This is a genomic window from Sporosarcina sp. JAI121 (assembly GCF_013408665.1).
Lineage (GTDB): Bacteria > Bacillota > Bacilli > Bacillales_A > Planococcaceae > Sporosarcina.
Map to the genome: position 1 here is coordinate 754,807 of NZ_JACCCL010000001.1, position 115,343 is coordinate 870,149.

At 43.3% G+C, this 115,343-nt stretch carries 108 protein-coding genes, 2 pseudogenes and 1 other annotated feature; of the genes and pseudogenes, 83 read left to right on the forward strand and 27 right to left on the reverse strand.

Annotation, left to right across the window (positions count from 1 at the left end; genetic code table 11):
• Window positions 1–16: 16 nt before the first annotated feature.
• The 13 genes and pseudogenes from HDC33_RS03500 (at window position 17) to HDC33_RS03560 (ending at window position 13,382) form a co-directional block, all read left to right on the forward strand.
• The gene (locus HDC33_RS03500) at window positions 17–514 is read left to right on the forward strand and encodes a flagellar protein FlgN (protein WP_179391124.1); all 498 of its coding nucleotides are present in this window, start codon (window positions 17–19) and stop codon (window positions 512–514) included.
• Between the two features lie 11 nt (window positions 515–525).
• Window positions 526–2,052, forward strand: coding sequence for a flagellar hook-associated protein FlgK (gene flgK, locus HDC33_RS03505; protein WP_179391125.1), 1,527 nt, complete (start codon window positions 526–528; stop codon window positions 2,050–2,052).
• Between the two features lie 19 nt (window positions 2,053–2,071).
• Complete coding sequence (gene flgL, locus HDC33_RS03510; RefSeq protein ID WP_179391126.1) at window positions 2,072–2,947, forward strand: flagellar hook-associated protein FlgL; 876 nt, start codon at window positions 2,072–2,074, stop codon at window positions 2,945–2,947.
• Window positions 2,948–3,001: 54 nt separating this feature from the next.
• On the forward strand, window positions 3,002–3,556 hold the full coding sequence (locus HDC33_RS03515; protein ID WP_179391127.1) for a DUF6470 family protein: 555 nt from the start codon (window positions 3,002–3,004) through the stop codon (window positions 3,554–3,556).
• 18 nt (window positions 3,557–3,574) lie between these two features.
• The gene (fliW, locus tag HDC33_RS03520; protein ID WP_179391128.1) at window positions 3,575–4,018 is read left to right on the forward strand and encodes a flagellar assembly protein FliW; all 444 of its coding nucleotides are present in this window, start codon (window positions 3,575–3,577) and stop codon (window positions 4,016–4,018) included.
• Window positions 4,019–4,022: 4 nt separating this feature from the next.
• Window positions 4,023–4,244, forward strand: coding sequence for a carbon storage regulator CsrA (csrA, locus tag HDC33_RS03525; RefSeq protein WP_179391129.1), 222 nt, complete (start codon window positions 4,023–4,025; stop codon window positions 4,242–4,244).
• 142 nt (window positions 4,245–4,386) lie between these two features.
• Complete coding sequence (locus tag HDC33_RS03530) at window positions 4,387–5,463, forward strand: flagellin N-terminal helical domain-containing protein (protein ID WP_179391130.1); 1,077 nt, start codon at window positions 4,387–4,389, stop codon at window positions 5,461–5,463.
• Between the two features lie 345 nt (window positions 5,464–5,808).
• A pseudogene (locus HDC33_RS03535) lies at window positions 5,809–5,922 on the forward strand (flagellin); the annotation flags it as partial.
• Between the two features lie 81 nt (window positions 5,923–6,003).
• Window positions 6,004–6,291 (forward strand): hypothetical protein, encoded by a 288-nt coding sequence (locus tag HDC33_RS03540; protein WP_179391131.1) that lies wholly within the window; start codon window positions 6,004–6,006, stop codon window positions 6,289–6,291.
• Between the two features lie 668 nt (window positions 6,292–6,959).
• Window positions 6,960–10,616: a flagellin N-terminal helical domain-containing protein gene (locus HDC33_RS03545; RefSeq protein WP_179391132.1), complete on the forward strand. Its 3,657-nt coding sequence runs from the start codon at window positions 6,960–6,962 to the stop codon at window positions 10,614–10,616.
• 548 nt (window positions 10,617–11,164) lie between these two features.
• Window positions 11,165–11,842, forward strand: coding sequence for a hypothetical protein (locus tag HDC33_RS03550; RefSeq protein ID WP_179391133.1), 678 nt, complete (start codon window positions 11,165–11,167; stop codon window positions 11,840–11,842).
• Between the two features lie 268 nt (window positions 11,843–12,110).
• A complete protein-coding gene (locus HDC33_RS03555) occupies window positions 12,111–12,482 on the forward strand; it encodes a flagellin N-terminal helical domain-containing protein (RefSeq protein WP_179391134.1) in 372 nt (123 codons plus the stop codon).
• Window positions 12,483–12,704: 222 nt separating this feature from the next.
• Window positions 12,705–13,382 (forward strand): flagellin, encoded by a 678-nt coding sequence (locus HDC33_RS03560; protein ID WP_179391135.1) that lies wholly within the window; start codon window positions 12,705–12,707, stop codon window positions 13,380–13,382.
• 1,032 nt (window positions 13,383–14,414) lie between these two features.
• Here HDC33_RS03560 and HDC33_RS03565 read toward each other — a convergent pair.
• The 3 genes from HDC33_RS03565 to HDC33_RS03575 all read right to left on the reverse strand — a co-directional run bounded on the left by HDC33_RS03565 (window position 14,415) and on the right by HDC33_RS03575 (window position 16,811).
• A complete protein-coding gene (locus tag HDC33_RS03565; RefSeq protein WP_255457291.1) occupies window positions 14,415–15,257 on the reverse strand; it encodes a helix-turn-helix domain-containing protein in 843 nt (280 codons plus the stop codon).
• 330 nt (window positions 15,258–15,587) lie between these two features.
• On the reverse strand, window positions 15,588–16,028 hold the full coding sequence (locus HDC33_RS03570; RefSeq protein WP_179391136.1) for a MarR family winged helix-turn-helix transcriptional regulator: 441 nt from the start codon (window positions 16,026–16,028) through the stop codon (window positions 15,588–15,590).
• 27 nt (window positions 16,029–16,055) lie between these two features.
• On the reverse strand, window positions 16,056–16,811 hold the full coding sequence (locus HDC33_RS03575; RefSeq protein WP_179391137.1) for an SDR family NAD(P)-dependent oxidoreductase: 756 nt from the start codon (window positions 16,809–16,811) through the stop codon (window positions 16,056–16,058).
• A gap of 1,371 nt (window positions 16,812–18,182) precedes the next feature.
• On the opposite strand from HDC33_RS03575, the gene HDC33_RS03580 reads away from it, so the two are divergent.
• Entirely contained in the window at window positions 18,183–19,982 is a 1,800-nt protein-coding gene (locus HDC33_RS03580) for a DNA/RNA non-specific endonuclease (RefSeq protein WP_179391138.1), read from the forward strand.
• Window positions 19,983–20,068: 86 nt separating this feature from the next.
• Window positions 20,069–20,659, forward strand: a complete 591-nt coding sequence (locus HDC33_RS03585) for a YiiX/YebB-like N1pC/P60 family cysteine hydrolase (protein ID WP_179391139.1) — start codon at window positions 20,069–20,071, stop codon at window positions 20,657–20,659.
• Between the two features lie 781 nt (window positions 20,660–21,440).
• Here the strand turns inward: HDC33_RS03585 and HDC33_RS03590 are convergent.
• The 3 genes from HDC33_RS03590 to HDC33_RS03600 all read right to left on the reverse strand — a co-directional run bounded on the left by HDC33_RS03590 (window position 21,441) and on the right by HDC33_RS03600 (window position 27,014).
• The gene (locus HDC33_RS03590; RefSeq protein WP_179391140.1) at window positions 21,441–22,406 is read right to left on the reverse strand and encodes a S8 family peptidase; all 966 of its coding nucleotides are present in this window, start codon (window positions 22,404–22,406) and stop codon (window positions 21,441–21,443) included.
• A gap of 1,592 nt (window positions 22,407–23,998) precedes the next feature.
• The gene (locus HDC33_RS03595) at window positions 23,999–24,715 is read right to left on the reverse strand and encodes a LysM peptidoglycan-binding and 3D domain-containing protein (RefSeq protein ID WP_179391141.1); all 717 of its coding nucleotides are present in this window, start codon (window positions 24,713–24,715) and stop codon (window positions 23,999–24,001) included.
• A gap of 301 nt (window positions 24,716–25,016) precedes the next feature.
• The gene (locus tag HDC33_RS03600; RefSeq protein ID WP_179391142.1) at window positions 25,017–27,014 is read right to left on the reverse strand and encodes a methyl-accepting chemotaxis protein; all 1,998 of its coding nucleotides are present in this window, start codon (window positions 27,012–27,014) and stop codon (window positions 25,017–25,019) included.
• Between the two features lie 341 nt (window positions 27,015–27,355).
• On the opposite strand from HDC33_RS03600, the gene flaG reads away from it, so the two are divergent.
• The 19 genes from flaG (at window position 27,356) to HDC33_RS03695 (ending at window position 45,626) form a co-directional block, all read left to right on the forward strand.
• Complete coding sequence (flaG, locus tag HDC33_RS03605; protein ID WP_179391143.1) at window positions 27,356–27,724, forward strand: flagellar protein FlaG; 369 nt, start codon at window positions 27,356–27,358, stop codon at window positions 27,722–27,724.
• A gap of 17 nt (window positions 27,725–27,741) precedes the next feature.
• The gene (gene fliD, locus HDC33_RS03610; protein ID WP_179391144.1) at window positions 27,742–29,250 is read left to right on the forward strand and encodes a flagellar filament capping protein FliD; all 1,509 of its coding nucleotides are present in this window, start codon (window positions 27,742–27,744) and stop codon (window positions 29,248–29,250) included.
• Window positions 29,251–29,289: 39 nt separating this feature from the next.
• Window positions 29,290–29,691 (forward strand): flagellar export chaperone FliS, encoded by a 402-nt coding sequence (gene fliS / locus HDC33_RS03615; RefSeq protein WP_179391145.1) that lies wholly within the window; start codon window positions 29,290–29,292, stop codon window positions 29,689–29,691.
• The gene (gene fliT / locus HDC33_RS03620) at window positions 29,688–30,041 is read left to right on the forward strand and encodes a flagellar protein FliT (protein ID WP_179391146.1); all 354 of its coding nucleotides are present in this window, start codon (window positions 29,688–29,690) and stop codon (window positions 30,039–30,041) included. The genes fliS and fliT overlap by 4 nt, the downstream gene beginning before the upstream one ends.
• A gap of 159 nt (window positions 30,042–30,200) precedes the next feature.
• Window positions 30,201–31,667 carry a methyl-accepting chemotaxis protein gene (locus tag HDC33_RS03625; RefSeq protein WP_179391147.1) on the forward strand — a complete coding sequence of 489 codons (1,467 nt, stop codon included), beginning with the start codon at window positions 30,201–30,203 and terminating at the stop codon, window positions 31,665–31,667.
• Window positions 31,668–31,893: 226 nt separating this feature from the next.
• Window positions 31,894–32,103 (forward strand): hypothetical protein, encoded by a 210-nt coding sequence (locus tag HDC33_RS03630; protein ID WP_179391148.1) that lies wholly within the window; start codon window positions 31,894–31,896, stop codon window positions 32,101–32,103.
• Window positions 32,104–32,167: 64 nt separating this feature from the next.
• Window positions 32,168–32,536 (forward strand): PilZ domain-containing protein, encoded by a 369-nt coding sequence (locus HDC33_RS03635; RefSeq protein ID WP_255457361.1) that lies wholly within the window; start codon window positions 32,168–32,170, stop codon window positions 32,534–32,536.
• 145 nt (window positions 32,537–32,681) lie between these two features.
• Window positions 32,682–33,248, forward strand: a complete 567-nt coding sequence (gene hpf / locus HDC33_RS03640; protein WP_179391150.1) for a ribosome hibernation-promoting factor, HPF/YfiA family — start codon at window positions 32,682–32,684, stop codon at window positions 33,246–33,248.
• Between the two features lie 218 nt (window positions 33,249–33,466).
• Entirely contained in the window at window positions 33,467–35,974 is a 2,508-nt protein-coding gene (gene secA / locus HDC33_RS03645; protein ID WP_179391151.1) for a preprotein translocase subunit SecA, read from the forward strand.
• A gap of 38 nt (window positions 35,975–36,012) precedes the next feature.
• Window positions 36,013–37,114, forward strand: a protein-coding gene (gene prfB, locus HDC33_RS03650; protein ID WP_179392610.1) for a peptide chain release factor 2 whose coding sequence is annotated in 2 segments (ribosomal slippage) — window positions 36,013–36,084 and window positions 36,086–37,114 — 1,101 coding nt in all. Because the reading frame shifts where the segments join, the coding sequence is not laid out codon by codon here.
• A 257-nt stretch (window positions 37,115–37,371) separates the two neighbouring features.
• Window positions 37,372–37,719 carry a cytochrome c551 gene (gene cccB, locus HDC33_RS03655; protein WP_179391152.1) on the forward strand — a complete coding sequence of 116 codons (348 nt, stop codon included), beginning with the start codon at window positions 37,372–37,374 and terminating at the stop codon, window positions 37,717–37,719.
• Between the two features lie 437 nt (window positions 37,720–38,156).
• Window positions 38,157–38,840 carry a cell division ATP-binding protein FtsE gene (gene ftsE / locus HDC33_RS03660; protein ID WP_179391153.1) on the forward strand — a complete coding sequence of 228 codons (684 nt, stop codon included), beginning with the start codon at window positions 38,157–38,159 and terminating at the stop codon, window positions 38,838–38,840.
• Window positions 38,830–39,714 (forward strand): permease-like cell division protein FtsX, encoded by an 885-nt coding sequence (gene ftsX, locus HDC33_RS03665; protein WP_179391154.1) that lies wholly within the window; start codon window positions 38,830–38,832, stop codon window positions 39,712–39,714. The genes ftsE and ftsX overlap by 11 nt, the downstream gene beginning before the upstream one ends.
• Window positions 39,715–39,750: 36 nt before the next feature.
• Window positions 39,751–41,082 carry a murein hydrolase activator EnvC family protein gene (locus HDC33_RS03670; RefSeq protein WP_255457294.1) on the forward strand — a complete coding sequence of 444 codons (1,332 nt, stop codon included), beginning with the start codon at window positions 39,751–39,753 and terminating at the stop codon, window positions 41,080–41,082.
• A 121-nt stretch (window positions 41,083–41,203) separates the two neighbouring features.
• Window positions 41,204–41,857: a hypothetical protein gene (locus HDC33_RS03675; protein WP_179391155.1), complete on the forward strand. Its 654-nt coding sequence runs from the start codon at window positions 41,204–41,206 to the stop codon at window positions 41,855–41,857.
• A complete protein-coding gene (locus HDC33_RS03680) occupies window positions 41,854–42,435 on the forward strand; it encodes a peroxiredoxin family protein (RefSeq protein WP_179391156.1) in 582 nt (193 codons plus the stop codon). Before HDC33_RS03675 ends, HDC33_RS03680 begins: the two co-directional genes overlap by 4 nt.
• A 73-nt stretch (window positions 42,436–42,508) precedes the next feature.
• The gene (locus HDC33_RS03685) at window positions 42,509–43,960 is read left to right on the forward strand and encodes a S41 family peptidase (protein ID WP_179391157.1); all 1,452 of its coding nucleotides are present in this window, start codon (window positions 42,509–42,511) and stop codon (window positions 43,958–43,960) included.
• A 206-nt stretch (window positions 43,961–44,166) separates the two neighbouring features.
• A complete protein-coding gene (locus HDC33_RS16765) occupies window positions 44,167–45,336 on the forward strand; it encodes a PDZ domain-containing protein (RefSeq protein ID WP_179391158.1) in 1,170 nt (389 codons plus the stop codon).
• A gap of 38 nt (window positions 45,337–45,374) precedes the next feature.
• Window positions 45,375–45,626: a CsbA family protein gene (locus HDC33_RS03695; protein WP_179391159.1), complete on the forward strand. Its 252-nt coding sequence runs from the start codon at window positions 45,375–45,377 to the stop codon at window positions 45,624–45,626.
• Here HDC33_RS03695 and HDC33_RS03700 read toward each other — a convergent pair.
• The 3 genes from HDC33_RS03700 to HDC33_RS03710 all read right to left on the reverse strand — a co-directional run bounded on the left by HDC33_RS03700 (window position 45,611) and on the right by HDC33_RS03710 (window position 47,515).
• Window positions 45,611–46,084 carry a hypothetical protein gene (locus HDC33_RS03700; RefSeq protein ID WP_179391160.1) on the reverse strand — a complete coding sequence of 158 codons (474 nt, stop codon included), beginning with the start codon at window positions 46,082–46,084 and terminating at the stop codon, window positions 45,611–45,613. The genes HDC33_RS03695 and HDC33_RS03700 overlap by 16 nt on opposite strands.
• A gap of 397 nt (window positions 46,085–46,481) precedes the next feature.
• Window positions 46,482–46,790, reverse strand: a complete 309-nt coding sequence (locus HDC33_RS03705; protein ID WP_179391161.1) for an AzlD domain-containing protein — start codon at window positions 46,788–46,790, stop codon at window positions 46,482–46,484.
• Entirely contained in the window at window positions 46,790–47,515 is a 726-nt protein-coding gene (locus tag HDC33_RS03710; protein ID WP_179391162.1) for an AzlC family ABC transporter permease, read from the reverse strand. Before HDC33_RS03710 ends, HDC33_RS03705 begins: the two co-directional genes overlap by 1 nt.
• 158 nt (window positions 47,516–47,673) lie before the next feature.
• Between HDC33_RS03710 and HDC33_RS03715 the strand changes: the two genes are divergently transcribed.
• From HDC33_RS03715 to HDC33_RS03745, 7 genes are all read left to right on the forward strand, one after another.
• A complete protein-coding gene (locus HDC33_RS03715; protein ID WP_179391163.1) occupies window positions 47,674–48,297 on the forward strand; it encodes a TVP38/TMEM64 family protein in 624 nt (207 codons plus the stop codon).
• A 432-nt stretch (window positions 48,298–48,729) separates the two neighbouring features.
• Window positions 48,730–49,092, forward strand: a complete 363-nt coding sequence (locus HDC33_RS16700) for a diguanylate cyclase domain-containing protein (protein ID WP_179391164.1) — start codon at window positions 48,730–48,732, stop codon at window positions 49,090–49,092.
• A 920-nt stretch (window positions 49,093–50,012) separates the two neighbouring features.
• Window positions 50,013–53,510, forward strand: a complete 3,498-nt coding sequence (gene addB / locus HDC33_RS03725; RefSeq protein WP_179391165.1) for a helicase-exonuclease AddAB subunit AddB — start codon at window positions 50,013–50,015, stop codon at window positions 53,508–53,510.
• Window positions 53,488–57,201, forward strand: coding sequence for a helicase-exonuclease AddAB subunit AddA (gene addA / locus HDC33_RS03730; RefSeq protein ID WP_179391166.1), 3,714 nt, complete (start codon window positions 53,488–53,490; stop codon window positions 57,199–57,201). Before addB ends, addA begins: the two co-directional genes overlap by 23 nt.
• Window positions 57,198–58,394, forward strand: a complete 1,197-nt coding sequence (locus HDC33_RS03735) for a DUF418 domain-containing protein (RefSeq protein WP_255457296.1) — start codon at window positions 57,198–57,200, stop codon at window positions 58,392–58,394. The genes addA and HDC33_RS03735 overlap by 4 nt, the downstream gene beginning before the upstream one ends.
• Before the next feature lie 99 nt (window positions 58,395–58,493).
• The gene (locus tag HDC33_RS03740) at window positions 58,494–59,393 is read left to right on the forward strand and encodes a fumarylacetoacetate hydrolase family protein (protein ID WP_179391167.1); all 900 of its coding nucleotides are present in this window, start codon (window positions 58,494–58,496) and stop codon (window positions 59,391–59,393) included.
• A gap of 72 nt (window positions 59,394–59,465) precedes the next feature.
• The gene (locus HDC33_RS03745) at window positions 59,466–59,840 is read left to right on the forward strand and encodes a YisL family protein (protein ID WP_179391168.1); all 375 of its coding nucleotides are present in this window, start codon (window positions 59,466–59,468) and stop codon (window positions 59,838–59,840) included.
• Window positions 59,841–60,114: 274 nt separating this feature from the next.
• On the opposite strand, the gene HDC33_RS03750 is transcribed toward HDC33_RS03745, so the two are convergent.
• Window positions 60,115–61,041 (reverse strand): hypothetical protein, encoded by a 927-nt coding sequence (locus HDC33_RS03750; RefSeq protein WP_179391169.1) that lies wholly within the window; start codon window positions 61,039–61,041, stop codon window positions 60,115–60,117.
• A 269-nt stretch (window positions 61,042–61,310) separates the two neighbouring features.
• Between HDC33_RS03750 and HDC33_RS03755 the strand changes: the two genes are divergently transcribed.
• Entirely contained in the window at window positions 61,311–62,759 is a 1,449-nt protein-coding gene (locus HDC33_RS03755; RefSeq protein ID WP_179391170.1) for an alpha-amylase family glycosyl hydrolase, read from the forward strand.
• A gap of 47 nt (window positions 62,760–62,806) precedes the next feature.
• Here HDC33_RS03755 and HDC33_RS03760 read toward each other — a convergent pair whose 3' ends face one another.
• Genes HDC33_RS03760 through HDC33_RS03770 form a run of 3 tightly spaced genes read right to left on the reverse strand, consistent with a single transcriptional unit; the run spans window position 62,807 to window position 65,848 of the window.
• A complete protein-coding gene (locus HDC33_RS03760) occupies window positions 62,807–64,132 on the reverse strand; it encodes an FAD-dependent oxidoreductase (protein WP_370457401.1) in 1,326 nt (441 codons plus the stop codon).
• Window positions 64,133–64,153: 21 nt separating this feature from the next.
• A complete protein-coding gene (locus tag HDC33_RS03765; RefSeq protein ID WP_179391172.1) occupies window positions 64,154–65,011 on the reverse strand; it encodes a DegV family protein in 858 nt (285 codons plus the stop codon).
• A 27-nt stretch (window positions 65,012–65,038) separates the two neighbouring features.
• Window positions 65,039–65,848 (reverse strand): Cof-type HAD-IIB family hydrolase, encoded by an 810-nt coding sequence (locus HDC33_RS03770; protein ID WP_179391173.1) that lies wholly within the window; start codon window positions 65,846–65,848, stop codon window positions 65,039–65,041.
• A gap of 136 nt (window positions 65,849–65,984) precedes the next feature.
• Between HDC33_RS03770 and HDC33_RS03775 the strand changes: the two genes are divergently transcribed.
• From HDC33_RS03775 to HDC33_RS03790, 4 genes are all read left to right on the forward strand, one after another.
• Window positions 65,985–66,752, forward strand: coding sequence for a dienelactone hydrolase family protein (locus HDC33_RS03775; RefSeq protein WP_179391174.1), 768 nt, complete (start codon window positions 65,985–65,987; stop codon window positions 66,750–66,752).
• Window positions 66,753–66,806: 54 nt separating this feature from the next.
• Complete coding sequence (locus HDC33_RS03780; RefSeq protein ID WP_179391175.1) at window positions 66,807–67,115, forward strand: metal-sulfur cluster assembly factor; 309 nt, start codon at window positions 66,807–66,809, stop codon at window positions 67,113–67,115.
• 164 nt (window positions 67,116–67,279) lie between these two features.
• Window positions 67,280–67,759 carry a ribonuclease E activity regulator RraA gene (gene rraA / locus HDC33_RS03785; protein ID WP_179392613.1) on the forward strand — a complete coding sequence of 160 codons (480 nt, stop codon included), beginning with the start codon at window positions 67,280–67,282 and terminating at the stop codon, window positions 67,757–67,759.
• 164 nt (window positions 67,760–67,923) lie between these two features.
• Window positions 67,924–70,059 carry an ATP-dependent Clp protease ATP-binding subunit gene (locus HDC33_RS03790; RefSeq protein WP_179392614.1) on the forward strand — a complete coding sequence of 712 codons (2,136 nt, stop codon included), beginning with the start codon at window positions 67,924–67,926 and terminating at the stop codon, window positions 70,057–70,059.
• A gap of 100 nt (window positions 70,060–70,159) precedes the next feature.
• Here the strand turns inward: HDC33_RS03790 and HDC33_RS03795 are convergent, their stop codons facing one another.
• The gene (locus tag HDC33_RS03795) at window positions 70,160–70,342 is read right to left on the reverse strand and encodes a YjzD family protein (RefSeq protein ID WP_179391176.1); all 183 of its coding nucleotides are present in this window, start codon (window positions 70,340–70,342) and stop codon (window positions 70,160–70,162) included.
• 186 nt (window positions 70,343–70,528) lie between these two features.
• On the opposite strand from HDC33_RS03795, the gene HDC33_RS03800 reads away from it, so the two are divergent.
• Both HDC33_RS03800 and fabF read left to right on the forward strand, forming a co-directional pair.
• Window positions 70,529–71,461: a beta-ketoacyl-ACP synthase III gene (locus HDC33_RS03800; RefSeq protein ID WP_179391177.1), complete on the forward strand. Its 933-nt coding sequence runs from the start codon at window positions 70,529–70,531 to the stop codon at window positions 71,459–71,461.
• Between the two features lie 168 nt (window positions 71,462–71,629).
• A complete protein-coding gene (gene fabF, locus HDC33_RS03805; protein WP_179391178.1) occupies window positions 71,630–72,865 on the forward strand; it encodes a beta-ketoacyl-ACP synthase II in 1,236 nt (411 codons plus the stop codon).
• Between the two features lie 397 nt (window positions 72,866–73,262).
• Here fabF and trpS read toward each other — a convergent pair whose 3' ends face one another.
• Together trpS and HDC33_RS03815 are read right to left on the reverse strand one after the other, a co-directional pair.
• Window positions 73,263–74,249 carry a tryptophan--tRNA ligase gene (trpS, locus tag HDC33_RS03810; protein ID WP_179391179.1) on the reverse strand — a complete coding sequence of 329 codons (987 nt, stop codon included), beginning with the start codon at window positions 74,247–74,249 and terminating at the stop codon, window positions 73,263–73,265.
• A gap of 46 nt (window positions 74,250–74,295) precedes the next feature.
• Window positions 74,296–74,553: a binding site (T-box leader), on the reverse strand.
• A 59-nt stretch (window positions 74,554–74,612) separates the two neighbouring features.
• Window positions 74,613–74,957, reverse strand: a complete 345-nt coding sequence (locus HDC33_RS03815; protein WP_179391180.1) for a DUF3899 domain-containing protein — start codon at window positions 74,955–74,957, stop codon at window positions 74,613–74,615.
• Between the two features lie 237 nt (window positions 74,958–75,194).
• Here HDC33_RS03815 and HDC33_RS03820 point away from each other — a divergent pair, with 237 nt between their 5' ends.
• From HDC33_RS03820 to pepF, 10 genes are all read left to right on the forward strand, one after another.
• Window positions 75,195–76,907 (forward strand): peptide ABC transporter substrate-binding protein, encoded by a 1,713-nt coding sequence (locus HDC33_RS03820; protein ID WP_179391181.1) that lies wholly within the window; start codon window positions 75,195–75,197, stop codon window positions 76,905–76,907.
• Between the two features lie 169 nt (window positions 76,908–77,076).
• The gene (gene opp3b, locus HDC33_RS03825) at window positions 77,077–78,006 is read left to right on the forward strand and encodes an oligopeptide ABC transporter permease (protein WP_179391182.1); all 930 of its coding nucleotides are present in this window, start codon (window positions 77,077–77,079) and stop codon (window positions 78,004–78,006) included.
• Window positions 78,006–79,025 carry an oligopeptide ABC transporter permease gene (opp3C, locus tag HDC33_RS03830; RefSeq protein WP_179391183.1) on the forward strand — a complete coding sequence of 340 codons (1,020 nt, stop codon included), beginning with the start codon at window positions 78,006–78,008 and terminating at the stop codon, window positions 79,023–79,025. The genes opp3b and opp3C overlap by 1 nt, the downstream gene beginning before the upstream one ends.
• A 14-nt stretch (window positions 79,026–79,039) precedes the next feature.
• A complete protein-coding gene (locus HDC33_RS03835; protein ID WP_179391184.1) occupies window positions 79,040–80,104 on the forward strand; it encodes an ABC transporter ATP-binding protein in 1,065 nt (354 codons plus the stop codon).
• Entirely contained in the window at window positions 80,104–81,027 is a 924-nt protein-coding gene (locus HDC33_RS03840; RefSeq protein ID WP_179391185.1) for an ABC transporter ATP-binding protein, read from the forward strand. Before HDC33_RS03835 ends, HDC33_RS03840 begins: the two co-directional genes overlap by 1 nt.
• A gap of 120 nt (window positions 81,028–81,147) precedes the next feature.
• Window positions 81,148–82,353, forward strand: a complete 1,206-nt coding sequence (locus HDC33_RS03845; protein ID WP_179391186.1) for a putative glycoside hydrolase — start codon at window positions 81,148–81,150, stop codon at window positions 82,351–82,353.
• A gap of 428 nt (window positions 82,354–82,781) precedes the next feature.
• Entirely contained in the window at window positions 82,782–83,177 is a 396-nt protein-coding gene (gene spxA, locus HDC33_RS03850; protein WP_179392615.1) for a transcriptional regulator SpxA, read from the forward strand.
• Window positions 83,178–83,427: 250 nt separating this feature from the next.
• A complete protein-coding gene (mecA, locus tag HDC33_RS03855; RefSeq protein WP_179391187.1) occupies window positions 83,428–84,078 on the forward strand; it encodes an adaptor protein MecA in 651 nt (216 codons plus the stop codon).
• Window positions 84,079–84,178: 100 nt separating this feature from the next.
• Window positions 84,179–85,324 (forward strand): competence protein CoiA, encoded by a 1,146-nt coding sequence (locus tag HDC33_RS03860; RefSeq protein ID WP_370457447.1) that lies wholly within the window; start codon window positions 84,179–84,181, stop codon window positions 85,322–85,324.
• A 51-nt stretch (window positions 85,325–85,375) separates the two neighbouring features.
• Window positions 85,376–87,196: an oligoendopeptidase F gene (gene pepF, locus HDC33_RS03865; RefSeq protein ID WP_179391188.1), complete on the forward strand. Its 1,821-nt coding sequence runs from the start codon at window positions 85,376–85,378 to the stop codon at window positions 87,194–87,196.
• Window positions 87,197–87,667: 471 nt separating this feature from the next.
• Here the strand turns inward: pepF and HDC33_RS03870 are convergent, their stop codons facing one another.
• From HDC33_RS03870 to HDC33_RS16705, 3 genes are all read right to left on the reverse strand, one after another.
• Entirely contained in the window at window positions 87,668–88,474 is an 807-nt protein-coding gene (locus tag HDC33_RS03870) for a DsbA family protein (protein ID WP_179391189.1), read from the reverse strand.
• Window positions 88,471–88,863, reverse strand: a complete 393-nt coding sequence (locus HDC33_RS03875; protein WP_179391190.1) for a globin domain-containing protein — start codon at window positions 88,861–88,863, stop codon at window positions 88,471–88,473. The genes HDC33_RS03870 and HDC33_RS03875 overlap by 4 nt, the downstream gene beginning before the upstream one ends.
• A 105-nt stretch (window positions 88,864–88,968) precedes the next feature.
• Window positions 88,969–89,658, reverse strand: coding sequence for a lytic transglycosylase domain-containing protein (locus tag HDC33_RS16705; RefSeq protein WP_179391191.1), 690 nt, complete (start codon window positions 89,656–89,658; stop codon window positions 88,969–88,971).
• A gap of 158 nt (window positions 89,659–89,816) precedes the next feature.
• Here HDC33_RS16705 and HDC33_RS03885 point away from each other — a divergent pair, with 158 nt between their 5' ends.
• From HDC33_RS03885 to HDC33_RS03900, 4 genes are read left to right on the forward strand one after another with little or no spacing between them, the layout of a single operon-like run.
• Window positions 89,817–90,206 (forward strand): UPF0738 family protein, encoded by a 390-nt coding sequence (locus HDC33_RS03885; RefSeq protein ID WP_179391192.1) that lies wholly within the window; start codon window positions 89,817–89,819, stop codon window positions 90,204–90,206.
• A gap of 19 nt (window positions 90,207–90,225) precedes the next feature.
• A complete protein-coding gene (yjbM, locus tag HDC33_RS03890; RefSeq protein WP_218843159.1) occupies window positions 90,226–90,900 on the forward strand; it encodes a GTP diphosphokinase in 675 nt (224 codons plus the stop codon).
• Window positions 90,900–91,700, forward strand: coding sequence for an NAD kinase (locus HDC33_RS03895; protein ID WP_179392618.1), 801 nt, complete (start codon window positions 90,900–90,902; stop codon window positions 91,698–91,700). Before yjbM ends, HDC33_RS03895 begins: the two co-directional genes overlap by 1 nt.
• Window positions 91,600–92,628, forward strand: coding sequence for an RluA family pseudouridine synthase (locus tag HDC33_RS03900; RefSeq protein ID WP_255457299.1), 1,029 nt, complete (start codon window positions 91,600–91,602; stop codon window positions 92,626–92,628). The genes HDC33_RS03895 and HDC33_RS03900 overlap by 101 nt, the downstream gene beginning before the upstream one ends.
• Here the strand turns inward: HDC33_RS03900 and prpE are convergent.
• Entirely contained in the window at window positions 92,612–93,352 is a 741-nt protein-coding gene (gene prpE, locus HDC33_RS03905) for a bis(5'-nucleosyl)-tetraphosphatase PrpE (protein ID WP_179391193.1), read from the reverse strand. The two genes, HDC33_RS03900 and prpE, sit on opposite strands and share 17 nt — an antisense overlap.
• A 94-nt stretch (window positions 93,353–93,446) precedes the next feature.
• On the opposite strand from prpE, the gene mgtE reads away from it, so the two are divergent.
• The gene (gene mgtE, locus HDC33_RS03910; protein WP_370457448.1) at window positions 93,447–94,814 is read left to right on the forward strand and encodes a magnesium transporter; all 1,368 of its coding nucleotides are present in this window, start codon (window positions 93,447–93,449) and stop codon (window positions 94,812–94,814) included.
• Window positions 94,815–94,855: 41 nt separating this feature from the next.
• Window positions 94,856–95,350 (forward strand): hypothetical protein, encoded by a 495-nt coding sequence (locus HDC33_RS03915; protein WP_179391195.1) that lies wholly within the window; start codon window positions 94,856–94,858, stop codon window positions 95,348–95,350.
• 127 nt (window positions 95,351–95,477) lie between these two features.
• On the opposite strand, the gene HDC33_RS03920 is transcribed toward HDC33_RS03915, so the two are convergent.
• Complete coding sequence (locus HDC33_RS03920) at window positions 95,478–96,032, reverse strand: CotY/CotZ family spore coat protein (protein ID WP_179391196.1); 555 nt, start codon at window positions 96,030–96,032, stop codon at window positions 95,478–95,480.
• A gap of 75 nt (window positions 96,033–96,107) precedes the next feature.
• On the opposite strand from HDC33_RS03920, the gene HDC33_RS03925 reads away from it, so the two are divergent.
• The 7 genes from HDC33_RS03925 (at window position 96,108) to HDC33_RS03955 (ending at window position 99,256) form a co-directional block, all read left to right on the forward strand.
• Window positions 96,108–96,554, forward strand: coding sequence for a hypothetical protein (locus HDC33_RS03925; RefSeq protein WP_179391197.1), 447 nt, complete (start codon window positions 96,108–96,110; stop codon window positions 96,552–96,554).
• On the forward strand, window positions 96,554–97,009 hold the full coding sequence (spoVAC, locus tag HDC33_RS03930; protein ID WP_179391198.1) for a stage V sporulation protein AC: 456 nt from the start codon (window positions 96,554–96,556) through the stop codon (window positions 97,007–97,009). The genes HDC33_RS03925 and spoVAC overlap by 1 nt, the downstream gene beginning before the upstream one ends.
• Window positions 97,003–98,004 carry a beta-ketoacyl-[acyl-carrier-protein] synthase family protein gene (locus HDC33_RS03935; RefSeq protein WP_179391199.1) on the forward strand — a complete coding sequence of 334 codons (1,002 nt, stop codon included), beginning with the start codon at window positions 97,003–97,005 and terminating at the stop codon, window positions 98,002–98,004. Before spoVAC ends, HDC33_RS03935 begins: the two co-directional genes overlap by 7 nt.
• A 9-nt stretch (window positions 98,005–98,013) precedes the next feature.
• Window positions 98,014–98,379 carry a stage V sporulation protein AE gene (gene spoVAE / locus HDC33_RS03940; RefSeq protein WP_179391200.1) on the forward strand — a complete coding sequence of 122 codons (366 nt, stop codon included), beginning with the start codon at window positions 98,014–98,016 and terminating at the stop codon, window positions 98,377–98,379.
• A gap of 64 nt (window positions 98,380–98,443) precedes the next feature.
• Window positions 98,444–98,596: a YjcZ family sporulation protein gene (locus tag HDC33_RS03945; RefSeq protein WP_179391201.1), complete on the forward strand. Its 153-nt coding sequence runs from the start codon at window positions 98,444–98,446 to the stop codon at window positions 98,594–98,596.
• Window positions 98,597–98,613: 17 nt separating this feature from the next.
• Window positions 98,614–98,868, forward strand: coding sequence for a stage VI sporulation protein F (locus HDC33_RS03950; RefSeq protein WP_179391202.1), 255 nt, complete (start codon window positions 98,614–98,616; stop codon window positions 98,866–98,868).
• A gap of 88 nt (window positions 98,869–98,956) precedes the next feature.
• Window positions 98,957–99,256, forward strand: a complete 300-nt coding sequence (locus HDC33_RS03955; protein WP_179391203.1) for a hypothetical protein — start codon at window positions 98,957–98,959, stop codon at window positions 99,254–99,256.
• 53 nt (window positions 99,257–99,309) lie between these two features.
• On the opposite strand, the gene HDC33_RS03960 is transcribed toward HDC33_RS03955, so the two are convergent.
• From HDC33_RS03960 to HDC33_RS03970, 3 genes are all read right to left on the reverse strand, one after another.
• Window positions 99,310–99,744, reverse strand: a complete 435-nt coding sequence (locus tag HDC33_RS03960; protein ID WP_179391204.1) for a GNAT family N-acetyltransferase — start codon at window positions 99,742–99,744, stop codon at window positions 99,310–99,312.
• Window positions 99,745–99,747: 3 nt separating this feature from the next.
• The gene (locus tag HDC33_RS03965; protein ID WP_179391205.1) at window positions 99,748–100,263 is read right to left on the reverse strand and encodes a YjcG family protein; all 516 of its coding nucleotides are present in this window, start codon (window positions 100,261–100,263) and stop codon (window positions 99,748–99,750) included.
• Between the two features lie 89 nt (window positions 100,264–100,352).
• Entirely contained in the window at window positions 100,353–101,075 is a 723-nt protein-coding gene (locus HDC33_RS03970; RefSeq protein ID WP_179391206.1) for an esterase family protein, read from the reverse strand.
• 111 nt (window positions 101,076–101,186) lie between these two features.
• On the opposite strand from HDC33_RS03970, the gene HDC33_RS03975 reads away from it, so the two are divergent.
• The 5 genes from HDC33_RS03975 to HDC33_RS03995 all read left to right on the forward strand — a co-directional run bounded on the left by HDC33_RS03975 (window position 101,187) and on the right by HDC33_RS03995 (window position 106,046).
• Window positions 101,187–101,771: a phosphatidylglycerophosphatase A family protein gene (locus HDC33_RS03975; RefSeq protein ID WP_179391207.1), complete on the forward strand. Its 585-nt coding sequence runs from the start codon at window positions 101,187–101,189 to the stop codon at window positions 101,769–101,771.
• Window positions 101,772–101,969: 198 nt separating this feature from the next.
• Window positions 101,970–102,983 carry a TAXI family TRAP transporter solute-binding subunit gene (locus HDC33_RS03980; RefSeq protein WP_179391208.1) on the forward strand — a complete coding sequence of 338 codons (1,014 nt, stop codon included), beginning with the start codon at window positions 101,970–101,972 and terminating at the stop codon, window positions 102,981–102,983.
• A 79-nt stretch (window positions 102,984–103,062) separates the two neighbouring features.
• Complete coding sequence (locus HDC33_RS03985) at window positions 103,063–103,581, forward strand: DUF1850 domain-containing protein (RefSeq protein ID WP_255457300.1); 519 nt, start codon at window positions 103,063–103,065, stop codon at window positions 103,579–103,581.
• 55 nt (window positions 103,582–103,636) lie between these two features.
• Window positions 103,637–105,616 (forward strand): TRAP transporter permease, encoded by a 1,980-nt coding sequence (locus HDC33_RS03990; protein WP_255457364.1) that lies wholly within the window; start codon window positions 103,637–103,639, stop codon window positions 105,614–105,616.
• Between the two features lie 178 nt (window positions 105,617–105,794).
• Complete coding sequence (locus tag HDC33_RS03995; protein ID WP_179391210.1) at window positions 105,795–106,046, forward strand: phage holin; 252 nt, start codon at window positions 105,795–105,797, stop codon at window positions 106,044–106,046.
• Between the two features lie 168 nt (window positions 106,047–106,214).
• On the opposite strand, the gene HDC33_RS04000 is transcribed toward HDC33_RS03995, so the two are convergent.
• Together HDC33_RS04000 and HDC33_RS04005 are read right to left on the reverse strand one after the other, a co-directional pair.
• A complete protein-coding gene (locus HDC33_RS04000) occupies window positions 106,215–106,685 on the reverse strand; it encodes a GNAT family N-acetyltransferase (RefSeq protein WP_179391211.1) in 471 nt (156 codons plus the stop codon).
• A gap of 260 nt (window positions 106,686–106,945) precedes the next feature.
• The gene (locus HDC33_RS04005; RefSeq protein WP_179391212.1) at window positions 106,946–107,803 is read right to left on the reverse strand and encodes a manganese catalase family protein; all 858 of its coding nucleotides are present in this window, start codon (window positions 107,801–107,803) and stop codon (window positions 106,946–106,948) included.
• Window positions 107,804–108,137: 334 nt separating this feature from the next.
• Here HDC33_RS04005 and HDC33_RS04010 point away from each other — a divergent pair, with 334 nt between their 5' ends.
• Complete coding sequence (locus tag HDC33_RS04010; RefSeq protein WP_179391213.1) at window positions 108,138–108,275, forward strand: hypothetical protein; 138 nt, start codon at window positions 108,138–108,140, stop codon at window positions 108,273–108,275.
• A gap of 159 nt (window positions 108,276–108,434) precedes the next feature.
• Window positions 108,435–108,917 (forward strand): annotated as a pseudogene (locus HDC33_RS16885) (transposase); the annotation flags it as partial.
• 99 nt (window positions 108,918–109,016) lie between these two features.
• On the opposite strand, the gene HDC33_RS04025 reads toward HDC33_RS16885, so the two are convergent.
• Window positions 109,017–110,081 (reverse strand): NAD(P)/FAD-dependent oxidoreductase, encoded by a 1,065-nt coding sequence (locus HDC33_RS04025; RefSeq protein ID WP_179391215.1) that lies wholly within the window; start codon window positions 110,079–110,081, stop codon window positions 109,017–109,019.
• 147 nt (window positions 110,082–110,228) lie between these two features.
• On the opposite strand from HDC33_RS04025, the gene HDC33_RS04030 reads away from it, so the two are divergent.
• Genes HDC33_RS04030 through HDC33_RS04050 form a run of 5 tightly spaced genes read left to right on the forward strand, consistent with a single transcriptional unit; the run spans window position 110,229 to window position 114,952 of the window.
• Window positions 110,229–111,020 carry an ABC transporter ATP-binding protein gene (locus tag HDC33_RS04030; protein WP_179391216.1) on the forward strand — a complete coding sequence of 264 codons (792 nt, stop codon included), beginning with the start codon at window positions 110,229–110,231 and terminating at the stop codon, window positions 111,018–111,020.
• A 6-nt stretch (window positions 111,021–111,026) separates the two neighbouring features.
• Window positions 111,027–111,956, forward strand: a complete 930-nt coding sequence (locus HDC33_RS04035; protein WP_179391217.1) for an iron-hydroxamate ABC transporter substrate-binding protein — start codon at window positions 111,027–111,029, stop codon at window positions 111,954–111,956.
• A gap of 3 nt (window positions 111,957–111,959) precedes the next feature.
• Window positions 111,960–112,970 (forward strand): FecCD family ABC transporter permease, encoded by a 1,011-nt coding sequence (locus tag HDC33_RS04040; protein WP_179391218.1) that lies wholly within the window; start codon window positions 111,960–111,962, stop codon window positions 112,968–112,970.
• Window positions 112,967–113,974 carry a FecCD family ABC transporter permease gene (locus HDC33_RS04045; RefSeq protein ID WP_179391219.1) on the forward strand — a complete coding sequence of 336 codons (1,008 nt, stop codon included), beginning with the start codon at window positions 112,967–112,969 and terminating at the stop codon, window positions 113,972–113,974. Before HDC33_RS04040 ends, HDC33_RS04045 begins: the two co-directional genes overlap by 4 nt.
• Window positions 113,975–114,019: 45 nt before the next feature.
• Window positions 114,020–114,952, forward strand: a complete 933-nt coding sequence (locus HDC33_RS04050; RefSeq protein ID WP_179391220.1) for an iron-hydroxamate ABC transporter substrate-binding protein — start codon at window positions 114,020–114,022, stop codon at window positions 114,950–114,952.
• The last annotated feature ends 391 nt before the right edge of the window (window positions 114,953–115,343 follow it).

Consider the following 115,343-nt stretch of genomic DNA (forward strand, 5'->3'; position numbering starts at 1 on the left):
AAAGCAGGAAAAACACATGCCCATTACAACCATCTTGGCGTTACTTGACAGTCTGGAAAAACTTCATAGAAGTCTGCTGCGGCTAGCAAACGACAAGACTGCCCTCATCAAGAGCGGTGACATGGACGAACTCGACCAGCTGCTGAAAGACGAGCAGGCCCATTTAGCTGCCATCGTTCAGATGGACACCCAAAGACAGCGTGCCGTAGCAACGTATTTAACTGATCAAGGACGATCAGTACCGCAAAATCCGACCATCGCCGATTTACTGGAGGCGGCACCGGAAGCGGACAAGGAAAGCCTTGAGGAGGCGAGGGACCGTCTCCTGCATGCGATTCATGACTTGAAATGGCAAAACGACCTGAACCAGAAGCTGACGTATCAATCACTTCAGTTCGTGAATCTGTCGCTGGACATGGTTCGGCCGCGTATGGAAGCGGTCAACTATTCAAAACCGGAAATCAACGGAAGACAAGCTTCGACCAAACAAACTACATTCGACTCGCAAGCGTAAGGAGGAACACGATGGGCTCTACATTCATGGGACTGGAAACAAATAAACGCGGCCTGTTCACACAGCAATCCGCGCTCTATACAACAGGACACAACATCAGTAATGCCAACACGCTCGGGTACTCGCGCCAACGTGTCAACATGGAAGCGACAGGCGGATTCCCCGGCGTCGGTCTAAGCGCCGGCACAATGCCTGGATTCCTCGGAACAGGCGTCCAAGCGGGCTCTATCCAACGTATCCGTGACGGCTTTGTCGACCAGCAATACAGACAGGAATCCAACAAACTGGGCTACTGGGAATCTCAAACAAAAGCGATCGCTCAAATGGAAGACGTCCTGAACGAGCCTTCCGCATACGGACTGCAGAAATCACTCAGTGAATTCTGGCAATCCTTGCAGGATCTCGCCGTCAACCCTGAAAACGGCGGCGCACGCTCAGTCGTCGTACAGCGCGGTCAAGCAGTTGCAGACTCATTCAACTACATGCATAAATCATTGACGGAAATCCAGACGAACCTTGGAAAAGAAATCAGCGTCGCAACGGGCGATGTCAACTCTATCTTGAAACAGATTTCGGAGTTGAATGCACAAATCAAACAAGTAGAACCGAACGGCTATATGCCGAATGATCTGTACGATGCGCGAGATACGCTGCTTGATGAATTATCCACATATTTCCCGATTGAAACGGAAAACAAGCCATCAGGCGGACGGGCTTTGGCGATGGCTGAAGGTTCGGTCACGGTTACGATGAAAATCGGTGGTCAATCAGTGGTGCTGGTCGAAGGTAGCAAAGCTGCAACCTTGAAGACAAACCCCGACAATCTCATTAAAACCGAGGATGACGGTAATGTAACAAATTTACCTATTATCGGTTTTGCAGTACAAACTGCCGATGGACAAGCACTGGAACTCGACCACAAAGATTTCTTATCGACAGGTAAAATGAAATCCTTAATGGAATCTTATGGGACAGCAGACGGTAAAGGAATCTATCCGGACATGCTAGCAAAACTCGATCAAATGGCGAATGCTTTTGCTGAAGAGTTTAATAAAGTTCACGGTCTTGGTTTCCCATTAACGAGTGAAGTAATTGCCAATCCAGATACTGCTTTCTTTGAAGGCTCAGGAGCGGCCGGCATAAAAGTGAAACAAGAAATCATCGACAATCCTAGTCTACTCCGAGCTTCTACAGGAGAAGGCGAAGAAGGCAACGGTAAAAACGCCAAATTACTTGCTGATGTCCAATCAAAAGGATTAGAAGGTATCAACGGGGCAACCGTTGAATCATTCTTCCAAGGAATAATCGGTCAACTAGGTGTCGACGGTCAACAAGCCGAACGAATGGCATTCAATACGCAAACGTTAAAAGGCGCAGTCGAACACCGCCGTGCATCCATCAGTTCCGTCTCACTCGATGAAGAAATGACGGACATGATCAGATTCCAACAAGCCTATAACGCATCCGCCCGCATGATCACCGTCGTCGATGAAACCCTCGACAAAATCATCAACGGCATGGGCCGAGCAGGAATGTAAGAAAGGAGCAATTAGTTATATGCGCGTAACACAATCAATGCTTTCGAATAACATGCTCCGGAACCTTTCCACGAGCTACAATAAAATGGGCAAACTCCAAGAACAGCTCAATACAGGAAAAAAAGTAAACCGCCCATCAGACGATCCCGTCGTAGCCATGAAAGGCATGGCTTACCGCACACAAGTGGATAAAGTTGCCCAGTACCAACGTAACCTGGGTGAAGTCAACAACTACCTGGATAGCTCGGACGATGCGCTTGATAAAGTCGGACAGGCGATGCACCGTGCGAAGGAACTTGTTACAAATGCGGCAAACGGTACATTATCACCTGAAGATAAAGAAAAGATTCAGAGTGAACTTGATCAGCTACGCGAGCATATTCAAGACATGGCGAATACAAAAGTGGGAGATAAGTATATTTTCAGTGGCACGAAAACTGCCACTCCTCTTTATGATAAAGAAAATAAAACATATCCGAATATAGATCCGGATAACCCATCAGCCTTTGAGAAAAGCGTTGATATCGAAGTTTTTGACGGCGTCACAATGAATGTAAATGCAAACGTGTTAAATCTATTTAAAGAAATTGATGACATGTTCGACGTATTTAATGCAGACACAGACTTCAGCGCTGCAATCGCAAAAGTCGACGCCAACATGGACAAAGTACTTACAACACGCGCAGACATCGGCGCACGCCAAAACCGAGTCGAAATGATGGGTAACCGTTTGGATTCTCAAGAAGCCTCTGCAAAAAAACAAATGAGTGAAAACGAAGATATCGACTACGAAAAAGCCATCACCGAAATGCTCACACAAGAGTCAATCCACCGTGCAGCACTTTCAGTCGGCTCACGTATTATCCAGCCATCACTAGTAGACTTTTTACGATAAAATAGAAAAACGATCTTTCCATAGGGAAGATCGTTTTTTCAAAGGATGAGAAAAATGAACATCCCACAACTACAAGTAACGACAACAAAAGCACTTCTAGGGCTGACCACCCAAAAACCAACACAAGAAATAGAGCAACCACGTGCAACACTAGATATCCAACAACCACAAGCAGAAATGACTATGCAAACAAGAAAGTCTAGGCTATCGATTGATACAACGCAAGCCCGTGCCGATATGGACTTAAAAAGTTCCGCCCAACGTACAGAAGAAGTTGCCCAGTATGCCCAATCAGAAGTCTCCAATGGAATCGCTCGCCGCGCACAAGATGGCAATGAACTCATGAGAATTGAAAATGGCGGAAGTCCAATTCAGACATTTGCCGAAAGAGCACTCCGGCAGCCCTATAGCAGTTTAAACGTCAAGTTCATCCCGTCCTATGGCAGTGTGAAGGTTTCATTTGAACCTGGCAGTGTGGACATACGAGTAGAGCCTCAAAAGGTCATTAACAAGAGTACAGCGAACAAGCCGATCCATACATATACACCAGGAAAAGTAACCGCGGAGTTACTTCAAAAACCATCGATTCAAATAGATTTTAAAGCTTAACAGAAGGAGAATGAGTATATGAAAATACAATCAACGATTTTAGGGGTAGTAGAAGTATCAGAATCTGAGGTCCTCACTTTTGAAAATGGGCTGCCAGGATTTGAGGATGAAAAGAATTTCGTTTTATTATCCATAGAAGGAAATGAAGTCTATCAAATTCTCCAGTCAATCAATTCCAAAGAAGTAGGCTTTGTAACGGCGAATCCTTACTTATTTACAGACGACTATACTATCGATTTGGATGAATCAACCGTAGAGTCCCTAAATATAGAATCCGAAGAAGACATAATCGTCTTAACAATCGTTACAGTAAAAGAACCCTTCAATGCCTCAACCGTAAACTTAAAAGCACCCGTCATCATCAACACAAAATCCAAAAAAGCAAAACAATGCATTCTGGAAAACATGGAATATCCAATCAGATATTCCATAGAAACCAACATGCAGAAAGACAAGGGGTGACGGAATGCTCGTATTATCTCGAAAAAAAGGCGAATCCATTTGGCTCGGTGATGAAATCGAAATTACCATCAGTGAAATAAAAGGAGACCAAGTCCGAATCGCCATCAACGCTCCCAAAAACGTCCCCATCTTACGCGGTGAACTACTAAAAGAAGTATCAGAATCAAACACTGAAGCCATTAAAATAGATGGTTTCATGGACTTCCTTAAAAACGAAAAAAAATAACCCTTTTCTATTAAACATTCCAAAAGAGAATCCGATAGTACTAGTGTAGCGAGGAAAACGGGGTTCGGCCGACCCGGTCTCTTCGGTATAAAAAATGTGCTCACAAGGACGTGAGCAACATACATTCAAGGAGGAAATTATAATGAGAATTAATCACAACATCGCAGCACTTAACACACACCGTCAGTTGAACAGTGCAACTACTGCACAGTCTAAATCAATGGAGAAATTGGCTTCAGGTCTTCGTATTAACAAAGCTGGGGACGATGCTGCTGGTCTTGCAATTTCTGAAAAAATGCGTGGACAAATTCGTGGGTTGGATCAAGCTAGTAAAAATGCTCAAGATGGAATTTCTATGATTGCGACCGCTGAGGGTGCTTTAAACGAAACACATGATATTCTTCAACGTATGCGTGAACTTTCTGTTCAAGCATCAAATGATACTAATAATACTGATGACCGTGAAGCAATTGGTGATGAGCTATTACAACTTACAAGTGAAATTGACCGTATCGCTAATACTACAGCATTCAATGGAAAAAAATTATTATCTGGGGATTTATCAACTAAAGTAGATGCTGCAAGTACTACTAAAGTTGGTACTGCTGTGGGTGCTACAGTAATTTCTGATATCGATTTATCTGGTGCAAAAGGGTCAGGTGCAACTTATACATTCGATGGCTCTACAGCTGGAAAGTTAAAAATAACTCGTAACGATGGAGTTTCTCAAACTATTAACTCTGCGGCAGCTGCTGGTGAAAAGACTTTTGATTTTTCAGAACTTGGAGTTAAAATTACGTTATCAGGTTCTGATACAGCAACAAACGTTGAAGGTGGACTTAATGCTAAAGTTATCACAACTAAAGCTGCCGATGGTGGAGCAAATTTCTTAATCGGTAGTAATGGTACTTCTGCAGATGAAACTTTAACAGTAACCTTTGCACAAATGGATTCTACTACTTTAGGTAGTGGTGGGTTAAATAATATATCAAATAAAGTTACAGGTGCTGCAGCTTCAATTGTCAGTGATGCTGGTAAAGCTAACGACCTAATTCAAGTCCTTGATGATGCTATTAAAGGTGTTTCCAAACAACGTTCATCTCTAGGGGCAAGTCAAAACCGTTTAGAACACACAATTAACAACTTGAACACATCTTCTGAAAACCTAACTGCTGCGGAATCTCGTATCCGTGACGTTGATTATGCTTTAGCTGCGTAAGCAGTGACAAGCACAGTCGTCCTAGCTGGTAACGGCTAGAGAGTATTATCGGGTGAATTGCTGGAAATCCCTTAGAGCTTTTCTTGCCACAACGTAGTTGGAAACAACAAGCGTGATGGTCCGAAAAAAGAAAAGATTGGGCAATCAGCAGCGAAGCTCCTGTCTCGAAAGAGTGGAGAACGTCCAACGACTAGGATATACCATCTAAGGCTTCGGCTATGATGATGAAATCCATAGGTGAAACAATGTCCATCAGCATTGCGAATCCGAAGCGCCCGACCCCTACTAAGAAATTAGAGGGTGAAGATATAGTCTAGTCATTTATGAAAGTAAATGTTTCGCACGATGGCGAAAGAAATGATGGAACAAACAAAGAACTCAATCCTTTCACAAGCAGCACAAGCAATGTTGGCTCAAGCGAACCAACAACCACAAGGAGTTTTACAACTTCTTCGTTAATATTAGATTATTTGGAAGAGGCTCTAGTTTTTCTAGAGCCTCTTTTATTAGTTAGATTATTATTGAGGAGTGAACAAAGACATGAACGGACTGAGATATGAATTATTTATACGAGGAGCATTTGGTAGTGACGTGGAGCGTGCAGGTGACCCAGCTCAATTAGCGGAATCTGGATTATTTGATATAGCATCAGAGATTAGTAAGGTAAAAGCCGCTACTGTATATGCTATGGTTATTTATAAAAACACTTCTCCAACTAATGTTAGAGAACGCATGGGAGAAGTAATTGATGAAGTTATGCAGGCTACTGATTCTCAACAAATAGACACTATAATTAGAGAGTTTAATTCTCTAAGCGAAAATGGATAAGGGAGCAATAACCTTTAATTATATATTATATTCTTGAGCATACATGTACATGATGTTTGTCAAAACAGGGCTTTTCTCTTCGGAGGGAAGCCCTGTTTTAATTGATTAGGAGGAAATAAAAAGAAGGTACTGGACAAATATAGTGATTTACATCAGCTTAGTGAAAAGAGAATTCCACATGAAGTGAAACGTTACATTGTGCAAGAATGTGTACAGATGTCTTAAACGAATACCTAATTGGTAATGACGATATCGGTAGCATCTTCTTCAAAATGAAGAAAAATAAAATAAAGCTTTTCTAAATTAATCGCACAAAGAAAGGAAAAGGCTATATGAGTGTCAGAAGAAGTGATGGCCCGGTAAAAAAGAAATGAAATGTCCTGTCTTTACCTCTCTTGCCATTTAATAATCAGAAATTACGACCGATATAAGTCTGGAATGGAAATTTTTCCTTTGATTATCATAGAGCAGAAAAATAGGATTTTCATTAAGATAAATTATCGATAATAAATTGATTGAATTCATGAATTCATTTGGTAAATATTTTTTCTTCGAGATAGTTATTGGAACAATCAAAAAATGAATCAGAAAAAATCTTTGAAACTGTAGTAGTCATGGATAGTATCATTTCATCGGAATATAAAACATATTGAAAGAAGAGGTTTCAATTGAAGATTAATCATAACATTCTCTCACTTCGAGCGTTGAACGATATAAATAGGACGTTAAAAAGTAACGCGGACAGTATGAAAAAACTTAGCTCGGGTATGTCAATAAATAAAGCGGCGGATGATGCAGCAGGCTTATCCATAAGTGAAGGAATGCGTGCACAAATTCGTGGGCTTGTTCAAGCAGACCGAAATACACAGGATGCAGTGTCACTTATAGGGACCGCGGAAAGTGTACTTGGAGGAGTTACAGATCTTATACAACGTATGCGTGAATTGACAATTCAATCGCTAAATGACACATTGAATGATTCCGATCGTGCTACAATTCAACAGGAGTTTCGACAATTACAGTTAGCCATCAATCGTTCTCCAAATCGGGCTCAGTGGAGTGGTATGCCTGTCGTTGATATGCATGAAGCGCAGTTCAGCCAAATCGAAGGCAACCATTTCTTTAACGGGGCAGTTCACGTAATTGACGGTTACAATAATGATTTAGAGATTGTAATAGATGGCGTTTCTCGTAGATTGACAATAGCCGAGGGGGAATACGATCCAATTGAAGTGTTAGCAGATTTCCTGGATAATGAATTGATGAAAATAGACCCTAACCTTATTGTTCATGTGACCGAAAATAGGACAATATCGATACAAGCGGAAAATAATAAATCGATTGATTACATAAAAGGGGGGGGTTCTTTCTTATTTTATGAGTACACTCCCGGAAACCCTCCAGGTATGATTATAGGTGTTACAGAATTTAAAGAAGGAGGTACAGTGAAGAGTATAACCGACAAAAGTGACAAGCTTACATTTTTTGTTGGGAGCGACCGAGAATATACAATAAAGTTTCCACCCGGTGATTATTCAAGAGAAGAGACAATTAACGAGATAAACAATCAACTTCAATCTAAGGGTGAAACTGATGTTAAAGCAATGGCTTTTGGTAATGAACGAATCTCTTTAGTTTCAAATAAATACGTGATAACTGGACTTGGCGGCAATATGATAGAAGTCGATGACGTAACATCAGTTTTATATGATAACCGTAAAAAAGGATCGATTTATAAACATCAAGCCGTTGTAAATGGATATGCAGATGTTACAAGTGGAATTGCTATGCAACATGGCGTCAATGACCAGTTACTTATATATATAGAAGGTAAAAAAGTGGATGTACAGTTTTTAAAGCCAAGTGATTCTGAAAGAAAACTTTCCGCAGAAGAAATCGTTCAAACGATCAATGCGGAATTTGAAAAGAACGGTATTAATGCAACCGCTAGGATTAATTCAACTAAACTAGAAATCAGAAGTGATTATTTTGGTTCACAAAGTGAAGCCATCGTAGATAAACAATCATCCGCTTTTGAGGACCTCTTTGTACGTCATTCAACGACATATCAAACTATTAGTACTACCAAAGGGGCGGAAATTAACGCCAGTTTGCGGGGGAATTATGGATTAAGTGATTCAATAATGCTGGATATAGGAAATAACGTACTAACTGGAAAAGTAGATGACATAGATTTTGAATTAATTCTTGATGAAAAAAAGTATTCAAAGGATGAACTTATAATTGCTTTGAATAAACAAGCAACAGAAGAAGGTTTATCTCTAGAATTTACATTGTCTTCATCCACTGTAGCTGGAATGTCAGCAATTGTTGTAAGTCATACCACTACCGGAACAGGTAGTTTTACATTAGATTCTGCATCCTCTATGTTTCCAACCTTGATGAAAGGTATTACGATTACTGAGCCTACCGTTAAACGAGGAACGGAAATTGAGATAAGGCCACCTGAAGGAATTGCAGAACCGCCAACGTACAAATATACACCCGCAACGGCAACAGGAAAATCATCATTAACAGGAATTATCATCACGGGTGAAAATAATAAGATGACATTTAATCTAAATGGGGAAAAGAAGGAAATACTGCTGCTCCAAGGAAACTATACAAAAGCATCTGATTTTCTTGTGGCTCATGAATCAATTTTCTCGAATTTGGGATTGATTGCAAAAGTAGGGACTGGCGATGTACTTGAATTGGAAACAGAAAATAGTGGGAAAGATCAGGTTATCGATTCTTTCGGTGGTAGTTCGCATGATATAGTCATGGGGAAGAGATATGAAACGCTTCCTACAACGGTTACAGCAACTGGTTCTGTGACACATTCAACAGTTCAAGGCATATACAAAATACCTGATGATTACGTCATTGATGAAACAAATAGCCTCTTAACGCTTAGTTACTCTCATGAAGGGGATAGTCATGATATCTCAGTCCAGCTTCTAACAGGGATTTATGCAAAACCGGAATTATTAGTTGCACAATTGGAAATCAATATCAATAATGCATTGGTAGAAAAGGGTCTAACCTCTGATACTATCGAAGTGGAAATGAAAAATGGATCAATTTCACTTAGTGCACGTGAACCTGGTAGCGAATATATAGTCGGCAACTTGGCCGGTAATTTATTTGATGAATTATTTAGAAGACGAGAAACAACGGTAGAGCCCTACGCTGTTAGTAAAGGAACGACAATTGAGTCAACCACGTACATCGCTGGACGAGAAGGTCTGTTAGGTGACAAAGAATTCATTATCCATCCACATGTCAATGATAGATTACTGATAGACTTCCATGTTAATGGTGCAAAGCAAACGTTGGAGTTGAAATTATCTGCTGGAAAGTATAACGGCACAGAACTAATAAATGAATTGAACCATTCACTTTCAGTGGAGTTAAAGGGGATGGGGCATTACCCTGATCTTATTAAGGCGCAAATTGGTGGTATCGACAGCGGTACAAATATAAGTGATTCGGATAAACTTGTATTTAAAGTGAATCGTCAAGATGATGGTCGGAATGATGCGGGGAGTTATATGATTGACGGAATCCGTGGGAATGCGGCATACACTTTTTTCTACCAAGCGCAGGGTGAGCCCGCACCTACCTACACAATTGGCGTAACAGATTTAACTAGTGGGGCAGTTATTGAAGAAGGAAAGAATGACACATTTATCTTTGATGTTGATAATGTGGAAAAGAAGATTGTCCTGCCTCCGGGTAATTATGATGCTGAGACACTACTAGACTTACTGAATACTAGATTAGATAATGCAAAAGCACATGTTGTTGCATCCTATTTTGAAGGTCATCTTAAATTGAGTAGTAAGGAATCGGGACAAATTTCGATTGATGGTATCCGTGGAAATGCTCGAGGAACACTGTTTTTCAAAATGGATACAAGGGGTAATGATCCGGCATGGAACTTCCAAGTAGGAGCAAATGCAGGCGATTCCATTAAGATGGAGAAAGTCCGTATGTCAGCAAAGTTACTTCGTATCAACACGATTATGATCGATAACCCTGAGAGAGCCATAAAAGCCCTCCAAAGATTGGACTCCGCACTTGGCAAGATAAGCAGTGAACGGTCACGAATTGGAGCATTTACAAATCGACTAGGTCATTCGATGAATATTGCACGTCAAACAGCTGAAAACCTAGTAAAAAGTGAATCCCAAATCCGTGACACTGACATTGCGAAAGAATTAATGCAGAAAGTTAAAACAGATATCTTGCTCCAATCCAGTCAGCTTGTATTATCAAAAGCAAATGCAAATCCCCAAGGAGTGTTAGAATTGCTTAAATAGCTTGTTGGAGGGACAGTCACTCGTCCAAACGTGAAAATGTTAGTGACTGACTGGATTCATAGACTTGCGACGGGCATCATATAACGCAGGGAGACAATTTTTGTATGTTGTTATGATTTAGAAAACATCAAATCAAGAACAAAAACCTATGGGGAGAATTTGACTCAAAGGTTTACAACAGGGTGTACCATTAATTGTTAATTTATCTACCTACCTAGACATAAGTAACAGGTAATTGTACAAGACCTCTATTAAAAAATATACTACAATTATATTTATATAAAATGATAATCAGACATCTTAACGGGTGTCTGATTTTTTGTCTTTGTTTCTTCCACACAGACACCGGCACAATTATCTAGACTTAAACGGTGGTGGAAACGGATGCTATGTTACTATTAACATTTCTTTATTTATCCAAAATGAGCACTAATCCAATGTCAGTATTCCAATTAAAAGAAATCTTTCAGTTTCCACTCAAAATCCCTTATCTTTAGCCGATAACAAAGTTAGGTACATTTACTTATTAATTTAGATGGGGTGAAAAGATGGGGTTTTTGAAGGAATTAGGTTCATTTGTAGGGGATGTGGCAGGAGGAGTTGTAGGCGGTACGGTAAATGTAATAGGTGAAATAACGGGAAGTGAATTTATCGAGGAAATTGGGGATGGCATTAAAAAAGCATCTTCATTTGCTGGTGATAAGCTTGGAGAAGCGGCTAGCGGCACATGGGATGTTGCGGCAGGAATAATTACTCAAGACGAGGACCAGTTAAATGCCGGATTGAGTGATATGGGCAAGGCTGTTGGGGATACTGCAAAAGCAGCTGGTCACACAATTTGTAACGTGGTAGAAAATGGTGCAAATGTTGTAGGAGGAGTTGTGGATGGGGACACGGACCGTCTGAAGGACGGTGCCAAAGGATTAGTGAAATTTGGAGTCGTAGGTGTATTGTCATTTGGAGTTATTGATTTAATAGATGGGGCTGATGGTGAATCGCCAGCTGTTAGTTCTGACCACTCCGCAAATATAACAGCAAATGCAGGTTTACCAACGACGGAAAGCGATGTAACGTTGATAGACAATCCAAATAGCCATCATGTTGAGCCACATTGGAGGATTTTACCGAACGGAGATCAGATTTGGGTTGATGGTGATGGGGATACATCAGTACATACGGATGGAGGATGGACACAATCTAATCCGGATTACCGGGTGAAAGCTTAACTTAATAAATTGAGGAAAGTTATTACTTCAGAAATTTTGTTACTGTTGAGACTAAGTTTCGTGTATCTTTCCGCTAGACTATTCAGAAAATACATAGTGATTGTATAACATTGAAAAGGAAATCGGACATCTATATGAATGTCTGAAGTTCTTTTTAATATTTATTCAGATGTGTGGATTGTTCGTCATTATTTTTACATACACCAATCATTAATTTTTGTTAGATGTTATATACTTTATAAAAAGCCCGTTCGTAGGAGGATTATCCTTGAGAATTAATCGTAATATAAGCGGATTGAACGTTTTGAATAAAATGGAGAACATCAATAGACAGGTCAATGGCGGATTGTCAAAGTTATCTTCCGGTTTACGGATTAATAAAGCAGCCGACGATTCTGCCGGTTTAGCAATATCCGAAAAGATGAGAGGACAAATCCGAGGATTAGATCAAGCAGAACAAAATATTCAGCATGGTATTTCGCTTATACAAACCGCGGAGGCGGCGTTGGGCGAAATTGCAAATCCTTATTTAGTACGATTGAGAGAGCTATCTGTACAAGCCGCAAATGATTCATTGACCACTACGGATAGACAAGTTATTCAACAGGAGATAAACCAAATTTTAAATGGCATTGATTAAATTGCAAATGACACGGAATTTAATAAGATAAAACTATTAAATGTTCCTGACGAAGGTTCAATCGAAGAAATTGAACATATCGGCACCACTGAAAAAATTGTAACAGTTAACGAAAAGCAAAGAGTCGCTGGGGGATATATTGAAGTTCCCAATCCTCCAAATCCAAGTACTTTAACCGTAAAATCCTTTTTCGGCACATTATCGGGAAGTGTATGGCCTGATATGAATATAAAAAGTCCAAATGGCGAATGGTTTGGATTTGGCGAAAGTATTTTAAATACAGGGTCCTTTCAAGAGGATACTTCAAATCAGTCATCAACAAAAGCTACATACACAGGCTGGGGTTCAACGGATGAAGAAATGACATTTGCAAATCCGATTAGTGGGAAATGGTACATCGAAATTCGGCATGATGGAGGAGTAGGTCCTTCAACATTCAGTATCAAATCTAATTACTTAATGTATAGTGAGGAACCGACAATAACCACCGAAACAATCAAAGCTGAACCAACCCTAAAATTACAAGTGGGTGCGAATGAGGGGAATACATTTTCAATTGACTTAACCGACGCACGAACTGCTTCTTTAGGGATTGTTGATTTAAACGTCTTATCACACGGTAACGCCAATCATGCTATCACATTAATCGATAAAGCCATTCAACTAGTGTCTTCGGACAGAACGAAGTATGGTGCTTATCAGAATGCTTTAGAGCACATTGGAAATAATGTATCGAATTACAAAATGAATCTAACCGCATCAGAATCACAAGTAAGAGATTTGGATATGTCGAAAGAAATTACTGAGTTAACCAAAAATCAGGTAATCTTACAGGCATCGCAAGCTATGTCGGCACAAGCAAATCAAATTACACATTCGATTTTACAGTTGCTGAAATAGTTGGTAGAACATATTCGGTTTCCTGAAATGGATACATATACAAGCCAATTGCCAAGCGTGGGTGTTGGATTTCTGGTGTTTGGGCAAGTCATAAAACTCCTTTCGAAAGAAACAGGTTATGATAAGATGCTGCTTACGCTTTACGCACGTTACTTGAATATTTAATTGATAGTGGTAACTCACAATGCAAATTATTTTAGGACAGAAACCACAATACTTTGTCCGACTTTAATTCAAAAATGGGTTGTCCACATACGAGTAAGCCGATAAACAACGAGCCCGGTCTTTATGCTATATTTCCAAACGCGATCTAGAATATCTGATCGCGTTTTTCAAATACATAAACTTTTGATGCTTGGTATTATCATAATTCCAATTTCGCCTAATGGATGCTGGTAAGGGGATGACTGGGCATTCAAAAGTATGTTGATGTGACTAGTTACTCAAATCAGTGACCAATTCAATCATCCACTCCACTCGTTCGAAAAGGAGAATTGAAAAAATAGATCATTCGTCATGAATGTTTTTACGACTATTACTTTTCTTTAAGTTCTAACATTCTTGTTAGTTGTTAAGTGTTTGTTAGTCGTGTGTTGATGGGTCTGTTGCAATCTCATTTCCTCGTTAATTTGTTGCTTGCCTGTGCAAGAAACTATCCAGCCATTCTTTCGCTTTCGTGTCAATGACCATTTTGCAATCAGCTAACGTGCCCTTCACTGAAACACCCCTTCACCAACCGTGCTGTCGGCTTGGCGGACGCTTTAAATTACTTGTTTGTTTTGTCATTTAAATACTCTAGGACATACACAACGTCGAGATCGTTCTCGACAATGTCTTTTTTAATTCTTTTAAACTCTTAGGTTATTGCTAAGGGCATTTTGCCCTCTGTAGACGGGGCAATCTGCACTTCCTCTTGGGGTGAATCTACCGTCATGGATGGTGCATGTTGCACCGCCTGATATTGCAGCTATCTTCCAAACTACGAATCGCACTTTTATTCGTATCGGTAGACCAAAATGGGAACTCTTTGTTTTACCACTGTTCATATGTTTTGTAACCCTGCTTATGCCCATCCGGCACTTTCCTCGTGTTGATAGAAAAAACCCTCAAATGGCACGTCATAATCCATGAAAGCCTCGCTGAATAAAGCCTTGTTGATGAGTTCGCGCAAGCCGCCTGAATAATAGCCGGGCAGATTCCGGACTTTTTCAGTTTGGTTGTTTGAATCGGAATACGTAGTGCTTGCTTAGCCAATTGCTTGAACAAACCTCCTTTGTCTTCATGGATGCTGAATTTCAGCATTTGCAGGGACTCTTTCCTGTAAACGCCGTAAAAGATTCGTGCTAATTTACTTTCACCAATCGCTGAAGAAAGAAGAGATTTCATCTTACCGAAAAGTGTAGTAGGCACAATTTTCGGAGGAGACGTTCTTTTAAGATTTTTATTATTTATCGCTTTAGAAAGACAAGTTTCAGTTTGCGGTTTAGCGGGTTCCGCCCTACTGGCAGAAGGCTTTTCATCATTCTTCGGCCTGTTCAATTTCGACTGGTCATTAGTAGGTTGAATGACATAAATGTTAGCGCCTAGACCGCTCTTGACGGGACGAATATAGTGAATGCGTTCGATAATTTCGAGCTTTACTAATTTGCGTATTGCGCGTCGTACAGTTGCATTAGATTTCTTGATGGCCTTTACGAAGGTTTCGTGTTTCAAATGTGCAGCACCGTATTTAACGGAGTAGCGACGAATCATTTCAAGAACAGCCCGCTCTGTTTGGTTCATCTCGTTCCAATACGCGAGTATATGTTGTCTTGTTGCTGCGTCTAAATCGTGTTTGTTTTTGAAGTGTGCGTATTCGGATAGGTAAGTTGTCATTGATCATATCCCCTTTATTCTTTATATAGAAGAAAAGTGGGGTTTAGGAGACATTTTTGTGGAAAAGGATTTTTGATTTTATCAGCTACAGGCAAGCAAATAAAAATTTGGTTGCCTGGACTCATGTAATCATTCAAAAATATAGTAGTGAAATAATCAATTGTATGTCATGTTCTAGCAAGTATTTTGCAATGGATACTTTTATAGAAGACTTCTCATCTGCATTCGATATGCATTACATGGACCACCATCCAAAAGTGGTATTTAAATGAACAAAAAATGAGGATCCCTGAATTTAGGGGTCCTCATTTTACCTGCTCTATTCCACTTTCATCGTTTGTTTTTCCTATCCTGAATCCCTTGCACTAACTTCTCTTGAATCTGCAAATAGTGATTTATTTCATCTTCATTTAACACTTCAAAAAGCTGCATGAAAACGTCTTGACCGATTGCTTGTGCTTCCTGTAGTGCTTTTTCACCTGCATCGGTTATTTTTAACTGAATGGTTCGACGATCATTTTCGTCATACAATCTTTCTGCAAGCCCCAGCTTCACAAGCTTCTCCGAAATACTCGTCATGGCACCTTTCGTATAACCGATCGTTTCTGCTAACTCTGCCTGCTTTTGTGGTCCCTTGGTATGTAATTCACTTAATACTAAAATCGGTGAAATACCGAGGGGATATTGAAATGCTTTCGTGAATTGCATAATGTTTTCATTATTCATCTGCTCAACAGCATGAATCAGTTTAAAAATATTTTTTTGTTTCAAATAAATCCTCCTAGAAAACATGGACTATTAACGAAGCATAATGGAGCCGCCGTCAACCATGATTGTTTGTCCTGTAATATAGCGTGAGTCTTCGGAAGCTAGGAAGACCGCCACTCGTCCAATATCCTCTTCGACGTCACCAAAACGTCCCATCGGAATTTTGCTTTTAACTGTTTCGTAGTATTCAGGTTGCGCTTTTGCCCACGCCTGCACACCCGGTGAGTTGGCGATCGGGCTTATTAAGTTTACGTTAATACCGAAACGGCCCCATTCATTTGCAGCTACTCGTGAAATACCGCGGATCGCTTCTTTCGCAGCCGCATAAGCGCCTTGTGTTTCATGACCGGCAAGCCCTGCACCGGAAGCGAAGTTTATCACATTTCCTTTTGATTCTTTTAAGTGGGGAAGTGCGGCTTGCATTAAATAGAATGTCGGGTAAAATCCGGTGCCGAATGATAAATCTAAATCTGCTTGAGTTGTTTCTTCCAGTGTCGCTTGTTTTGAAGCGTGTGCATTGTTTACCAATACGTCCAGTTTACCGTATTTTTCAACAACCGTATTAATGATTTGTCCAAGATTTTCGCGATCCATCAAGTTGGCTTGAAGGAACATGGACTTCGGAGAAACAACCTGCAGTTCTTTTTCCATTGTTTTTCCGGTTACTTCATTTAAATCTACAATCGCCACGATTGCACCTTCTTTTACCATCGCTTTCGCAATACCACTGCCGATACCGCCAGCGCCGCCCGTAATAATGACTACTTTATCTTGTAATTTATTCATTCAAAACATCTCCTTGAATATAGTTTACAGTTAAACTATATAACAGTATACCAATTGAATCAACTTTGTAGCACGTGATTCGATGCGAAGAAAAGTAGGTAGCAAATAGATTACATTTGCAAAATTCTACACTTACTATCACAACGCACTTAGTCATTGTCATAAGAAAGATTTTAATAGATTTATTTCTATTAGTAGTCCTTGCTACATACAATAAGTGAATGCTAGTTACATAGTGAGTCTGGGAAAGTCCTAATTACACAATTTTGAACTTAAATCAGTGACTAAGGATGGGGGAATCCAGATAGGTAAATATATGTAAGGAACGGGGTTGCACTTCCGCCGCCTATTAATCATATTATAATAAACTCGACATACAATAAAAAAGGACTGGGCGTTTGAGCACTCAGTCCTACAATAATCAGCCGCCAGACAAAGATATGGCTGATTGTGTTTGACGTACAACAGGTTAACTAGTTGGGTTAAAAAAGGTTTTGACCAAGAAGGAAGAGGTAATTGCCGTCCACACTTCCGCCGAAGGAAGGGGCCGTTACTTCTTTCTTGCTAAAAAAATGATAACTGACAACGACACCGACATAAAAGCAATCCACCCTCCAGATAGTGAAATGAGTAGGCTTAGTATTTCGTATGTTGTCATTGGTTTTCACCTCCGATCATTTGGGAATGCCCAAAAACTTGGAATGAGATTTTCGCAAAAGAGCTGAAGCCAAGTTGCTGTATTTAAAGTGAAAAAATTATAGAGATAGCCCCTTAACAATGTATATGTATGACCAATTAGCGATATGTATAATTTCTACAGGGAATAGCAGGGAATTATAATTGTTCACTGTAAAAATAAAAATCGACCTTGGCACAGAAGTGTCCGGGTCGATTTTTATTTTTAGAAGACCTCAAGCTAATTGGTTCATGTACAGGCTTTAACTTTGTCTCTGTCTTTCATAAGGACCAGAAATCAAGCAATGAAAACTGGTTTTGAATGGCTAAAGTCATAATAGAAATATTTTTTGTTAAAAAAACCCTTTCAATTATCCTTACTTAGTAACTTACAAGAAAACAGCAATGGTGTTAGAATTATTGGAACAGTATGAATTTATGCGAACGATCTTTACGACAGAAAACGCTTCTGAAGTAAATTAAGCAATATAAAAGTTTAATATTGAAATATGCTATATAAATCGAGCGCAGGCGCCTTTCAAGGGGTAGCCGGAGCTGTAAGACTGATAGCGAAGCGGTCAGGCTTATGGCGGAAGGCATCCCCGAAGCGCCGAAGCGTATTGATAGGAAATCTTTATTCCAATTAATCTAGTCAAGAAAAATTCAATACTTACAACTATAGTAAGGAGGGGAATCATGTCTAGTAAACAATTTGATAAGTATCAAAGTCATACGATGGATCTTGTTGATTTGCAACAACAACATGCTTTACAGCGTTACATCACTCGTTCCAGTGAGCGTGAACGAATTGCTGGTGAACTGCAAACGAAAAGCCCTATGGAAGTGGATACGCCAGAGCGGGTCGCACTCCGTAAAGCGATTATTGATCCACGTGATGGACTTGCAATCGAGCGTATTATTGGTCGAGATGATTTATTTCCCATTTCTTATCTTGAAGCAGGTCTACAAGCAGCCAATCCAGTTTGCAGAATCGAAATCCGTGATCGAATCGGCAGAGTTCTCGGACATGCTACAGGTTTTCTAGTTTCACCTTCTTTATTGCTTACTAATAATCATGTTTTGGAGAAATTCGATACGGCCCAGTTCAGTGTCGCTCAATTCAATTATGAAGTTGGTCTTGACTTAAAGGAGCGTCCGATTAAGACCTTCCGTTTAACACCCGAGCGTTTATTTATAACGGATCAGAAGCTTGATTTCACGCTAGTTGCGATAGAGGAAGTGTCTGCTGATGGCACAAATGTAAGTGATTTTGGGTTCTTGCCTCTAATCCCACAAACGGGCAAAGGGTTGGTTGGTGAATGTGTATCGATTATTCAACATCCTTCAGGGGCACCGAAAGCCGTAGCGATCAGAGAAAATCAAATTATGGATGTATTTGACGATTATATTCACTACTCAACGGATACGATGCCCGGATCTTCGGGTTCACCTGTCTATAATGACGAATGGATTGTAATTTCCCTCCATCATGCAGGCGTTCCAGATCCGAAGAACCGGACTGAATTTATTGCCAATGAAGGGATTCGCATCAGCAGTATTATCCAGTTTGTCGTGAAGCAAGGTGCCAACTTCAGTGATGATCAAAAGTTGTTGCTGACTGACATTGTGAAAGAGTGGGGAGTTCTCGATCATACTGATGAAGAGATGGTCGTGGAGGAGTTAAGCGGTTCGTGGTATGAAGGGGCGACCGGTTATGACACTCGATTTCTTGGTAAAGACTATGAAGTTGCTCATCCGAAATTCCAGTCCGATCTTGAACAGGATATTGCCTTGTTAAAGGACGGTAGTAATGTGCTCCATTATACGCATTTTTCAATTGTCATGAGCAAGTCACGTCGTTTAGCCTATTATACGGTGGTGAATATTGATGGCAATCAATTGATGAAGATTGGCCGTAATGACAAATGGTACCTCGATTCCCGAATCGAAACAGAGTACCAGTGCGATCCTGAATTATATAAAAATAATTCGCTTGACCGTGGACATCTGGTCCGCCGGCTTGATCCTGTTTGGGGGGATTCGGCGGAAAAGGCGAATAAGGATACGTTCCATTTTACAAATTGTGCGCCCCAGCATGACAAGTTGAATCAAAAAAGCTGGCTGGATCTGGAGAATTATATTTTAGACAATGCCGAAATCGCGAATCTTAAAGTGACCGTGTTCACTGGACCTGTTTTTCGGATGGATGACGTTATCTACCGGGGCGTTCAGATACCGGCAGAGTTTTGGAAAATAGCTGTCATTGTAAAGAAAGATGGAAACTTATCTGCAACCGCTTATTTGCAGACACAAAAAAATCTGATTGATGATTTGGAATTTGTTTACGGTGAATATAAAACGTATCAAGTGCCCATTTCAAAAATTGAAGCGATTACAGGTCTTGATTTTGAAGAGTTACGTAATCATGATCCTCTCAATCAATTAGAATCGACAACAGGACACGTCATTGATTCACCCAGGGATATTACACTCTGAAATGTAGCCATTGTTCCTTTAGTTGTATGCAATCCCGTCACTGATTCTACGCAATCCCTGTTATGGAAGGGGCGATAAACAGTATTATGGGAACTACTAAATTTAATGGAATAAGTAAAATGTCTTATGAGCAAGCAAAAAGTAAGATCAAGACAGGAGATCTTCTATTCTGTAGCGGCCGTTATCTAGTGAGTGAGATGATAAAAAGACTGTCAAACTCTGAATTTAGTCATGTGGCTATGTTGGTCTATTGGAATGAACATGTACTTGTATTGGAGAGTGTGGAAGACGACGGGATCAGGGTGGTTCCACTATCTCATTACCTTTATAATTATGAAAATAGTATGGAAAAGTATAATGGAGAAATGTATATAGCTCGACATGAAGTGGTTGACAGTCCTGGTTTTGATAAGGAAAAAATAAAGAGTATGTGTGGGAAAGCGATTGATTTGCTGAATCGAAATTATGACAAAGACGAGATAGCCAAGATTGTTGCACGCATAAGTTTAGGGATCGGGAGACATAGTGATGATTTTGAGTATATGTGTTCTGAATTCGTTGATGAATGCTTCAAGCAACTGGAAATAGAACTTTCACGTGACCCAATGGGGTTTATTTTCCCGGAACATATAGCTGCAGATCCAAACGTCAAACCATTGTTCGAAGTTACTCCATGAAATCGTACACCTCTCCAATCAGTCATATATCTCCGGCTACCCGGTGTCCATTATTTTAGAGTGAAATAGGCATTCCCTGTAATAATCGCTTCGGCGCTTGGGGATGCCTCCCGCCATAAGCCAGACAACTTCGTCGTCAGTCTTATGACTTCGGCTACCCCTGTAAGGCGCCTACGCTGGTTTGTATAAGATATATGGATGTTCCTGATTCATCGATACAGGTTTAAAGATAGAAGGCGATATTTCGTTCAGAATCGAACAGAAATATCGCCTTTTTAATTTCGGATTTGCTTAGATAGATCAATTACGTCCGTTTTTCAGTGAACGCGTATATCGTGAGAAGAATCCGGATATAAGGAGAAGCATGTATTATGGACAATGCTAAGTCCAGTCTATAATTACGAATTCACTCTGTGTCTACAACAATCCCGACATTCTTGGATAAAACCAGCGAAGGCGCCTTTCATGTGGTAGCCGAAGCGATAAGACTGGCGGTGATTTTCCGCCCGGCTTATCGCGGGAGGCATCCACAAAGCGCCGTAGCGTGTATTAGGGAGAATTCTTAGTCCAATCTACAATTGTAGACTTTTCAGGGGCTTCCCGTAAGCCTATCAGCTGTGTAATAGGCTTATGGCTTCGGTTATCCTTTTAAGGCGCCTACGTTCAGTTAATAGAGGTATTCAGAAATTCAAATAAAAAGAGCCGCACAAGGAATCAACTTTTCCTGTGCGGCTCTTTTTATTTTCTGATAGATTGAATTCGGTTAGATATTTTATTCACATCATTGTGCATTCAAAACCAACATTCTATTTTCCTGCTCAAATACATTCGTCAAATGTTCGAGGACTGTTAAATAAATGAGTCCGTTACCTTCCAGTTTCGGTGAAAATCCAAGCGGTACGGTTCTTTTAATTAATTGGGCAAACAGCTCCGACTCTGAAAGTTGACGACCGAAACTGTTGTTGGTCAAATCTTTTATAAGAGCAAGTGCGCCCGAAACATGAGGTGCAGCCATCGAAGTTCCACTCAACGTTGCATACTTTCCGTTTAGATACGTAGAAATAATTTTTTCTCCAGGGGCAACCAAATCAATCTCATTGTGAGAGTTGGTGAAATCGGACGAGCGTCGCTCCAAGTTAATCGCACCTACACTAATGACTTCGTTGTAACAACCTGGATAGGCGAATTCGTCGGTTGAATCGTCGCCGTCCCCCTCATTTCCAGCCGCACAAACGACAAGGATATTATTAGCAATCGCTTTTTTGATCGCTTGATAAAGTTCCGGCAAATCATTCGGGCCTCCCAGTGACATGGAGATGATATCGGCTTTTTGTTCGATAGCATAATTGATTCCTTTAATAATCCAGTCATATTGCCCTGAGCCATTTTTATTCAATACTTTTACAATGAGTAAACTCGCTTCAGGGGCAACTCCGATTACACCGTTATCGTTCTGCCGGGCGGCAATCGTCCCGGCTACGTGGGTTCCATGTCCATTGTAATCTTGGAATATATCAGGATTGTAACCATCATCGTCCGTAAAGTTCCGACCACCTACAATCTGTTCTTGTAAATCGGAGTGTTTACTATCGCATCCTGTATCCAAGACCGCTACCGTAATACCTTTTCCTTTTGTTTTGTTCCAAACACTAGGTGCTTGAATTAATTTTACACCCGCAGGAATTTCATTGGCATCTGCTACTTGTAGAATCACTTCGTATGGAATTACATGAGCATAGTTCTCCATTTTTAAACCTCCTATTAATAGTATTGGATATTTGCATAATGGACTCAGAAAACGAATTAAAAGGTTTTTTGCGTCTAGCGACTACTAGGGGAAGGATTTGTTTCTATTAGCAGTACATGTTGCATATAATGAAAAAAATGACTTGTAATAATTAGGACTGATTGAGTAGAAAAACAGTCCTAATTATTGCCGACGGTGTTAATTGCCGAGCTGAAAAACCAGTTGGTCTAGAATAGAAATTGAAGAAGTAATTGTCCACACTTCTGCCGTTAGGGGGGCTATTACTTCTTTCGCGATAAGAAAATGATGGCTGACAACGACACCGACATAAAAGCAATCCATCCACCGGAAAGTGAAATGAGTAAGCTTAGTATTTCGAATGTTGTCACTGTTTTTCACCTCCTTTCATTTGAAAGTGTCCACATGTATGTCATACCTTTCTTATGACTAAACTAAAAGTATGTTGTCATTCTAGAAATGTAAAAAAACAATTAAAAAATATATTCAATTGTTTGTATGTGAACCGTTATGTATATATGAAATTATCATGGGAGAGAGGAGAGATTTGGGAGAATTAATTCTTACACACTGTAAGAGAAGATACATCTTTTATTTGGGTTGTTTCTATTATAAATTGTACCATTATTTGACTATTCAGTCCAATTAATTTTGAATAATTTGAAGAATAGATTCAGAAGACTTAGTAAAGAGGGAGCCACTCTAGCGCTTATTCACTATTGTGGGGGATAGATAATAAAAGAAAGGTTTCATTTAATAGGACATGCTACTTATATAAATGAGTGTTACAAACATGTTGACTCATAGCAGGTCCAATAAGCACGAACTAATAAAAAAGAATTGAAGCAAGTTTTGTTATCTCATTGACCAAGAAAGAAGACAACTTGAATGGAAGACTTATTTAAAATGAAGCGTCGCACTTCTATTACTAGTTCACCAAGTAATGAAAAAGAACCAAGTGTTTGAACATTCAGTCCTATAATGGTAGACTGTAACTACAAAATCATAATCGATTTTGTACATCGTACGACGGTGAAAATTGTTGTATGAAAAAGAAGAAGTAATTGTCCACACTTCTGCCGATGGGGGGGCAGTTACTTCTTTCTTAATAAGAAAAAGACAGCTGACCTACATACAATACATCTATCTGATAGTTGTTCACTGTGAAATGGAAATCCAATACAGAGAGCAATGTAAATAAAAAATCATTCTGGACATTTAATTGCCCAGAACGATTTTTTGATTTCTTGAATGTTATGTTTCTAGATGAGTCAATTTTATAATTGCTTATTTTAATTGAAAGCACGAACATTAATGAATTTCTGTAATCAATTACTCGTTTGTATGGAAGAATTCCGTTGATTGGAACGGAAGGCGGCGACTCCAGCGGGAACAGCGCGAGCTGAAAGCCCCGCAGGAACGCAGTGACGAGGAGATTGAAGCCGTGCCCGCGGAAAGCGCCCGCCTGGAGTGGAAATCAACCTTGCTCGGATACTAATTCAAAATCATCTATTATGAAATTGACACATTTTATAAAAAAAGGTGAGCACGAGGCTCACCTTTTATCAACCCTATTAATTTAATATCTTGATCTTAACCGTTTTGTTCCCCCAATTAAGGGCTGCTTGTTCATTTGGAATGAAGACATCAATGCTCTTTCCGATAATAGCACTGCCGACGTCTCCTGCAATAGCCTCACCGTACCCTTCAACCCATACGCGTGAACCAAGTGGAATTACTGATGGGTCAACCGCGATGACTTTTTGATCAGGATTTGAACGCAAGTCAATCCCCGTCGCCGTCACGCCCGAACATCCTTCGCAAAATGCCGTATACGCTGTTGCTTTCACTGACATTTCATTTACTGCAGACGCAGTAGGAACAGATGCTTTTGCTACTGTTTTAGTAGGTGCCGGCGTTGAAGCCGCTGTTGATCCTTGCACGACTAAATGGTCTCCAGGATGGATTAAATCACCTGAAATGTTATTCCGTTTTTTTAATTCATTCACTGAAATGTTATGTTTCTGAGCGATTTTGGAAAGTGTATCGCCTTTTACAACAACATATCCTGAAACTTTATTATCTATTTTAAGAGTTTGGGAAGGATAGATAAGAGTAGAATCCAAGTCGTTCCACGCTTGTAAATCTTCTACGCTAACATTATTGGCACTTGAAATAGACCATAATGTGTCTCCAGATTGTACGGTATGAACGCTAGATGCGGCTGCCTGACTTGCCATTCCTACCGATAATACCACTGCAGCTGCTAGAGTTACGATTTGTTTTTTCATATGATGAATTTCCTCCTTTTCACTAACCTGCAATAGCATAACACCCGAAGATTTCATTACAGTTGCAGGGATGTGTGCAGAGGATATCAATTGTGTGACATGATACTATTATAGTTTAAGAGTGTGAAATGTTTAGTAATGTAGAGTAGCTACACCTATTATTACGCTGTTTTTACAGACTGTGGGCAAGAGGGCGATGGGAGACTTAATTGAGGAAAGTCCGGAATGAATCTATTTTATATAATGAAAACCAATCAAAAAACCGCTCAGGACAATTTATCCTAAGCGGTTTTTTCAATACTTATACTTTAAATCGATTAACTGCCAAACTCAATTCCTCACTCAACTCTGTCAACGTCTCCGCTGCTTCCGTAACGGATTGAATCGCACGAAGCTGCTCGTCTGTTGAAGCACTTACTTCTTCGCATGCAGCGGCTGTTTCTTGCGAAGTCGCCGCCATCGTTTGGATCGTTTCAGCGACGTCGTCTTTATGAGTCGCGACTTTCTGGATTTCTTCGTATACCGCGTCGATGGAATCCTGCATGTCGGACATCAACGTCGAGATTTCTCCAAAAGTGATTTCGGTGTCGGTGACGACTGTTCCTTGACGATGGAAGTTTTCCCGCGTTTCATTCATTTGTTCTGAGACAAGTCTGGATTCTTTTTGCAGTTCCTGGACGGTCACTTTCACTTCTTCTGTTGAACGAGCCGATTGTTCAGCGAGTTTCCTCACTTCATCCGCAACGACCGCGAATCCTTTGCCGTGTTCGCCTGCACGTGCTGCTTCGATGCTGGCATTCAGCGCAAGCAAGTTCGTTTGAGATGAAATCTGGGTGATCGTTTCCATGACACCGCCGATTGCTTTCACTTTATCCTCAAGCGTTCCGATCACTGCAGACATGGACTCTAAATTCGTTTCCCAGTCATGGAAGGAGAGTTTCAGTTCTTGCATCTGTCCTTGTCCGTTGGAGTTCATTTCTCCCGCTTTTGTAGCGATGTCGGACATAACGCCAGCTTTCGTCGTGATTTCGTTAATTTGCTGACCTAAAAGATCGGCTCTTTCCGTTACGATTTCTGCATCTTCAGCTGACCTGGAAGCGCCGTGTGCGATTTCAGTGACCGCATGTGCGACTTCTTCGCTCGATGCATTCGTTTCTTCCGCAACCGCGCTTAAACTTTCGGAACTTGCCCGGACGTTCGACGCGGAGCCGTTGACGACTGTGATGATTTCGTTCATATTGCTGATCATCGTATTGAAATTATCGCCAAGTTCACTAATTTCATCGTTCGTTTTAATATCGGAATGAACCGTCAAATCACCTTTTGAAACGGAATCCATTAGTGAATTCAATTTACTAATTGGTTTGATGGTACGGCTGATTATGAAATAGAGTGCTATGAAAATGACGAGAAGCGTAGCGAGTGCGACCACTAGCATCGAGTTGCGCAAGTCGTTCGCCAGTGCATTAATATTTTTTTCATCATAGATTGCGCCGATCTTCCAACCGAATTTCGGTATTGTGGAATAGATATTCACTTTCTTGATGCCTTCATATTCATAGTGAATCGCGTCTTGTTCTTTGCCTTCATTGTACATATCCGCGATGAAAGGCAAGTCCATGAGGTTTTCCCCGTGCAATGTGGGATGGGCAATCGCAGTACCTGCTGTATCGAATAAAACCGGGTATCCACTGTATCCGATTTCGCTTGAAGAAATTTTTTCTGTTAATGCGGTAAGTTGGATATCAAGCCCGACTACACCGATAAGTTTCCCATTCGTTATCACAGCTTTAGAAGCAGTAATAACAAATTCTCCCGTTGCTTGATCGATATAGGGCTCCGTCCATTGAACGGCGTCCGGATTTGAAGCGGCATTTATATACCAGTCTCGTGACGTCGGATCGAAATCTGCCCCTAACTCTGCTGATGGTATAATGGTCGTATGTTTATTCGAAAGTGAATAATAGATGGAAGATGAATCTTCGTAAGTATCGATGAAGTTTCCTAATTCCGTTTCGAGTGAGGCCGGCAGGGTGACTGCTGCATCATCTTCAACTGAATTGGTAAATCCAATCACGGTCGGTGAAGTGGACATTTGTATTAGACCTTTCTCATATTGACCGAGGAAGTTCTCAATCGCATAACCCATTTCATTAACAAGTGCGCCGCTCGATTCTACGACACTTTCTTCCGTTCTACTCTTCACTTGCGTACTGCTGATTGCGGTCATGACTGATATCCCAATAAGGAATAACACCATAACCGTAACGATGATTTTAGTTTTGATGGATCTGAACATGTGGCACATTCTCCTCTATTTTAAATTACTCATTGCCGTATATGTTGAATATCTGAATACGTGCATTAACTTAGCGAAGGCGTCTTAGTGGGGTAGCCGGAGCCATCCGAAAAGCGCCGAAGCGGTTATAAAGGAATTCTTTAGTTCAACTTATACTAGATAGTCATCGGTCAAATTCGCTATTTGTTTAGCTGAAAATAATAATTCCGAAACTTTCAACACTAATCTCGTTGTACGAGAAAAGATAGCCTGCTACTTTTTATTGCCAATCCACTTAACTTCCATATCGGATAACCGATATAACCGGTAATGAATGTTATTTATTGCAGGGGGGCTGGGGAATGGTAAGTCGTATGGATGGTGGATCTACACAACAAATTAGTACTCCAATTGATAAAAAAACTCCGGAATTGAATATCGAAGCGGCACAAGCACCAGTAATCCAAGAAAAAACACTACAACAACCTGACAATGAAAAACAGTTGCCCGCCGACAAAGCGAAGCAAGTGACGGATAGCATGAACACCTTTTTAGAAAGCTCAAATACACAATTGCGTTTCAAATTTCATGAAAAACTCAATGAATATTATGTAACAATCATCGATTCAAATACGGACGAGGTCATCCGTGAAATCCCATCCAAAAAATTATTGGATACCCATGCGGCCATGCGTGAATTCGTAGGCTTGCTGGTTGATCGGAAAGTATAAGGAAGGCGTGAAGTATAATGCGAATTAGTGGACTAGCATCAGGTATGGATACGGAGTCGATGGTCAAAGATCTGATGAATGCACATCGTATCCCGCTCGATAAAATCACACAGAAAAAACAATACTTGGAATGGCAGTTGGATGATTACCGAGCGATAAATCGGCAACTGTTTGATTTCAGTAAAAATACGTTTGACACGATGATTCTGTCGAATACTTTTTCAGCGAAGACGGTTAATGTTTCATCACCGAATGATGTAGCGATTAGGAATATGGGTTCTACTAGTGATTTTTCGGGGACGATTCAGATTCATCAATTGGCAAAGAGTGCGACTTTACAAAGTACTGAGCCAGGTACTGGATTAAATCGGTTAATTAAGGGGACATCTGAAAACTCTACATTAAAAGACCTGGGAATTACCGGTACAAAGATAACGATTAATGCGATTGATGCAAGTGGCAAAATGACAACAGATGCAAAAGAGTTAGAATTCAAAGAAACCGATACATTGAAAAACGTTTTAGATAGAATAAATAAAGAAACTGGGGTAACTGCGTTTTATGATTCACACACCGGTAAAATTGCAATGACTGCTAAAAATAGTGGAGAAGGGAATATTAAAGTTGATGGCGAACTCGGTAGTTCTTTAGGGTTGAACGACGGTACTAAAATTGGTGGTCAAAACTCGGATATCACATTCAACGGTCTACGAACTCAGCGTTCATCCAATACATTCCAAATCAATGGTTTTGAATTTTCATTAAAGCAGGTCACGGCACCACTTGATGCAGAGAAAAATGTTATTGCAAACGGTAAAACCGTATCATTCAGTTCTGCCCCCGACACCAATAAAATCTTCGACTCCGTCGTAAAATACGTCGACGAGTACAACAAACTTATCGAAGACTTGAACAAGCAAATTCGTGAACCGAAATTCCGTGATTTTCAGCCGCTTTCAGCTGAACAGAAAAAAGATATGAAAGAAAAAGACATTGAAATGTGGGAAGAAAAAGCGAAAAGCGGTACGCTGCGTAATGACTCCACCATTTCCAGTATGCTGACGCAAATGCGGACAGCTCTTATGGGGACAGTAGATGAGAAGACATTGAAAAGCCTTGGTATTTCAACTTCAAACGACTATTTGGCGAATGGCAAACTTGTCATTAATGAAGAAGAATTGAAAAAGGCAATCAGTGAGGATCCGAACAAAGTGCATGAAATGTTCGCGAAAGAGGGAACTAAAATAGGCGATAAAGTAGAAAATGAAGGTTTTGCACGTCGCCTACGGACCATTATCGACAACACCCAAAAATCCATTGCCCAGAGAGCGGGAAAAGCGGGGGCTGTAAACGATACGTTTTCACTCGGACGCTCATTGAAAGACATGAACAACCAGATTGAACGTTTTGAAGCGCGACTGAAAACGATGGAAAGCCGTTATTGGAAACAGTTCACGGCGATGGAAACGGCTATCAATCGTGCAAACTCACAGTCGGTCAGCCTTATGAACGCATTCAGCAACTGATAACATCACCAGTTACATATAGAAGGAGATCGAATATAAATGGCTATCAACAATCCTTACGCAACCTATCAGAACAACTCCGTAAATACGTCCACGCCGGGTGAACTGACGCTTATGCTCTACAACGGTTGCCTGAAATTCATTCTGCAGGCGAAGAGGGCAATGGAAACAGGGAATATCGAGGAGAAGAACAAATCTGTCCAAAAAGCGCAGGCCATCATTTCGGAGCTAATGCTGACACTTGATAAGACATATCCAGTTTCCCAAAATATGCTTGTACTCTACGAATTCGCTAACAGCAGACTGATAGACGGCAATATTAAAAACGACAGTGCAATGTTCGATGAAGCATCCGCTATCATTACGGAGTTCCGTGATACATGGAAGCAGGTCATCCAGATTAACCGCCAGAAACAATATGCGAATGTTGATGAAATATGATTCGGCCTGCACTGATTGCTTGGCGCGACGTGACTGAAAAGTTGCTGGCATTGGCGCGTGAAACGGCAGATGATTCACGTGATGGGACAATTGCTGGAATCGAAGGATATCTCGATGACCGCGATAAGCTGCAACCGCATATTGCGGGTCCATTCACGGTTGAAGAAAAAGCTTTCGGCAAGGAACTTGTTGCAATGGAAGCGGATGTACAGAAGCAACTCGCTTTATTCACAAAGTTGATCCGCATGGATATTACCGAAGCGCAAGCGAAAAAAGACACGATGAAAAACTACGTCAATCCTTACAGTAATGTAGCGCGTGATGGTACGTTTTACGATACAAAGCAGTAATGATCGCCCGGTTGGAGACAAATCTCTGGCCGGGATTTTTTGTTGAATGAAAAATTAGTTAATTATACCCGTGTGAATGGTCATTCATTAATGATACATTTTACATAGAGCGATTTATAGAGTTATTTTGAAAGTTGGATACCAAAGGAGTGGCTTATGATGAATATTAACCAATTGAAGCGAGAAGATTGGCTTCGGAAGAATCAAATAATGGCGCTTGGATTTGTGCTTGCGGCGGGACTCGGCTTGACTGCACAACTTATTCAGCAGTCGTCGATAGCTATCCTTTTATCCGTTTCGATTCCATTCGCATTCGCCATTCTTTTCTATTTTATTAGTCGTAAAGTTGAAGTACTATCACGAATCCTTCCATACCTCTTGATTGTTTTAAATTTTGCAATTGCGATGGGCGTCATCTTTTTCTCGGAAGCGAATCTTGGTACGATTGGTATCATTATCCTTTTACTAGTCTTAAGTTCAATTCACGGGAAGATGCGGATTATGGCATTCGGCTTTGTGCTGAGTTTGATCGCCATTGTAACGAACAATCTATTATTTACAAATCCCGAACTTGTAGCGGGCAGCGGGAAAAATCTTGTTATCCTTCTTTTCCTGTCGGGAATCATTTTGTTCCTTCTAGTCCGTCAAAACGGGCGCATGTTCACGCATGTGGAACAGCTTATTGAACTGACCGAGTTGAAAGCGCGTGAAGAAGAGGAACTTGCTGTCCGGCTTGACGGGGCGGTGGCGAAAATTACATCGAACCTAGCGTATCTTCGTTCAAACACGGAGACCTCCGCAAACTCCCAGCGCGAAATGCTCTCAGCAGTCAACGAAGTAAGTGTTGGCAGTCAGCACCAGGCGGATCATATTTCAGACATTGCAGAGAATGCGGAACAGACATTCGAATCCGTCCAAGTCATTGCGCAGGAACTAAGTCTTGTCGTGATTCAGGCGAACGAAGCGGGTCGCAAAGCGGAAGAGGGAACAGTGAATATTTCCACATTGAAGGAGAGCATTGATTCATTCTCTGCGTTTTTTACTGATTTACATGAAACGTTTGGCGTACTTTCAACTAAAATCGAGGAGACGAATGCGTTTGCCAGTTCCATTAAAGCGATAACGGAACAGACGAATTTGCTCGCGTTGAATGCATCGATTGAAGCGGCGCGTGCAGGGGAACACGGCAAAGGATTCGCTGTCGTGGCAGATGAAATTCGGAAATTGGCGGGTCTAACGAAAGAGACATTGAATAAAATCGATACAAACTTAATGGAAGTGAACAATTACAATGAACTTGCGGTAAGCAAGCTCGGGGATGGATTGAAACAAGTAACGGTGCAGACCGCGGTGGCGGACAAGTCAAGTGAGTCTTTTGCGGATCTGTTTGAAACGATGGCGAAGCTACAAAAAGAGTTATCGACTTTCATTCACGACTTCTCCGCAATTACGAAAAATAGCGAGTCAATTCGGGAACGGACGATGGAATTCGCTGCGATTGTCGAGCAGAGCACAGCTGCTGTCGAAGAGTTGAATGCGACGCTGACAGAACTGACAGAAGAACAACAGCAAATCGCCGCCTATATTAATGAAACACATGAAGAAGCAGCTCAGATTAAAAAGTAAAACTATGTCGTCCCATACGTTCGGGGCGATTTTTACTACAAGGCGGAGTGGAATTAAGCTGGATAGAACTCTCAAGAGAGGGGAATATGAATGAACAATGTAGCAACGATCTGACAACAAGAAATTGCGAATAAGAACTTCATTCTATTCGTGACACTCAGCGGACGCGGAATTGAAAATCGGTGAGATGCACAGCACTTTGAGTGACCTCCATCGGAAGTTCGGGATGTTTGACGAAAAAATGGCATTGATTACGAGGAAGGCCGCGGAAATCGGTCGTACAACGGGATCATTTGCGGATTTATTGACGGCATCAAGTGCATCTTTGGAAGAAGTGAATGCGACAATCCATGAAACGGTTGCGGACAACGAGCACATCGTCACGACGCTGGACAGGACGATGCAGCGAACTAAAAGCTTGGCTGAGTTTCATTAAACTCTACCTGTTTCTGCTATAATGGAAGAAACAGATCGCGGTGCGATGGAACGGAGTGGACAAGATGCTCTATAAACGGACTGAATATTTCAGGTACACATTCGGGAAACCGTTTGAAGCCGAATTCCGCATTGTCGTTACAAATGGTACAGCCAAAGAATCGAGTCCGGGCGGCTGCAAGCTTTTGGATATCAGTCCCGGCGGTGCAAAGATTTTCACGAATTTCAATATACCGATTGAAGGTGAATCCGTCCGGCTGCACCTCACATTCACGTTGCACGAAGAAATGATTGACTTGCAAGGCGTAATTGTGTGGAAGAAGCCATATAGTGATGGGTATATGTATGGCTATGATTTTGATGAAGATGCCGCGATTGAGCAATTGATCGTTGAAGAGCTGAAACTTCGCCGGAAGTCCGAAATCGATTCATGACACGCATTTAAGAAGGATGAACAGATTTTTCTCCACGTTTTCGTCACGATTTGACACCTTTTTTAATTTTCTAAATGTTTTTAGAAGGACTTTATAGGGAACATGTAGAAGTGTACTATATCGGTTAAATAAAGGAGGAGTTCATATGTTTGACTTTAATATCCGCGGTGAAAATCTAGAGGTAACTCCAGCGATTCGTGAACACGTCGAGAAGAAATTGCAAAAACTTGAACGATACTTCAACGAAGGCACGAACGCTACAGCCAACGTGAATATGAAAGTGTACAATGATAAACAGACAAAAGTGGAAGTGACGATTCCCATGAAAAACTTGACACTCCGTGCAGAAGAACGTCACAACGATCTATATGCGGCAATCGATTTGATTGTTGACAAGCTTGAGCGTCAAATCCGTAAATATAAAACAAAAGTGAACCGTAAGTTCCGTGAAAGTGAAGGCGTTGCGGCATTCTTCGCATCCGTCAACAAAAGCGAAGAGAAAAACAGCGATGCCACTCTTGAAGAAGATCAGGAATTCACAATCGTCAGGACGAAAAATTTCGACCTGAAACCGATGGATCAAGAAGAAGCAATTCTACAAATGAATATGCTAGGCCACAGTTTCTTCATCTTCACAGATTCCGATTCCGACGGTACAAATATCGTCTACAAGCGCAGAGACGGTAAATACGGTGTGATCGAAACAAGCTGAATGGATGGAAGAGTGGGACCTCTAAGTGGCATTGCTGCTTAGGGGTTTTATTTTTATTACAAAAAGAGAATTGGTGTGCATTGGTCCAATCGAAACCGTACATATCGCTTTCCACGTATGCCGTAAAATATTTCTCTATTACGTTTCGGTTAGACCATTTGCGCCGTGCAATTCACAGTGTTAAAATGAAGGGTGAACCTAATGAGGATGTGACCTGAATGCTAGGCGTATTGAATAAAATGTTTGATATGAATAAACGTGACCTGAAGCGGCTCGAAAAGATTGCGGACCAGGTTGAAGCGCGCGCAACAGAGATGGAACAGCTTTCGGATGAAAACCTGATCGCCAAAACAGATGAATTCAAAGAACGATTCATAGCTGGTGAGACGCTTGACGAACTTCAAGCGGAGGCGTTTGCGGTCGTGCGCGAAGCATCGCGACGTGTCCTTGGTATGTATCCGTTCCGTGTGCAGATTATCGGGGCGGCGGCTTTACATGAAGGCAATATCGCCGAGATGAAAACCGGTGAAGGGAAGACGCTGACGTCGACGCTTGCGGTTTATTTGAACGCGCTTGCCGGAAAAGGCGCGCACGTCGTCACAGTGAACGAATACTTGGCGAGCCGTGACGCGATGGAAATGGGACAACTATACGAGTTCCTCGGTCTATCGGTCGGTTTAAATTTAAACAGTTTGTCAAAAGAAGAGAAACGGGAAGCGTATAGTGCGGATATTACGTACACGACGAACAACGAACTCGGTTTTGACTATTTACGTGATAACATGGTGCTTTACAGTGAACATCGGGTACAGCGGCCTTTATTCTACGCAGTCATCGATGAGGTTGACTCGATTTTAATTGATGAAGCGCGAACGCCGCTCATCATCTCCGGGCAGGCTGCGAAAGCGGCTGAACTGTATCGCTTGGCGAATATGTTTACGAAATCCCTCAAAAAAGAGGAAGATTATTCATATGATGAATCGACGAAGGGTGTCGTCTTGACGGAAAGCGGAATCGAGAAATCGGAAGCTGCGTTCAGTATCGATAACTTGTTCGATTTGGAACATACGACGCTCAACCATGCGATCAACCAATCATTGAAAGCACATGCGAGCATGCATATCGATGTCGATTATGTTGTCCAGGAAGGCGAAGTCATCATCGTCGATTCATTCACGGGGCGTCTTATGAAAGGGCGTCGCTACAGTGACGGTCTCCACCAGGCGATCGAAGCGAAAGAAGGCTTGGAAGTTCAGAATGAAACGATGACGCTTGCGACAATTACGTTCCAGAACTACTTCCGGATGTATGATAAGCTTTCCGGCATGACAGGTACGGCGAAAACGGAAGAAGAGGAATTCCGCAATATTTACAATATGAACGTCATTGCAATTCCGACGAACCGTCCGCTTGTCCGTGATGACCGTGCGGATCTGATCTACGCATCGATGGAAGGCAAGTACAAAGCTGTCGCTCAGGATATTAAAGACCGTAATGATAAAGGGCAACCTGTCCTAGTCGGTACGGTAGCGATTGAAACGTCAGAAATCATTTCGAACTACTTGACGAAATACGGTGTGAAGCATAATGTCTTAAATGCGAAAAACCATAGTCGCGAGGCGGAAATCATTTTGGAAGCAGGCCATAAAGGCGCTGTGACAATCGCAACGAACATGGCAGGACGCGGAACAGACATCAAATTGGAAGAAGGCGTGCAGGAACTTGGCGGTCTGGCGGTTCTCGGTACGGAGCGGCATGAATCGCGCCGGATCGATAATCAGCTCCGCGGACGTGCCGGACGTCAAGGAGATGCCGGTGTGACACAGTTCTATTTATCGCTCGAAGATGAATTGATGCGACGGTTCGGTTCAGATCAGATGAAGTCGATGATGACAAAACTTGGAATGGACGATGAGACGCCAATTCAGTCGAAAATGGTGTCGCGTTCGGTTGAATCTGCCCAGAAACGGGTAGAGGGGAATAACTTCGACGCGCGGAAACGTTTGCTACAGTATGATGATGTATTGCGCTTACAGCGTGAAATCATCTACAAAGAACGTAATGAAGTGCTAGAGTCCGAAAACATCCGTGACGTGCTTGAAAAAATGCTATCGAATGTCGTCAGCAATGCAGTGGCGATCCATACAACGGAAGAAAAAGAATCCGATTGGAATCTGAAAGGGCTGGAAGATTTCTTAGGCGCCAATCTGCTGCCGGAAGGACGCGTATCGATTGCGGATATGCAAGGCAAATCGCTTGATGAATTAACTTCGCTCATCCAGAATGCGGTTATTGAACGCTACGATGAAAAAGAAGCGGAAATGTCCGAAGAACGCATGCGCGAATTCGAAAAAGTCGTCCTGCTCCGTGCCATTGATTCGAAATGGACAGATCACATTGACGCGATGGACCAATTGCGCCACGGTATCCATTTACGTGCCTACGGGCAATCCGATCCACTCCGTGAGTACCAGTCGGAAGGCTTTGCAATGTTCGAGGAAATGGTAGCGTCGATCGAAGCCGATTCAGCGAAATATGTGATGAAGGCGGAAATCCGCGATAACCTAGAACGTGAAGAAGTTGTGAAAGCACAAGCCGTCAATCCGAAAGAGGATGGCGAGCAAGTGAGGAAGAAACCAGTGCGACGTGCAGTTAACATCGGACGTAACGATCCATGCCCATGCGGCAGCGGGAAGAAGTATAAAAACTGCCACGGTAAAGCGTAAGCGACCGGGCAACCCAAATTCAGGAGGAAACTATTATGATGGAATTATCCGATGTACGTAATGAGCTTGACAAATCAGCTAAGAAATTAGCGGACTTTAGGGGGTCTCTTTGACTTAGAAAACAAAGAGGCACGAATTCAAGAATTAGATGAAACAATGCTGGAGCCGGGTTTCTGGGATGACCAGGACAGTGCACAGAAAGTGATCTCCGAATCGAACGCGTTGAAAGACGTCGTCGGCGAGTATACGGAGTTGACGGATGAACAGGAAAACCTGGAAATGACGCTGGAGCTATTGCGTGAAGAAAACGATGCCGAAATGCAGGAAGAACTTGGAAGCGACTTGAAAGAATACAAAAAGAAGCTGGATGCGTTTGAATTGCAGATGCTTCTGAGCGATGAATTCGATAAAAACAATGCGGTCCTAGAACTTCATTCAGGCGCAGGCGGTACGGAATCCCAAGACTGGGCATCCATGCTGCTTCGCATGTACACACGTTGGGCGGAACACCACGGTTTCAAAGTTGAAACGCTCGACTACCAGGCTGGTGATGAAGCCGGCGTGAAATCGGTGACGTTATCGATTAAAGGCCATAATGCATATGGTTACTTGAAAGCGGAAAAAGGCGTACACCGTCTTGTCCGGATTTCACCGTTCGACTCGTCTGGCCGCCGCCATACGTCATTCTCATCGATTGAAGTAATGCCGGAATTTGAAGGCGATATCGATATCGACCTGAAAATGGAAGACGTCAAAATCGACACGTACCGTTCAAGCGGCGCGGGCGGACAACACGTTAACACGACGGATTCTGCAGTTCGGATGACACATATCCCGACTGGCGCAATCGTTACATGCCAGACAGAACGTTCACAAATCAAAAACCGTGATCGCGCAATCAATTTATTGAAAGCGAAAATTTACCAAATCAGAGTCGAGGAAGAAGAAGCACGGCTTCTGGAAATCCGCGGCGATCAGAAAGAAATCGGTTGGGGAAGCCAGATCCGCTCATACGTTTTCCATCCTTATTCCATGGTGAAAGATCACCGGACGAATGCGGAAACAGGAAATGTCAGTGCGGTCATGGACGGCGAACTCGATTTATTCATCAACGCTTATTTGCGATCACGTATTTCGTAATTAGATAAAATGAAGTGCACTCCGGTGCACTTTTTTTTATTGTTCTAAAAGGTTTTGAAGACATCGATTATGTGTATAGTAAAAGGTATAGACAGGTGTAGCGGTTTTTTTCGCTTGTTGTTGGCATGTGGAAAGTCGACTCGACGGTAAATGTCATCGATTTGATAAATGTCGGCAACCCGTCAGGTGATTCAAAAGCGCATTGGTTTGGTATACTGTGGTAGGCAGTACAACAATTAACAGATGGAGGTAAGAAAATGAAAAACAAATTTTTAGCAGTCATGTTCGGCGCTGTTCTTGTCCTTGGGGCATGTGGCGGCAATAAAACGAACGAAAATGACACAGGAACTAATGGTGGAACAACAGGCAACGATACAGCGGCTGTTGACGCAGAAAAAGTGGTTAGTACAAGCTGTATCACTTGTCACGGCGGTAACCTCGAAGGGAAAGGCGCGGCACCAGCACTTAATAAAGTCGGTGACCACATGTCAGAATCTGAAATCCGTGATGTCATCGTTAATGGTCGCGGCGGTATGCCAGGCGGACTTATCAAAGATGAAGCAGAAATTGATGCAGTCTCAAAATGGCTTGCTGACAAAAAATAAGTATTGAAATGCAACCGCTGCCGGGAAAGTTTCCGGGGCGGTTTTTTTCGTTTTTTATTTGAGTTTCGAGAATTGGCGTAGGGAATTATACGGCAATCCAAGACTTCACATCGAATTGTAATGACTCCGCAATCAAGCCCTGACGCAAAGCTTCGACAATTCGACATACCCCCTTTTTTATCTACAACTAAACCTATAGTTCATATCCTTCAATCAAGTTAATAAAATAGAGGAATTTGTCATTTAAAGTCGAATAGAACAAGTAAGTATGACTTTTGGTTGTAATAATCATCTAAGTCGATAGTAATAACATGTAAGTAAACCAATGCGATAAGCCATTTTAAATGAAACACAACTGTAATACTAGTGTAGTCGAATCATGTTATAATGGGGCTGTCGGAAAAAAAGAGAGATACTAATTTTCAGGTGGTTTTAGAATGATTGTAATGAAAAATGTCTACAAGAAATACCCGAACGGCGTTGTTGCGGCAAATGGCATCAACATCGAAATCGACCGGGGAGAGTTCGTTTATGTAGTCGGTCCTAGTGGTGCCGGTAAGTCGACATTCATTAAAATGATGTATCGAGAAGAAGCGCCAACAAGCGGGGATATTATTATTAATGGGATAAATCTTGCCACACTTCGCAATAAGCGCATACCTTATCTGCGCAGGCAGATCGGTGTCGTTTTTCAAGACTTCAAATTGTTACCTAAATTAAATGTTTACGAGAATGTGGCGTTTGCACTCGAGGTAATCGAAGAATCGCCAGACGAAATACGGAAAAAAGTGAATGATGTACTTGCACTTGTCGGACTTACGCAAAAGGCGCGGATGTTCCCGAATGAATTATCAGGCGGGGAAGAACAGCGTGTATCCATTGCGAGGTCAATCGTCAATGTACCGAAAGTTGTCATTGCAGATGAACCGACAGGAAATCTTGACCCTGAAACATCATGGGAGATCATGAGGATCTTCGAACAGATCAACGCTCGTGGCACGACGATTGTCATGGCCACCCATAATAGGGAAATCGTTAATACAATAAAACACCGCGTCATTGCAATTGAAGGCGGACTCATAACCCGTGATGAATACGGAGGTGAGTACTATGAAGGCTAGAACGATTGGTCGGCATATGCGCGAAAGTTTCAAAAGCATTCGCCGCAACAGCTGGATGACGTTTGCTTCAGTCAGTGCCGTCACTGTCACTCTATTGTTAGTCGGAGTATTCATCGTCATCATGATGAACTTGAATCAACTGGCGGATAGTATCGAAAATGACGTTGAAATCAAAGTGGTCGCAGATCCTGCGGCAGATAAAGCTGTAATTGAAGAATTGGTAGAAAAAGTACGTGCGACGCCAGGCATCCTCGAAGTGGTCTATTCTTCGCGTGATAAGGAATTGGACAAGATGATTCAATCATTCGGCGATGAACTTAGTTTATATAAACAGAGCAATCCGCTCGGTGATGCTTTATACGTAAAAGCGAAGGATCCGCAGAAAACTGCAGCCATCGCAAAGAAAATCGATACATACGACTATACGTATGAGGTCATTTACGGTGAAGAAAAGGTGGAAAAGCTCTTTAACGTGCTGAACACAAGCCGGAATGTCGGCCTTGTCTTAATACTGGCACTGCTATTCACAGCTATGTTCCTCATTTCAAATACAATCCGTATCACCATCGTTGCAAGAAGAAAAGAAATTGAAATCATGAAATTGGTTGGAGCGACGAATAATTTTGTACGCATTCCATTTTTATTGGAAGGTATGTGGCTCGGTATTTTGGGGGCGATTGCTCCGATGCTGATCATCACCATATCTTACTACAAACTATATGAACATTGGGAACCGAAACTGCAAGGAGAACTGTTCCAACTACTGAACACGACGCCATTTATTTACCAATTGAATGGGTTGATTCTGTTCATGGGAATCTTCATCGGCGTGTGGGGCAGCTTTATGTCCGTGCGTAAATTTCTTAAAGTATGAACGACAGAGAGAGATTTTGAAAGGGGAACTGGAAAGTTGAATAGATTCAAAAAGTTGCTTTCAGGAACAATCGCGGTCGTCTTCCTGTCCACAATCATTAATGGGACGGGTGTTTTGGCGAGCCCGTTGGATGATATGAAAAAAGAACAGAAATTACTAGACCAAAAGAAAAATGAATTGAATACGGGAATTAATAAAAAAAGTTCCGAAATAAAAGCGAAGAAAACGACGATCGAAAATATAACAGATCAAATTTTGGAATTGAACGCTAAAATAAACGAGTCAAATGAAAAAATTAACCGTGTCGTCGCTGAGATAAATAAAACGACAGGTGAAATCGATGCATTGCGCATTTCAATCGCTGACCTTGAAAAGAAAATCGAAGAGCGTGATGTCGTATTGCGGGACCGCGTTCGCGCGATGCAAGTGAAGGGCGGACAGGTCAACTATCTTGACGTTCTTCTCGGTGCAAACAGTTTCGCTGATTTCATCGACCGTTTTTCCGCTGTTACATCATTGATGGATGCGGATCGGAGCATTATGGAACAGCAAGCGCAGGATATTGAACAGCTTGAAAAAGAGAAAGCCCTTGTCGAAACGAAGCTTGCTGAACAGGTAGCTAGTAAAGTGAAACTTCAAAACTTGAAGGATTCCCTTCTTTCACAGAAAAAAAATAAGAATAAATTGATTGATCAGTTGGAAGCCGAACAAAAGAAATTAGCAAACGAAAAAAGCCAGCTTGAAGCTGATTTACATGACACACACGAAGTGAGTGACGAGCTCGCAGGAAAAATTAGTGCAGAGCAAAATCGTCTTGCTGAAATCGCGCGTCAAGCTGAAATCGCCCGCAAAGCGGAAGCGAAGCGTAAAGCGGCTGCTGCTGCGGCGGCTAACAAAGGAAACGGCGGAAGCGGAAGCGGAAGTTCATCATCCTATATTCCACCAGTATCGAACGGAACATGGACAAAACCAGCTTCCGGAACATACACATCGTCATTCGGATGGAGAACGCATCCAATCTATGGCACAAAAAGGCAGCACCGCGGGGCTGATATTGCGAATAGCACCGGAACGCCGGTCGTAGCTGCAGGGGATGGTATCGTTTCCCATGCCGGTCCAATGGGTACTTACGGAAATGTCATTATGATTACACATTCCGTCAATGGACAGATTTTCACAACGGTATATGCACATCTATCGAGTATTGGCGTCAGTGCCGGCCAGTCAGTTGGAAAAGGTCAGTTCATCGGAAAAATAGGATCGACGGGTGCATCGACAGGCCCTCACCTTCATTTCGAAATGCATATCGGAAACTGGTCTGCATCTGGACCGAGTGCCGTGAATCCACTGCGCTATGTTTCTTTCTAACAAATTGTGTCCGTCCCAAGTCAGGGGCGGATTTTTTTTGTGTAAATAAAGTGGATAGATGGCTTTTGGGCATGTTTTTATATACGATTGAAATAGAAATTATTGAAGGGGACATGTTTGGATGCCGGTCACAACATTTTTTACCATAGGCAGCTTAAGTATCCCATCTTCCTGGATTGCCATCATTACGGCATTTATCATCGCATATAGTGCAATCAGGTTTCGTTATGGAAAACTGCTAGCAGCTTACATGGGGGATACATTCTTTTATTTGGCGATTATTTGGAAATTGAGTATAATCGTCACTGATTTCGGTTCCATACTCCGTTCACCTCTTGCAATTTTTTACTTCCACGGTGGGGCAGTTGGGTTTTGTTTGGGGTTGTTGTTTCTGGTGGCCAAGGTTTTATGGGATATGAAGAAAGGGCGGCTAGATACGATTGGACTTCAGGCTGTCTTTACGGGCGCGGTCATTATTCAAGTTGTCTACCAGGTGATGATGGCGGTATTGAATGAAGGCGATATCATTGCGCAAGTGGTGACAATTGTTGTTTTCGTGCTGTTTTCAGTTTTTTTCTGGATGAACAGCAAGAACACAGATCAGTGGCCGTTTCAACTTGCGTTGCTATTCATGGCGGTTCACCTATTTGTCGCTGCCGTTCAACCGGAAGGGCTAATCAAGACGCCGCTACTTTCAACTTTAGTAATCGGGTTCTTTTTTATGGCTGTTTTGGGGAAGCGACAGAAGGAAGATAGATTGGAGGAACAGGGTTGAATAAGAAAACATTTGGATTTATCATAGCTGTACTGCTAATCGGAACGATGATTGTGATTATGGTGAAATCGAATACGGATACCACGAAACCGATTGACAATTACCTGTTAAATCAAGAATTCAATTCATCGGGTGACGAGTCCGGTTTGAAAAAGGGGGAAATCCCGCCAGACTTTGAGCTGTCCACGGTTTCGGGTGAAGTCGTGAAGCTTTCGGACTTGAAAGGAAAAAAAGTGGTTTTGAATTTCTGGGCATCGTGGTGCGGGCCGTGTAAAGCGGAAATGCCGCATATGCAGAAATATTATAAGAAAAACAAGGACTCCGAGAATGTTGAAATAATTGCAGTCAATATGACGACGACGGAAAAGCGGGGACTTAAGGGCATTGAAGAATTCATCACAGCTTACGGTTTGACCTTCCCTGTTCCATTGGATGAACAAGGCACCGTGATGGAAGACTATCAAATCATCCCCATTCCGACAACCTATATGATTGGTACGGATGGAAAAGTCAACCAAAAAATTGTCGGGCCGATGGATGAAAAGACGTTGAAAGAACTTGTGAAAAATTTAGATTGAAGATTGCCGGTTTCTAGCTGTCGTAATGTCCTATTTCCGTTCATATACTGGACGGAGGAGGGGACATTGCATTATGCGAAGAAGCCGGTTTTTGTTATTCATCATACTGGCCGCCTTGGCGACGGTCGTTTTTCTTCTGTTGGACGGATGTTCAGGAGAAGGAAAAGGGAACATGGTAAAAAAAGAAGGGGAAATCAGTACGTACCCGGTCATTGATGAAGCATTTGACATCATCAAAGGGAAAGGCGTTTACCCGGTCGATAAGGACATGCTGATTGAAGGGGCATTGCGCGGAATGGCAGATACAATCGGCGACCCATATTCGACGTATCTGTCGCAGGACGAGGCAGCCGCTCATAAAGAGTCTCTTGCCGGCGAGCGAATCGGGATCGGCGCTGAAATTACGCGGTCGGGCGGGAAGTATATCATCGTGGCTCCAGTGAAAGGTTCACCTTCCGAAAAGGCGGGATTGCAACCATATGACGAAATTGTTCGTATCGATGGCGAACGGCTTGACGGCAATTCATTGGAGGACGTTGTCCAGCGCATCCGCGGCAAGAAAGGGACGGCAGTGTCCATGACGATTTACAGACCTGATATGGATAAACATATTGAATTATCCATTGTGAGGGACAGTATTTCGGTCCAGACTGTGTCCGCTAAAGTGATTGAAGAGCGTGGAAAAAAGATCGGTTACATATCGATTACAATGTTCGGTCAAGAAACGCCGCAAGAATGGCTGGACGCCACAAATAAGCTCATTAAAGATGGGGCGGAATCACTGATTATCGATGTACGGGGCAATCCGGGCGGCTATCTGCATACCGTCGGCAGTCTCATAGGCAGTTTAGCGAAGATAGATACGGTGTTTGCCTATATGGAGGATGCAGCCGGAAAACATCAGCCGCTAGCTACGGAAAAAGATTCAAAACTTGCGTACGATGAAGAGCTGAAAAAGATGCCAATCGTCTTGCTTCAGGATAAAGGCAGTGCTTCGGCAAGTGAGGTGCTGAGCGCTGCACTGAAAGATTTGAAAAGAGGCTATATCGTCGGAGACACAAGCTTCGGAAAAGGAACTGTCCAAGAAACGATGGATTTATCAAATGGCGGGGAGATGAAGTTATCCACCCACAAATGGCTAACGCCGAAAAAAGAGTGGATTCACGGTAAAGGTGTGAAGGCCAACCTTGAAGTAGTGCAGAGCGAATTGTTCAGCGAACATATCCGCCTCGTTCCAGAAGTTTATAGTGAAGGTGATTACCACGACGATGTCGCGTATACACAAAAGTTATTGACAGGCCTTGGTTATAGTGTTGCCCGTACAGACGGCTTCTTTGATGAATCAACTTCCCACGCAGTCAGTGCCTTTCTAAAGGACGCCGAAGCAAAAGAAGGGAATACCATGGATCGATTATTTTACACGACGCTGAAAAAGAAAGTCGAAGAGTTCCGTGCCGACCCCTTGAATGACGATCAACTTCAAATGGCGATTGGCTATATTCATCATAAAATGACTGATAAGTGATTGGAAAACTCCTGACATAAGCTGTCGGGAGTTTTTTGATTAAAAGAGGCTGTGTAGAATGCCGAGCCGTGACACCCTTATCATCCACCTCAAACATGAGTCATTTCTCGCATTTTAGTAATTAATCAATTACGATTCACATAGGATACCATTTTTTTGGTACAATGATAGAAATGAAGTTGTGTCAGATTGGATGGTGACGGTTCGTGTCCGAGAAAATGATGTTTGATGTATTAGAAGCGGTTGGACTGTTTTTCTTGAATCCATTATTTATTGCCGTGCTTATTACATCGGTGGCTGTCGGGTATTTCCGGGTGAAAAAAGAGCGACGGAATTTCAGGGTCCGCTTATTACCGGGGCTAACCGAATTGAAACGGCTTTTAGCGGAGTCATGGCCGTATGCGCTAGTTTTATCGATATTGATTTCCGTTGTAGGTTTAACGGTCGATCCAGGTTGGCTTGTTTTATTTTCCGCTGCGGCGCTTATCGGACTGCTTTCATTCTATTATAAACTAACATCACCCATTTATTTTGCGGCGGCAGCGTTTTTTGCCCTTTATTTCATGGGGGAATATGCTAGAGGTTTCACATTCCGAGGATGGACGCCAGGGCAGGTGGATCTGCTAGGTGAACTTGCGGTAACGATTCCAATCATAGCCGGCTTGTTCTTGGTCGCGGAAGGGCTACTAATTATCCGTCATTCCGTCCGCTATGCATCGCCGTTCTTGATGCATACAAATCGTGGACTTCGGGCAGCCGCATTCAAGACGAAGCGGCTTTGGCTGTTGCCTGTTGTATTTCTCGTGCCGGGAGATATGATATCGGCTTTCATTCCCTATTGGCCGCAGCTCACTTTGGGTGGACATGCATTCAGTTTTGTTCCGGTGCCTGTCATTATCGGATTTACGCAAGTGGCACGCTCACTGTATCCGGATGTTTTGTTTCCGAAAGTCGGTCGTGCGGTCATTTGGACTGGTGTTTCCGTCATAATCGTCGGTTTTGCAGCCTTATGGATGCCGATTTTAGGTTGGGCGTCTCTTCTGATCGGTGTCGTGTGTCGCGCTGTCATCTCGATCATCGCATCGGGACGTGAACGAAAAGGCGGTTTTGCCGTTGCTCCGCGCCCCACTGGAGTTGTCATTGCAGGTGTTGTGCCGGATTCGCCAGGTGAAAAGATGGGTCTGCTTCCAGGAGAAGTTATCCGAAGTGTTAACGGTATTCAAGTAAACAACGAGAAAGAGCTATACGACGCAATTCAGCTCAACGCTGCGCATTGCCGCTTGCAAGTGATTGACCGCGCCGGAGAAGTACGGCTCATGCAACAGGTTATTTATCGGCACGATCATCACCGACTTGGACTTCTCGTCGTTCGGTGAACATCGAGTGCGTGATTACGCCGGAAGGGATGTGTGAAATGGATTCATTCGAGACGAAATTGTTCCTTGCCACGATAATGCCGGGGCTTCTTGTTATTTTGTTCACTCGCGTCACATTTCATCACGTCGTCGGTCTAATTTTGACAGTTGCACTGATCGCCGCTTCGGTTTACGCAGGTTACACACATAACTGGCTGCTGTACGGGGCGGATGCGCTGTCGCTTACAATCGGCTTTTGGTACGCGACACGCATGGTGAAAATAGCTAGACAGCATCAGGAAGAAGAATAATTGTTTGATAAAACCGCTACCTGTTTGGATGTAGCGGTTTTATTGTGGAATAAAATTGTGGTTTCTGCGCGAGCGACCATATCCCGCGGTAGACCGACCGTATCCCGCTGTAGACCGACCGTAACCCGCTGTAGACCGACCGTATCCCGCTGTAGACCGACCGTATCCCGCGGTAGACCGACCGTATCGCGCTGTAGACCGACCGTATCCCGCGGTAGAGCGACCATATCCCGCGGTAGACCGACCATAACCCGCTGTAGACCGACCGTAACCCGTGGTAGACCGACCGTAACCCGTGGTAGACCGACCGTAACCCGTGGTAGACCGACCGTAACCCGTGGTAGACCGACCGTATCCCGCGGTAGACCGACCATATCCCGCGGTAGACCAACCGTATCCCGCGGTAGACCGACCGTATCCCGTGGTAGACCGATCATATCCCACGGTAGACCGATCATATCCCGCGGTAGAGCGACCGTATCCCGCGGTAGAGCGACCGTATCCCGCGGTAGACCGATCGTATCCGGCGCTCAACCGACCGTATCCGGCGCTCAACCGACTATAACCACGCGCACAACCGACCATATCCCGCGGTAGAGCGACCATATCCCGCGGTAGACCGACCATATCCCCGCGGTAGACCGATCATATCCCACGGTAGACCGATCATATCCCGTGGTAGACCGACCGTAACCCGTGGTAGACCGACCGTAACCCGCGGTAGACCGACCGTATCCGGCGCTCAACCGTCCGTATCCCGCGCTCAACCGACTATAACCACGCGCACAACCGACCATATCGCACGCCAACCAACACTCACCTCAATAAAAAAAAGACCACACCAACGCGGTCTCTTCACACAAACAAACTATAAACCGCCAACACGGCAATCGTGCCTAGCACAACCGACATGACGCCGCCGCCTAAAAAAGCGATTAAAAATGCGGCGCCTGCCCCGAGCACCCCGAACAATATATTTCCTTCCTGCACGAAAAGAATCGCGGGAAAAATTAGAGCGCCGAGAACAGCGTACGGAATATTACGCAGCACACCTTGAACAACCGGCGGCAACTCTTTGCCATCCAAAACAGTCAATGGGATCATGCGGGGGATATACGTCACGAGCGCCATACCTAACAGCATCCACCAATAACTAGGACCCATTATGCTTCCTCCTCTCGTGCGTACATCGCTGCCGCAGATTTACCGCGCCGCGCATAAACCATTTCGACAACAATCGAGGACGCCAATGTCGCGACAAGAATCGACCATCCTGTCGACAACGCCCCTGTGAAATATAGGATACAATGGATGGCAGCCGCAACAGCCGCAAGCATGACGACTTTGCGGTTTCCTTTCATCGATGGAACAAGCAACCCGATGAACATCGCATAAAGTGCAATCGACATCGCTGCCTGCAGAAAGAGTGGCAAGTTGGCGCCGATTATGTGGCCGATGGCGGTGAAGACGACCCAGCTGCCGTAAGCGATCAGCGTAACGCCAAATGCGAAAGCTGTCGAAATCTTACCTTTCTTACCTGTCGCAAGCATTGAAAACGATTCGTCTGTAATGCCGAACGCATAGATCGCTTTGACCCATTTACGCGCAGGTTGCATCTTTTCATTGAGCGAAGCCGTCATTAGAAAGTGGCGGATATTGACGATGAATGTATTCATGACGATCAACAGCGGATCGACACCTGACGTAATCAGGCTAAGCGATATGTATTGTGCAGCGCCGGCGTAAACGAATATACTCATTGCTGTCGCTTCAATAATGGACAGCCCCGCAGTTTTTGCGAGCAGCCCGAATGTGAGTGCTACGGGGAAATATCCGATGGCAATGCTTGTACCTGCTTTCAGACCGGCCGAGAACTGATTATGCTTCATATGCTATTCACATCTTCCCAAAGTATATTGATGTGATTATACTATATTTATGGGTTTAAATGTTCATAAATAAAGGAAAACTCTAAATTAGAGCCATTTTAAGCTCATTGCAAGATAGAGCGCAGACGAAAAAAGTTTTTTAAGCAGGGGTGTTTCAGATGAAAGAATGGTTGAATCCAAATAATATCGTCGAATTAGCACAACATTATAAATCACTGGGACCTTTCTTAGGGCTGTTGCTGCCATTTATAGAATCATTCCTGCCATTTCTTCCTCTCGTCGCATTTGTCCTCGCGAATGCAGGCGCGTACGGTCTTTGGTACGGATTTCTTCTGTCATGGGCAGGTACCGTGGTAGGTTCTTACGCTGTATTTCTTATCGTCCGAAAATATGGACGCAACCGATTACTTAACTTCCTGACGAAAAGTGCACGTATCCAAAAACTGATCAAGTGGGTGGAGAGAAACGGTTTCGGACCATTATTCCTGTTCATCTGTTTCCCATTTACACCATCCGCACTTGTCAATCTCGTCGCGGGATTGTCCGACATGAAAAAAAAGAATTATTTAGTAACATTGATGGCAGGGAAATTTGTGATGATTTTCATGATCAGCTATATCGGCTCCGATATAAAAGCATTATTCACGGATCCGATCCGGACAGCGATTGTCGTAGTCGTCATTTTTCTGTTATGGATCATCGGCAAACAGCTCGAGCGCAGGTTGAATGCAAAAGTCGAAGCCGATTTCCGAGCAACCGCAGCATCGCGTGAAGAGAAGTGAACACACTCTATTTATTTGAAAAAATCCTGTCATCCCTACCTTTCGGCATCAAGTAAAGGAGGAAATGATAGGGTTTTTTATTGGAATGAATCACAGATTTTCCTGCAAATATCTAAAGGCGCTACGCATTCCGGTACGATAAAGTCTGTTCGTCAATTTGAGCTAGACGACAATAGATTGGTTTTCGTCCAATCATGGAACTTGGTAAAGAATCGGAATTTGCACATAGTAACTGAAATGGAAATAGACTGTCCCATTTGCATGCATTGATTACTAAATACGAGCAAAATATGCATACTTGTATAAACCTAGCCTAGGCGCCTTACTGAGGCAGCGGAAGCGTAATTGTTAGAAATGTACCTAACTCTCCAGTCGAAATGTGTCCAAAAGATTCCCGTGCTCATCAATGCTTTGCGCTAGAGTCGAAGCGTGATGCATGTGAATGACATTAGTCTTCAAAAACATTTTTCTGCTAACATTGCCGAAATTACAAAAACAGCACAGCCGCTTTCACTAGTGCTGCTGGATATTGATCATATTAAAATTGTTAATGGTACATACGGACATTTGACCGGGGACAGAGTTCTTCAAAAGTTGGCACAACGTCTGGAGATTGCACACGAGGAAGAATTTGCATTAATACTTCCACGCGTGCACTTCAGTTGTAACAAAGTTGTCAATCGAAAACATAACAGCCCAACCAATCAACAGGTTGGGCTATTTTTGATAAATCGATACCATAGACAACGTTATACTAAGTCCTCTTATTTCTGTACAATAGAAAGAAAGGATTAAAGGACTTTTGGTTATATAAATAGAAGTGAAGAATTCCGTTGGATCCGCTTCGGTGCTCGAAGATGCTTTCTGCCTTAAACGGGGCCACTGAAAAGGTCCGCTATTAAGAAAGAAATATGGTTCGCCCATTATACACGCTTCGGCGCTTGGGGATGCCTCCCGCCATTAGCCAGACAACTTCGTCGTCAGTCTTACGGCTCCGGCTACCCCAGTGAGGCGCCTGAGCTTTAGTTAAATATCATATTTAAAAATGCAAAATACGTAGTTAGCTAATCGAATAAATAAGAAAACAACGAGCAGTGAAGTCGGGACTATTGAAAAAATTATGTATAAATTTAGTTAGTAAACCTGAAATATAAAAGGTGACTTTTCGAATGAAGTTTCACCTATCCTATTTACCGCACCTTTGTTAAAGCCCACCTGTTAGATGTTTACCCTGTATCGATGAATTAGATGCCATCATTATACCTAGGAAGAACCAGCTAAGGTGCCTTCCACAAAGCGCCAACGCGTGTATTATGGGAAGGTCTTATCCTAGTCCACATCGGTGGACTTTTCCAGCAGCCAATATAACTCACAAGAACCAGCGAAGGCGGCTAACTGGGGTAGCCGAAGCGATAAGACTGGCAGTGGTTTTCTGCCCGACTTATCGCGAGAGGCATCCCCAAGCGCCAAAGCGTATATGTTGGGCAATTCTTAGTCTAAATACCAACTAGTGGACTCTTACAGTACCTCCCGTATACCTGAAAAAAAACCAGCGAATGCGCCTAACAAAGGTTGCCAAAGCGTCATAGAAGGAAGTCTTTCTTTCAACTTGTGTACTTACTTACTTACTTACTTACTTACTTACTTTCCGTTTGTTAAGTGCGGACTATATAGATAGAAATGTACAATAAACATCCATAAAAGGAGGAAACCAAATGTCATTGCGTTTTATTACCGGTAGGTCAGGCTCTGGAAAAACGACATTCATTGAGCAGGAAATCGCTGATGAACTGGAAGAGAACCCTGTCGGAGCACCAGTTATCGTCATTGTACCGGATCAGATGTCGTTCTCGATGGAACATAGTTTGTCCGTTAACTTCGGATTAAAAGGAATCATCCGTGCCCAAGTGTTGACGTTCAAAAGGCTGGCATGGCGGGTGCTACAGGAAACGGGCGGCATCACGCGCAAGGAAGTGGACGGCTTCGGTTACCGGATGCTTGTACGAAGTGTCCTGGAAGAAAATCGTGACCAGTTCAAGTTGTTCAGGCAAGCGGCGAGTAAACGAGGATTCACGGAACAAATCGGCAACTTGCTGAAGGAGTTCAGCCGTTATTCCCTTGATCACCAGACGATGAACGACCTCCATGGGACTCTTGCTTCAACAGGAGCCCCCCGTACATTGCTCGATAAAGCGGAAGACTTGTCGTTATTATTGACAAAAATCGAAGAAAAGCTTGGAACGTCCTATGTCGATAGTGAAGGGCATCTTGCACTTCTTGCTTCGCAAATACATCATTCAGACCTCTTAAAAGGGGCTGATATTTATATTGACGGTTTCGAAAATTTCACAACTAGGGAATACGAAATCGTGACGGAACTGATGAAACACGCCAACCGGCTCACTGTAGTGCTACCCATGGAAGGTGCTCTCACAGGTTTCGCGGATCACGAATTGTTTTTCAACCCGGTGCGGACATCGCTCAGATTGCGGGAATTGGCACGGGTGGAAGCGGTGGAAGTGGAAGAAGACCTATACATGGGGGAAGCACACCGTTTTCTGAATGCCGATCTGTGTCATTTTGAAGCGGAATTCGATCATTATCCCGCCAAACAACAACAATCGGAAGGTAATATCGTTCTGATCGAAGCGGCGGACCGCCGTGCCGAAATACACTCGGTGGCACGTACGATCCGGGACTTGATGATTTCAGGAAAGCGTTATAAAGACATCGCCATTTTGTATAGGCAGCCTGAAAAATACGATGAACTGATTGCATCGATATTCCCGCATTACGATATTCCGGTGTTCATCAGCCAGAAGAAACCGATGCTGCATCATCCGCTCATCGAGTTTTCACGCTCGGTTTTAGAAGCGGTGACGACAGGCTGGTCGTATGAATCGGTGTTCCGCGCTATTAAAACAGATCTATTCTTCCCGCACCGGGAAACGAAATTATTATGGCGTGACCGGGCGGATAGATTGGAAAACTATGTGCTGGCACATGGGATCTATGGACAGCGCTGGTTCGATGACAGCCGCTGGCGCGTGAAGAAGTACCGTGGACTCGAATTGTATACGGACGTGCAGACCGATGAAGAACGTGCAATTGAACAGGAATTGCATCTCATTCGCGACGAAATCCGGGCTCCGCTTGCTGCGTTCGAACAGCGTCTGAAACGTTCGAAAAGCGGTCGTGATGTGGCGGAAGCACTGTTTTTATTCATGGAAAAGCTGAATGTTTATGATAAAATCATCGACCTGCGCGCAGAGGAAGAACGTGCGGGGCGGCTACTTGGCGCTACGGAACACGAACAGGCATGGAACGGCTGGATCAACGTCCTTGATCAGTTCGTGCTTATGTTCGGCGATAAAATAATGAATCCTGTAGAAGCGGCACGAATTTTGGATGAAGGATTCGATTCCTTAGAATTTGCGCGCATTCCGCCATCGCTCGACCAAGTGACTGTAACGACTGTCGAAGTTGCAAGCTTGATGGACATCGACGCGGTATTTGTACTGGGCGTGAACGATGGCATCATGCCGAAACGAGTAGATAACGAAGGTCTTTTGTCGGACGCGGATCGTGAGTGGTTCTCGGAAATCGGCTTTGAATTGGCTCCGACGTCGAAAATGAAATTGATGGACGAAACGTATATGGCGTATCGTGCGTTCACGGCGCCGCGTGAGAAATTATATGTGTCGTATCCTGTTGCTGATGAAGAAGGGAAACCCCTGATTCCGTCGCTTTATATAACGAGGATTGGGCAGTTGCTTCCTGGAACTGAAATGAAAATAGCCGTGACGGATCCCGCGGAACTGCCGCTGGAAGCCGATCAATTCGACTACATCAGCCATCCACGTTCCGCGCTTCCTTACGTTTCGATGAAGTTTAAAGAGGCGGAGCAATCGGGCGTATTGGAACGAGAATGGCGTGCGGTCATGGCGTATTACGAAGAGGACCCCTATTGGTCTTCTGTAATAAAACATATATTACGTCCGATGAATGCGAAGATCGGGACGGAGCGCCTGCGACCGGAGTTGACGGGTGGGCTGTACGGGGAGTCGTTCGTTTCGAGTGTGTCACGTATTGAATCCTATTACAGCTGTCCGTTCCAACACTATGCTTCGTTTGGACTTGGCTTGCGGGAACGGACGGAATTCACGCTGGAAGCGCCGGCTATCGGAGATTTATTCCACGCGGCCCTTAAATGGATTTCGGACGAAACGATGCGTCTCGGGAAGTCATGGGCGGAACTGACACGCGAAGAGTGCTGGAACCTTGCTAGAGGTGCGGTTGAAGACATATCGCCATATTTTTTCAACCGGATTTTATTGTCGACGAACCGTTATGTTTATATTAAACGGAAGCTGATGCACATTATCCAACGGACGATTTATTCACTTAGCACGCAGGCAAAATCGACAGTGTTCAAACCGGTCGCCATTGAAGCGGGATTCGGCCCTGGCGAGGAACTGCCCGCACTTGAAATTCCGCTGCGCCGTGGCGATTTGATGAAGTTGCGAGGCAGAATCGACCGTGTCGATGCGACGGAAATAAGCGGCAAAAACTATGTCCGTGTCGTCGATTATAAATCATCCGCAAAAAGCCTCGATTTAACAGAAGTGTATTATGGCTTGTCCTTGCAAATGATGACATACCTTGACGTCGCGCTTGAAAATGCGGACGAATGGCTGGGCATACACGCGGATCCTGCGGGCGTGCTGTATATGCATATCCACAATCCGATGATCCGTTCCGGTTCGGAATTAACGCCTGCGCACCTTGAAGCGGAAATTGTGAAATCCTATAAAATGAGAGGTTATCTCCTGGATAATCCGGACGTTGTCATCGGCATGGATGCGGATATAGGCAGGTCATCGGCAATTGTTCCGGCATCCATCAAAACGGATGGCACGTTTGCGAAAACGTCGAAAGTGCTGTCGTCCGATGATTTACAGATGATGCGGTCATTTGTCAGAACGCGCCACCAGAAGGCCGGAGACGCAATGCTTGCGGGAGATACACGCGTTTATCCATATAAATTGAAAGATAAGATGCCATGCGAATTCTGTTCCTATCGATCGGTTTGCCAGTTCGATCCGACAGATCCGTCCTCCGAGCATCGGCCATATGCTGAAATGGATCCGGAAATATCCCTTGAAAAAATGCGGAAGGAAGTGGCGGACGATGCACATACCAGTGAAACCTGAAGGACTGACCTTTACGGATGCCCAGTGGAAAGCGATTTGGGCGACGGGGAAAGATATTCTCGTATCCGCTGCCGCCGGATCGGGAAAAACGAAAGTATTGATCACACGGATGATTGAAAAAGTGCTGGATGAAAATAATCCGATCGATGTCGATGAACTGCTCGTCGTTACATTCACCAATGCATCCGCTGCAGAAATGCGGCACCGGATGGCGGAAGCGCTGGAAGAAGCGATTGTCGCCAAACCGGAATCCGTCCATTTGCGCAGACAACTGAATTTATTGAACAAAGCACAGATTTCCACCCTGCACTCATTTTGCATGAACGTCGTCCGGCAATATGCTTATTTGCTTGATATCGACCCTGGATTCCGGATTGCGGATAGTACGGAAGCGGCGCTTTTAAGTGACGATACGATCGGGGCTGTCCTTGAAGATGCGTACAGTGCAGAAAATCCGGAGGCGATGTACCGCCTGGCGGACAGTTTCACATCGGATCGCAACGACCAATCCATCGAAACGCTGATCGACCGGTTGTATGACTATTCACGTGTCCATCCGGTGCCGGAACAATGGCTTCGTCTGATTCCGATGCAATATGATATCGGTGACCACGTGTCCATCGATGACCTGGAATTCATCAAGCCCCTGAAAACGGCGATCCGCCATACGCTTGAAGAAGCGGCGGCGTTGACGGGGGACATGAAAAGGATTGCACTCATGCCCGACGGACCGGAACCGCTTGCAGCAACAGCCGAAGCGGATTTAATGTGGATTAATGAAGCGCTCCACCGTATAACGGAAGGCACATGGGAACAGACCTACGAATTTTTCGGAACTCTCAAATGGGTGAAAGCCGGCACGATTCGCAAAGATTCGTGTGATGAAGAACTCGCAAAACGGGCGAAAGCACTTCGGGATGCCGTGAAGAAAATTGTTAACACGTTGAAAGAATCCTATTTCACGAGAACTCCAGCCCGACTTCTTGATGAAATCCGATTGATGGCGCCAGCGATGCATACGCTCATCGATTTAGTCATCGACTATGGCAGGCGGTTTGAAGCGGTTAAAATCGACCGCGGTATTGTCGATTTCTCAGATTTGGAGCATTATGCACTCCGCATTTTATCCAAAGAAGTGGATGGACAACTTGTAGCGTCTGATATTGCTACGGATTACCGCAACCGATTTTCGGAAGTGCTTGTCGATGAGTACCAAGACGTCAACATGCTACAGGAGACGATCATTCAGCTTGTCAAGCGCGGCGGGGAAGAAGATGGAAACCTGTTCATGGTCGGTGATGTGAAGCAATCGATCTACCGGTTCCGGCTTGCTGAACCGATGCTGTTTCTTGGCAAATACAATCGATTTACGGAAACGGACGGCAATCAAGGCCTGAAAATCGATTTGAATGCCAATTTTAGAAGTCGGACGGAAGTACTCGATGCGACAAACTTCATCTTTTCTCAAGTGATGGGGGCCCGTGTCGGGGAAATCGATTACGATGATGCGGCGGCGTTGAAGTACGGCGCGAAGTATCCCGAAAAAGCCGTGACGGCCGGATTGACGCTTCTTTATGAAGACGAGGAAGACGGACAAGAGGTTGACGACGCAACAGAACTTGCTGGACAGAGCTTGAAAAGTTCACAGGCGGAAGCGCGTTTCATGGTGAAAAAAATCCAAGAACTGATTGCATCAGGTGCTGAAGTGACCGATGCGTTCAGTGATAAAAGGCGTCCGCTTGAATACCGGGATATCGTCATACTGATGCGGTCGATGACTTGGTCGGGTGAAATCGCGGAAGAATTCAAGCTGGCGGGTATTCCGATTTACGCTGAACTGAAACGCGGTTATTTCGATGCACTCGAAGTGATGATCATGTTGAATACGCTGCGTGTCATCGACAATCCCTATCAGGATATTCCGCTGGCATCCGTCCTTCGCGCGCCGTTCATCGGCATGACTGAAAATGAATTGGCGCAAATCAGGCTTGCCGCGAAAAGTGAGCCGTTCTTTGAGGCGTTGAAGCGTTTCGTTGCAACAGGCGGGGCAGGTGTCGCGGCGGCAACGCAGGAAAAACTGCAACGGTTTTTCAATCAGTTTGAAGACTGGCGAAACTTGGCGCGGCGCGGCTCGCTGTCCGAACTGATTTGGCAAGTGTATTCCGATACGCATTACTATGAAATGGTCGGTGCGATGGCGAACGGCAAACAGCGCCAAGCGAATCTTCGGGCGCTGCATGACCGGGCGATCGACTATGAAAAGACGTCGTTCCGCGGGCTGTTCCGATTCCTGCGTTTTGTGGATCGTATGCGTAAGCGCGGAGACGACCTTGGTGCCGCGCGCTCGCTCACTGAAAAGGAGAATGTCGTCCGTATCATGACCATCCATTCGTCGAAAGGGCTGGAGTTTCCTTTTGTCTTCATCGCAGGGGCGGGCCGGAAATTCAATAAGATGGATTTCAATGAACCGTATTTGTTCGACCAGCATTTCGGATTGGCCGTTAAAGCGATCGACCCGGATAACCGGATCACGTATACATCTTTGCCATTCCTCGCGATGAAGGAAAAGAAGGAACTTGAAATGCGTGCGGAAGAGATGCGCGTATTATACGTGGCAATGACGCGGGCGAAAGAACATCTGGAAATCATTGCTTCCGTAAAGGATATTGAAAAATCGATTATCCAATGGCAGGATGCCCAGTTGGTCGATCCTGAACGGATGTTGCCGGAGTATACGAGATCACGTGCAAACGGTTATTTGGACTGGATTGGTCCGGCTATAGCCAGACATCCGGCGTTTGGCAAGTTCGGCTGCATGCCAGGGGGGCAGACCGTAATCGATCCTTCTGTGTGGCAAATTGATGCGTTGCCCGTTTCTGCATTTTATACTGCGATTGAGGGTATAGAAGAGGAAGCCGAGCCAGCGCTTGCTATTGTACCGATCGAAGAAGTGGATGAAACAATGCTTCTGGAAGTGAAACGCCGGTTTGACGCTACTTATCCATATCTTTCATCCGTGACGAAACGCTCCAAGCAGACGGTCAGCGAGTTGAAACGGCTGGCAATTTTAGAACAGCAGGCGGATGATGACTTGTTCGTATCGAAAAATGATGACGTAAGTACTGCTTATCTTCATAACAGACCGGCTTTCATGCAATCACGGACATTGTCTGCGGCGGAAGTCGGAACGGCGATGCATACGATTATGCAGCATATCGACATTCACATAGAAAGCAACGGTGCTGAAGTCGAGAAACTCATAACGGAATTGACCGGACGCCAGTTGCTTACGACCGAAGAAGCGAACGCTGTCGATGCCGATGCGGTTGCGAAGTTCTTCAGGACGTCCATTGCAAAGCGGCTGATGAAAGCAGAGCAAGTGGAGCGTGAGTTGCCGTTTACGTATGCTTTTGACGACAATGACGGCGATTATCAAATCTTGCAAGGAATTGCGGATTGTTTGTTCGAGGAGAAGGATGGCTGGGTATTGCTAGATTATAAAACGGACCGGATCCGCGGGCGCTTCGATTCAGATGAGGCCGTTGATACAGAAATGCACAAACGATACGGAATTCAGTTAAACCTTTACAAAAAGGCGATTGAAGAAATTTTGAAAATCGATATTAAAGAGATGGTCCTTTATTTATTTGACGGAGAAAGGACCGTGAACATTCAGGGGGAATTGAATTGAAGTTAACACCAACGACACTTGGTAATCGAATCGAGGCGCTCGATATGCTTCGGGGATTTGCATTGCTCGGAATTTTCATCGCGAATATGCTGCATTTCCATACTCCATATTTGTATATAGATCCGTATACCTGGTTCAATGCGCCAGGTGATATGGAAGCATTCAAATGGATCGATATTTTTGTGGAGGCAAGTTTCTATCCGGTTTTTGCCATGCTGTTCGGCTATGGGTTGAATATGCAATATGAAAAATCCATTGCGGATAAAACGGTATTTGCGCCGATGATGGCACGCCGCATGGGGATTTTGCTAGTGTTCGGCTTGCTGCATGCGCTGTTCATCTGGATGGGGGATATCCTATTCACTTACGCAGTGATGGGCTTTGCCATGATCGCATTCGTCAGGATTCCGAAAAAGTGGATGCTGCCGCTTGCTACCATCATGTACATCATACCTTCCGGGCTCATGTATGCCTTCACGTATTATCTGAATAAATTGCGCCCAGATGCGATGATGGAAGGGTATGCGGATATTCATCAGATAGAACGGTCGCTCGAAGCGTACGCACACGGTACATACGGCGAAATCTTCAGCTTCCGCTTTTTTGAATGGTTATTATATGGATTGACGGGATCATTGACTGGGCTTTTCATCATACTGCCACTGATTATGTTCGGTGCGGGACTGTCTAAATGGAAAGTGATTGAACGTGCCTCTGAATGGAAAGGACGTATCGCAATCGTAACGATTGTCGCATTAGCTGCCGGCGTATGGATGAAAGCAGCGCCGTATACAGGGGGGCCTTCACCGGATGGACTTCTATTGCAAACGCAATTTGGCGGACCTGTTTTAGCGATTGGTTATATCGGTCTTCTGCTGTTATTATTCCAATTGCCGCTGTTACGCACGTTATTCCGTCCTATTTCAAAAGCCGGTCGGATGTCGCTGACGACGTATATTACACAGTCAATCGTTGCGACGCTAATTTTTTACGCGTACGGATTCGGCATGTACGGAAAAGTGGATGTGGCAACAGGGACATGGATTGCTGTCGGCGTATTTGCCATCCAAGTTATTTTCGCCGAATTATGGCTGTCGAAATTCCGCATGGGACCGCTTGAATGGCTGTGGCGGAAAGGAACGTACAAAAAAGATTTGCAGGATAAAGAGGAAAAGGGTCATCGCTTGTCGTAATAGAGGAAAAGGCGAAGATTTTGTCGTTACATGAATGTAAGTGCGGCTTTTACCCCGCAGGTAAAAAGGGATTCCACTAATGAAGGGATGGGCTATTCGATGAAATTATTGTCGTTCCGTTATGAGGATCGGACGTTATTCGGTCCAAAAGTGAAGAAGGAAGATGCGGTGTGGGATATGCTATCCATCGCGGAAGCATTTGAAGATACCGGCTTTCCACAAACAATTATTGAAGGGATTGCATCTGGACTGGATTTCGTTGAAAAGGTGCGGAAACTTGTCGAACAGGCAGGGGCTGATGAAAACCCGGACCGTTTTAAATATTCATTCACAGACATAGAGTGGCTTTCGCCAATTCCGAGAACGCCTAAAAACGTCTTATGTGTAGGCAAGAACTATGCAGACCACGCTGCTGAAATGGGCGCAGATGCACCTCCTGAAAAAATGATGATCTTCACGAAATCACCGACATCAATCGCAGCGGACGAGCAAGACATTTCCGTCCATGAAGATGTCACGGATAGCCTGGATTACGAGGGTGAACTTGCTGTCGTCATCTGCAAAGAAGGGCGCAATATCCCGAAACAGCTTGCTTATGATTATATTTTCGGTTACTCAATCGCTAATGACGTAACAGCGCGTGACGTCCAGACGGCGCATGGCCAGTTCTTCCTTGGGAAAAGTCTCGACGAGTCATGTCCAATTGGGCCGTACATCGTGACGAAAGATGAAATACCGAATCCGCATAATTTGTCAATTGTCACAAAAGTGAACGAAGAAGTTAGACAAAATGGCAATACGTCATCGATGATTTTCAAAATTGATGAGCTAGTAGCAGAACTATCACGCTATGTGACGCTTGAACCAGGGGATGTCATCTTAACAGGTACTCCAGCCGGTGTCGGCAAAGGGATGACGCCGCCGACATTTTTGAGAAAAGGCGATGTGGTGAAAATATCCGTTGAAGGCATTGGAACCCTCGTAAACAAGTTTGTGTAAGTAGAAATTCTTTGCCGGGTCAGCCTCTTGTGATAGGATTATTATGTAATAATAATAGACGAGGTGACTAATTTGGACGTTTTATCAAACACTACACATCTACACATTTTTACGTGGGTTGTCGGAATCATTTTATTCCTTATTGCCGCGGGAATGGACAAAGAATCAAAAGGCAGGAAGATTCTTCATATGATTGCACGCCTATTCTACGTGCTGATTCTGATTTCAGGCGCTTTGCTCTTCTTCAAATATTCATCTAATGATGCGGCATTATACGGCGTCAAATTCCTATTGGGTTTTCTGACGATCGGTATGATGGAAATGGTGCTTGTCCGTTCAACGAAGAACAAGAGCGTCAAGACTGTCTGGATCCTGTTTTTCGTTTTCCTATTGGCAACGTTATTCCTTGGATTCAAACTGCCGGTCGGTATTGACTGGTTCGCTTGATCTTTGATAGCAGGGAGGTGTGAAGATGGAATTTGGCAGCGGATCGATTTTCCTAGTTGTCCTCTTACTATTAATGGCATTGTTTGCCGTTTCCATCTTCCTGTTTTCCCGAAAAAAGCGGACATCCGCCGAAGATGATGAATGAGACACCCGTTGGCCATCGTGCCGGCGGGTGTTTTTGTTTCAATTTTGAGGTTGGTCGTATAGTTCGAGCAATCTGTCGTATAGTTCCATGCATCCGTCGTACAGTTTGTGTAATCTGTGGCCCAGTTTCTCAGCTGTCGTACAGTTCGAGCAACCCGTCGTATAGTTCCAGGTATCCGTCGTACAGTTTGCGCAATCTGTGACCCAGTTTGCCGTCTGTCGTCCAGTTCGAGCAACCTGTCGTACAGTTCCACGTATCCGTCGTATAGTTTGCGTAATCCGTGGTCCAGTTTGCCGTCTGTCGTCCAGTTCGAGCAACCCGTCGTACAGTTCCACATATCCGTCGTACAGTTTTCGTAATCTGTGGCCCAGTTTCCCGTCTGTCGTATAGTTCGTGCAACCCGTCGTACAGTTTCACGTATCCGTCGTACAGTTTTCGCAAACCGTGGCCCAGTTTCCCAGCTGTCGTACAGTTCGAGCAACCCGTCGTATAGTTCCATGTATCCGTCGTACAGTTTGCGTAATCCGTGGTCCAGTTTGCCAGCTGTCGTATAGTTCGTGCAACCTGTCGTATAAGTTCCAGGTATCCGTCGTACAGTTTGCGCAATCCGTGGCCCAGTTTGCCGTCTGTCGTCCAGTTCGAGCAACCTGTCGTATAGTTCCACGTATCCGTCGTACAGTTTACGTAATCTGTGGCCCAGTTTCCCGGCTGTCGTCCAGTTCGAGCAACCCGTCGTATAGTTCCATGTATCCGTCGTACAGTTTGCGTAATCCGTGGTCCAGTTTCCCAGCTGTCGTACAGTTCGTGCAACCTGTCGTATAGTTCCACGTATCCGTCGTACAGTTTTCGCAAACCGTGGCCCAGTTTCCCGTCCGTCGTATAGTTCGTGCAACCCGTCGTATAGTTCCAGGTATCCGTCGTACAGTTTACGTAATCTGTGGCCCAGTTTCCCGGCTGTCGTCCAGTTCGAGCAACCCGTCGTATAGTTCCAGGTATCCGTCGTACAGTTTGCGTAATCCGTGGTCCAGTTTGCCAGCTGTCGTATAGTTCGTGCAACCTGTCGTATAAGTTCCAGGTATCCGTCGTACAGTTTGCGCAATCCGTGGCCCAGTTTGCCGTCTGTCGTCCAGTTCGAGCAACCTGTCGTATAGTTCCACGTATCCGTCATATGTCAGTCTACACAATGCTATCGGCAGCGACTTTCCCTATTTCACAATATCGACCTATTTCATTGTGCAGAATAAGGTTTTTGTCGTAAACAATGGCGGCAAGTCGCTTCGTTTGGTAAAATGACGGATGACAGCTCGTATATAGGAGGCTAATTTGTGAAGGCGAATAAATGGTTTGGACTGATTGTAACTTTTCTGCTGCTTGTATCCACCCTATCTCCAGCGGGGGTTCTTGCAGAAACGGAAAGAACAATAGAAGATGAAAGTATATATGATCTGCTCGTCGACCGGTTTAACAACGGCGATGGCAGGAATGATTTTGACGTAAACACAAAAGATATGAATGCGTTCAACGGCGGTGACTTTACTGGAGTGGCAACGCGACTTGAACACATAGTGAAAATGGGCTTTACGCTTATTTCGCTCGGTCCCGTATTCGAAACGGAATCGTATGATGGAAGTAAAGTGCTTGATTATACAAAACTTGAACCGCATTTCGGGACGGACAAGGAATTTTCCGACATGATTAAAGCGATCCATAAGCAGGAACTATCCGTGATCGCCGATTTTCCACTGGCAAATGTCAGCGAGAATCATATATGGGCAAAAGAGGGGACTGTCAAATCGGTTCCCGCCGCTAACGGGACAATCGACTGGGATACTTCTGATGCGGGTGCACAGCAAGCATTGAAAGAGGCAGTCGTTGATTTCGTTGAAACATATAAGTTGGACGGAATCCGCTTGACGAAAATCGATAAAATCGACGCAGCATTTTTGAATGAAATCATTCAGGCTGTAAAAAAGGTGAATCCGAAAGCGTATGTTCTGACGAATGAAGAAAGTGATGCGGACTTCGATACAGCTCCGAATATGGAAAAAATGAACGGCTTGAAACAGGCTTTTGTGCAATACGACGCGGATACATCACCGCTATCACTATTTACAGATGCGACTAAACAGGAAATGATTCAATTTGATGAATTGACAGGACCGCGTTTCACATACGACATTGTAGAAGCGCGAATGTTCCCGCCGACAAGGTGGAAACTTGCCGTAGCTGCCTTATTCTCACTGCCGGGCGTTCCGATAATGCCCTACGGTAGTGAAATAGCGGTAAACGGACAAACGGCGCCAGAAAGTCATCCACTGCTGAATTTCAAAATTGATGAAGAGTTAATTGAACACATCGGGGATCTCAACAAATTGCGTAACCAATCCGAAGCTTTCCGTAACGGTGACTTTGAAATGTTGCACAATGAGGGTGGATTTACAGTCTATAAGCGTTCAAACAGCGAAGAGACATGGATTATAGCCATCAATAATACGACAAAGACAGCCAACTTGGAAATTCCGAAAGAAGTAATCGGGGACAATAAAAAGCTGCGCGGCGTGCTCGATGGTGACTTGGTCCGTGAAGGTGAAGACGGGGTTTTCCGTGTTGTATTGGAACGGGAAGTTGCAGAGATTTACATTGCTGATGAAGATAAAGGATTCAATACTCCTTATCTCATCGCTTCGATTTTAATATATACACTGTTCCTCGGATTCCTATTTGCAGTTTGGCGCAAAGGAAGACAACGCAGGAAAGATGCAGAAGCAAAATAAATTAAAAAACACCAGGATCGGCGAATTTTGCCGATCCTGGTGTTTTGTTACTCTGCTTTATAACCAACCATATTAACAGGGTCTTTCGGTGATGAATAGGCAGGGGAGTAACAAAGTTCAAGGGCGGCTAGGTCGTCAATTGTCATTTTGCCCATAATTGCGGTTGCGATGACGTCAATGCGTTTGTCGATACCTTTGTCTCCGACCGCTTGTGCGCCGAGGACCAGCCTTGATTCTCGGTCGTAATGGATACGCAGCAAAATCTGTCCATGATCGGGGTAATAGCCTGCATTCGTTCGGCCTTCATAGACAGATGTGTCAAACTCGATTCCTTCATCCGACAAGCTTTTGGCGGAATGTCCCGTCATCGCTGCCGTCAATGAAAACAGTTTCGTAATCGTAGATCCAAGTAGTCCGTTCATTTCAACTGGATTCCCTGCAAGATGGCGCGCGACGATGAACGATTGCCGGTGTACATGCCAAGCTAGTTTCACGTTTTTCGGTTTGCCGGTGAACCAATCTTTGCATTCTGCCGCATCGCCGATTGTGTAAATGTCAGGATCATTGGTCTGCATAAAGCTGTTGACGACAATCCCTTTTGTCGGACCGATATGTAATCCGGCTTCAACGGCGAGTTGTGTATTTAAATCGATACCGAGACTCGCAGCGATGAAGTCAACTTCCAGATTTCCTCCATTTTTCATGATCAATCGCTTGTCCTCGATGCGTTCGATGGCGTCCTCAAAATAGAACTCTACATTATTATCCGTCATTTCCTTGCCTAGCACCTCGGAAATTTCAGGATCCATTATATTCATGATACGCTCGTTGCGCTCAATAACTGTGGTTTTGATCCCTCTCAGGGCAAAGTTTTCCGCAAGTTCAATTCCTATGAATCCGCCGCCGATAACAGCACAAGACTGCGGTTTTTCACGATCGATAAAGTCGATGATCTCTTCCATTTCTTTGAAGCTTTTCAAAGTGAATAATGGCAGATCGCCGAGACCTTTCAAATCGGGGATGCGGGAAGTTCCGCCGGGCGACAGTATAAGTTTGTCGTATGATTCCGTGAAGGTTTGACCTGTTTCCATATTGCGCACTTCAACGGTTTTGTTGTCCCGATTTATCGATAGCACATCATGTTTCAATTGGACATTGATATCCCGTTGTTCACTGAACTTTTCAGGAGATGAACCGACGAGCTTCGATTTGTCCTCAATCAATCCCCCAATAACATACGGCATGCCGCATGTACCGTAACCAAGTAGAGGATCGCGTCCAAATAATGTGATTTCCGCATCTGGCACTGCACGTCTAATTTGTGCAGCAACCGTAGAACCGCCGGCAATTGCTCCGACAATTACAATTTTCATCAACGCATCCTCCTAGTAGCATCATTTGCTCAGTCTGTTCAAGAAATAGACGCCAACTGTGCCGGGACCGACATGTGCGCCGATGACTGATCCGATGATGTGGATTTCAATGTTTTTCGGCCCAACTAATTCTTCAATAGCCGCCTTCAATTCCAACGCAATACCCTCATCATCACTATGGCTGATCGCAATCGTTTGTTCAGACAAATTTTCACCGCGTTCTGCCATGAGTTCCGTCATGCGGCGCAACACCTTTTTACGTCCGCGGTGTTTTTCAATCGGAACGAGTTTTCCGCCTGCGACATGCAGGAGAGGCTTAATGTTCAGCAGTCCGCCGATGAATGCGCTCGTTTTTGACACCCGTCCGCCGCGTGCCATATAGTCGAGATCTTCGACTGTGAATAAGTGCTCCATATGTCCTGCCATAAAACGGATTTTACGTTCAATCGTCCTGACATCAGTCTCACCTGCATCACGAAGCCGCACAGCTTCTTTTACGAGTAGCCCGTAACCGAGCGAAGCGCATCTTGAATCGATAACAATAAGATTCATATTCGGATTTGTATCTTTCACTTGATCCTTCGTCATAACGGCGGTGTTAAAGGTTCCGGACAATTCCGATGAAAAGGCGATGTAAATCCCATCTTCTCCGGATGCCGCAAGTTCTTTCCATTTACTTAGAAACAGCTCTGGCGATACTTGTGATGTCTTAGGTTGTTTACCATTCCGGATTGCATTATAAACTTCCAGTGAATCGATTGTCATAATATCATCGTACTCTTTGTCGTCAATCAGCACACGCAACGGGAAAAGTGTTACATCGTTTTCATCGAAAAACGACTTTGGCAGATCGCAAGCACTGTCCGCAAAAATTCTCATTTGAATTCCTCCATTGGGTAATCGTAGTTAATCCAAGTGTAACCTCTCACGGAGTACCCTTGCAATGCCATCATCATTATTCGAATCCGTCACTTCATCCGCAATCGATTTCAATCTGTCGATTCCATTTGCCATGGCAACTCCGACTCCAGCATAGTCAATCATCTCAAGGTCATTGTCCTCGTCGCCGAATGCGATGATCCGCTCTTGCGGAATGTTCATCCATTTGGAGACATGTGAAATTCCGACAGCCTTATTCAAGCCGTGCCGTACGATTTCAATAACCTTCCATGGAGCGCCCCATTGTCGATGATCGATGACTTCAGCGTGTACATCACCCAGGTGGCGCCGGATAGCATCGACTTTTTCATCAGGGGCATGAATGAGTAAACTCGTCGGATCGACATGTAAAACTTTCCGGATATCACCTCGAGTAATTTGTGGATCACCGAAACCAAATATATCAAGCAGTTTTTCATCGTGGTACTGCATATATACATCATCCATCACTTCAGCAACGATATTATGGAAAGTGAATTGTTGCATTGCGTCAATGACATCCTTCACCACTGGGAGCGCTATCGTTTCGTGGATTGTTTTCCAAGATTGATCGTTAGGATGATGGACAAATGCCCCGTTGAAATTGACGATCGGTGTTTTAAGCCCGAGTTGTCGGTAATACACTTCACTTGCGCGATATGGTCTTCCCGTTGCGATCATGATGTGATGACCTTTTTCCTCTGCATTTTTTAATGTCAGCATGGTCTTATCGGATATGACTTTATCATCAGTTAGTAACGTCCCGTCAAGATCAAGGACGATTAAATGTGGCTTCAAAAAAACGCCTCCTTCTAGTAAATAGTTTATCGTTAATGCGTGAACTAAGTCAAAAAATTCCGTTTGTTGAAACGTCCTTTTTGTTTTTTTAGAAAAACTTTGGTAGGCTGAAATGAAAAGAAAAAGGTGTGTTTTTATGAAAGTAATGGAAGAGATTTGGGGAAACATCCCTTTACTGCATATAATGGATGAACAGTTTGAAGACAAACAAGTGCCGGTCGTCATTTTCCTGCATGGTTTCAGGAGTGCCAAAGAGCATAATCTGCATTATGCTTATAATTTGGCGAAAAAAGGGGTCCGCGTACTTTTGCCTGACGCACATCTTCACGGAGCTCGTGATGAAAACCTTGACGAAGTGCAGATGAGCCTCCGATTTTGGGAAATCATTCTGACGTCAATCGAAGAAGTAAGCGTCTTGCGCGAAGAGCTTGTGAAAAGGGGACTTCAAACGACAGGGAAAATTGGGTTGGGCGGCACATCGATGGGCGGCATTACAACGCTTGGAAGTCTTGCAGTATATGATTGGATTGACGCGGCCGCCGTCATGATGGGCGCACCGGGATTCGTCCAGCTTGCGAAGGCGCAAATGTCCGAGTATGAACGTCGTGGCTTTAAATTGCCGATCACTGAAGAAGAAAAGAAAAAGTTGCTCACTACGTTATCCACATTCGATCTGACAAAACATCCATCCCGGCTGAACAACAGGCCAATCTATTTTTGGCATGGTCAGCAGGATACTGTTGTGCCGTATGAACCGACACATAATTTTTATAAAGCCGTTAAGAAGGATTATTCCGAAGTACCTGACCGAATTGCATTCATTTCGGATGACAATGCGGGACATGCTGTTTCCAGAGCGGGAATGCTACAATCGGCCGACTGGCTCGCCTGTCATTTGAAATGAAGAAGGGAACTCTGGTATGATTAACACATCAACCGTACGGAAAGAGGGATGAAGATGAGTCAGGACATGAAAGATAGCATGATGGGCGCACTTGAAAATGTTATCGACCCGGAACTCGGAATCGATATCGTCAACTTAGGTCTCGTATATGATGCAGAACTGGTCGAAGAAGGCACTGCAAAGATTACAATGACACTTACATCAATGGGTTGTCCGATGGGGCCGCAAATCGTTGCGAACATCAAACAAGAATTGATGGAACTTCCTGAAGTGAAAGACGTGGATGTCAATATCATTTGGAATCCGCCATGGTCAAGAGACAAAATGTCCCGTTATGCAAAAATAGCGCTGGGCGTTAGATAATTAGAAAAGCGTCTTGCCGCCGAAGCTAGACAAGAAGAAATGCCACATGACCTTTAACGAGGTCATGTGGCATTTTTTTGAAAAATAAAAGGAATTAAGAAATAATGTCGAATGGTGTATAGAGCAGGAAACGATATTATGGTAAAGGGGCGGTTTGATTGTCAATTAAAACAGCTGACGTATGCGATGACTTCGCAAATGAAATACAAGTCTGTTCGATGGAATTTAAATCATATGGCAAAAATAAAAGCTTCTCCGGTCCGATTGCCACCGTACAAGTTTTAGAAGATAACGTATTAGTAAAAGAAGCGTTGCAAACGATTCCTGAAGGCAGCGTCCTTGTAGTCGATGGCAAAGGTTCGAAAAGATGTGCATTAATGGGGGGCAATCTAGGTCTGATCGCGGAAAAACGCAAACTTGCAGGTGTAATCATTCATGGTTGTGTCCGCGACACTACCGAACTGATGGAACAAAATATCGGTGTATTGGCACTGGGAAGTAATCCGATGAAGAGTAAAAAAGAAGGAAAAGGGGAACAGGATAGTAAATTGGATTTCGGAGATATTGAATGGACCCCTGATCACTATGTTTATGTGGATGAAGACGGCATTGTTGTAGCCTCACGTAATCTGTTCAGCAAATAATGAACCTCCGAAAAAGGAAAACTCCTTATCGGAGGTTTTTCTTTTTTATGATCAACGGCGATGTGCAACGCTTTACAATAAACCGTATTCGATTTATAATTTAATTAATCAAAGATAGTCAAAGTCAAACTGGGAAATATGGAAAGGTGGAAATACAGATGCGAATGGATGGACAACAAGAAGACCAACGTACACCTCTGGAACAATTTGGGCGAAACCTTGTAGAAGAAGTGAAGAAAGGCAAAATGGACCCTGTTATCGGACGTGACGAAGAAATAAGGAACGTTATCCGGATATTATCGAGGAAGACGAAAAATAATCCTGTCCTTATCGGCGAACCCGGCGTCGGGAAAACAGCAATCGTTGAAGGGCTTGCTCAACGGATAGTAAAAGGCGACGTACCGGAAGGATTGAAAGATCGTCAAATCTTCGAACTGGATATGAGCGCACTTATCGCCGGTGCGAAATACCGCGGGGAATTTGAGGAACGCTTGAAAGGCGTGCTTCAACAAGTGAAAGACAGTACGGGGGAAATCATTCTTTTCATCGATGAAATCCATACGATCGTCGGCGCGGGAAAAACGGAAGGCGCGATGGATGCAGGCAATATGCTGAAACCGATGCTTGCACGTGGTGAACTGTACTGTATCGGTGCCACGACGCTCGATGAGTATCGTATGTACATCGAAAAGGACCCCGCGCTTGAACGCCGTTTCCAGCAAGTTCTTGTGCGTGAACCGTCCGTTGAAGATACGGTGTCGATATTACGCGGATTGAAGGAAAGGTATGAACTTCATCATGGCGTGCGGATTCATGACCGTGCGATTGTCGCGGCGGCGGCGTTATCAGACCGCTATTTGACGGAACGTTTCTTGCCGGACAAAGCGATCGACTTAATAGATGAGGCAAGTGCGATGATTCGGACGGAAATCGATTCGATGCCATCCGAGCTGGATGCAGTGACACGTCGGATTATGCAGCTGGAAATTGAAGAACAGGCATTGCGCAAAGAAAAAGACGCAGTCAGTCAAAATCGTCTTGAAGTATTACGCGATGAACTGGAAGAGTTGAAAGAATCATCTGAAGGCATGCGCGGACAATGGGACGCGGAAAAAGAGACATTGCGGGGAATCCAGGATAAGCGCGAACAGCTCGACCGCTACCGGCGTGAACTTGAAGAAGCTGAAAACCGCTACGATCTGAATAAAGCAGCGGAACTTCGCCACGGTAAAATACCGACGCTTGAACGGGAGTTGCATGAACTTGAGGCACCTCTTCTGGACGGTCAAGAAAACCGGCTGCTCCGTGAAGAAGTGACGGAAGAAGAAATTGCGACGATCGTTGCGCGCTGGACGGGTATTCCGGTGACGAAACTTGTTGAAGGCGAAAGGGAGAAACTGCTTCGTCTCCGTGAAACACTTGAAGAGCGTGTCATCGGGCAAGACGATGCTGTCCAACTTGTGACGGAAGCCGTCTGGCGTGCCCGGGCTGGAATAAAAGATCCAGACAAACCAATCGGTTCATTCCTGTTTTTAGGACCGACAGGGGTCGGAAAGACGGAACTTGCGAAAACACTTGCCGCCACATTATTTGATTCGGAAGAGCACTTCATCCGCATCGACATGTCGGAATACATGGAGAAACATAGTGTATCCAGACTTGTCGGCGCACCCCCGGGATACGTCGGTTATGAAGAAGGGGGCCAGTTGACGGAAGCGGTTCGTCGCAATCCGTATTCAGTCGTTCTATTGGATGAAATCGAAAAAGCGCATCCGGACGTTGCGAACATTCTACTGCAAGTGCTGGATGACGGCCGAATCACAGACAGCCAGGGCAGGCTTGTCAACTTTACAAATACTGTTGTCATTATGACATCTAATATCGGTTCCGCTTACTTGCTGCATGGATTGGATGATACCGAAAACCATGCCGCGGAAGATCTTGTCATGGCCGAATTAAAGAACCATTTCAAACCGGAGTTACTGAACCGGATGGACGACATCATCATCTTCCATTCGCTGACAGGCGAATCATTCCGTTTGATTGCACGGAAAATAATCGACGACCTTGCCAAACGGTTACGCGGGCAAGAAATTGTGATGGAATACAGTGAAGACGTGCTTGATTGGATTGTCAGTGAAGGAACAGACGCGGATTTTGGAGCGCGTCCATTGAAGCGTTTCATCCAGCGGCATGTTGAGACAATCGTCGCCAAAGAAGTCATTAAAGGTGATTTGAAACCGACTGACAAGCTGGTCCTAACGATGGAAGACGGAAAAGTGGTTATCCAGAAAGCGTAAATCATAAAGAAGGCCGCCGGGATTTTGAATTCCCAGCGGCTTTCTGTTTGAAATGAATAATAAAAAAACCATCTCCGGAATGGAAATGGTTTTTTGCTGATTAATGATCTGTAACTTCGCCCTCTGGGAAAGATTCACCCATGAAGATAACGATTAAAGCGACAACGACTGAAACAATCGCGCCTGGCATGAAGTCAAACGGTACGCTCGCAATAGCCCCAGATACATAGTTCAACATGGATATCAAAAAGAAAGACCAAATAAATGTCATTACGAATCTCATCGAATTCACCTCTACATTACTATTTCAATCATTATCATATCACAGTGGCTTAAATGGAGAAACTAATTTCCATGTAATATGAATTTAATTTGGCGAAAAAGTGTCAGCGGGTTGAAAAACATGCCCGTTTCTTTTATGATTGATACCAGGTACTAATAATAGATGATAAAAAATGGGGGATGCGGAATGACAGCTGGTATTCTAGGTATGGGCAAATATACACCGTCAACTGTTTTGACGAACGCGGATCTAGAAAAGCGTTTGGATACGTCTGATGAATGGATCCGCACAATGACAGGCATAGAAGAAAGACGCATAGCGGACGATTCAACGGACACGTCCCATATGGCATACAATGCCGCCGTGGATGCTATTAGCAAATCCGGTATAAAACCGGAAGAAATCGGATTAATTGTTGTAGCCACTGTAACACCGGATCGGCCATTTCCATCAGTGTCATCAATGCTACAAGAACAGCTAGGCGCAAAAAATGCTGCAGCAATGGACGTTTCGGCGGCATGTGCCGGATTCATGTATGGCGTCGTAACAGCAAAGCAATTCGTCGAATCGGGCACATATGATTATGTACTTGTTGTCGGTGTTGAAAAGCTATCGAAAATCACCAACTGGGAAGATCGCAATACCGCCATTCTTTTCGGCGATGGAGCAGGTGCTGCTGTTATCGGAAAAGTGAGCGAAGGGCGGGGAATCCTGTCATTCGAACTTGGCGCGGACGGCAGCGGCGGCAAACACCTTTATCAAGATGAAAAACTTGTCATGAACGGCCGCGAAGTATTCAAATTTGCAGTTCGTCAAATGGGCGAATCTGCTGAAAGCGTTATCGTAAAAGCGGGTCTTAAGAAGGAAGATGTCGATTTCCTCATACCGCATCAAGCGAATATACGAATCATGGAAGCTTCCCGGCAGCGCCTTGGTTTACCAATCGAAAAAATGTCGAAGACTATCCATAAATACGGCAATACATCTGCCGCATCCATCCCGATATCACTTGTCGATGATTTGACTGAAGGCAGAGTGAAGGACGATGACGTCATCGTACTCGTAGGATTTGGCGGCGGCCTAACTTGGGGTGCTTTGTGCATCAAGTGGGGAAGATAACAAGTGAAGGTGAACATTTGAATACAACGTCGTCTCCCACAGCACCAAAGCGAATCTGATGGGCTACTATATTTCAATTTAGCATAGTAGCCATGCATTAATGATAATGACGTGTAAATAGTATTGAATGGAATAGAATCATCCTATATAGAAGGGAAGTTTTCACATATGGAAAAAAGACGTGTAGTAGTAACAGGTATCGGGGCTGTTTCCCCAGTAGGGAATTCGGCGGAGGAGTCCTGGAAAGCGGTCCTGGAAGGTAGATCCGGAATAGGGCCACTGACAAGGCTTGACAGGGATCAGTTTCCTGTAAAAGTGGCAGCTGAAGTAAAAGAGTTTGACATAGAAGAATACGTTTCGCGGAAAGATGCGCGCAAAATGGATCGCTTCACGCATTATGCGCTCGCTTCTTCTATTATGGCGATGAAAGATGCAAACCTTGAACTTGAGGGAGAATTGGCACTTCGCACGGGTGTATGGATCGGTTCAGGTATTGGCGGCATGGAAACGCATGAACAGCAGTTCCTGACATTCCAAGAAAAAGGCTATCGTCGCGTCAGTCCATTTTTTGTTCCTATGATGATTCCTGATATGGCAGCAGGCCAAGTATCGATTTATCACGGTGCAAAAGGCATCAACTCTTGTTCAGTAACAGCTTGTGCATCAGGTACAAACTCAATCGGTGATGCATTTGAAGTCATCCGCCGCGGCGATGCGGACGTCATGATCACGGGTGGTGCAGAAGCACCGATTACAACGATGTCAGTTGCCGGTTTTTGTGCGAACACAGCTTTGTCATTAAATCCCGATCCAGCAACAGCATCACGTCCGTTCGATAAAGACCGTGACGGCTTTGTAATCGGAGAAGGCGCAGGCATCTTAATCCTAGAAGAGTACGAGCATGCGGTTGCCCGCGGTGCGAAAATTTACGCTGAACTCGTTGGTTACGGCGCGACAGGCGATGCACACCATATTACAGCTCCAGCACCTGGCGGCGAAGGCGGCGCACGCGCAATGCAACAAGCGATTGATCAAAGCGGTGTGAGTCCTGATAAAATCGACTACATCAACGCCCATGGTACAAGCACACCTTACAACGATCAATTCGAAACACTAGCAGCAAAAGCAGTTTTCGGCGAGCATGCCTACAAACTGGCAATGAGCTCAACAAAATCGATGACTGGCCATCTCCTCGGCGCAGCAGGCGGATTGGAAGCAATCTTCACAGTGAAGGCATTGCAAGAAGGGATCCTGCCACCGACAATGAATGTCGTCAATCAAGACCCGGAATGTGACCTCGACTACGTAACAGAAGGTGCACGCAAAGCGGACATTACGTACGCAATGAGCAACTCACTCGGTTTTGGTGGACATAATGCATCACTCGTATTTAAAAAGATCTAACTAGTAAATTGAAGGGCGCCCCGGATGACTGGGCGTCTTTTTTTCATGTTTAAACGGCTTGCCATGACAGTTCCGTGAAATGACCTCTCAATTACATAGTAAGTTATGCCAAATCCCATTCGCGCATCCAGTTCCACAATTCCCCACAAATAAAATAGCCCCCTTCGTCTAAAAGGGGGCCATGCATTCATATAATCAAAGAAAATCAAAAGGACGATGTACATGACACGTGTCATTCTATTTCTAATCAGTTACGGACTTATTGTCATTACGGTTTCAAATATGATCTCTTATTTTAATTACGTATCACTGGGTTATGATTGGGGTCAAATATTTTATTTCATACTTCATACGGCGGATTTTACACTGTTCGTCTTTTCCGCTGTCATTATCATTCTTACCGTCTACGTCCGAGTCCCATCGCGGCTTCCATCTTCGCGAGAGTGACAGATGCAATTGCATTCGCTTTCTCTGCACCTTTGTCTAGAATTTCGTCTAGGACAGGCGAATCCAGAAGTTCATAATACTTCTCTTGGATTGGCGTTAAATGGTTGATAACTGCTTCGGCGACGCCGGCTTTAAATGCACCGTATCCAAGTCCTTCATACTTCGCTACGAGATCATCAATCGACACGTCGCTCAATGCGGATTCAATTGTCAGCAAGTTCGATACGCCAGGTTTATTTTCCACATCAAATTTTACGATGCCGTCAGAGTCTGTCACTGCGCTTTTAATTTTCTTCTCAATCTCTTTCGGTGTATCAAGAAGTGTGATCGTCCCTTTTTTATTCGGATCGGATTTACTCATTTTCTTCAACGGATCTTGAAGCGATTTGATGCGTGCGCCGTTCTTTGGAATCCGTACTTCGGGGATCGTCAAGATATCGCCGAATCTTCTATTGAAACGGTTTGCCAGATCACGCGTCAATTCAAGGTGCTGTTTCTGATCATCGCCAACAGGAACGATATCCGTGTTGTACAGCAAAATATCAGCAGCCATAAGCGGCGGATATGTCAGCAGGGCAGATGAAACGCCCTCTTGGCCTTCCGCTTTATCTTTGAATTGTGTCATCCTTTCAAGCTCGCCGATATACGAAATACATTGCATCATCCAGCCTGCCTGCGCGTGAGCGGGAACTTCCGATTGGATGAACAAAACAGCTTTTTCCGGATCAATTCCACTAGCTATATAAATTGCTGCAAGAGAACGGATCGTTTTTGCCAATTCCGCCGGGTCTTGCTGAACTGTAATTGCATGCTGATCAACAATGCAAAATACGCATTCGTAATCGTTTTGCAGCTCTGTGAATTGGCGGAACGCGCCGATATAGTTGCCTAATGTCACTGTTCCAGTAGGTTGAACGCCTGAAAAAATAGTTTTCATCTAAAATCTCCTCCTCAATATAAAAAAACATCAATCGTCCCCGTAAAAAAGGGACGATTGATGTTTTTTTCAACCGTGGTACCACCCGAATTGCCCGAAGGCCACTCTGATTCCCGTAACGCGGGGGACGTGACAAGCTTCTTTGGAGGTAATTCAAAAAGTTCGTAGATATCTTGAACCAATTCCAAAGGTTGACTTATCAAGCTCGGGATCCCATTCTTTCGGCTCAGCCTACCTGTTTGCACCATCCACAGGCTCTCTGAAAGACTGATACTGAAATACTTTTTTCCGTCATCGCCATTTCGCTCTTAATGTTTCCCACTATTATAAATCTTACATCGAAGAAATGCAACAGGCTTGCTCTCAAATATAAAAAAGTAGCAGTCCGATGCCCATTGCAATAAGGATGAGCGCACCGCTGCCGAGCATTGGGCTGACATTGCCTGAAAATATTTCAGAAGGCTTTCGCATGGCCATCATATCATCCATCCGGTGTTTGGATGTAACTACTTTTCTCATGCTGACGGTAAATACATCGAAAAAGCCGGTTGAGAAGATAAAAGAAACAAGCCCCAGGAATGTTAAGACACCTCCAATTATGAATGAGGCGTTTATATAGGAGAGCAATGTCATTTCTTTGAAATAGATGAGCATTAGAAGGATGATTACTACGTGAGAGATCAGAAAATTCCTAATAATTTTCTTCATTTTTCCACCCCGTTCCAAAGTAATAGTAAGGGATTGGCAATGAAAAATCAATTTTTCAAAAAAAAGTATAAAATAATTTGAATTTTAAAAGTCGTGTAAGCGTTGTCATTATCGCATTCCTTCGCCTCGACCTGTTCTAGTACACTAGAATCTTTTTAAAAGGTATGTACAACTGCTAGATTCATTGTATAATAATAATGTACCTAGTTTTCAGACAATTTTGAGGAGGTAATCGATTTGAAAAACCACAAATTTATGTGGCTTATTAGCATCATGCTTGTACTAAGTGTGTTCCTAGCAGCTTGCGGCGACAAAACAGACGACGCGGCAACTACTGAACCGGAAAAGGACAAGGGTGAGGACAAAGGAACTACTGAAGAACCCGCGAAAGATGTACCACAAGTTTTGAACCTGGTTGAAGTTGCGGAAATTCCATCCGTCGACTCATCTGTAGCGGAAGATGCAGTAGGTTTCAACGTACTGAACAATATCATGGAAGGGCTATACCGCCTTGACCAAGATAGCCTTCCAGTCCCTGCTATGGCAGACGGCGAAGCAGAAATCAGTGAAGACGGATTGACATATACATTTAAAATCCGCGATGCACAGTGGTCAAATGGAACACCTGTAACTGCTCATGACTTCGTATACGCTTGGCAACGTGCAATTGATCCTGCTACAGCTTCACCTTACGGACCGTACTTAATGGCGGGCATGGTTAAAAACGCCACTGAAATCGGAGAAGGTAAAGCAGAAATTACTGATCTTGGAATTACAGCTGAAGATGATAAAACACTAATCGTTGAACTTGAACGCCCGGTAGCTTACTTCCTATCGCTTATGTCTTTTGGAACATTCTACCCGCTTAATGAAGAATTTGTAACTGAACAAGGCGATAAATATGCATCTAATTCAGAAACTATGATTTACAACGGTCCATTCGTATTGTCCGATTGGGACGGCACTGGCAACTGGAAATACCTTAAAAACGACAAGTATTGGGATGCAGATACTGTAAAACTTACAGAAATTAATGTTGACGTTGTTAAAGAAACTTCAACAGCTGTAAACCTTTATGAACAAGGCAAGAAAGACCGTGTACTACTTTCTGCAGAATACGCAATGCAATATGCTGATGATCCAGACATCATCAATGAAATGGAAACATCTGTATTCTACTTCAAAATGAACCAAGAGCGTGACGGTAAAGCTACACCACTTGCAAATATCGATATCCGTAAAGCGATTGCAAGAGCATTCAACAAAGAAGAACTTGCAGATGCAGTACTTGCGAATGGATCCATTGCTGCAAACTTCTTGGTTCCAACAGAATTCACATTTGACGAAGACGGAAAAGACTACCGTGAATACAGCGATGAATATGCTGTATACAACGTTGAAGAAGCACAGGAATTCTGGAAAAAAGGTCTAGAAGCACTTGGAACTGACAAAGTGGAAATTGAAATTCTTGGTGGCGACACTGAAAACGCTAAAAAACAGCAAGAATGGTTCAAATCCGAGCTTGAAAGAAACCTTCCAGGTTTGACAATCAAACTGAAAGAAGTTCCTTTCGCGGTACGCCTTGAACTTGATGATACTAGCGACTATGACATTCAATCAGCTGGATGGGGCCCTGACTTCCAGGATCCAATCTCGTTCATGGAATTGTTTGTAACTGGTAGCCCACAAAACAAGATGAATTACTCTAACCCAGAGTATGACAAACTGATCGAATCTACAAAAACAACGCTAGCTAATGATCCTGTAGCTCGTTGGGAAGCTTTCGCAAAAGCTGAAAAAATTCTTCTTGAAGATGATGCAGGTCTAGTGCCGACGTATCAACGCGGAAGAATGGTTCTTATGAATCCAGCAGTAAAAGGTCTAGCTACACATCCATTTGGCGGAGATTATAGCTACAAATGGACGTATATGGAAGCTGTTGAAAAGTAAGAGTTGTAAAATGAAAGCTTAAAATCTTATAGAAAGAGAGTATATGGGCGTAATTGACCATGTACTCTCTTTTTCACTGAAGTTAAACTATCTAAAAATTCGTTGTATTATTTGTTGTAATTATTAGTTTTTTGTGCTTAGTAATCTATGAAATACTGGAGGTGCGAAAATGGCTAAGTATGTCACGAAACGTGTGATTTATATGTTTCTATCATTGTTCTTAATTGCATCGTTTACATTTGTTCTTATGAAAATGCTACCAGGATCCCCGCTAGCTTCCGCAGCAAAATTATCCGTCGAGCAAAGGGAAGTCGTTTATGAGAAGTATGGATTGAACGATCCGATTCCCGTACAATACATTCGTTACATGGGGAACCTTGCAAAAGGAGACTTTGGTGTATCGTTCCAATATAAAAGTGCAGATGTTACCACTCTGATTGTGAAAAAGTTGAAATACTCGGCGATTTTGGGAACCCAGGCAATTGTGTTCGGGACCATCATCGGTATCGTTCTTGGAATGATTGCGGCGTTGAAACAAAACACAGTTTGGGATTACGGAAGTACGATCATTGCGATTCTTGGCATCTCGATTCCATCTTTTGTATTTGCGGTCTTGTTGCAATACGTCTTTGCAGTAAAACTAGAATGGCTACCTGTCGGACTTTGGGAAGGATGGAAGTCCAGTATACTGCCGTCAATCGCATTGGCAATGGGACCGATTGCCATAGCGGCAAGGTTTATCCGGACGGAAATGATAGAAGTGCTAAGTTCGGATTATATTTTATTGGCAAAAGCGAAAGGTGCGAACTGGTTTGAAATTGCTTTCAAACACGCTTTCCGGAATGCGCTCATCCCCCTCGTCACTGTACTTGGACCGGTTGCTGCTGGGCTATTGACCGGATCACTCGTTGTTGAGCAGATTTTCGCTGTCCCTGGTATCGGGGAACAGTTCGTTAAATCGATAGCTACGAATGACTTTGCCATTATTATGGGAACGACGATGTTCTTCTCCGTGTTCCTCATTGTGATTATATTAATTGTGGATATTCTTTATGGGGTCATTGATCCGCGTATCCGTTTGTCTGGAGGTTCCAAGTAATGACGAATAATCTGGAAAAATTGCCGAAAGATTCATTTGAACGGATTACAATCGATAGTTCACATGCCGAAAAAATATCGAAACCGAGTTTGAATTTCTGGCAGGACTCTTGGCTCCGTATCCGTAAAAACAAAGCGGCCATCGTGAGTATATTCATCTTATTATTTATCGTGTTCATGGCTTTTGCCGGACCTTATATGAATGAACATGATCCCCAGGATGTAAAGGTTACACATGCGAACTTACCGCCAAAAATTCCAGGACTTGAAAAGTTGGGAATCTTCGATGGGGTAGGTAAACTCGGTTCGAAAACAGTCAATCTTTATGAATTGAAAAAAATCGATACGTATTACTGGTTCGGTACGGATAGCCTTGGACGTGATTTGTTTTCCCGTCTTTGGAAAGGGACCCAGATTTCCCTAATTATCGCGTTCGTAGCAGCTGTCATTGACGTCGTAATCGGTGTCATTTATGGTGGGATTTCCGGTTATTATGGAGGGCGAACCGATGATATTATGCAACGGATCGTCGAGGTGTTAATCGGTATTCCGACATTGGTCATCGTAATTCTGATGTTAATGGTCATGGATCCGGGAATATGGGCGATTATTATTGCCATATCGATAACCGGATGGATTGGCATGTCACGTATTGTACGCGGACAAGTCCTTAAATATAAAACACAGGAATTTGTAATGGCGGCTAAAACGCTTGGTGCAAGCGACAAACGGATTATCAGCAAGCACATACTGCCGAACATCATGGCGATTATAATCATTAACATGATGTTCACTATTCCGACTGCGATTTTCTTTGAGGCGTTCCTTAGCTTCATCGGGCTTGGTCTTCAAGCACCGGAAGCGTCACTTGGCACACTTATTAATGATGGTTATAAATTTATTCAGTATCAGCCGTTTATGTTATTTTTCCCGGCATTCGTATTAAGCTTGTTGATGATTGCGTTCAACTTGGTCGGGGACGGATTGCGCGATGCACTTGATCCGAAAATGAAAGATTAAAGGAGGGAAGCGAAATGGAGAAAATTGTTGAAGTGAAGAATCTTGAGCTTTCCTTCCATACATTTGCAGGAGAAGTGAAAGCGATTCAAGGCGTTAATTTTGAAGTGTTTAAAGGCGAGACGCTTGCTATCGTCGGTGAGTCAGGTTCAGGTAAATCGGTAACGACGAAATCGATCATGCGGCTCCTTCCAAAATCCAGCACCGAATATAAAAAAGGCGAAATTTTATTCGGAGGAAAAGACCTTCTGAAAATTTCTGAAAGCGAAATGCAAAAAGTGCGAGGAAAAGATATTTCTATGATTTTCCAAGATCCGATGACTTCGCTCAATCCGACAATGACGATTGGCAAGCAGATTATGGAACCATTGTTGAAGCACCAAAAACTTAGTAAGTCCGATGCGTGGAATAAATCCATTGAGTTGCTTGCTTTAGTAGGGATGCCGCAGCCTGAAATGCGCATGAAACAATATCCACACCAATTTTCAGGAGGCCAGCGCCAGCGTATCGTTATTGCTGTTGCTCTTGCTTGTAACCCTAAGCTTTTAATTGCCGATGAGCCGACGACTGCGCTGGATGTTACGATTCAAGCGCAAATCTTGGAATTAATGAAAGATCTGCAAAAGAAGATAGACACATCCATCATTTTCATTACGCATGACCTTGGAGTCGTCGCAAACGTGGCGGACCGTGTTGCCGTCATGTATGGCGGCCGAATCGTCGAAGTGGGAACAGTTGATGAAATCTTTTATAACCCGCAACATCCATATACATGGGGTCTGCTAAGCTCGATGCCATCACTGGATGCAGGCGAAGAAAAGTTATACGCAATTCCGGGGACTCCTCCGGATCTGTTGGCTCCGCCGAAAGGAGACGCTTTTGCCTTGCGTAGCGAATATGCGATGAAAATCGACATGGAACAAGTTCCGCCTCTATTTAAAGTGAGCGATACACATTATGCTGCGACGTGGTTGCTTCATCCGGATGCACCTCAAGTGGATCCCCCGGCGGCTGTCATTGAACGTATGAAGAGATTCCCTGGAAGCCGTTACCATGTTGGCATTGCAGGAGGTGACCGTTAATGGCTGAAAAATTACTTGAAATCAAAAACTTGAAACAATATTTCAATGTCGGTAAAAAGAACGAAGTGCGTGCTGTTGACGATATTACATTCGATATTTATAAAGGTGAAACGCTTGGTATCGTAGGAGAATCAGGTTGCGGTAAATCAACTACGGGCCGAACAATCATCCGTCTTTACGACGCGACGGGCGGGGAAGTCATCTATGATGGCATTGACGTCCACGCAAAAAAAACCAAAACAGAACTGAAAGCTTTCAACCGGAAAATGCAAATGATTTTCCAAGATCCTTATGCATCATTGAATCCCCGGATGAAAGTGCTTGATATCATCGCTGAAGGTCTCGATATCCATGGACTTGTAAAAAATACAAAAGAACGTACTGCACGTGTCCATGAGCTCCTTGAAACGGTAGGATTGAACCGTGAGCACGCGAATCGTTATCCACATGAATTTTCGGGCGGTCAGCGTCAGCGACTTGGAATAGCACGCGCACTTGCCGTCGAACCGGAATTCATCATCGCGGATGAGCCGATTTCGGCATTGGACGTTTCCATCCAGGCACAGGTCGTCAACTTGTTGAAGGAGCTTCAAGAAGAGAGAGGCTTGACGTATTTATTCATCGCTCATGACTTATCGATGGTGAAATATATTTCCGATCGGATCGGCGTCATGCATTTCGGCAAACTTGTCGAAATAGGGCCGGCCGAAACGTTATACACTGCACCTTTGCATCCATATACTCAATCACTCCTATCCGCAATTCCATTGCCAGATCCGGATTATGAGCGGAATCGGGTACGGAAGAGCTACAATCCGACATCACATAATTATCGCGAAGATGAAGAAGTGACGATGCGCGAAGTGACACCGGGACATTTCGTCCTATGTTCGCAGCGCGAGTTCGACTCATTTCCAAAGTAATCTTCAACTATATGAAAAAGGCCGATTTTCGACAAGAAAATCGGCCCTTTTTTTTGTTTCGCTATTATTAGCATGTCTGATTTGCTAGAATGATTGAAAAGAGAGGACGGTGCAATTGTTATGAAAATAATGAAATGGTTGCCGGCCATGATGCTTATAGCCGCATTTGCGCTTCCGACAGCGGTAAATGCTGAAGATGCTGAAAAGCTTGAAGACTTTGCTGAACGTACATATGGATTTGATAGAATAGAAGAAGAAATCCTGACAATGACAAAGTTGTTCCGCTTTGAATCTGGATTGGAATTCGAGTACCCAGATGCAGTTAGGGGTGTATACGTAACAGGACATTCCGCAGGCGGTGAACGCTTTTCCTATCTGACGGACCTGTTGGATAAAACGGATTTGAATGCGATGGTCATCGATATTAAAGACGACTTCGGAAATCTTACATATGAACCTGCTGATGATTCGCCGCTAAAACCGTTAGGCATCGGTAAACCCTATATAAGTGATCCCCAAAAGATGTTGAAAACGCTTGAAGAAAAGAAAATTTATCCGATTGGCCGAGTTGTCGTGTTCAAGGATAGCGTCCTTGCGGAAAAACGCCCCGAGCTGTCATTCATGGATGGCAATAGCGTATGGAAAAACGGACGGGGAGAGTCGTTTGTCAATCCATTCATGAAAGAAGTATGGGATCATAACGTCAATATTGCCATTGAAGCCGCCAAAATGGGATTTCAAGAAATTCAGTTCGATTACGTCCGTTTTCCGGAAGGGTTTGAAAATCGGCATGACACTTTGAAATATACGTATGAGTCATACGCGGAATCAGAGTTTGACCCTGTACAGCGACGCGTAGAAGCGGTTACAGATTTCGTTAAGTATGCGCGGGAGCAATTGAAGCCTTATGGGGTACAGGTATCGGTGGACATTTTCGGTTACGCTGCGACACTTCCTGAAGCACCGGGAATCGGTCAGAACTTTAGCAAGATATCCGAAAATGTCGATGTAATTTCATCAATGATCTATCCAAGCCACTGGACATCGTATTTCGGCATTGAAAAACCGGATCTTGAACCGTATAAGCTCATCGCTGAATATGCAAAACTCGAAAACACAAAATTGGCCGAGCTAGAAACCCCACCTGTATCAAGACCTTGGATTCAAGATTTCAGTGCACCGTGGTTAGGATCAGGTAATTACTTGAAATATGGGAAAGCGGAAGTCGAAGCGCAGATTAAAGGATTGAAAGACAATGGCATTGATGAGTATCTTCTATGGAATGCCGCAAATAAATATTCTGCAGGCGTCAATTACAAACCATGATAGACAACAAATCCAGAAACGAACTTTATGTTTCTGGATTTTTTTTATGGAAAATGAAACCTTTGCCTAGTTTAAAGCGTATTATATTATAGGGATAAAAAATACGCAGTCCATCCCTATTTTCAATTAGCTATCTCTTAATTGAGAAAAAGTATTATTTGAATAGAAGATGTTTATTTATTTTCTCTTGCGGGTATAACAGTATAGAGAACAAGCACATACTTGATAATGTCGTATAAAAGCCGTTAATGTTATGGAATTGTGACAACAATGCATAAGACAATAAATATTTCCCGAAAAGTGTATTCATCAGTAATGAATACGTGTATAATAGGGATTAGAAGAAGTCAGATTAAAGTTATTCTAATTTACTTGTAAAAACATATATCCAAACATTCGAGCCGACTGAAAGGAAGTGTCAGCATATGATGGTAACATTATTTACTTCACCTAGCTGTACATCATGCAGAAAAGCAAAAGCATGGTTAGAGGAACACGAGATTCCGTATACTGAACGTAACATTTTTTCAGAACCGTTAAATATTGATGAAATAAAAGAAATCCTCCGCATGACTGAAGATGGAACGGACGAAATCATTTCGACACGCTCAAAAATATTCCAAAAGTTGAATGTTGATGTGGAGAGCCTTCCATTACAACGTCTGTATGAATTGATCCAAGAGCATCCAGGACTTTTGAGAAGACCGATCATCCTTGATGAGAAAAGACTTCAGGTAGGATATAATGAAGATGAAATCCGCCGATTCTTACCAAGGAAAGTTAGAGCATATCAGCTGCAAGAAGCGCGGCGCATGGTAAATTAATCAAACCAATAGTGTGTAGCTGATAGGGGTTGACATTGTAAAATGCCGTATACCTATCAGCTTTTTGTATTTCTCTTGCTTTCCCGGAGGATGTTCTCTACAATGCTATTACTATCAAAATTATTCGTCCTAAGGCGGAACCCTTTCAAATCGTAGAGGACGGTCATATAGTAAGTATAAGCATTGCAGATTTTTACACATTGAAGGGGACTGGATTAACCCAGTACCAAGGAAGGGAGAGAAAAAAGGGATGGAAATAGAGCGCATTAATGAAAATACGGTAAAATTTTTTCTTTCATATATTGATATAGAAGAGCGTGGCTTCACTCGCGAAGAAGTTTGGTATAATCGTGACAAAAGCGAAGAACTTTTCTGGGAAATGATGGACGAAGTTAACGACGAAGCCGAGTTTGAAGTTGAGGGGCCATTGTGGATACAAGTACACGCTATGAGCGGCGGTATAGAAGTAACTGTCACACGTGCACAATTAAACGAAGACGGCGAACCTCTGGAATCACCGTTCAGTATGGATGATCCGAAAAAGTTGTTCCAACACGGGAAAATGTTTGACAATGATGATTCAATGCAGGATATGGATGATGCCACATTTGAGTGGCTTGACAATATGTTTGTCTTCACCGACTTCGATGATCTCATTCCGTTGGCTGTAAGAATGTCGGATTACCCTGTGAAGACATCTTTATATTCGTTTGAAAATAAATATTATTTACATCTGGAATACGACACTGAAACAATCGACGATTCACGAAAAACGGACCTGTATAGCGTACTATCCGAATTCGGTGATACCTCAAATATGACAATTCATCGTATCGAAGAATATGGTAACCTCATCATGGACTCTGATGTTTTTGCAAAGATTCGACATTACTTTGGGTAGCAATAGGGATATTGGAACAGCTGCTAACATCGGCAGCTGTTTTTTTCTTGCAATTGCAACTGAATATTTGTAATATTGAGTATGAAGGGAGCGGATATTCATACTCACAGCAAAAACAAAGGAAGGCAAACTAGTTGTTCTCACACCCGAATTAAGAAAAGACCAGTTGAGGCAATGGCGAAAGTCACGAATGTTTTTTTGTCCCCAATGTGAAACGCCGGTCCAATTGAAAGTGGGGGATATTGTTGTCCCGCATTTTGCACATAAGAAGGATGCATCTTGTTCAACGTTATTTTCGGAAGGTGAATCGCAACAACATCTTCAAGGAAAACAGCAACTTTATGAATTTTTACAGCGGCATGCAAAACAAGTTGACCTTGAACCATACTTGAAAATGTCGTCACAACGCCCCGATATACTTGTGACAACCCAATCCGAATCCATCCCCATTGAATTCCAATGCAGCACAATCCCCGTCGCTGATATCGAATCGAGATCAGCTGGTTATCATAGCGCAGGAATGACTCCTATCTGGATTTTACTCAGCCCGGAAAAATTCAGCGGGAGGCCCTCAGGTGTCGGCATGTATCAGTTATCAAGATTTCATGAAAGTTTCCAAACGTTTGCGCCCCCTGAAGGCAATATGCTATTGACATACAACCCCAAAACAAAGAACTTTCATTATTTTACTAGCTTAATACATGTTGCAGGTAAACGGTATATCGGTATCCATCGAACTTTGCCATTGGCGAGACAAATCTTCCCTTTCGCACGTCCCAAAGTTCCGTCGAAGGATGAAATCACCCAATATACAGCCATTTATTTAACGGCTCGCACTCAATTTCTTCAATCTCGTATTTTATTGAATAGGAGGGGTGTGAACAATCCATTTTTAAGGATGTGCTATGAAATGCGCATACTTCCCGCGCATCTCCCGCAATGGTTCGGACTGCCAGTACCTTATAGCGAGGCATTTCGTGAACATGATTGTGAATGGCAGTTGGCATTCTTTTATTATATGAGAAAAAATGGAATGAACTTGAGGGAATTACCCCGAAACCTGATAAGGGAATATGTATCCCGTTTAGCAGAGCCTTCAAAGGGAAAAGAAAAAGCGTGTATTGCTTATCACGAATACCTCCGTTCAACAGGCGTCTCTTCATCTCAAAAAGGCACAGGAATGGATGAAGAGAAAATTCATCACTTACTTTCAGAAAGATTCCTTGCAAAGCGTTACGAAAATTGAGAAAATAGGATTGATTCGTTTCCCGAAGTAAAGGGAGAAGGGGGATTACTGATGGCGACTGAAAATAAGAACAAAGTATTGACTCGTGATGAAGTTAAAGTGGAGGAGACATGGCGTCTCGAAGATATTTTTGCCACAGATGAAGCATGGGAAAATGAGTATGCGGAAGTTGAAGAACTTTCCCGCACAGCCGAATCTTATCAAGGGACACTTTCCAATGGCGGTGATGCACTTTATAACGCATTGAAGTACCGTGATACGCTATCTGAAAGGCTGCGCAAGCTTTACACATACGCTCATCTGAAGACCGATCAGGATACGACGAACAGTTTCTACCAAGCGATGGATAGCCGCATCAAAACACTATACGTGAAAGTATCGACCGCATTGTCATTCTTTTTACCCGAGCTACTGTCCATCGATGAAAACGAATTGGACAATCTTGTTGAAGAACACGAAAAACTGCGTCTATACAAGCAGGAATTCGAAGAAATCAATACACAAAGGCCACATGTTTTACCTGCTGAACAAGAAGCGCTTCTTGCTCAATTATCAGAAGTGACCGGCAATTCATCAGAAACATTCAGTATGTTGAATAATGCGGATTTGACGTTCCCGATGGTGAAAGACGAAAATGGGGAAGAAGTGGAGCTCTCCCATGGCCGCTATGTCAACTTTTTGGAAAGTGATGATCCGCGCGTTCGAGAAGACGCATTCAAAGCGATGTACTCAAAATACGATGAGTTCCAAAACACATTCGCATCAACTTTGTCGGGAAATGTGAAAAGTGACAATGTGAATGCACGAATCCGTAACTATTCATCCGCACGCGAGGCAGCAATGTCGAATAATCACATTCCGGAACAGGTTTATGAAAATCTAGTTTCAACTATCAATAAAAACGTCCACTTACTGCAGCGCTATGTGGCACTCCGTAAAAAAGTGTTCGGACTTGAAGAACTTCACATGTGGGATATGTATGCGCCACTTGTTAAAGATGTGGATATGAAAGTACCGTACGACGAAGCTTCACAGACGATGCTGGATAGTTTCCATCCACTCGGCGAAGAGTATGTCTCAATCGTACAAGAAGGGCTTGAAAACCGTTGGGTGGACGTCCGTGAAAATAAAGGGAAACGTTCAGGTGCTTATTCTTCAGGTGCCTATGGGACAAATCCGTATATTTTAATGAACTGGCAGGATAATGTCAGTAACTTATTCACACTGGCGCACGAATTCGGTCATAGTGTCCATAGTTATTATTCTCGTAAAAGTCAGCCATTTGTCTACAGCGGTTATTCGATTTTCGTAGCGGAAGTTGCATCGACAGTGAACGAAGCCATTTTGAATGATCACTTATTGAAGACGATCGATGATGAACAGAAACGCATCTACTTGCTAAATTATTGGCTCGATGGTTTCCGCGGAACCGTTTTCCGCCAGACGATGTTCGCTGAATTTGAACACCTTATTCACCAGCTGGACCAGCAAGGTGTCGCCTTGACAGCTGAAAAACTGACAGAAGAATATTATGCTCTTAATAAGAAATACTTTGGGGAAGACCTTGTCGTCGATAAAGAGATCGGCCTGGAATGGGCAAGAATCCCTCACTTCTACTACAATTATTACGTGTATCAATATGCGACAGGCTACAGCGCAGCAGTTGCGCTCAGTAATCAAATCTTGACGGAAGGCAAGCCGGCCGTTGAACGCTATGTAAATAACTTCTTAAAAGCCGGTTCCTCCGACTATCCGATTGAAGTTCTGAAAAAAGCTGGCGTCGATATGACAAGCGCTGCGCCTATTGAAGAAGCATGCCGGGTCTTCGAGGAGAAATTGAATGAACTCGAATCACTGCTTTTGAAAAACTGAATAGTAGTTAACCATAGCTCTATTCGCCGTTTTTAATCGGCGGGTAGGGCTATTTTTATTAACATATATTTTAAGGGATATAAAGTAAGCCGTCTTGTTGAAATATTTAATGTGACAGTCATGTGAAATTCATTGTGAATTGTTGATGCTACTATTATTTTATGATAAGGTAAGGATGTGAAATAAATCACATACCAAACATACACCCCTTTTGTTTGAACGTGAACATTTCTCCCATTCCCTTTGAAATAGAGCATCCACTTCCCCCCAGAAGTGGATGCTCTTTTCTGTTGGTTGGGAGAGGGGAAGTAGTAGGCTTAATGGTTTGCAGCAAATAGTAATGGCTCGTACATGAATCCATGGCATTCAAGCCGATGTTATAGGGCGCCGCCAGTTAGTCATGGATACCCTCCCCTAAAAAAAGCCGCTTCATCTCCCGAAACCCCGGGAAATGAAGCGGCTATTATTTATTCATGCTTGTTTTTTACGCCATAATGTTACATCTTGAAAAGAAATTCGTTCGACATGTTGTTGTAGAAGCCGTTTCTTAAGTTCGCGCTCTGCAGATTTTTCGGTAATATTGTAAATATTTGCAATCTCTTTTGTGGATAGTGTATCGAAACGCTGGAACAAATCTTCGAGGGGGGGGGGGATATCCGGATGGATCGGCCCGCCGACCAATTCCCCTAAAATCTGTTCGTAGACTTCGTAGTCGTACAAGCCGCTTACTTTTAGCCCTTCGTCTTCAATGTTTTCATTGAAGAAAACGAACGTAGGGGCTTTGTCGACTTCCATTTCTTGCGCCATATACAAATCCACTTGGAGGGAACGCAGCACGTTTTTTGAAGAAAAGTCATGTATGAATTCATCAACATCAAGATTCAGTTTTCCTGCGATTTCAACGAGAACCGAAAATGAAGATACGTTCCTTGACTTCAAAAATGAATACTCCAACATTTTTGATAAAAATCGGAAGCCAGCGCGTTTGCCTTGGAATTCTGCAGTTTTAACAGCGATGCTCGGATAAGCGGGATGTGTTTTTTCACAGGCCAGCTCATCAATATTTTTTTGCGAGCATTGGAAATTCAATTTGGGCAATGATGTACGCAATGCGATTCGGAGAGTGAAATAACGATCATATTCCACTTGTAACTTCCGAAGTAAAGGTTGTAGAGACCAGCAATCTCCGCATAATGGGTCGATGTAAACATACAGTTCGACAGGTCTTGTGCAAGATGAAGGACTGACCGGATTCTCTAATAATGTACGTCGATTCACGTTCTTTCCCCTCCGGTCCTGTTCACCATGTGATTGGCAGTCAAGACGAGGCGCTTATAATAAATATCACGTATATTTCCTTCCAATCCGACTTCATCCATCGCTTCTGCCATGCATGCCAGCCATGCTTCTGCTTGTACTGGCGAGATTGGAAATGGCATATGACGAGCTTTCATCATCGGGTGACCATGTTCTTCAGTATATAAATTCGGTCCGCCTAAATATTGTGTTTGAAATTGTTTTTGTTTGCGTACTGTTTCTGTCAGGTCATCCGGGAAAATCGGGTATAGGTCCGGGTGTACGGCCACTTTAGCGTAAAACAGGTCGATAAGTTCCGACAACTTTGTAGCACCGATCTCCTCAAAAGGGATCAAAGGTTTTCGCATCATTCTGTCAATCTCCTTTGCTCTGACTGTATTGATATTCTATCAACCCTGCATCCCTTACACAAATATCTAGCTTTTAAAGTGAAATAAAGATGTAAAACAATGAAATTATTCATTGAAATAGCTGAGCACTTTTTTTACGTATTGCTGAGTTTCTTTGAATGGAGGGATTCCGTCGTATTTTTTTACATTTCCGGGACCCGCATTATAGGCAGCAAGGGCGAGTTCAACATTATCACCAAATTGATTAAGCATTTGTCTTAAGTATTTAGCGCCGCCCATGACATTCTGGATAGGGTCAAAACTATTTTTAACACCGAGGAACTTTGCTGTGCCGGGCATTAGCTGCATTAGCCCTTGCGCCCCTGCGTGACTGACACTATTATTGTTAAAATTCGATTCTTGTTTAATGACGGCAGAGATCAGTTTGTCGGGTATGTTATATTTTTCAGCGGCTTGGCTGATGATATCACCATAGCCGCCAGTACTCATGGATGAAGTGGCTGTCGAAACGGAAGAGTATTGTGCCGCCGAGGCCTGGATGTTCTTGATAATGGAAGGTTCAAATACCGCATTTTTCCCACTATAACGCAAGTATTCCATGGTATCGGCATTTCCGAGTATTGTCGACGTAGTGGAAGATAAGGAGTCCGTTATGGATGTGTTGCTTAGCATTTCCCCCATAATAGTAGTAAACATTGAAGCTGATGTGTCATTTTGTCCCGCGTATGTTTGTACAGCACCTAAAGACTGAAGTGAATTGATTCCCATTAAAGTACGGAGTATGCGCGTATCCATCACGATTTCTCCCTTCAGATAGATCATTGTTGGCTTATAAAATATTTTCCTTACAATTTAGTATACCAATTTATGTGGAAAAACGCATTTCTTAAACTGCAAGGCTGGGCTCCATATGATAGAATGAACGTAATGACGCATGAAGGGAAGAAGAAATCGTGAACATTGTAAATCGAATTGACAGTGGACTTCGGAACGAAGAACAAGTCCTCTTTTTATTGGCGGAAAATGCGGAAAAACCACAGGGAACTCCTTCAGGAAAGATGATTACGGATTCGGAAAATGTTTCATTTGTTTATCTTTTAGAAGAAGAAGGAGGATATAGCCACGTTTATTTCACACAGGATGTTTGGCCGCTAATGGTCGAAGTATTGAAGATGGATGCAGATCCAGTTCTATCGTGGAAAGATGGGGTAATGGCGCTTCCCGGATTTAAAGATGAATTAACAATGCTTATCTACAATATTGAGGGTAATGATAATTACGGGGAATTATTCACCTCTGCAGTCGAGCAGGCATTCAGCTCGATACTTCAACCTAAGGAATAACTAGATGGGAGGGATTCGGATGAAACAGTGGAGTCAATTTCTTGAACCATATAAGCAAGCGGTGGATGAACTGAAGGTGAAATTGAAAGGTTTACGAAACCAGTATGAATTGGAAGCTGTACATACTCCCGTCGAGTTCGTGACGGGCAGGGTAAAACCGCTTGCAAGTATCTATGACAAAACACTGGAAAAAGCGATCCCGTTCGAGCCATCGTCGGAACTTGCTGCCGAATTGCCTGATATTGCAGGTCTGCGCGTGATGTGCCAATTTGTAGATGATATCAGTACCGTCGTAGAAACATTGCGGCAGCGGAATGACCTTGAAGTGATTGAGGAACGCGATTATATCGCACATAACAAACCAAGTGGATACCGTTCCTACCATTTGATCATTAAGTATCCCGTTCAGACGATTCATGGTGAAAAGACAATTTTTGCGGAGATTCAAATCCGTACGTTAGCAATGAATTTCTGGGCTTCGATTGAACATTCCTTGAGTTACAAATATGAGGGTGAAATGCCGGATGAAATCAGGCATCGACTCGAACGCGCAGCGGAAGCCGCTTTTCAGCTGGACGAAGAAATGTCCCAGATTCGCAATGAAATCCAGGATGCACAGCAATATTTCAGCGCCTTTAAAGAAACGGCAACGAGACGTTACGGTGGGGAAAATGGGAAAGGGGGAGAGAAATGATGAAATTTGCAATTCAGTCACGTAATGATGAGTTATCCAATCGGCTCTGTGATCAAGCTAAAAACTATTTGACAGACTTCGGACTGGTTTTCGATGAAGAAGAACCTAATATCGTCCTCTCGGTCGGGGGAGACGGTACATTACTCCACGCTTTCCATAAGTATCAATACCGGCTTAAAGAAACCGCGTTTGTCGGAATCCATACGGGACATCTTGGCTTCTACGCCGATTGGAAACCGGCTGAAATTGAAAAGCTCGTCATTTCCATCGCCCGGAAAGAATTCGAAGTGTTCGAATACCCGCTACTCGATGTTAAAATCAACTACGCAAATGATAAGGAAAGTGCTTTGTTTCTTGCATTGAATGAATCGACGGTGAAATCGCCCGATGTGACTCTCGTTATGGATGTTGAACTGAATGGTAATCAATTTGAACGCTTCCGCGGCGATGGATTATGCATGTCCACACCTTCAGGTTCGACCGCCTACAACAAGGCGCTTGGCGGGGCAATTATCCATCCATCTTTACCATCCATGCAATTAACGGAAATGGCATCCATCAACAATCGCGTTTTTCGGACTGTCGGTGCACCGCTTGTGCTTCCAGCACATCATAAATGCGTGTTGACACCTGTCAAAGGTCCAGACTTCATGGTAACAGTCGATCATTTGCAGCTACTTCATAAAGACGTGAAGTCGATTGAATACTCTGTTTCAAAAGAAAAGGTCCGTTTCGGCAGATTTCGACCGTTTCCATTCTGGAGACGAGTTCACGATTCATTCATTGATAGCGATGTTTGATGCTAAAAAGGAGGACGCACGTTTTTGCCTAAGCTTCCATGTGGCTGAAAGCGGAATACTACTGCGAGAATTCCTGCACGCAAAAGGCATTTCCAAACGGACATTGACCGCAACGAAATATGATGGCGGGGATATTAGAGTAAACGGATTTGAACGGAATGTGCGGCATCCATTGCAGGCGGGGGACGAAGTGCTCGTCTGCTTTCCGCCCGAACGGCCAAGCCCGGGGTTACATCCCGAGAATGGGGTTCTAAATATCGTCTTTGAAGACGATGCACTAATCATTATTAATAAACCAGCTGGACAAAGTACAATTCCGTCACGCGACCATCCTACCGGCACTGTTGCGAATGCGCTTGCCGGAAAATTTGCCCATGAACGTCTTCCGTCAACGGTCCATGTTGTCACGCGTCTTGACCGGGATACGTCAGGGCTGATTTGTGTTGCAAAAAACCGGCATATTCACCATCTGCTTAGTGAGCAGATGACAAATTCCGGTTTTCATCGACAGTATGTTGCAATCGTAGAAGGACATATCAATCAAGACAAGTTCACTATCAATAAACCCATCGGCAGAAAAGACGGCAGTATTATTGAACGGGTTGTGCGTGAAGATGGACAAGCTGCCCGAACAGATGTAGAAGTATTGGGTCGCTCCGAAATCAACGGACATGATTTGACCGAAATAGCGCTTATTCTCCATACGGGAAGAACGCATCAAATACGTGTTCACATGCAATGGGCGGGCTTTCCGTTGCACGGCGATGATTTGTACGGTGGAAATCACGGCTTAATTGGGCGCCAGGCTTTGCACTGTGCGGCAATCAAATTTACGCATCCGCTAACAGGTGAAAAGGTTGAATTCAGTTGCGAAAGTCCACCGGATATGAAACGTCTCATGAACATTGAAATCAATCAAACGAAGTGAATTTTTCGGGAACAAAGGGTTGCCGCGAAGGAACCGACACAGTCTTCATTTCGGGATAGCGCAATGCTGTAAGTTTACCCCCAAATACGCATCCCGTATCAATATTCGCGGTATTATTCACAAAGCGAGCGTCCGTGACAGGCGTATGGCCATAAACAATATAGGCATTTCCTTTGTAATGCTTGGCCCAATCGCGTCTGAGTGGCCTTCCATCAGGCAACTTTTTACCGGTGATATCTCCGTAGAGGACGAAAACCCGCATTTTTTCCGAACGGGCAGCGCCGATCATATCTTCGCGGATACCTGCGTGGGCTATGATAAGATTGCCATCGTCATGGGATTGGTACAGTGGTAAAGCTTCGTAAAATCGACTATACATACTCAGAAAATCTTTCCGTTCTTCCTTTGGTAATGCGTCAAGTTCAGCTACCGTCGTTTCAAGACCATGTGTTAGTTGGACCTGATTCCCTTTTGCATACCGATAAAATTTATTGCAATGATTTCCCGGGGAATAAAAGAGGTTTTTATTTTTTTGGATTTTGAACAACAGCTTCAACATACGAAGTGAATCCGGACCCCTGTCCATTGCATCGCCGACAAATGCGAGGTTTCTTCCTTCGGGATGGATTGGAATACCTGTGCTCATTGAGTATCCCAGCTCTTGGATCAACTGCAAGAATTCATCATAACAACCGTGGATATCACCGATAATATCAAATTTCATATTTTCATCACCCTTATTCACATATTGTAATAGTTTATAATACCCTTGTTTAACTTGGTAATGCACGATAAGAAAGGAAGGTGTAGCTGTGAACATTGAAGAAGAATATAAAGAAGAAATCAGTTTCGATGAAGAGAAATTAAAAGATACACTGATTCAACATGATATAAAATCTTTCCGTAATGAATACCTACTCCTTCATCCGTATGATCGAGCCATTTTTTATGAAAAAATCGATTCGGAGCTACGGGAAATCATTTATCAATACTTATCACCGAAAGAACTTGCAGAAGTTTTCGAGACAAGTGAAATCGGCGGCGATGAATATAAACAGTTTCTTCAGGAGATGGACACGACGTATGCAGCAGACATGATTTCGTACATGTTCGTTGATAACGCGGTAGATGTCCTGAATGAACTCGACAAATCACAAGCAGTCAGTTATTTGACATTGATGGATAAACAAGCTGCCGCCGAAATTAAAGCCTTACTCCATTATGAGGAATATACAGCCGGTTCAATCATGACGACGGAATATGTTACGATTCCGCAAAACTCGACGGTCCGTTCTGCCATGACGATTTTGCGCAACGAAGCGCCAAAAGCAGAAACGATTTACTATGTCTTTGTCGTTGATGACAATTATCGTCTGACGGGTGTTATTTCACTTCGTGATTTGATTATCGCACATGAAGATACGTTGATCAGTTCCATTATGAGTGAACGGGTTGTAAATGTCCTTGTCTCGGAAGATCAGGAAGACGTCGCACGGATGATCAAGGACTATAACTTCCTAGCTGTCCCGGTCGTCGACTTCCAACAGCATATTCTCGGGATTATTACGGTCGATGATATTATCGATGTACTCGACGAAGAAGCATCGGATGACTATTCCAAACTTGCTGGGGTTTCCAATATGGATACTTTCGACAAAAACTCGTTCTCAGCAATGAAAAAACGGCTTCCATGGCTGCTTATTTTGTTGGTATTAGGAATGTTGACCGCGAATTTGATTGATCTGTTTACAGAAACAATTTCCAAAGTGGCACTTCTTGCTGCATTCATCCCGCTGATTGCAGGTACAGCAGGGAATAGTGGAACACAAGCACTTGCGGTCGCGGTGCGCGGTATTGCAACAGGTGATGTAGAGGATGAAAGTAAATTCAAGTTACTGTTTCGAGAGGCGGGGACAGGGCTGATGACTGGATTTATTTGCGCATTATTTGTTGTGGGACTCATTTATGTGTGGAAGGGTGCATTCGTGATCGGGCTTTTAGTCGGTGCCGCCATTTTTGTCTCCATTTTTGTCGCGACAATTTCAGGATCATTCATCCCGTTAGTTATGCACAAAATGAAAATTGACCCAGCTGTTGCATCCGGTCCTTTCATCACAACATTGAATGACGTAATTAGTGTAATAATTTATCTCGGTCTGGCAACGGTTTTCATCAGTGATCTTTAGATCATTGGTGAGAACCGTTTTCCGTATGAACATCTTGAAAAATGGGCGCATATACTGAGATAAAAAAGGATGTGCTAATCATTTATCCAAATGAGCCATTATTATTCGTTCATGGACCGCCCGTCTTTATTAAAGTCGCCTTTTTGGTTGAGGAAAGCACGTCAGTTTTTATTTTGAACGGGGAAGAATCGGAAGTTTCCAGTGAACTGAAACAGGAAGAACAGAAAGTACAGGTAGAACAGATTTTTCCCGAAGAACAGAAAGCGCAGGAGAAACAGGTAGAAGTACCGGCATTAAAGGTTACGGATCCTTCCATTACTAGAAGGATTATGTATCTTGCAACACCATTTCCACGGCAAGTTTATCAGCCGCTTGAATTTGTTTTGGGCGATGAAACGCTGATTGGAATAATTGAAAATGTTGAAGGGGAAACAATTACGATAGAAATCGAAGAAGGGGACAAAGAATTCGTTTCTGTAGAAATGGGAAGTATCGAAGAAATTTTATGGCGTGGCAATCCTTTTGATATTAACTGAAATAGGAAGGCAGAACGGAGTTATTCGTTCTGCCTTTTTTGATTGAATTTTCATCGAAAAAGACAGGAGAAAAAGTCTGCCTAATCGGTAAACCGATCGGGCAGACTGGGCATTGCAGATCTATTACTTAATCCTCGTCGCAATCGATAAATACGTCTTTAACACATTGGATACCGCAGAAACATTTCAAGTCCACAGTAATACATGAACCTGTCGCTTCAAACCTTTCCACGTGACACAGTTCATCAAAGTCGAGTTTACCATGTTTAAAAAGGTTTACTCTTTCTCCATTTTCTTTTCGTGGTTCGAGAACTTCCAATGTTGCACAACAGTTGTCAAATACGTTTTGTACTCTGAAGAAAACCGAGAAGCAGCCACCGCAATCTCTTTCCAATTCCGTTGTCCCTAATGATCCTCTACCTCTTCTTCTTTCACGTTTAAACATTGCTTTAAATGGGTCACCATCATCAGTCAATAGCATGAATACACGTGTATTTGCACGCTGACGTGAAGGGCTGACAAGGCTGCCTAGCGGAGTTAAGAAACAATCAGTTCTGCAATCGTCACAGTCCCGGTCTTCCCTAATATCCTGTACTCGTTTGATAGCACGGACGACTTCGCAAATACAGTTGTCTTGATGACGACGAACATCATTACTCTCTTCATTTCTTCCACATCCCATTAATTCCACCTCCTTTTCTCAACTCTTTATACTTTATGCACCAAAGTTCAAAGTGTAAGGGCGCGTTAAGGGATTATGAATAAAGTTAAGAGTGAAAAGGCATACTGTAAAGAAATGGAGGGGACGCATATCTGGAAACGTGGACTCATGATATTTGCAGTTGTGTTGCTATCAGGTTGTTCGGGCAATGACTTCCGGATTGACAATAGTTCGAGTGAAGATTCGACAAAAGCGGAAGAGGTATTCAATAACGATAAACGCCTAACATCCGCGGTAACCGTTTTTCACGAAAATGACGTAATTGCTGGCATCACGCTTACAACATTTTCACGCTTTAAAAAAGAGAAGATTGAAAAAGAACTTAAGAAAAGATTAGAAGAGTATTATCCAGATAAGGACATTACCGTCTCGGCAGACAGTAAAATCCGGATGGAAACGGACAAGCTCATTCAGCTGGATAATAAAAAAAATATGGGTAAAAAAATCGATAAATTGAAATCACTTATAAAGGAAGAGACCTGATGGACGAAAAAAAATATGCAAAGTTAGAAAAAGAAGTTTCGCCCAAAACGCCGTTGATGCGAAATGTCATTTTCGCATTCTTGACAGGAGGGACAATCTGCTTGATCGGTCAATTTGTTTCCATGTTTTACATGACCTTTTTCGATTTCACGGAACGGACAGCAAGCAATCCAACGGTCGCTACGATGATATTTTTTGCGATGCTATTAACGGGTTTTGGTCAATATAAGAAAATTGCCCAGTTCGGAGGGGCGGGGAGTGCAGTGCCGATAACAGGCTTCGGTAATGCTGTCATTTCCGCTGCAATCGAGCATAAGTCCGAAGGTTATGTTCTTGGGGTTGGCGGTAATATGTTCAAACTCGCAGGTTCGGTCATTCTGTTCGGTGTTTTTTCCGCATTCGTAGTTGCCCTTATTAAAACTATCCTTGTCAAATTTGGAGTTGTATCATGGTAGCGCGCGGTCTTTTGACATTCAAAACGACACCTTCCATTGCAGCAACAGGGGTAACCGCGGGACCGTTGGAAAAGAAAAGTCCATTCGCTGATAAGTTCGACAAGGTTTACGACGATGAACGCTGTGGAACGAAAACGAATGAACATGCGCATGCCAAAATGATGGAAGATGCATGCATGATTGCCTTAAGCAAAGTGGACTCTGTGCCTGGGGATGCAGACTTCCTGTTGATAGGAGATCTGGTCAACCAAATGACACCGTCTAACTTTGCCGCAACGACCGTCGGAATTCCATATCTCGGCATGTTCTCGGCTTGTGCAACATCGGTGTCCTCGCTAGTGATGGCGGCATTGTTGACAGAATCCGGTATGTCCACATGTGCCATTGCGGGAGCGTCGAGTCAGCATAATGCAGTCGAACGACAATTCCGCTATCCAGTCGAGTACGGATCTCAAAAACCTGCGACTTCGCAATGGACTGTGACAGCAGCGGGAGTAGCCACTGTTACGCCTTATAAAAAAGGGTTTCCTTCTATTGAGTGTGCGACAATCGGATGTGCAACGGACCTTGGGATGACTGATCCGCTTAATATGGGGGCGGCAATGGCTCCTGCGGCAGCCGATACGCTCACACGACATCTGACAGGTCATGGCAAAGATGTCAGCGATTATGACGTAATTATGACAGGCGATCTTGGAAAGACAGGGTTTGAATTGTACAAAACGCTTGCTGGCAATCAAGGGTTTGACGTCTCAGAAAAGTTCCGAGATGCAGGAGAGGAATTTTACGGCGCAGATACAGCTTTTTTATCCGGAGCAAGTGGAGCGGGTTGTTCTGCAGCAATTTTTTTCACGGAAGTAATCGATAAAATGATGGCAGGAGATTATAAGAGAGTCCTTCTAATTGCCACGGGCGCGCTTTTATCACCGCTATCGTTTCAACAAGGGGATACGATTCCATGCATCGCGCATGCAATCGAATTAACGATGAAATGAGTGTTGCATATGGTTTCGATTTTCATTACAGCTTTTATTGTAGGCGGTCTCATTTGTGTAGTTGGACAGTTGTTGTTCGACGTTGCAAAATTGACCCCTGCGCATACATTATGTATTTTGGTCGTCGCGGGTTCAGTATTGGATGGTTTAGGTCTGTATGAGCCGTTCATCGACTTTGCCGGCGCCGGTGCAACTATTCCGATTACTTCGTTCGGCAATGCCTTAACACACGGTGCAATGGCAGAAGCCGAAAAGCATGGTTTGATAGGTGTAGTTACGGGAATGTTCGAGGTGACCAGTTCTGGAATCAGTTCGGCTATCCTGTTCGGATTTATTGCATCTCTCATTTTTAAATCGAAAGGAAAGGTTAAATAGTGATTAGCCCTCTACCTTTTTCTTCTGTCTGCATAGGATAGGAAGAAGGGAAGGGGGTATTTTCATGTTTGGATGCAATCCTTATGGAGGCGGATACGGTGGATGCGGCGGCTATGAGCCCGAAAAATGCGGCGGAAACTACGGCGGCTCTACATTTGTTCTAATTGTTGTTCTCTTCATCTTGCTCATTATTGTGGGCCGCAGTTTTTGTGTATAAGAAGGGGGGGATATTAGATGAATGATTCATTTTTCCGGAAAATCGAATCAAAAACGGGAGTTCCGATGGAAGAAGTGTTTGCATTGGCAAATGCAATCCAATATGCAGATTTCAATGACGAGCGTCAAGTAAGGAAAATCATACGGAAAGTCGGAAAACTTGCGAAAAAAGATGTGCCGCAACAAACAGAGGATGAGCTTGTCAATTCTATCATCAAGAACGGAAAAGCTGTCAATATTAAAGATATTCAAGATATGCTTGGCAGGCAATAAAATAATTTTGCAGAAAAGTAGAATAATAGGTTTAACTTTACAAGGAAACGGATATACTACTAAAAACCAATGAAACGGGGTGTTTACAATGGGCTATATATTACCGATTCAACCAATCCAATCGCAAATGTACGCAAATCGATTGAATATGGAGTTCAATGATTTCGCCCATATCGATCGGGTCAGTAAAGTGAAATTAGATCCGGATTTTTCGGAAGAGCTGGATGAATCTAACCAGCAGGAACGGGAAATGGAGGAAGATGAGGGAGAGTCCATTGTTAAAGCACCGCCAGCATACCAAGGTTTTGTCTATCCGAATCCTGTTAACCTATCACCCTTAATTTCTCAAGTGGTCGGAAAAGGATTATCGGTAAATGTATATATCTAACCGATTAATATGAAAAGGTTCGCATTGCTAGTAAAAAGCAATGCGAACCTTTTTTAGTCGTTCATTTTTTTTTCCATCGCACGATGCGGAATGTCTGCATCCATAAATTCCGGCGATGTAATGACATATCCTAATTTTTCATAGAACGGAACCGCATAAGATTGTGCATTCAAAATGATTTTTTTCATGCCTGATGCTGATGCATGCTCTTCAAGTGCATGCATAACGAGATTTCCCAGGTGCTTACCCCTGTATTCCCCCAACACGCAGACCCGTTCGACTTTTCCGATTCCATCATTGGTTTCCCTGATTCGACCTGCACCGATCGGAGTTTCAGAAGAATAAACGACAAAATGCGTTGCAGTTTTATCTAAATGATCCAACTCAAGATTGAGCGGTACACCCTGTTCTTCCACGAACACTTTTCTTCTGACGGAAAATGCATCTTCTAGTTCAAGGTCAGTAGTCGCGATTCTTACTTCGAACAAAATTCAGTTATCCTCGTCAAGACGGAAGGTTTCATATACCGTCCATGAACCGTCTTCAAGCTGATACGTAAGGTGCAGGCGGTCTATCATTTCAGTATGATTGACACCGATCATTTTTAGTTGACCGATGATATCGTCGTGTTCACCGGAAGTCAATTTTTGTGCAATCGTCACATGGGGAACGAATGTAAATTCAGGTTCTTTACCCATGAAATTAGAATTCAGGTCTTTGTGCAAAGCAGCCAATTCATCGTTTAGAACAGCCTTGAAATAAATCGTATTCGTGATGGGTGCGAATGTCCCCACTTTCGATACATTCAATTCAAATGGACCGTGTTTTTTCGTTACTTGTCTGATAGCTTTTGCAACTTCTTCGATTTCTTGATCGTTCGCTTCGAATACACTTTTTACCGTTAAATGTGGCGTAATCAGTGCATAATGAGGGTCATATCTTTTCCGATAACCATTCGCTAAGTCTTGAAGTTTTTTTGATGGGAATGCAACAATGCCGTATTTCATAATGAAGACCTCCTAGTAAGAATAATTTGTAAAAGCTTTATATTATTGATTATAGCAGAATACCGGCCATTATGTCCGTTTTGTCTGAATTAATGGCCGAATGCCATTTGGACGGCACGTCGGACATCAGGTTGCCAGTATTTCCATGTGTGATTGCCATTGAATTCTTCATAAAAGGAGAGAAACCCTTTTTTATCTATTAATTCATGCAGCGCCCGATTAGGCGTAAGGAAATCTTGAACGCCGTCAACTTGTGTATTCACTTCGGTTTCGCCTTCTCCGATTACATGATATATGGAGAAACAGGAAGGATCTTTTGCTGCCTCCACCTTTTCAAGTACAAAATCATCAACATAAGGGGAATGAAGAATCACTTTACCGAATATATTAGGATATTTCAATGCGGTTAAAAGGGAAATTGTAGCTGCCAACGAATCCCCGATAAGCGCCCTGCCTGAACCGATCTGATAAGTGGGGTAATTGGCATCAATATATGGAACAAGTTCATGGGCGAGAAAACGAGTATACGCTTCGCGTCGGTCGCCTTCCGGATGATACAGACGCCTGCGTTCCTTGACACTCTTATAAGGGACCCCGACGGTAATGACGTTTTCAATCTCTTCTTCTTCAATGAATTCGTCAATGACCCGACCAATCCGTCCGAACTGGAAATAATCCTTTCCATCGGACGCGATGAGGACCGAGTATTTATAAAGAGGGGAATAGTTATGCGGCAAGTGGACAAGCAACTGCATATCCTCACCGAGTTCCTTACTATAGATTGTTATATCCTCTATCGTTCCGTTCTTCATAAATGGAGCCTCCTCAAATTGCGTGTATATTGAAATTGTATCATATCGGCCAGGTTAGGTATAATGGTTGCATAACACTTATATATTAAATATAAAAGGGGTTGGATGGAAATGCATGATGATACAAAGGTTATTCCTTCACAAGTGGTGACAGAAGCGACAAAAGCGGCTCTGCTGCGACGCGGGGTAACGCTTGAAGCTATTGCGGAGATCGTTTATGAAATGCAATCTCCCTATAATAAAGGTCTTACATTGGAGCACTGTATCGAATCCATTGAAGGTGTCCTCCGTAAACGGGAACTGCAGCATGCGATCCTTGTAGGAATAGAGCTTGATGAGCTTGCAGAGCAAGGAAAACTTTCCACTCCATTACAAGAAATTGTGGAATCTGACGAAGGGTTGTTCGGTGTGGATGAAACAATTGCACTCGGTGCTGTATTTACATATGGTTCCATCGCAGTAACGACATTCGGCCATCTCGATAAAAATAAAACCGGAATCATTAAAGAATTGGATACAGTAAAAGGAAAAGCGATTCATACGTTCCTTGATGATCTCGTCGCCAGTATTGCAGCATGTGCATCTTCAAGAATTGCGCATAGAACGCGTGATCTCCAAGAAATGGGTGAAACATTCGAAGATATTACCCCGGATGAAACAATGCCAGAAACGAAAGTGAAGGGCGCAAAAATATAATAGGTAATTAAGAGCAGTCAAAGGAATTAGTCTTTTGACTGTTTTTTTGACGTCTAATTTCAGAATAAAGGGAGTAATAAATACAGTAAACGCTTCCAAGAATCTGATTAATTTTTATATTGTTGACACAAAGTCGAATTATCGTGGTAAGATATATTTGAGGTTTTGGAGAAATATCACAATAGGGGAGGAAATTAGATGAAGAAAAAACCATTACGTTTATTTGTATTCATAATGATGATTGCATTACTAGTACTTTCAGCATGTAATTCAGGCGAATCAAATGAAACGGAAAAAGAGACCGGTGCAGAGAAAGAGACAGACACTGGTAAAAGTAAAGATGATTACAAGTTTCTAAGTATTTTAACAGGCGGGACGCAAGGGACTTATTATCCTCTGGGGGGATCGTTTGCCGACTATATCACGGATGCGACTGGCGTAAAAACAACAGCCGAGGTTTCACAAGCATCGGCTGCAAACATGACAGCCCTTCAAGACGGAGAAGCTGATATCGCTTTCGTTCAGACAGATATCGCTTATTATGCTTCAAAAGGTGAGCTTATGTTTGATGGAGAAGTCATCGATAATGTCTCGGCAATCGGCGCACTTTATCCTGAAACTGTTCAATTGATCACACTAGAAAAGAACGGTATTAAAACATACGAAGATTTGAAAGGCAAGAAAGTTTCCGTTGGTGCACCAGGTTCTGGTACGTATGCCAATGCGGAACAACTCCTAGAAATCCATGGACTGACAATGGATGATATCAAGCCGCAAAGTCTTGATTTCGGCGAATCACAAGAAAGCCTACAGGCCGGTCAAATCGACGCCGCATTCATCACAGCCGGTACACCTACAGGAGCGGTTGAAGGATTGAACGCAGTCGCATCAGTATTTGTTGTTCCTGTTGAGGATGCAAAAGCAGATGAATTGATCGCAAAGTATCCGTACTACGCGAAAGAAATCATTCCTGCAGGCACATATGGAATAGCAACTGAAACACCAGCGGTATCTGTTGGCGCGATGCTTGTTATCCAAAATGAAGTTCCTGAGGATTTAGGTTATGAAATTACAAAAGCAATCTATGACAATGCGTCAAAACTTCAACATGCAAAAGGTAAACTGATCAAAGCTGAAAAAGGTCTTGATGGAATCGGAATTCCAGTTCACCCAGGCGCACAGAAGTATTTTGACGAAGTAATCAAAAAGTAATCTATGATGTAGGCGGGGCGGTGAAGCGTGAAGCTTCAGCCGTCCCAATTTCTTTAAATACTAAGAAAGGAAGAGGCGGATGAATCGGAAAAAAATGGTTCCGCTAATTCTTTTTTTTATTTTTTTAGTTGTATTTGCCTTTTTCATTCCGGTAAACACGTCTTTTACTTTCACAGAACATCGAGTAGAAAATCCGAAAACATTTTACATGCCTTTAAATAGCGAAAACAAATTTCAAATCAGGTACGTTCATTCCATTCATTTGACGGAAGTCATTGAATCATATGAAGTAACAGCTGATCAAGAAATACGGCTATTATCGATGCAATATGAAAATATGGCTATCGGTTTACCAGGGTACGCTGAAGAAGGAGAAACCTTCTCATTGCAAGATGGCGTGTATACGCTTACATATGATGATAAAGTTATCGATTCATTCGTCATGCTGATTGGCGATGTAGATGCAGAATTAGCGTTTGTTTATCGGGATGAAGAACTAAATTTAAAAAAACAGTTGGTAAGAGGGAAATCCTACACATTCCGTGTTGCGAAGCTATCCCTTTATCAGATGCTGAAAGGAGTTACTATAGATGGATAAAGAGTCCAAGCGGATTGACAAACCAGAATTAAATCCGCAAACAGAAGATTTTAAGATGCTATCGGATGAAGAACAACTGGAGATTTTACAAAAGTATGATCCGGAATCAAATACTAGGAATGTCAGTGGTATTTTCAAAAAAATCGTGTTCTTCGTATTACTGGCATTTTCAATCTTTCAATTATATACGGCGATTGGAACACCTTTCACCGCCTATATCCAACGATCCATTCACTTAGGATTCGCGTTGTCGCTTATCTTTATATTATTTCCCGCGAGGAAAAAACCCGGCGTTAAACGAAATAAAGTACCTTTCTATGATGTGATTTTATCGCTTCTCGCTATAGGGGTCGGATTATACTGGCCGCTCTTTATTGATGATCTTGTTTTACGGGTGGGACGTGTTTCGACACTTGACATGATTGTCGGAGTTTTAGCTATCATTTTAACGATGGAAGCGGCAAGACGGGCGGTCGGACTGCCGATTACAATTATCTCGACGACATTTTTGGTCTATGCATTTTTCGGACCCTATTTCCCGGGTTTCTTAGCGCACCGGGGGCAAGATTTGAAAAGTATCGTGCAGCTGATGTTTTTCACGACAGATGGAATTTTAGGCACACCAATTAGTGTATCTGCAACATTCATCTTCGTTTTCCTATTATTCGGAGCGTTCCTCGTCAAGACAGGTGTCGGTGCATACTTCAACGATCTTGCAGTTGTACTGGCGGGGCGTTTGGTCGGGGGGCCGGCTAAGGTTGCTATTTTCTCGAGTGCTCTGCAAGGAACGATTTCGGGAAGTTCAGTTGCCAATGTCGTCGGGTCAGGTTCATATACAATCCCGATGATGAAAAAACTCGGCTATAAAAAAGAATTTGCCGGTGGTGTTGAAGCTGCTGCGTCGACTGGTGGGCAAATTATGCCACCGATTATGGGGGCAGCCGCATTCCTTATGGTTGAATTCATAGGAGGAGTAACGTACTGGCAAATTGCTAAAGCCGCAGCGATTCCAGCTCTTTTATACTTTACGGGTGTATGGATCATGACGCACTTTGAAGCGAAGCGCGTTGGTCTGAAAGGAATGACTGAAGACCAAATTCCTGATCGTAAAAAAACATTGAAAAAAATCTATCTGTTATTGCCGATTATCGGTATTATCGTCTTCTTATTAATCGGTATTCCGACAATGAAAGCAGCGCTGTTAGGAATCGTTCTAACAATTATTGTTAGCTCGTTCGACAAATCAACGCGTCTCGGATTTAAAGACATGATTGAAGCGCTCGTTGACGGGGCACGTACAGCACTTGGTGTTGCAGCGGCGACAGCATGTGCCGGGATCATCGTTGGTGTTGTTGTCAAGACAGGGCTAGGTCTTAGCCTTGCCACTGGATTGATTTCAGCTGCTGGAGGGAACATTTTCCTAACATTGTTCTTTACAATGTTAGCTGCAATCGTTTTGGGTATGGGGTCGCCGACAACAGCGAACTATGTTATCACTTCAACAATCGCTGCTCCTGCGATTATCACGCTTCTTATGCTTGATACTCCAAACGCGGCAGTTCCATTAGTCGTTGCTATTTCAGCCCATCTATTCGTCTTCTATTTTGGTATTATCGCAGATATTACACCGCCTGTTGCCCTTGCAGCATTCGCGGCAGCTGGTATCTCAGGCGGGGATCCCATTAAAACAGGAGTCGTCTCGGCGAAACTTGCAGTTGCGGCATTTATCATTCCATACATGTTCGTATTCAATCCAGCGATGCTTATGATGGGGGCTTCTATCCCGGAAATTGTATGGGTCGTCGCAACCGCGATTATTGGTATGATTGCAATCGGCGCAGGGATGATTGGCTACTGGTATAGGAAATGTAATTGGATTGAGCGGATACTCGCTTTGGGCACTGGACTGCTTCTTATTTATCCAGAAACCATCACCGACATTATCGGACTGTTTATGTTCGGTTCAATGGTTGTAATCCAGTGGGTTACACGTGAGAAAAATAAGGACGACAAGAAAGTCGCTGTAACTTCATAAAAGAATGAGAAAAAACCTTCACTACTTGTGGTGAAGGTTTTTTGTCTACTAAATTAAAGGGGAAAATCTGGCGAGGAGCGGAAACGTGCGAAGACATAGTGAATAACATAGTAATACAGGCTATATCTAACATAAGTGTTACTAGGCCTGAGAATCATATGATAAAGGAGGTATCAAAATGGATGCAGATAAACTAAAACAGTTCGTAGCATTATTCGGGGGATGGTTGTCAGCTTTACTCTTATATTTGGGAACGCTCAATGTCAAATTCGAATGGTTTGACCAGAACTCGATAACGGCGCTTGAAACCTTTCTAATGGCTTCAATTCCGTTCGCCATCGCATTATACGGTGTATATAAAAATAGCTACCGGTTAAGCAAAAAAGCGAAGATGCAAGAGGAGACTTTAAAGAAAAATGGATTAAAGTAATTAGGGGTAGTATGGATTTTAGATAGTCAGATATATGATTAGCAGTGCTAAAATACCATCGGAATGCAAGTGGAATATTGAATGCAATAAGTCCATATTTAATTAGCTGAATTCTTATTTTGAATGAAAAAGACAAGTAATGGCCCGATTAAATTGGCGGCTGATTGTTTAGTAAATACCCGGTCTACCTACTATTTTATAAAATGAAGTGAGCGATAAATCATCCGCTACAGTTTGTATATCAGTTATGATGAAGCCGTTATTTAAATAAAAGTTTACAGCAGGTGTATTTTCAGAACCCGTCGAGACAGTCATTGCAGTGCAGTTTTCATCGAGGGTTTCAATGAATCTCACCAACTTCTTGGCAATCCCTTTTCTAAAATGTTCGGGATGAACCATTAACCGATGTATATCAATCACTTCGTTTTCAACCTTCACAGATATCGCTCCGCATAACCCATCATTTATAAAATACCCATAAAAAGATTCTCCACATTGCTGTAAAGATTCGATGGTATCGTTTAATGGGGGTATATCAAAAAAGTTAATAAGCTTCGCCTCAACAAGGTATGAGGGGATTTGAACCTTTACTATCTCTTTTGCGACCGTAGGATCTTTAATGTCGATTTTTTTAATCAAAAAGGTGCACCCCCAATTCCTTTATAATATAAAAAAAGACCTTTATATACAAGGTTTTCTGACATTCTATATCATTATGTTCCGCATGATTTATCAGGAAACGCAGTGTACAGGGTGAAAGAAGTTGAACTCAAGAAGGTGGACAAGCCGAGCGATGGATTGTGGAAGCAGGTCATTATATGGCATGATGCAAATCCAACACGTTTTGAGGTTTATAAGAAAAGAAAAAATTCAGTCCCTTGTATAGGGACTGAATTAATTTAATTACTCAAGTCTTGTGTGCCTGGACTATGTTCATTCGGCATGTCAGGCATTAGAGGAACTGGAAAACCAGCAGGTGGAGGAGTTACTTTAAGTTCACCATCATTTCTACTAGGAGACTGTCCTTGGTAAATCTCCGCGATTCTAGTCGGGTCTAATCTGAAATTAAATTGGGCGTTATGATAACCTAATTCTACATATTTTCTACATTCTGGGTACTTGTTTATGTCGTAATTTGGTATCGGGAAAAGTTTACCCCAATTTACACCTAAAGTCTCCAACGCTTTGGCAAAAGCATTCTGGTGCGCATTATCTCGTACGATGAGAAAAGCAAGCGTTTCTCTAAACGTTTTATTTGAACTCATTTCGTAAATACGTGTCTTTTGAAGTACACCAGTTGATTCCAGTATCAAATTGTCAAGTAAATCAGCTACGAGGTTTCCATGTGAATATACCCAAGAGCCGTTCCAAGGGTTACCAGAAGCGTCTACAGGCAAAGAAGCTTGCGCGCCAATAATATAATGATGCGGGTTTGCGTGCCTAATTGCATCATCAAGAGGAGCATGATCGACACCTGCATTTCCTGGAACAGCAGACTCTCCAGAATCATTTAATAACTGGTTAATTGTATTTTGCACGAGTTCAACATGTGCGATTTCTTCTAGGAAAACACCGCGAAGTAAATCTCGATATTGAGTATCTTTTCCCCTGAAATTGGAACTTTGAAAAAAGTACTGCATCATAGTTCTCATTTCGCCATAATGGCCACCTAGAATTTCTTGCAACACTCTTGCGGCTTCTGGATCTGGTTTATCAGGGGTAATTATATTAATTAATTCTTCTTTGTAGTAATACAAATAAATTCAATCCTTTCTAAATTATGTTATAAAGATTAGAGTGTGCAGGATGATGAAAATTATTCGTTTAAAAAGATTGTGCCGTAGTAAACTTAGATGTCTATTGGGAAAACCAAGGACATTGATTCAGCTTAACGGCTGTTTATCAACGTTGTTCGTATGAAAGTATGGATTTGGTTTCGTATATTACAGAATAACTAGAGAAAAGCATTAATGGAAAGGCGATGTTACATTCTTCACGACGGGCAAAAGAAATTTGTTTTCAGCGTCTAATGAATACTTTTTATGATATGGGAAACATTAACGCTAGTAGACGAAGAATGGAGGGATTAGGATGAAGCAAAAACATGCTTTTGCGCTTATGTCAGTTATTTTATCAGCAGGCTTTTTATTCGGCTGTAACGGTGTTGACGAAGATGAGCCGGATCCATCTGAAGAACCTTCAGAGCAGCGAGAAGATAATAGTCAATAATCCCCTTTATTAAAACAGTATTCATGTAAAAAACACCGTTCAAAAATGAATGGTGTTTTTTATTTTGCGCTCAGCATGGATATAGTCTATAAGGGGCAAGTCCCGAACTGTGTAAGCAGAAGTAACACTTATTCGGAGGTTTCTTTATTGATGTTATAGAAATATCCTACTTCAGAAGATGTAATAGCGGAGTGTGTTATGGAATTTTGTCCAAGACGATTGAGTCTATGGGCGTTGGATAAGGCAAAAAAATTAATAGATTCCGCGTTTCGAAACCCATTTCAAAAAGTGATGTATCACAGTCACTTAATCAATCTTCAAATGTATAAAGAAATGCTTTTCCAGTACTAAGTACACCTTTCAGAGTTGGAAATTCGTATAGTGGCCTTTGCAAATAAATTGGATGATAACAAGATTGTCCAATCGATTCCAGGAATCGGAGAAAAAATCGCTGCAACGATAATATCTGAGATTGGTGGAATCGATCGGTTTAGTCATCCGAAAAAACTGGTTGCCTTTACAGGAGTAAATTCCAGTGTTCACTCATCAGGATAGTTTTCTACCACAAACAATCGTATTACTAAACGAGGTTCAAGTAGATTACGCAATACTTTGTATCTTGCCGTATTGTGCGATATCAGAAGAAAAGATTGCCAGAGTAGCGATAGTAGCCAAGGTGTCTTTTCTAGTTTTTTAAATTACTAGGTCAGTTCGTGGTTTACATTTTTTTATAGTCAAAGTTTACGAGTGAACATTTTCTTTTAATAGTGCTTTCACTAGTTTTTTGTTACGCATTTTGAAGACGTCATTATGAGAAGAAACCATCGCTACGCTATCGGCATCTGGTTCAATGTACTGTTTTGCTTTATTCACGGCATTCGCAGCATCTTGAAATGTACCTGCAATCAGATTGAGTTTTGCTTCATGCTTTAAGATATCGCCTGCAGCAAATATGCCTGGAACAGATGTTTCACTGTTTACGCTGCCATCTATAAAAGAACCGTCCGCTAATTCAATTCGTACTGGACTGTTCTCAAGTAAGGCAATATCACGTTCGTAGCCATGGTTAATGATAATTTCATCCACCACTATGTACTGTTTTTCACCGGTTGTGGCATGTGTTACTTCAACCGTTTCAATCCTTGAATTGTCTCTAGAAGCAATTAGTTTTGTAATGGAGTTATGGAACATACAAATGGCATTGCTTTCAAATAGTTTTGCAACTTGTGCTTCATGACCAGTGAAATCGCCTTTTCGGTAAACGACAATTACTTGTTTCGCAATGGGGGCAAGTTCGTTAGCCCAGTCAATAGCTGAATTTCCACCGCCAGAAATCACAACGGTTTTGTCTTTAAAGTGCATAAGGGATTTAATTGTGTAGTTCAAATTACTTACCTCAAATCGGTCAGCCCCTTCAATTTGCAGTTTTTGAGGGGTCAGGATACCGCTGCCAATGGCGACGATAATCGTTTTGGACAAATGGTATTCATTCGTATCGGAAAGTAATTCGAATAATCTATCCTCTCGCTGATGAATAGCATTCACTTTTGTATTCAATACGACTGTAGGCTGGAAGGTCAGTCCCTGTTCGACTAGTTTATCAATTAGCAACGCTCCAGGAAGAGGGGGGTGTCCGCCTACATCCCATATCATCTTTTCAGGATAGACATGAATCTTCCCACCCAGATGAGGTTGGAATTCAATGATTTTTGTTTTTAACCCACGTAAACCGCTATAAAAACCGGCGTATAACCCCGCAGGACCTCCGCCAATAATCGTTACATCATACTCTTCTATCTGTTTCATTTCATTTCAATCCTTCCTCAACATTCATTTTATGTTTTTTATCCTAAGGTTATTGACAGGTTTAGATTTCAGCACTATAGTTGGATTATAAATGACATTGATAATCATTATCAAGTGTTTTGAATGAAAGTAGAGGGGAGGCAGCAAATGGTTAGGCTTCACGCGAAAGACTTGCAAATCCAGTACGGTGAGCGAACGATTGTTGAAAACTTGTCTGTTTCCATTCCAGATGAAAAAATTACCGTCATCATTGGATCTAATGGTTGTGGCAAATCAACCTTGTTGAAAGCTTTAACTCGTATTATTCCTCATCAAAAGGGCTCTATTGTTCTCGATGGTGAAAATATAGTAAAAGAGCCGACAAAACAGTTGGCACAAAAAATGGCAGTATTGCCACAGACGCCCGAGAGTGCAGGGGCACTGACGGTGGGGGAGCTCGTTTCTTACGGTCGATTTCCACATCAGAACCGGTTCGGTCGTTTGGGAAAAAAAGATTTGGAGATTATCGATTGGGCACTTGACGTGACAGGGACTAGATTTTTCAAGTCGCATCCTGTGGACTCACTCTCGGGTGGACAACGCCAACGTGTATGGATTGCGATGGCACTTGCACAGGAAACCGACATGATATTCTTGGACGAACCGACTACCTATCTCGACATGGCACATCAACTCGAAATCCTGGAACTACTGCAACAGCTGAACGCAACAGAGAAACGAACGATTGTCATGGTACTACACGATTTAAACCACGCAGCGCGTTTCGCAGATTACATCATTGGCATGAAGTTCGGACAAATCGTAAAATCCGGACCTTGTGAAGAAATCATTACGAAGCCTGTCTTACGCGAGCTGTTTCAAATTGATGCAGAGCTGGGCGTCGATCCACGAACAGGAAAACCTATCTGCATTACCTATAATTTAGTCAGAGGAGAATGAAAGTAAATGAAAAAGAATTCTTTAGTAGTCATAGCTATACTTGTGATGTTTGTTTTAGCAGCATGCGGAGGTTCGAAAGAAGAAAGTACATCAGCGGATAAGGAAGAAAAGGAATCCGAACCAACAACAATTACATATGAATCCGAAAGCGGACCAGTAGAAGTACCAGCAGATCCACAACGAGTACTTGTACTATCTTCATTTGCTGGTAACGTAATGGCGCTTGATGTCTCTTTGGTTGGAGTTGACTCTTGGTCAAAAATGAATCCTCGTTTCGCAGATAAGCTGGCAGGCGTAGAAGAAGTAACTGACGAAAACCTAGAAAAAATCATTGAATTGGATCCGGACTTAATTGTGGGTCTATCGAATATTAAAAATGTTGAGAAACTGAAAGAGATTGCCCCTACCGTTACATTTACATACGGGGCAGTTGATTATTTAACTCAACATGTTGAAATCGGTAAATTGCTGAATAAAGAAAAAGAAGCGCAGGCTTGGGTAGACGACTTTAAAACCCGCACACAACAATTAGGTGATGACGTCAAAGCGGAAATCGGCGAAGATGCGACCGTCACGGTAATCGAAAGTTTTGATAAGCAATTATATGTATTCGGCGACAATTGGGGCCGTGGCACAGAAATTCTATACCAGGAAATGGGTCTGAAAATGCCGGAAAAAGTGAAAGAAATGGCTCTTTCCGATGGTTACTACGCATTATCGGCTGAAGTATTACCTGAATTTACGGGGGATTACCTCATTTTCAGCAAGCATAAAGATGCCGACAATTCATTCGAAGAAACTGAAACGTTCAAAAATATCCCTGCAGTCAAAAACAACCAGTTATACACAGTGGATGCGATGGAGTTTTATTTCAATGATCCATTGACACTTGACTATCAGTTGGAATTCTTCAAGGAATCCTTCTTGGGGAACTAAATCATGTTAAATTACTGGCTTCAACAAATTCCTTATTCAATCAAAATTGGGATGAGCTTGATTCTGTTAATCGTTAGCTTCGGCATGGCTTTAGTATTCGGGGCAGCTGATACGAGTGTTAGAGATGTCTTGACTGCCATACTCTCAACTGCACCGAGTGACCAAGCCATAATGTTACGGGAAATACGTTTTCCACGAGAAGTAGCCGCTGCCCTAGTAGGTGCGGCTCTTGCCGTTTCAGGTGCCATTATTCAGGGCATGACGAGAAACCCACTAGCCGATCCTGGTTTGCTTGGATTGACTGCCGGAGCAAATGCAGCCTTGGCGATTACCGTGGCATTTTGGCCATCGGTAAATTATTTTGGCGTGATGATGACCTGTTTTGTTGGGGCTGCGGCAGGTGCAATCCTCGTGTTTGGTTTCAGTTCATTTCATCCGGAAGGATTCACGACGCTTCGGATTGTGCTGGCAGGAGCAACCATCTCAGCTTTTCTGTATGCCATCGCTGAAGGCGTGGGCATCTATTTCAAAATCTCCCAGCAGGTTTCCATGTGGACTGCGGGAGGCATGATCGGCACGACATGGAATCAAGTATTGCTGATTGCACCGATTGTGTTTATCGGTGTCATAATCTCTATGATGTGTGCACGCCAACTGACCATTCTATCGCTAAGTGAAGAAATGGCAGTGGGTCTCGGACAACGAGTTCGATTGATCAAATCTATTTTGTTTGTACTCGTCATAATCTTGACAGGTGCATCAGTAGCACTTGTCGGCAACCTGGCCTTTTTCGGTTTGATGGTGCCCCATATCGTGAGGGCGATTGTCGGAACCGATTATCGATTTGTACTCCCGATGTCGGCTATTCTGGGGGCGACATTCATGTTGCTGGCTGATACAGTTGCCCGTTCCATCAATGCCCCATATGAAACGCCAGTTGCCGCTGTGGTAGCCATAATGGGCTTGCCTTTCTTCCTGTACATTGTGAGAAAAGGAGGGCAAAGCTTCTCATGATTGAAAAATCGACTATTCGTAAACAACGGATACTGCTGATCGTGTTTGTTCTATTAATAATGGCAACTGCCGTAATCGGTCTAGGGCTTGGCTATTCATCCGTTTCATACGACCGTATTCTTCCGACGCTACTTGGGGAAGGGGAATTCAAGGAAGAGTTCGTGCTGTTTTCCGTCCGTCTGCCTCGCATCGTCATTACGCTACTGGCAGGCATGGCCCTTGCTTTGTCAGGTGCCTTGCTCCAAGGGATTACACGAAATGAATTGGCGGATCCAGGGATTATCGGGATTAACTCAGGTGCTGGCGTGGCAGTTGCAATTTTCTTTTTGTACTTTCCTACAGAGGCGGGGACATTCATTTACGCCTTGCCATTTGTCGCCTTCCTCGGTGCTTTACTGACGGCTGCAATTATCTATGTGTTTTCCTACAGCAGAAATGGGGGCATGCAACCGGTCCGTCTTGTATTGGTGGGCGTCGGCATGTCCATGGCGTTGTCAGGTGCCATGATTGTGATGATTTCGTCTGCAGACCGTGTCAAAGTTGATTTCATCGCTCGTTGGTTGGCTGGGGATATATGGGGCACGGACTGGCCATTTGTCCTGGCGATATTGCCGTGGCTGATTGTGCTTGTGCCGTTTGCTTTATTGAAAGCGAACCGATTGAACATTCTTGGGTTAGGTGAACCAGTCGCTATTGGAGTCGGTCTGTCGGTCCAAAAAGAACGCATCGTTCTGACGTTGGCAGCTGTCGCACTTGCCGCATCATCCGTTTCGGTAACTGGTGGAATCTCATTCATTGGGTTGATGGCACCACATATCGCACGAACACTCATCGGACCCCGGCATCAGTTATTCCTCCCACTTTGCTTGCTTCTCGGTGGGTGGCTATTACTAATAGCGGATACGATTGGGCGAAACATCGTCGAACCAAATGGACTTCCAGCAGGTGTCATGGTGGCATTGATCGGAGCACCTTATTTTATATTTTTATTAACAAGAAAGTAGAGATTGACATCAATCTTTTAAAATACAAGTCGAGGAGAACTGAGCATGAAGAAAAAGTTATTGTTTTCACTAATCCTGGTCCTGCTGATGGTGGTCAGCGCATGCGGCAACAATTCCGGCGCGCCTGTGCAAGATACTGATCGTTCAATTGCAACAAATGACGAATCGGAAACAATCACTTATCCATCCGAGAACGGTCCAGTTGAGGTTCCCTCAAATCCAAAGCGAATCGTTGCCTTGACAAATGCACCGAATGTGCTCGCACTTGACGGAACACTGGTCGGGGTTGACCAGTGGACGAATGCGAATCCTTTATTCACCGATAAATTGGAAGGAATAGAAGTCGTGTCAGAAGATGAATTGGAAAAAATCATCGAGCTGGAACCAGATTTGATCATAGCAGGTACAGAGATGAAAAATCTTGACAAGTTAGGCCAAATTGCACCTACCGTAGCATTTACTTGGGGCAAGCTTGACTATTTGGCGCAGCAACTCGAGATAGGAAAGCTGCTGAACAAAGTAACAGAAACGCAAGCGTGGATCGATGATTTCAAGCAACGCGCGGAAGCTACCGGCAAGGAAATAAAAGCGAAATATGGCGAAAACATTACTGTAAGCGTATTCGAAACTGATTCAAAAAGCTTCTATGTTTTCGGCAACAATTGGGCGAGAGGTACGGAAATCCTCTATCAAGCCATGGGGTTGAACATGCCGGAGAAAGTCAAACAGGATGCGTTGGGACCGGGATTCTATATACTTTCGCAAGAAGTTATTCCTGAATATGCGGGAGATTTTGTTGTTCTTAGCAGGACGGCTGGTGATAACTCGTATACGGAGACTAAAACTTGGAGCGAAATCCCTGCTGTGAAAAGCAAGAATATCATTGAAATCGATACAAAAGCTTCTACCTACAGCGATCCTATAACAATTGAATATTTGTTTGATATCTACAAGGAAGGATTCCTTGGCAAGATGTAAAGTTCAAATGGAAGGTTCACATTCCTAGGAGATGAGCGAATCAGATTAATCATTATGGTTACCAAATAAAAAAATCTTCAACTAGCGGATGCTTAGCTAAACTAGAACCGGCTGCCTATACTGGGCAGCTTTTTTTATGAAGTACTTCATAGTCCGGAGAAGGAGAAAAAATGAAATGAATAATTTTGTGACTTCCGGTACTGTTTCTACTGTCGATGTTAAGTGCGTTCAAATTTTCAATTAATTTTTGAATGCATAGATTCTTAGCGCATATACCTAAGAGTGGCTATACACTTACGCACTGAAAACTAAGAGTTTGAAACGTCAAATCCCGATTCCTGAATTAGTACGAATAGGAGAACTATGCAGGATCCGCGAAATGTGATCCGAG

Bases quoted from the DNA above. Each gene is read 5' to 3' on its own strand.
- HDC33_RS03500 (WP_179391124.1), top strand. From the start codon at position 17: ATGCCCATTACAACCATCTTGGCGTTACTTGACAGTCTGGAAAAACTT.
- flgK (WP_179391125.1), top strand. From the start codon at position 526: ATGGGCTCTACATTCATGGGACTGGAAACAAATAAACGCGGCCTGTTC.
- flgL (WP_179391126.1), top strand. From the start codon at position 2,072: ATGCGCGTAACACAATCAATGCTTTCGAATAACATGCTCCGGAACCTT.
- HDC33_RS03515 (WP_179391127.1), top strand. From the start codon at position 3,002: ATGAACATCCCACAACTACAAGTAACGACAACAAAAGCACTTCTAGGG.
- fliW (WP_179391128.1), top strand. From the start codon at position 3,575: ATGAAAATACAATCAACGATTTTAGGGGTAGTAGAAGTATCAGAATCT.
- csrA (WP_179391129.1), top strand. From the start codon at position 4,023: ATGCTCGTATTATCTCGAAAAAAAGGCGAATCCATTTGGCTCGGTGAT.
- HDC33_RS03530 (WP_179391130.1), top strand. From the start codon at position 4,387: ATGAGAATTAATCACAACATCGCAGCACTTAACACACACCGTCAGTTG.
- HDC33_RS03540 (WP_179391131.1), top strand. From the start codon at position 6,004: ATGAACGGACTGAGATATGAATTATTTATACGAGGAGCATTTGGTAGT.
- HDC33_RS03550 (WP_179391133.1), top strand. From the start codon at position 11,165: ATGGGGTTTTTGAAGGAATTAGGTTCATTTGTAGGGGATGTGGCAGGA.
- HDC33_RS03560 (WP_179391135.1), top strand. From the start codon at position 12,705: ATGAATATAAAAAGTCCAAATGGCGAATGGTTTGGATTTGGCGAAAGT.
- HDC33_RS03565 (WP_255457291.1), bottom strand. From the start codon at position 15,257: ATGACAACTTACCTATCCGAATACGCACACTTCAAAAACAAACACGAT.
- HDC33_RS03575 (WP_179391137.1), bottom strand. From the start codon at position 16,811: ATGAATAAATTACAAGATAAAGTAGTCATTATTACGGGCGGCGCTGGC.
- HDC33_RS03580 (WP_179391138.1), top strand. From the start codon at position 18,183: ATGTCTAGTAAACAATTTGATAAGTATCAAAGTCATACGATGGATCTT.
- HDC33_RS03585 (WP_179391139.1), top strand. From the start codon at position 20,069: ATGGGAACTACTAAATTTAATGGAATAAGTAAAATGTCTTATGAGCAA.
- HDC33_RS03590 (WP_179391140.1), bottom strand. From the start codon at position 22,406: ATGGAGAACTATGCTCATGTAATTCCATACGAAGTGATTCTACAAGTA.
- HDC33_RS03595 (WP_179391141.1), bottom strand. From the start codon at position 24,715: ATGAAAAAACAAATCGTAACTCTAGCAGCTGCAGTGGTATTATCGGTA.
- HDC33_RS03600 (WP_179391142.1), bottom strand. From the start codon at position 27,014: ATGTTCAGATCCATCAAAACTAAAATCATCGTTACGGTTATGGTGTTA.
- flaG (WP_179391143.1), top strand. From the start codon at position 27,356: ATGGTAAGTCGTATGGATGGTGGATCTACACAACAAATTAGTACTCCA.
- fliD (WP_179391144.1), top strand. From the start codon at position 27,742: ATGCGAATTAGTGGACTAGCATCAGGTATGGATACGGAGTCGATGGTC.
- fliS (WP_179391145.1), top strand. From the start codon at position 29,290: ATGGCTATCAACAATCCTTACGCAACCTATCAGAACAACTCCGTAAAT.
- fliT (WP_179391146.1), top strand. From the start codon at position 29,688: ATGATTCGGCCTGCACTGATTGCTTGGCGCGACGTGACTGAAAAGTTG.
- HDC33_RS03625 (WP_179391147.1), top strand. From the start codon at position 30,201: ATGAATATTAACCAATTGAAGCGAGAAGATTGGCTTCGGAAGAATCAA.
- HDC33_RS03630 (WP_179391148.1), top strand. From the start codon at position 31,894: ATGTTTGACGAAAAAATGGCATTGATTACGAGGAAGGCCGCGGAAATC.
- HDC33_RS03635 (WP_255457361.1), top strand. From the start codon at position 32,168: ATGCTCTATAAACGGACTGAATATTTCAGGTACACATTCGGGAAACCG.
- hpf (WP_179391150.1), top strand. From the start codon at position 32,682: ATGTTTGACTTTAATATCCGCGGTGAAAATCTAGAGGTAACTCCAGCG.
- secA (WP_179391151.1), top strand. From the start codon at position 33,467: ATGCTAGGCGTATTGAATAAAATGTTTGATATGAATAAACGTGACCTG.
- cccB (WP_179391152.1), top strand. From the start codon at position 37,372: ATGAAAAACAAATTTTTAGCAGTCATGTTCGGCGCTGTTCTTGTCCTT.
- ftsE (WP_179391153.1), top strand. From the start codon at position 38,157: ATGATTGTAATGAAAAATGTCTACAAGAAATACCCGAACGGCGTTGTT.
- ftsX (WP_179391154.1), top strand. From the start codon at position 38,830: ATGAAGGCTAGAACGATTGGTCGGCATATGCGCGAAAGTTTCAAAAGC.
- HDC33_RS03675 (WP_179391155.1), top strand. From the start codon at position 41,204: ATGCCGGTCACAACATTTTTTACCATAGGCAGCTTAAGTATCCCATCT.
- HDC33_RS03685 (WP_179391157.1), top strand. From the start codon at position 42,509: ATGCGAAGAAGCCGGTTTTTGTTATTCATCATACTGGCCGCCTTGGCG.
- HDC33_RS03695 (WP_179391159.1), top strand. From the start codon at position 45,375: ATGGATTCATTCGAGACGAAATTGTTCCTTGCCACGATAATGCCGGGG.
- HDC33_RS03700 (WP_179391160.1), bottom strand. From the start codon at position 46,084: ATGATCGGTCTACCGTGGGATATGATCGGTCTACCACGGGATACGGTC.
- HDC33_RS03705 (WP_179391161.1), bottom strand. From the start codon at position 46,790: ATGGGTCCTAGTTATTGGTGGATGCTGTTAGGTATGGCGCTCGTGACG.
- HDC33_RS03710 (WP_179391162.1), bottom strand. From the start codon at position 47,515: ATGAAGCATAATCAGTTCTCGGCCGGTCTGAAAGCAGGTACAAGCATT.
- HDC33_RS03715 (WP_179391163.1), top strand. From the start codon at position 47,674: ATGAAAGAATGGTTGAATCCAAATAATATCGTCGAATTAGCACAACAT.
- HDC33_RS16700 (WP_179391164.1), top strand. From the start codon at position 48,730: ATGCATGTGAATGACATTAGTCTTCAAAAACATTTTTCTGCTAACATT.
- addB (WP_179391165.1), top strand. From the start codon at position 50,013: ATGTCATTGCGTTTTATTACCGGTAGGTCAGGCTCTGGAAAAACGACA.
- addA (WP_179391166.1), top strand. From the start codon at position 53,488: ATGCACATACCAGTGAAACCTGAAGGACTGACCTTTACGGATGCCCAG.
- HDC33_RS03740 (WP_179391167.1), top strand. From the start codon at position 58,494: ATGAAATTATTGTCGTTCCGTTATGAGGATCGGACGTTATTCGGTCCA.
- HDC33_RS03760 (WP_370457401.1), bottom strand. From the start codon at position 64,132: ATGAAAATTGTAATTGTCGGAGCAATTGCCGGCGGTTCTACGGTTGCT.
- HDC33_RS03765 (WP_179391172.1), bottom strand. From the start codon at position 65,011: ATGAGAATTTTTGCGGACAGTGCTTGCGATCTGCCAAAGTCGTTTTTC.
- HDC33_RS03775 (WP_179391174.1), top strand. From the start codon at position 65,985: ATGAAAGTAATGGAAGAGATTTGGGGAAACATCCCTTTACTGCATATA.
- HDC33_RS03780 (WP_179391175.1), top strand. From the start codon at position 66,807: ATGAGTCAGGACATGAAAGATAGCATGATGGGCGCACTTGAAAATGTT.
- HDC33_RS03790 (WP_179392614.1), top strand. From the start codon at position 67,924: ATGGATGGACAACAAGAAGACCAACGTACACCTCTGGAACAATTTGGG.
- HDC33_RS03795 (WP_179391176.1), bottom strand. From the start codon at position 70,342: ATGAGATTCGTAATGACATTTATTTGGTCTTTCTTTTTGATATCCATG.
- HDC33_RS03800 (WP_179391177.1), top strand. From the start codon at position 70,529: ATGACAGCTGGTATTCTAGGTATGGGCAAATATACACCGTCAACTGTT.
- fabF (WP_179391178.1), top strand. From the start codon at position 71,630: ATGGAAAAAAGACGTGTAGTAGTAACAGGTATCGGGGCTGTTTCCCCA.
- trpS (WP_179391179.1), bottom strand. From the start codon at position 74,249: ATGAAAACTATTTTTTCAGGCGTTCAACCTACTGGAACAGTGACATTA.
- HDC33_RS03815 (WP_179391180.1), bottom strand. From the start codon at position 74,957: ATGAAGAAAATTATTAGGAATTTTCTGATCTCTCACGTAGTAATCATC.
- opp3b (WP_179391182.1), top strand. From the start codon at position 77,077: ATGGCTAAGTATGTCACGAAACGTGTGATTTATATGTTTCTATCATTG.
- opp3C (WP_179391183.1), top strand. From the start codon at position 78,006: ATGACGAATAATCTGGAAAAATTGCCGAAAGATTCATTTGAACGGATT.
- HDC33_RS03835 (WP_179391184.1), top strand. From the start codon at position 79,040: ATGGAGAAAATTGTTGAAGTGAAGAATCTTGAGCTTTCCTTCCATACA.
- HDC33_RS03840 (WP_179391185.1), top strand. From the start codon at position 80,104: ATGGCTGAAAAATTACTTGAAATCAAAAACTTGAAACAATATTTCAAT.
- HDC33_RS03845 (WP_179391186.1), top strand. From the start codon at position 81,148: ATGAAAATAATGAAATGGTTGCCGGCCATGATGCTTATAGCCGCATTT.
- spxA (WP_179392615.1), top strand. From the start codon at position 82,782: ATGGTAACATTATTTACTTCACCTAGCTGTACATCATGCAGAAAAGCA.
- mecA (WP_179391187.1), top strand. From the start codon at position 83,428: ATGGAAATAGAGCGCATTAATGAAAATACGGTAAAATTTTTTCTTTCA.
- pepF (WP_179391188.1), top strand. From the start codon at position 85,376: ATGGCGACTGAAAATAAGAACAAAGTATTGACTCGTGATGAAGTTAAA.
- HDC33_RS03875 (WP_179391190.1), bottom strand. From the start codon at position 88,863: ATGATGCGAAAACCTTTGATCCCTTTTGAGGAGATCGGTGCTACAAAG.
- HDC33_RS16705 (WP_179391191.1), bottom strand. From the start codon at position 89,658: ATGGATACGCGCATACTCCGTACTTTAATGGGAATCAATTCACTTCAG.
- yjbM (WP_218843159.1), top strand. From the start codon at position 90,226: ATGAAACAGTGGAGTCAATTTCTTGAACCATATAAGCAAGCGGTGGAT.
- HDC33_RS03895 (WP_179392618.1), top strand. From the start codon at position 90,900: ATGAAATTTGCAATTCAGTCACGTAATGATGAGTTATCCAATCGGCTC.
- prpE (WP_179391193.1), bottom strand. From the start codon at position 93,352: ATGAAATTTGATATTATCGGTGATATCCACGGTTGTTATGATGAATTC.
- HDC33_RS03915 (WP_179391195.1), top strand. From the start codon at position 94,856: ATGGGCGCATATACTGAGATAAAAAAGGATGTGCTAATCATTTATCCA.
- HDC33_RS03920 (WP_179391196.1), bottom strand. From the start codon at position 96,032: ATGGGATGTGGAAGAAATGAAGAGAGTAATGATGTTCGTCGTCATCAA.
- HDC33_RS03925 (WP_179391197.1), top strand. From the start codon at position 96,108: ATGAATAAAGTTAAGAGTGAAAAGGCATACTGTAAAGAAATGGAGGGG.
- spoVAC (WP_179391198.1), top strand. From the start codon at position 96,554: ATGGACGAAAAAAAATATGCAAAGTTAGAAAAAGAAGTTTCGCCCAAA.
- HDC33_RS03935 (WP_179391199.1), top strand. From the start codon at position 97,003: ATGGTAGCGCGCGGTCTTTTGACATTCAAAACGACACCTTCCATTGCA.
- spoVAE (WP_179391200.1), top strand. From the start codon at position 98,014: ATGGTTTCGATTTTCATTACAGCTTTTATTGTAGGCGGTCTCATTTGT.
- HDC33_RS03945 (WP_179391201.1), top strand. From the start codon at position 98,444: ATGTTTGGATGCAATCCTTATGGAGGCGGATACGGTGGATGCGGCGGC.
- HDC33_RS03950 (WP_179391202.1), top strand. From the start codon at position 98,614: ATGAATGATTCATTTTTCCGGAAAATCGAATCAAAAACGGGAGTTCCG.
- HDC33_RS03955 (WP_179391203.1), top strand. From the start codon at position 98,957: ATGGGCTATATATTACCGATTCAACCAATCCAATCGCAAATGTACGCA.
- HDC33_RS03965 (WP_179391205.1), bottom strand. From the start codon at position 100,263: ATGAAATACGGCATTGTTGCATTCCCATCAAAAAAACTTCAAGACTTA.
- HDC33_RS03970 (WP_179391206.1), bottom strand. From the start codon at position 101,075: ATGAAGAACGGAACGATAGAGGATATAACAATCTATAGTAAGGAACTC.
- HDC33_RS03975 (WP_179391207.1), top strand. From the start codon at position 101,187: ATGCATGATGATACAAAGGTTATTCCTTCACAAGTGGTGACAGAAGCG.
- HDC33_RS03980 (WP_179391208.1), top strand. From the start codon at position 101,970: ATGAAGAAAAAACCATTACGTTTATTTGTATTCATAATGATGATTGCA.
- HDC33_RS03985 (WP_255457300.1), top strand. From the start codon at position 103,063: ATGAATCGGAAAAAAATGGTTCCGCTAATTCTTTTTTTTATTTTTTTA.
- HDC33_RS03990 (WP_255457364.1), top strand. From the start codon at position 103,637: ATGCTATCGGATGAAGAACAACTGGAGATTTTACAAAAGTATGATCCG.
- HDC33_RS03995 (WP_179391210.1), top strand. From the start codon at position 105,795: ATGGATGCAGATAAACTAAAACAGTTCGTAGCATTATTCGGGGGATGG.
- HDC33_RS04010 (WP_179391213.1), top strand. From the start codon at position 108,138: ATGAAGCAAAAACATGCTTTTGCGCTTATGTCAGTTATTTTATCAGCA.
- HDC33_RS04025 (WP_179391215.1), bottom strand. From the start codon at position 110,081: ATGAAACAGATAGAAGAGTATGATGTAACGATTATTGGCGGAGGTCCT.
- HDC33_RS04030 (WP_179391216.1), top strand. From the start codon at position 110,229: ATGGTTAGGCTTCACGCGAAAGACTTGCAAATCCAGTACGGTGAGCGA.
- HDC33_RS04035 (WP_179391217.1), top strand. From the start codon at position 111,027: ATGAAAAAGAATTCTTTAGTAGTCATAGCTATACTTGTGATGTTTGTT.
- HDC33_RS04040 (WP_179391218.1), top strand. From the start codon at position 111,960: ATGTTAAATTACTGGCTTCAACAAATTCCTTATTCAATCAAAATTGGG.
- HDC33_RS04045 (WP_179391219.1), top strand. From the start codon at position 112,967: ATGATTGAAAAATCGACTATTCGTAAACAACGGATACTGCTGATCGTG.
- HDC33_RS04050 (WP_179391220.1), top strand. From the start codon at position 114,020: ATGAAGAAAAAGTTATTGTTTTCACTAATCCTGGTCCTGCTGATGGTG.